The organism is Streptomyces sp. JLSY215 (genome assembly GCF_059682825.1).
In genome coordinates this window covers 2,868,353-2,983,695 of record NZ_CM185022.1, presented here as the reverse complement: position 1 = coordinate 2,983,695, position 115,343 = coordinate 2,868,353, and the positions used below count along the sequence as shown (strand labels likewise).

97 protein-coding genes and 4 tRNA genes (2 of these 101 running past the window's edge) are annotated in these 115,343 nt (G+C 71.2%); 74 read left to right on the top strand and 27 right to left on the bottom strand.

The genetic code is table 11. The annotated features are described in order from the left end of the window. A protein-coding gene (locus AC5677_RS13380) for a hypothetical protein (protein ID WP_497195256.1) crosses the window boundary here: on the bottom strand, positions 1–913 show its 5' portion. Its footprint begins 107 nt before the window's first position; only the first 913 of its 1,020 coding nucleotides appear in the window; the start codon lies at positions 911–913; the stop codon falls past the left edge of the window. A 125-nt stretch (positions 914–1,038) separates the two neighbouring features. Next, on the bottom strand, positions 1,039–3,624 hold the full coding sequence (gene pepN / locus AC5677_RS13375) for an aminopeptidase N (RefSeq protein ID WP_497195255.1): 2,586 nt from the start codon (positions 3,622–3,624) through the stop codon (positions 1,039–1,041). A gap of 123 nt (positions 3,625–3,747) precedes the next feature. Here pepN and AC5677_RS13370 point away from each other — a divergent pair, with 123 nt between their 5' ends. Next, positions 3,748–4,392, top strand: a complete 645-nt coding sequence (locus AC5677_RS13370) for a mycothiol-dependent nitroreductase Rv2466c family protein (RefSeq protein ID WP_497195254.1) — start codon at positions 3,748–3,750, stop codon at positions 4,390–4,392. 206 nt (positions 4,393–4,598) lie between these two features. Here AC5677_RS13370 and AC5677_RS13365 read toward each other — a convergent pair whose 3' ends face one another. From AC5677_RS13365 to AC5677_RS13355, 3 genes are all read right to left on the bottom strand, one after another. After that, a complete protein-coding gene (locus tag AC5677_RS13365) occupies positions 4,599–5,240 on the bottom strand; it encodes a superoxide dismutase (RefSeq protein WP_340484056.1) in 642 nt (213 codons plus the stop codon). Positions 5,241–5,417: 177 nt separating this feature from the next. After that, entirely contained in the window at positions 5,418–6,848 is a 1,431-nt protein-coding gene (locus AC5677_RS13360; protein WP_497195253.1) for an amino acid permease, read from the bottom strand. A 249-nt stretch (positions 6,849–7,097) separates the two neighbouring features. Continuing rightward, the gene (locus AC5677_RS13355; protein WP_497196610.1) at positions 7,098–8,411 is read right to left on the bottom strand and encodes an amino acid permease; all 1,314 of its coding nucleotides are present in this window, start codon (positions 8,409–8,411) and stop codon (positions 7,098–7,100) included. A 440-nt stretch (positions 8,412–8,851) separates the two neighbouring features. On the opposite strand from AC5677_RS13355, the gene AC5677_RS13350 reads away from it, so the two are divergent. After that, positions 8,852–9,445, top strand: coding sequence for a biotin transporter BioY (locus tag AC5677_RS13350; RefSeq protein ID WP_497195252.1), 594 nt, complete (start codon positions 8,852–8,854; stop codon positions 9,443–9,445). Positions 9,446–9,532: 87 nt separating this feature from the next. Here the strand turns inward: AC5677_RS13350 and AC5677_RS13345 are convergent, their stop codons facing one another. Beyond that, positions 9,533–11,026: an amino acid permease gene (locus AC5677_RS13345; RefSeq protein WP_497195251.1), complete on the bottom strand. Its 1,494-nt coding sequence runs from the start codon at positions 11,024–11,026 to the stop codon at positions 9,533–9,535. A gap of 180 nt (positions 11,027–11,206) precedes the next feature. Here AC5677_RS13345 and AC5677_RS13340 point away from each other — a divergent pair, with 180 nt between their 5' ends. After that, positions 11,207–11,692: a ribose-5-phosphate isomerase gene (locus tag AC5677_RS13340; protein ID WP_497195250.1), complete on the top strand. Its 486-nt coding sequence runs from the start codon at positions 11,207–11,209 to the stop codon at positions 11,690–11,692. An 82-nt stretch (positions 11,693–11,774) separates the two neighbouring features. After that, positions 11,775–12,593, top strand: a complete 819-nt coding sequence (locus AC5677_RS13335) for an Fpg/Nei family DNA glycosylase (RefSeq protein WP_497195249.1) — start codon at positions 11,775–11,777, stop codon at positions 12,591–12,593. Between the two features lie 33 nt (positions 12,594–12,626). Here the strand turns inward: AC5677_RS13335 and AC5677_RS13330 are convergent, their stop codons facing one another. Beyond that, a complete protein-coding gene (locus AC5677_RS13330) occupies positions 12,627–13,865 on the bottom strand; it encodes a GNAT family N-acetyltransferase (RefSeq protein WP_497195248.1) in 1,239 nt (412 codons plus the stop codon). A gap of 179 nt (positions 13,866–14,044) precedes the next feature. Between AC5677_RS13330 and AC5677_RS13325 the strand changes: the two genes are divergently transcribed. Then, on the top strand, positions 14,045–15,151 hold the full coding sequence (locus tag AC5677_RS13325; RefSeq protein WP_497195247.1) for a SpoIIE family protein phosphatase: 1,107 nt from the start codon (positions 14,045–14,047) through the stop codon (positions 15,149–15,151). A gap of 316 nt (positions 15,152–15,467) precedes the next feature. On the opposite strand, the gene AC5677_RS13320 is transcribed toward AC5677_RS13325, so the two are convergent. Continuing rightward, positions 15,468–16,607, bottom strand: coding sequence for an acyltransferase family protein (locus AC5677_RS13320; RefSeq protein WP_497195246.1), 1,140 nt, complete (start codon positions 16,605–16,607; stop codon positions 15,468–15,470). 719 nt (positions 16,608–17,326) lie between these two features. Between AC5677_RS13320 and AC5677_RS13315 the strand changes: the two genes are divergently transcribed. Next, positions 17,327–17,521, top strand: a complete 195-nt coding sequence (locus AC5677_RS13315; protein WP_400061447.1) for a hypothetical protein — start codon at positions 17,327–17,329, stop codon at positions 17,519–17,521. Here AC5677_RS13315 and AC5677_RS13310 read toward each other — a convergent pair. Both AC5677_RS13310 and AC5677_RS13305 read right to left on the bottom strand, forming a co-directional pair. After that, the gene (locus AC5677_RS13310; protein WP_497195245.1) at positions 17,518–17,898 is read right to left on the bottom strand and encodes an arsenate reductase family protein; all 381 of its coding nucleotides are present in this window, start codon (positions 17,896–17,898) and stop codon (positions 17,518–17,520) included. The two genes, AC5677_RS13315 and AC5677_RS13310, sit on opposite strands and share 4 nt — an antisense overlap. 78 nt (positions 17,899–17,976) lie before the next feature. Next, a tRNA-Gly gene (locus tag AC5677_RS13305) sits at positions 17,977–18,047 on the bottom strand. Positions 18,048–18,194: 147 nt separating this feature from the next. Between AC5677_RS13305 and AC5677_RS13300 the strand changes: the two genes are divergently transcribed. The 5 genes from AC5677_RS13300 (at position 18,195) to clpX (ending at position 23,041) form a co-directional block, all read left to right on the top strand. After that, a tRNA-Pro gene (locus AC5677_RS13300) sits at positions 18,195–18,271 on the top strand. Positions 18,272–18,531: 260 nt separating this feature from the next. Continuing rightward, positions 18,532–19,932, top strand: coding sequence for a trigger factor (gene tig / locus AC5677_RS13295; protein WP_497195244.1), 1,401 nt, complete (start codon positions 18,532–18,534; stop codon positions 19,930–19,932). A 308-nt stretch (positions 19,933–20,240) separates the two neighbouring features. Next, positions 20,241–20,843, top strand: a complete 603-nt coding sequence (locus AC5677_RS13290) for an ATP-dependent Clp protease proteolytic subunit (protein WP_497196609.1) — start codon at positions 20,241–20,243, stop codon at positions 20,841–20,843. A 67-nt stretch (positions 20,844–20,910) separates the two neighbouring features. Next, entirely contained in the window at positions 20,911–21,588 is a 678-nt protein-coding gene (locus AC5677_RS13285; RefSeq protein WP_384440608.1) for an ATP-dependent Clp protease proteolytic subunit, read from the top strand. Positions 21,589–21,757: 169 nt separating this feature from the next. Further along, entirely contained in the window at positions 21,758–23,041 is a 1,284-nt protein-coding gene (gene clpX / locus AC5677_RS13280) for an ATP-dependent Clp protease ATP-binding subunit ClpX (RefSeq protein ID WP_497195243.1), read from the top strand. An 81-nt stretch (positions 23,042–23,122) separates the two neighbouring features. Here the strand turns inward: clpX and AC5677_RS13275 are convergent, their stop codons facing one another. Then, a complete protein-coding gene (locus AC5677_RS13275) occupies positions 23,123–23,404 on the bottom strand; it encodes a hypothetical protein (RefSeq protein ID WP_497195242.1) in 282 nt (93 codons plus the stop codon). 211 nt (positions 23,405–23,615) lie between these two features. Continuing rightward, positions 23,616–24,551, bottom strand: a complete 936-nt coding sequence (locus AC5677_RS13270; RefSeq protein WP_497195241.1) for a hypothetical protein — start codon at positions 24,549–24,551, stop codon at positions 23,616–23,618. A 164-nt stretch (positions 24,552–24,715) separates the two neighbouring features. Between AC5677_RS13270 and AC5677_RS13265 the strand changes: the two genes are divergently transcribed. Further along, positions 24,716–27,337: a valine--tRNA ligase gene (locus AC5677_RS13265; protein ID WP_497195240.1), complete on the top strand. Its 2,622-nt coding sequence runs from the start codon at positions 24,716–24,718 to the stop codon at positions 27,335–27,337. Here the strand turns inward: AC5677_RS13265 and AC5677_RS13260 are convergent. Next, the gene (locus tag AC5677_RS13260; RefSeq protein ID WP_497196608.1) at positions 27,303–28,487 is read right to left on the bottom strand and encodes a hypothetical protein; all 1,185 of its coding nucleotides are present in this window, start codon (positions 28,485–28,487) and stop codon (positions 27,303–27,305) included. The genes AC5677_RS13265 and AC5677_RS13260 overlap by 35 nt on opposite strands. Positions 28,488–28,791: 304 nt before the next feature. On the opposite strand from AC5677_RS13260, the gene AC5677_RS13255 reads away from it, so the two are divergent. The 16 genes from AC5677_RS13255 to obgE all read left to right on the top strand — a co-directional run bounded on the left by AC5677_RS13255 (position 28,792) and on the right by obgE (position 50,566). Continuing rightward, positions 28,792–30,240: a peptidoglycan D,D-transpeptidase FtsI family protein gene (locus AC5677_RS13255; RefSeq protein WP_497195239.1), complete on the top strand. Its 1,449-nt coding sequence runs from the start codon at positions 28,792–28,794 to the stop codon at positions 30,238–30,240. Between the two features lie 82 nt (positions 30,241–30,322). Then, on the top strand, positions 30,323–31,852 hold the full coding sequence (gene folC, locus AC5677_RS13250; RefSeq protein ID WP_497195238.1) for a bifunctional tetrahydrofolate synthase/dihydrofolate synthase: 1,530 nt from the start codon (positions 30,323–30,325) through the stop codon (positions 31,850–31,852). Positions 31,853–31,854: 2 nt separating this feature from the next. Then, a complete protein-coding gene (locus AC5677_RS13245; protein ID WP_497195237.1) occupies positions 31,855–32,205 on the top strand; it encodes a DUF4233 domain-containing protein in 351 nt (116 codons plus the stop codon). A gap of 202 nt (positions 32,206–32,407) precedes the next feature. Beyond that, entirely contained in the window at positions 32,408–32,821 is a 414-nt protein-coding gene (ndk, locus tag AC5677_RS13240; protein WP_497195236.1) for a nucleoside-diphosphate kinase, read from the top strand. Between the two features lie 294 nt (positions 32,822–33,115). Further along, positions 33,116–34,135, top strand: a complete 1,020-nt coding sequence (locus AC5677_RS13235; RefSeq protein WP_003985182.1) for a rod shape-determining protein — start codon at positions 33,116–33,118, stop codon at positions 34,133–34,135. A gap of 261 nt (positions 34,136–34,396) precedes the next feature. Further along, positions 34,397–35,332 (top strand): rod shape-determining protein MreC, encoded by a 936-nt coding sequence (gene mreC, locus AC5677_RS13230; RefSeq protein ID WP_497195235.1) that lies wholly within the window; start codon positions 34,397–34,399, stop codon positions 35,330–35,332. Positions 35,333–35,335: 3 nt separating this feature from the next. After that, positions 35,336–36,043, top strand: a complete 708-nt coding sequence (gene mreD, locus AC5677_RS13225; protein WP_497195234.1) for a rod shape-determining protein MreD — start codon at positions 35,336–35,338, stop codon at positions 36,041–36,043. 55 nt (positions 36,044–36,098) lie between these two features. Beyond that, entirely contained in the window at positions 36,099–38,240 is a 2,142-nt protein-coding gene (gene mrdA, locus AC5677_RS13220; protein ID WP_497195233.1) for a penicillin-binding protein 2, read from the top strand. After that, a complete protein-coding gene (gene rodA, locus AC5677_RS13215) occupies positions 38,237–39,448 on the top strand; it encodes a rod shape-determining protein RodA (protein ID WP_497195232.1) in 1,212 nt (403 codons plus the stop codon). The genes mrdA and rodA overlap by 4 nt, the downstream gene beginning before the upstream one ends. A 160-nt stretch (positions 39,449–39,608) precedes the next feature. Continuing rightward, entirely contained in the window at positions 39,609–41,171 is a 1,563-nt protein-coding gene (locus tag AC5677_RS13210) for a CYTH and CHAD domain-containing protein (RefSeq protein WP_497195231.1), read from the top strand. Positions 41,172–41,250: 79 nt separating this feature from the next. Continuing rightward, positions 41,251–43,176 carry a TIGR03960 family B12-binding radical SAM protein gene (locus AC5677_RS13205; RefSeq protein ID WP_497195230.1) on the top strand — a complete coding sequence of 642 codons (1,926 nt, stop codon included), beginning with the start codon at positions 41,251–41,253 and terminating at the stop codon, positions 43,174–43,176. Between the two features lie 237 nt (positions 43,177–43,413). Then, positions 43,414–44,214 (top strand): TIGR03936 family radical SAM-associated protein, encoded by an 801-nt coding sequence (locus AC5677_RS13200; RefSeq protein WP_497195229.1) that lies wholly within the window; start codon positions 43,414–43,416, stop codon positions 44,212–44,214. A gap of 218 nt (positions 44,215–44,432) precedes the next feature. After that, positions 44,433–48,167, top strand: a complete 3,735-nt coding sequence (locus AC5677_RS13195) for an Rne/Rng family ribonuclease (RefSeq protein ID WP_497195228.1) — start codon at positions 44,433–44,435, stop codon at positions 48,165–48,167. Positions 48,168–48,395: 228 nt separating this feature from the next. Next, entirely contained in the window at positions 48,396–48,716 is a 321-nt protein-coding gene (gene rplU, locus AC5677_RS13190) for a 50S ribosomal protein L21 (protein WP_360122475.1), read from the top strand. Between the two features lie 14 nt (positions 48,717–48,730). Beyond that, positions 48,731–48,985 carry a 50S ribosomal protein L27 gene (gene rpmA, locus AC5677_RS13185; RefSeq protein WP_362708603.1) on the top strand — a complete coding sequence of 85 codons (255 nt, stop codon included), beginning with the start codon at positions 48,731–48,733 and terminating at the stop codon, positions 48,983–48,985. A 144-nt stretch (positions 48,986–49,129) separates the two neighbouring features. Continuing rightward, positions 49,130–50,566, top strand: coding sequence for a GTPase ObgE (gene obgE, locus AC5677_RS13180; protein WP_497195227.1), 1,437 nt, complete (start codon positions 49,130–49,132; stop codon positions 50,564–50,566). A gap of 132 nt (positions 50,567–50,698) precedes the next feature. Here obgE and AC5677_RS13175 read toward each other — a convergent pair whose 3' ends face one another. Beyond that, positions 50,699–52,804: a CDP-glycerol glycerophosphotransferase family protein gene (locus AC5677_RS13175; RefSeq protein ID WP_497195226.1), complete on the bottom strand. Its 2,106-nt coding sequence runs from the start codon at positions 52,802–52,804 to the stop codon at positions 50,699–50,701. 518 nt (positions 52,805–53,322) lie between these two features. Between AC5677_RS13175 and proB the strand changes: the two genes are divergently transcribed. The 6 genes from proB (at position 53,323) to AC5677_RS13145 (ending at position 58,896) form a co-directional block, all read left to right on the top strand. Further along, positions 53,323–54,420: a glutamate 5-kinase gene (gene proB, locus AC5677_RS13170; RefSeq protein ID WP_497196607.1), complete on the top strand. Its 1,098-nt coding sequence runs from the start codon at positions 53,323–53,325 to the stop codon at positions 54,418–54,420. 272 nt (positions 54,421–54,692) lie between these two features. After that, positions 54,693–55,187, top strand: a complete 495-nt coding sequence (locus tag AC5677_RS13165; RefSeq protein ID WP_497195225.1) for a DUF8830 family protein — start codon at positions 54,693–54,695, stop codon at positions 55,185–55,187. Positions 55,188–55,190: 3 nt separating this feature from the next. After that, a complete protein-coding gene (locus AC5677_RS13160; RefSeq protein WP_497196606.1) occupies positions 55,191–55,598 on the top strand; it encodes a pentapeptide repeat-containing protein in 408 nt (135 codons plus the stop codon). Positions 55,599–55,641: 43 nt separating this feature from the next. Then, positions 55,642–56,910 (top strand): glutamate-5-semialdehyde dehydrogenase, encoded by a 1,269-nt coding sequence (locus AC5677_RS13155; protein ID WP_497195224.1) that lies wholly within the window; start codon positions 55,642–55,644, stop codon positions 56,908–56,910. Between the two features lie 111 nt (positions 56,911–57,021). Beyond that, on the top strand, positions 57,022–57,645 hold the full coding sequence (locus AC5677_RS13150) for an SCO2584 family spore wall biosynthesis protein (protein WP_497195223.1): 624 nt from the start codon (positions 57,022–57,024) through the stop codon (positions 57,643–57,645). Positions 57,646–57,762: 117 nt separating this feature from the next. Further along, on the top strand, positions 57,763–58,896 hold the full coding sequence (locus AC5677_RS13145) for an SCO2583 family membrane protein (protein ID WP_497195222.1): 1,134 nt from the start codon (positions 57,763–57,765) through the stop codon (positions 58,894–58,896). Here the strand turns inward: AC5677_RS13145 and AC5677_RS13140 are convergent. Next, entirely contained in the window at positions 58,859–59,962 is a 1,104-nt protein-coding gene (locus tag AC5677_RS13140) for a M48 family metallopeptidase (protein ID WP_497195221.1), read from the bottom strand. The genes AC5677_RS13145 and AC5677_RS13140 overlap by 38 nt on opposite strands. A gap of 130 nt (positions 59,963–60,092) precedes the next feature. Between AC5677_RS13140 and AC5677_RS13135 the strand changes: the two genes are divergently transcribed. From AC5677_RS13135 to AC5677_RS13095, 9 genes are all read left to right on the top strand, one after another. Next, entirely contained in the window at positions 60,093–60,245 is a 153-nt protein-coding gene (locus AC5677_RS13135; protein WP_497195220.1) for a hypothetical protein, read from the top strand. Positions 60,246–60,361: 116 nt separating this feature from the next. After that, a complete protein-coding gene (locus AC5677_RS13130) occupies positions 60,362–60,523 on the top strand; it encodes a hypothetical protein (RefSeq protein WP_497195219.1) in 162 nt (53 codons plus the stop codon). A 52-nt stretch (positions 60,524–60,575) separates the two neighbouring features. After that, positions 60,576–61,187: a nicotinate-nucleotide adenylyltransferase gene (gene nadD / locus AC5677_RS13125; RefSeq protein WP_497195218.1), complete on the top strand. Its 612-nt coding sequence runs from the start codon at positions 60,576–60,578 to the stop codon at positions 61,185–61,187. A 23-nt stretch (positions 61,188–61,210) separates the two neighbouring features. Then, positions 61,211–63,007 carry an LCP family protein gene (locus AC5677_RS13120; RefSeq protein WP_497195217.1) on the top strand — a complete coding sequence of 599 codons (1,797 nt, stop codon included), beginning with the start codon at positions 61,211–61,213 and terminating at the stop codon, positions 63,005–63,007. A gap of 199 nt (positions 63,008–63,206) precedes the next feature. Next, positions 63,207–63,641, top strand: coding sequence for a ribosome silencing factor (rsfS, locus tag AC5677_RS13115; protein WP_403506585.1), 435 nt, complete (start codon positions 63,207–63,209; stop codon positions 63,639–63,641). Next, a complete protein-coding gene (locus tag AC5677_RS13110) occupies positions 63,638–64,291 on the top strand; it encodes a histidine phosphatase family protein (protein WP_497196605.1) in 654 nt (217 codons plus the stop codon). Before rsfS ends, AC5677_RS13110 begins: the two co-directional genes overlap by 4 nt. Before the next feature lie 123 nt (positions 64,292–64,414). After that, a tRNA-Ala gene (locus AC5677_RS13105) sits at positions 64,415–64,487 on the top strand. A 323-nt stretch (positions 64,488–64,810) separates the two neighbouring features. Beyond that, positions 64,811–65,059 (top strand): hypothetical protein, encoded by a 249-nt coding sequence (locus AC5677_RS13100; protein ID WP_497195216.1) that lies wholly within the window; start codon positions 64,811–64,813, stop codon positions 65,057–65,059. Between the two features lie 3 nt (positions 65,060–65,062). After that, the gene (locus tag AC5677_RS13095) at positions 65,063–65,296 is read left to right on the top strand and encodes a hypothetical protein (RefSeq protein WP_360122434.1); all 234 of its coding nucleotides are present in this window, start codon (positions 65,063–65,065) and stop codon (positions 65,294–65,296) included. A 175-nt stretch (positions 65,297–65,471) separates the two neighbouring features. Here the strand turns inward: AC5677_RS13095 and AC5677_RS13090 are convergent, their stop codons facing one another. Beyond that, positions 65,472–66,857, bottom strand: a complete 1,386-nt coding sequence (locus AC5677_RS13090; protein ID WP_497195215.1) for a glycosyltransferase 87 family protein — start codon at positions 66,855–66,857, stop codon at positions 65,472–65,474. A 153-nt stretch (positions 66,858–67,010) separates the two neighbouring features. Between AC5677_RS13090 and AC5677_RS13085 the strand changes: the two genes are divergently transcribed. The 7 genes from AC5677_RS13085 to AC5677_RS13055 all read left to right on the top strand — a co-directional run bounded on the left by AC5677_RS13085 (position 67,011) and on the right by AC5677_RS13055 (position 78,534). Continuing rightward, a tRNA-Ala gene (locus tag AC5677_RS13085) sits at positions 67,011–67,083 on the top strand. Between the two features lie 357 nt (positions 67,084–67,440). Then, positions 67,441–69,399: a S53 family peptidase gene (locus AC5677_RS13080; protein ID WP_497195214.1), complete on the top strand. Its 1,959-nt coding sequence runs from the start codon at positions 67,441–67,443 to the stop codon at positions 69,397–69,399. Positions 69,400–69,664: 265 nt separating this feature from the next. Next, on the top strand, positions 69,665–72,586 hold the full coding sequence (locus AC5677_RS13075) for a leucine--tRNA ligase (RefSeq protein WP_497195213.1): 2,922 nt from the start codon (positions 69,665–69,667) through the stop codon (positions 72,584–72,586). A gap of 188 nt (positions 72,587–72,774) precedes the next feature. Beyond that, positions 72,775–73,572 (top strand): hypothetical protein, encoded by a 798-nt coding sequence (locus AC5677_RS13070; RefSeq protein WP_497195212.1) that lies wholly within the window; start codon positions 72,775–72,777, stop codon positions 73,570–73,572. Between the two features lie 177 nt (positions 73,573–73,749). After that, positions 73,750–74,595, top strand: coding sequence for a DegV family protein (locus AC5677_RS13065; protein ID WP_497195211.1), 846 nt, complete (start codon positions 73,750–73,752; stop codon positions 74,593–74,595). Positions 74,596–75,232: 637 nt separating this feature from the next. Next, positions 75,233–75,883: a ComEA family DNA-binding protein gene (locus AC5677_RS13060; protein ID WP_497195210.1), complete on the top strand. Its 651-nt coding sequence runs from the start codon at positions 75,233–75,235 to the stop codon at positions 75,881–75,883. Beyond that, complete coding sequence (locus tag AC5677_RS13055) at positions 75,880–78,534, top strand: ComEC/Rec2 family competence protein (protein ID WP_497195209.1); 2,655 nt, start codon at positions 75,880–75,882, stop codon at positions 78,532–78,534. Before AC5677_RS13060 ends, AC5677_RS13055 begins: the two co-directional genes overlap by 4 nt. Here AC5677_RS13055 and AC5677_RS13050 read toward each other — a convergent pair. Continuing rightward, positions 78,464–80,020, bottom strand: coding sequence for a PstS family phosphate ABC transporter substrate-binding protein (locus AC5677_RS13050; RefSeq protein WP_497195208.1), 1,557 nt, complete (start codon positions 80,018–80,020; stop codon positions 78,464–78,466). The two genes, AC5677_RS13055 and AC5677_RS13050, sit on opposite strands and share 71 nt — an antisense overlap. A 173-nt stretch (positions 80,021–80,193) precedes the next feature. On the opposite strand from AC5677_RS13050, the gene AC5677_RS13045 reads away from it, so the two are divergent. Continuing rightward, positions 80,194–80,682 carry an RrF2 family transcriptional regulator gene (locus tag AC5677_RS13045; protein WP_497195207.1) on the top strand — a complete coding sequence of 163 codons (489 nt, stop codon included), beginning with the start codon at positions 80,194–80,196 and terminating at the stop codon, positions 80,680–80,682. A 118-nt stretch (positions 80,683–80,800) separates the two neighbouring features. Here AC5677_RS13045 and AC5677_RS13040 read toward each other — a convergent pair whose 3' ends face one another. Continuing rightward, positions 80,801–81,055 carry a hypothetical protein gene (locus tag AC5677_RS13040; protein WP_497195206.1) on the bottom strand — a complete coding sequence of 85 codons (255 nt, stop codon included), beginning with the start codon at positions 81,053–81,055 and terminating at the stop codon, positions 80,801–80,803. A gap of 71 nt (positions 81,056–81,126) precedes the next feature. On the opposite strand from AC5677_RS13040, the gene holA reads away from it, so the two are divergent. Further along, positions 81,127–82,113 carry a DNA polymerase III subunit delta gene (holA, locus tag AC5677_RS13035; protein ID WP_497195205.1) on the top strand — a complete coding sequence of 329 codons (987 nt, stop codon included), beginning with the start codon at positions 81,127–81,129 and terminating at the stop codon, positions 82,111–82,113. Between the two features lie 215 nt (positions 82,114–82,328). Here the strand turns inward: holA and AC5677_RS13030 are convergent, their stop codons facing one another. Together AC5677_RS13030 and rpsT are read right to left on the bottom strand one after the other, a co-directional pair. Beyond that, positions 82,329–83,153, bottom strand: coding sequence for a hypothetical protein (locus tag AC5677_RS13030; protein WP_497195204.1), 825 nt, complete (start codon positions 83,151–83,153; stop codon positions 82,329–82,331). A 530-nt stretch (positions 83,154–83,683) separates the two neighbouring features. Beyond that, positions 83,684–83,950 (bottom strand): 30S ribosomal protein S20, encoded by a 267-nt coding sequence (gene rpsT, locus AC5677_RS13025; protein WP_403506626.1) that lies wholly within the window; start codon positions 83,948–83,950, stop codon positions 83,684–83,686. A 306-nt stretch (positions 83,951–84,256) separates the two neighbouring features. On the opposite strand from rpsT, the gene lepA reads away from it, so the two are divergent. The 5 genes from lepA to AC5677_RS13000 all read left to right on the top strand — a co-directional run bounded on the left by lepA (position 84,257) and on the right by AC5677_RS13000 (position 92,832). Further along, complete coding sequence (gene lepA / locus AC5677_RS13020) at positions 84,257–86,125, top strand: translation elongation factor 4 (RefSeq protein ID WP_497195203.1); 1,869 nt, start codon at positions 84,257–84,259, stop codon at positions 86,123–86,125. Positions 86,126–86,525: 400 nt separating this feature from the next. Then, positions 86,526–88,412 carry an AMP-dependent synthetase/ligase gene (locus tag AC5677_RS13015; RefSeq protein ID WP_497195202.1) on the top strand — a complete coding sequence of 629 codons (1,887 nt, stop codon included), beginning with the start codon at positions 86,526–86,528 and terminating at the stop codon, positions 88,410–88,412. Between the two features lie 265 nt (positions 88,413–88,677). Further along, positions 88,678–90,786, top strand: a complete 2,109-nt coding sequence (locus tag AC5677_RS13010; RefSeq protein WP_497195201.1) for a SpoIIE family protein phosphatase — start codon at positions 88,678–88,680, stop codon at positions 90,784–90,786. A gap of 41 nt (positions 90,787–90,827) precedes the next feature. After that, positions 90,828–92,060 (top strand): radical SAM family heme chaperone HemW, encoded by a 1,233-nt coding sequence (gene hemW / locus AC5677_RS13005; protein ID WP_497195200.1) that lies wholly within the window; start codon positions 90,828–90,830, stop codon positions 92,058–92,060. Positions 92,061–92,130: 70 nt separating this feature from the next. Then, positions 92,131–92,832, top strand: a complete 702-nt coding sequence (locus AC5677_RS13000; RefSeq protein WP_497195199.1) for a Uma2 family endonuclease — start codon at positions 92,131–92,133, stop codon at positions 92,830–92,832. Here AC5677_RS13000 and AC5677_RS12995 read toward each other — a convergent pair. Together AC5677_RS12995 and AC5677_RS12990 are read right to left on the bottom strand one after the other, a co-directional pair. Continuing rightward, complete coding sequence (locus tag AC5677_RS12995; RefSeq protein ID WP_497195198.1) at positions 92,816–93,643, bottom strand: DUF3097 domain-containing protein; 828 nt, start codon at positions 93,641–93,643, stop codon at positions 92,816–92,818. The genes AC5677_RS13000 and AC5677_RS12995 overlap by 17 nt on opposite strands. A 168-nt stretch (positions 93,644–93,811) precedes the next feature. Beyond that, the gene (locus tag AC5677_RS12990) at positions 93,812–94,549 is read right to left on the bottom strand and encodes an MBL fold metallo-hydrolase (protein ID WP_497195197.1); all 738 of its coding nucleotides are present in this window, start codon (positions 94,547–94,549) and stop codon (positions 93,812–93,814) included. A gap of 228 nt (positions 94,550–94,777) precedes the next feature. Here AC5677_RS12990 and hrcA point away from each other — a divergent pair, with 228 nt between their 5' ends. From hrcA to AC5677_RS12970, 4 genes are all read left to right on the top strand, one after another. Then, positions 94,778–95,794: a heat-inducible transcriptional repressor HrcA gene (gene hrcA, locus AC5677_RS12985; protein ID WP_497195196.1), complete on the top strand. Its 1,017-nt coding sequence runs from the start codon at positions 94,778–94,780 to the stop codon at positions 95,792–95,794. 2 nt (positions 95,795–95,796) lie between these two features. Then, complete coding sequence (dnaJ, locus tag AC5677_RS12980) at positions 95,797–96,933, top strand: molecular chaperone DnaJ (protein ID WP_497195195.1); 1,137 nt, start codon at positions 95,797–95,799, stop codon at positions 96,931–96,933. Positions 96,934–97,184: 251 nt separating this feature from the next. Beyond that, positions 97,185–98,273, top strand: coding sequence for a nitronate monooxygenase (locus tag AC5677_RS12975; RefSeq protein WP_497195194.1), 1,089 nt, complete (start codon positions 97,185–97,187; stop codon positions 98,271–98,273). Beyond that, the gene (locus AC5677_RS12970; RefSeq protein WP_497195193.1) at positions 98,270–99,013 is read left to right on the top strand and encodes a 16S rRNA (uracil(1498)-N(3))-methyltransferase; all 744 of its coding nucleotides are present in this window, start codon (positions 98,270–98,272) and stop codon (positions 99,011–99,013) included. The genes AC5677_RS12975 and AC5677_RS12970 overlap by 4 nt, the downstream gene beginning before the upstream one ends. A 14-nt stretch (positions 99,014–99,027) precedes the next feature. On the opposite strand, the gene AC5677_RS12965 is transcribed toward AC5677_RS12970, so the two are convergent. Together AC5677_RS12965 and AC5677_RS12960 are read right to left on the bottom strand one after the other, a co-directional pair. Continuing rightward, a complete protein-coding gene (locus tag AC5677_RS12965) occupies positions 99,028–99,753 on the bottom strand; it encodes a hypothetical protein (protein WP_497195192.1) in 726 nt (241 codons plus the stop codon). Between the two features lie 475 nt (positions 99,754–100,228). Further along, positions 100,229–100,657, bottom strand: a complete 429-nt coding sequence (locus AC5677_RS12960) for an OsmC family protein (protein WP_497195191.1) — start codon at positions 100,655–100,657, stop codon at positions 100,229–100,231. 169 nt (positions 100,658–100,826) lie between these two features. On the opposite strand from AC5677_RS12960, the gene AC5677_RS12955 reads away from it, so the two are divergent. Both AC5677_RS12955 and AC5677_RS12950 read left to right on the top strand, forming a co-directional pair. Beyond that, positions 100,827–101,186 carry a histidine triad nucleotide-binding protein gene (locus tag AC5677_RS12955; protein WP_497195190.1) on the top strand — a complete coding sequence of 120 codons (360 nt, stop codon included), beginning with the start codon at positions 100,827–100,829 and terminating at the stop codon, positions 101,184–101,186. Positions 101,187–101,192: 6 nt separating this feature from the next. Next, positions 101,193–102,098, top strand: a complete 906-nt coding sequence (locus tag AC5677_RS12950; protein WP_497195189.1) for a ribonuclease Z — start codon at positions 101,193–101,195, stop codon at positions 102,096–102,098. Between the two features lie 37 nt (positions 102,099–102,135). Here AC5677_RS12950 and AC5677_RS12945 read toward each other — a convergent pair whose 3' ends face one another. Beyond that, the gene (locus tag AC5677_RS12945) at positions 102,136–102,951 is read right to left on the bottom strand and encodes an HAD family acid phosphatase (RefSeq protein WP_497195188.1); all 816 of its coding nucleotides are present in this window, start codon (positions 102,949–102,951) and stop codon (positions 102,136–102,138) included. A 217-nt stretch (positions 102,952–103,168) separates the two neighbouring features. Between AC5677_RS12945 and AC5677_RS12940 the strand changes: the two genes are divergently transcribed. The 4 genes from AC5677_RS12940 to AC5677_RS12925 all read left to right on the top strand — a co-directional run bounded on the left by AC5677_RS12940 (position 103,169) and on the right by AC5677_RS12925 (position 107,302). Beyond that, positions 103,169–104,566: an enolase C-terminal domain-like protein gene (locus AC5677_RS12940; protein WP_497195187.1), complete on the top strand. Its 1,398-nt coding sequence runs from the start codon at positions 103,169–103,171 to the stop codon at positions 104,564–104,566. Between the two features lie 210 nt (positions 104,567–104,776). Further along, positions 104,777–105,862 (top strand): S-(hydroxymethyl)mycothiol dehydrogenase, encoded by a 1,086-nt coding sequence (locus AC5677_RS12935; RefSeq protein ID WP_497195186.1) that lies wholly within the window; start codon positions 104,777–104,779, stop codon positions 105,860–105,862. Beyond that, on the top strand, positions 105,862–106,491 hold the full coding sequence (locus AC5677_RS12930; protein WP_497195185.1) for an MBL fold metallo-hydrolase: 630 nt from the start codon (positions 105,862–105,864) through the stop codon (positions 106,489–106,491). The genes AC5677_RS12935 and AC5677_RS12930 overlap by 1 nt, the downstream gene beginning before the upstream one ends. A 58-nt stretch (positions 106,492–106,549) precedes the next feature. Continuing rightward, the gene (locus AC5677_RS12925) at positions 106,550–107,302 is read left to right on the top strand and encodes an MBL fold metallo-hydrolase (RefSeq protein WP_497195184.1); all 753 of its coding nucleotides are present in this window, start codon (positions 106,550–106,552) and stop codon (positions 107,300–107,302) included. Between the two features lie 17 nt (positions 107,303–107,319). Here the strand turns inward: AC5677_RS12925 and AC5677_RS12920 are convergent, their stop codons facing one another. Then, positions 107,320–108,642 carry a 6-phospho-beta-glucosidase gene (locus tag AC5677_RS12920; RefSeq protein ID WP_497195183.1) on the bottom strand — a complete coding sequence of 441 codons (1,323 nt, stop codon included), beginning with the start codon at positions 108,640–108,642 and terminating at the stop codon, positions 107,320–107,322. Between the two features lie 66 nt (positions 108,643–108,708). On the opposite strand from AC5677_RS12920, the gene AC5677_RS12915 reads away from it, so the two are divergent. The 7 genes from AC5677_RS12915 (at position 108,709) to era (ending at position 115,121) form a co-directional block, all read left to right on the top strand. After that, entirely contained in the window at positions 108,709–109,857 is a 1,149-nt protein-coding gene (locus AC5677_RS12915; RefSeq protein ID WP_497195182.1) for a carbohydrate kinase family protein, read from the top strand. Between the two features lie 250 nt (positions 109,858–110,107). Beyond that, the gene (locus AC5677_RS12910) at positions 110,108–111,121 is read left to right on the top strand and encodes a PhoH family protein (RefSeq protein ID WP_497195181.1); all 1,014 of its coding nucleotides are present in this window, start codon (positions 110,108–110,110) and stop codon (positions 111,119–111,121) included. Positions 111,122–111,178: 57 nt separating this feature from the next. Then, positions 111,179–111,676 (top strand): rRNA maturation RNase YbeY, encoded by a 498-nt coding sequence (gene ybeY, locus AC5677_RS12905; RefSeq protein WP_497195180.1) that lies wholly within the window; start codon positions 111,179–111,181, stop codon positions 111,674–111,676. 12 nt (positions 111,677–111,688) lie between these two features. Further along, positions 111,689–113,020 carry a hemolysin family protein gene (locus AC5677_RS12900; protein ID WP_497195179.1) on the top strand — a complete coding sequence of 444 codons (1,332 nt, stop codon included), beginning with the start codon at positions 111,689–111,691 and terminating at the stop codon, positions 113,018–113,020. Between the two features lie 187 nt (positions 113,021–113,207). After that, positions 113,208–113,606 (top strand): hypothetical protein, encoded by a 399-nt coding sequence (locus AC5677_RS12895; protein WP_497195178.1) that lies wholly within the window; start codon positions 113,208–113,210, stop codon positions 113,604–113,606. A gap of 161 nt (positions 113,607–113,767) precedes the next feature. Then, entirely contained in the window at positions 113,768–114,133 is a 366-nt protein-coding gene (locus tag AC5677_RS12890; RefSeq protein WP_497195177.1) for a cytidine deaminase-like protein, read from the top strand. Positions 114,134–114,182: 49 nt separating this feature from the next. Continuing rightward, complete coding sequence (era, locus tag AC5677_RS12885) at positions 114,183–115,121, top strand: GTPase Era (protein ID WP_497195176.1); 939 nt, start codon at positions 114,183–114,185, stop codon at positions 115,119–115,121. A gap of 103 nt (positions 115,122–115,224) precedes the next feature. Here the strand turns inward: era and AC5677_RS12880 are convergent, their stop codons facing one another. Next, positions 115,225–115,343 carry the final stretch of an MFS transporter gene (locus tag AC5677_RS12880; RefSeq protein WP_497195175.1) on the bottom strand. Its footprint extends 1,123 nt past the window's final position, so only the last 119 of its 1,242 coding nucleotides appear in the window; its start codon lies beyond the right edge, outside the window; it ends in the stop codon at positions 115,225–115,227.

Here is a 115,343-nt window from a genome sequence, read left to right as displayed (position 1 = left end):
GCGGCAGGCAGCGCACCACCGTGATGCCCAGCCGCTCCAGGTGCTCGCGCTTGTGGTCGTACGGAGCGTGCAGCGGGTCCTCCTCGGGGTGCGGGGCGCGGGTGTCGATCTCCACGGCCACCGCGTGCTCCGGCCAGTACGCGTCCACGCCGCCCAGGTGGGGGCCGCCCGGCAGCCGCAGATCGACGTTCCAGAGCGGATCGGGCAGGCCGTGGTGGTGCACCATCGCGTACAGCCGCTGCTCGGCCAGCGCCCGGCCCTCGGCCATCAGGGTGTCCACCGCGTCCACCACATGCGGCCGGGTCAGCAGCCGCGTCCGGCTCAGCTCCCGCACCAGCGCGGCCGCCTCGCAGTGCCCGCCGCGTACCGCCTCGGTCAGCAGCCGGCGCACCGTGGACGCGTCGGTCAGCTCGGCGACCGCGTCCGCGACCGCGCGCGGGACCGGCGCGGTGGGCACCCCGGTGACCTCCTGCGGCACCGGCAGCTCCGGCGCCCGGACGATCTGGGCGAAGCCGGTCGAGCGCAGCCGGCGGGTGCGGGCGACCAGCACCTCGATGCGGTCGAGGGCGAGCAGCGGGGGAGCGGTGGTGAAGCCGTACAGGGCGAGCGCCGCCAGTCCGGTGATCATCGCCGCCGGGGCGTCGGGCCGGCCGCCCTGGCGGGGCACGGTCGGGGTCCGGTGGCGGGCGTACAGCAGCACCGCGTGCAGCCGTTCCTCGCTGGTGGGCGGTCCGGGGTGCAGCAGATACACACCGGGCAGGACCGGCTGCCAGGGACCGCCGGGCCGGCACCGTTCGGTGATCTCCGCGGGCAGCACGCCGTGCTCGCGCAGCTGCCGGGTGGTCAGCACCCGGCACTGGACGTCTGCGAGGTGGCGGAGGGGGAGCGGGGAGAGCGGTGTGTCGTGGTTCATGACCCGGCACTTTCCCGTACCCGCTCCGCCCGCTAACCGCTGTTACACGCCCGTAGCTCAAACCGGACAAGCCTGTCCTAAAGTACGGGCGTTCGACTGCCGAGAAGGGCTGGTCGGGACGGGGGTTACGGGGTGGGGGCGGCCGCCTCGTCACAAGCCTGTGCGCGCAGCGCGCGGGCAAGATCGTCCCGTTCCTCCGACACCATCCGGCGCAGCGCCGGCGCCGCATCCGCGTGCCCGGCCAGCCAGGCGTCCGCGGCGTCCAGCGTGGACTGCGCCACCAGCCAGGACGGGAACAGCCCCCGCACCACCGACATCGCGATCTCGATGGACCGCTCCTGCCACACCCGCTCGATCGCGGCGAAGTAGCGCGGCGCGTACGGCGCCAGCAGCTCCCGCTGCCCGAACTGCACGAACCCGCTGATGGTGGCCTCCACCAGGGCGTTCGAGAGCGCGTCGGATTCGACGACATCGGCCCAGGCCCGCGCCTTGACCTCGGCGGACGGCCGGGCGGCCAGGCAGCGGATCTGGTGGCGCCGGCCGGAGGCGGTGTCGTCGCGGGCCAGCTCGGCGGCGATGACGGCCTCGTCCGCGGCGCCGTGCGCGGCCAGCGGCTCCAGGAACGTCCAGCGCAGTTCCTGGTCCACCTCCAGACCGTCGATCTTCGCGCTGCCGTCCAGCAGGCCGCGCAGCAGCTGCAGATCGGCGGGGCTGGAGGCGATCGACGCGAAGTGCCGGGCCCAGGCCAGCTGATGCCCGCTGCCCGGCTCGGCCGGCCGCAGCTCGCGCAGCGCGCCCTCGGCCAGCTCCCGGGTGGCGGCCGCACGGCGCTCGGGAGCGGAGTAGAGCTCCAGCGCCGTACGGGCCTGGGTGTGCAGCGACTGCAGCACCCCGATCTCGGTCTCCCGGCCCGCGAAGCGCAGCACCAGGTCCAGGTAGTCGCGGGCCGGCATCAGCCCGTCCCGGGTCAGGCCCCACAGCGCGGCCCAGCACAGCGCCCGTGCCAGCGGGTCGACGAGCTCACCGAGCCGGGCCCGCAGGGTGGCCAGCGATTCCGCGTCGAACCGGGTCTTGCAGTACGTCAGATCGTCGTCGTTGACCAGGATCAGCTCCGGCCGCTCGGCCCCGGCCAGCTCCGTGACGACCGTGTGCGGCCCCGCGACATCCGCCTCGGCGCGGGCGTAGCGCTCCAGCGCGCCGTCGCCCTGCCGCCGGTAGAGCCCCACCGCGACGCGGTGCGGCCGCAGCTGCGGGTGCGTGGCCGGGGCCTCCTGGAAGATGCTCAGCTCGGTGATCCGGTCCTGGGCGTCGTAAGTGGCCTGCGGGGTGAGGGAGTTGACCCCCGCCGTCTCCAGCCAGGCGCGCGACCAGGCGGCCATGTCCCGCCCCGAGGTCTCCTCCAGCACCGCCAGCAGATCCGTCAGCCGCGTGTTCCCGTACGCATGCCGCTTGAAATACCGCCGCGCGCCTTCGAGAAATGCCTCCTGCCCCGCATACGCCACCAGCTGCTTGAGCACCGAGGCGCCCTTCGCATACGTGATGCCGTCGAAATTCAGCTTGGCGTCCTCCAGGTCGCGGATGTCCGCGGTGACCGGGTGGGTGGACGGCAGCTGATCGGCGCGATAGGCCCACGACTTACGCCGGTTGGCGAACGTGATCCAGCCGTTGCGGAACCGCGTCGCCCCCACCAGCGAGAACGCCCCCATGAAGTCAGCGAACGACTCCTTGAGCCACAGATCGTCCCACCACTGCATGGTCACCAGGTCGCCGAACCACATATGCGCCATCTCGTGCAGGATGACGTTGGCCCGGCCCTCGTACGACGCCTCGGTGACCTTCCCCCGGAAAATGAATTCCTCCCGGAAGGTCACACATCCCGGGTTCTCCATCGCACCGAGGTTGTATTCCGGCACAAAGGCCTGGTCGTACTTCCCGAACGGATACGGGTAGTCGAAATGGTCGTGGAAGAAATCCAGGCCCTGCTTGGTGACGGTGAAGATGTCGTCCGCGTCGAAATGCCGCGCCAGCCCCTTGCGGCACAGCGCCCCCAGCGGGATCTCCAGCTCGCTGCCGTCCTCGAACGTGCGGCGGTAGCTGTCGGCGACGTAGTGGTACGGGCCGGCGACCACGGCCGTGATGTACGTCGAGATCGGCCGGGTCGTCGCGAACCGGTGGCGGCCTTCCTCGGGTTCGCCCTCCTCGGCGCCGTTGCTGAGCACCACCCATCCCTCCGGGGCGGTCACCTCGAAGCTGAACGGGGCCTTCAGATCGGGCTGTTCGAAATTCGCGAAGACCCGGCGGGCGTCGGCCGGCTCGTACTGCGTGTAGAGGTAGACCTCGCCGTCCTCGGGGTCGACGAACCGGTGCAGGCCCTCGCCGGTACGGCTATAGGCGCACTGCGCGTCGACGACCAGGGTGTTCTCGGCGGCCAGCTCGTCCAGCGCGATACGGGTGCCGTCGAAGACCGCGGCCGGGTCCAGCTCGCGGCCGTTGAGGGTGACGGAGGTGACGGCGGGGGCGAGCAGATCCGCGAAGGTCGCCGCGCCCGGCTCGGCGCAGCGGAAGCGGATGGTGGTCCGGGAGCGGAAGGTGGCGGCGGCCGCACCGCTCTGCACCGCTGAGCGGACATCCAGCGCCACGTCGTACCCGTCAACGCTCAGCAGTCGCCCCCGCGTGGCGGCCTCGTCCCGGGACAGATTCTCACCTGGCACGACGTGACTCCCTCGTCCTCGTCTCGAATATCGAACACTGGGAATCATGGCACGGTGCGGGGTTGTTGAACCGTGCGAACCGTCCCCGGAACACCACCGCGCCAGCTCGCAAGAGGAGATCCCGTGTCCCAGACCGTGAAGACACCCGCCGACTTCTGGTTCGACCCGCTCTGCCCGTGGGCGTGGATGACCTCCCGCTGGATGCTGGAGGTGGAGAAGGTGCGCCCCGTCGAGGTGCGCTGGCATGTGATGAGCCTGGCGGTGCTCAACGAGGACAAGCTCGACCAGCTGCCCGAGGAGTACGCCGAGAACATGCGCCCCGGCGGCAAGGCCTGGGGCCCGGTCCGGGTGGTGATCGCCGCCCAGCAGCTGCACGGCGACGAGGTCGTCGGCAAGCTCTACACCGCGCTCGGCACGCGCATCCACAACGAGGGCCTCGGCGTGAACCGCGAGAGCGTCGCCGCCGCCCTCGCGGACGCCGGCCTGCCCGCCGACCTGATCGAGTACGCCGACAAGGACGTCTACGACGAGCAGCTGCGCGCCTCCCACAAGGCGGGCATCGACCTCGTCGGCCAGGAGGTCGGCACCCCGGTCATCGCCGTCCCCGGATCCGACGGCGACCAGATTGCCTTCTTCGGCCCGGTCGTCACCCCTGCCCCCAAGGGCGAGGAGGCGGCCCGGCTGTGGGACGGCACGCTGATGGTGGCGTCCATCCCCGGCTTCTACGAGATCAAGCGGACGCGGACGGCGCCGCCGAACTTCGAGTGATCTCCGCATAGGCGGAGCCGACGAGATGAACCGGACCCGGACTCAGGGGCCGGTCGGATCATCCCCGCTACCGCGGGGCAAACGTCTTGCTTAACGCCGAATGGCCCCCGCGAGTCACGTCCTCGCGGGGGCCATTCCTCTATCCGCCTGCCGGGTGAACGGTGAGAAGACGATCACGAGGCAGGACGACCGGTGCCGCTACGCCGTCACGGCGCCAGCAGCAGGTTGTTCGCGCGCTGCTTCGCGGAGGCGTACCGCTTGGCGACGTCCTGCCAGTTGACGACCTGCCACATCGCCTCGATGAAGTCGACCTTCTGGTTCTTGTACTGGAGGTAGAAGGCGTGCTCCCAGGCGTCGAAGACCAGGATCGGCACCGAGCCCTGGCCGACGTTGCCCTGGTGGTCGTAGATCTGCTCCACGATCAGCCGCCCGGTCACCGGCTCGTACGCGAGCACGCCCCAGCCGGAGCCCTGGGTGGTGGCGGCGGCCTTGGTCAGCTGGGCCTTGAACCCGGCGTACGACCCGAAGCTCTCCGCGATGGCGTCGGCCAGCTCGCCCACGCCGTCCTTTTCGTGCGGCTCGCCGCCGCCGTCGCCGGTCATGTTGTGCCAGTAGATGCTGTGCAGGATGTGGCCGGAGAGGTGGAACGCGAGGTTCTTCTCCAGGCCGTTGATGTTGCCCCAGGCTTCCTTGTCGCGCGCCTCGGCAAGCTGCTCCAGCGTGTCGTTCGCGCCCTTCACATACGCCGCGTGGTGCTTGTCGTGGTGCAGCTCGATGATCTCGGGGCTGATGACCGGGGCCAGTGCCGCGTAGTCGTAGGGGAGTTCCGGAAGTGTGTAGGTCGCCATGCCGATCCCGCCTCCAAGCTGCGTACATGCAGTAGTTGCAAACAATGTGCAAGAACACGCTATCAGCAGGAGTGATCACGGGCCGGGTGCGGGGACCGGCCTGGTCCCAAAGACGGAGGCGGGGCGGGACCTCCGTAGGAGATCCCGCCCCGCCTCACAGGGGTGTCCGGCGGCGCGCTACTCCGCGCTCCGGCCGGCCGTCCGCTGCCGCAGCAGCCCGATCACGGCCAGCACCACACCGAAGCCGCCGGTGAACAGCAGCTGGATGCGCTGGTTCTCGTCCCGCAGCATCAGCAGCAGCACGCCGACGATGCCCACCAGCGCCACCACCGTCAGGAACGGGAAGGCCCACATCTTCACGACGAGCTTCTCCGGCGCCTCGCGCTCCAGCCGCCGCCGCATCCGCAGCTGGGCGACCGCGATGAAGGCCCACACCACCAGGACGGCCGCGCCGACCATGTTCAGCAGCCACTTGAAGAGCGTGTCCGGCCACAGGAAGCTGAAGAGGACCGCGAGGAACCCGAAGGCGGCGCACATCAGCACGGCGCGGCGCGGGACGCCGCCGCTGACCTTGCCGAGGAAGGCCGGGCCCTGGCCGCGGGAGATGAGGGAGTACGCCATCCGGGAGGAGCCGTAGAGGTTGGCGTTCACCGCGGAGAGCAGCGCCACCAGGATGACGACGTTCATGATCTGGCCGGCCGCCGGGATCTGGAGGTAGTCCAGGACGGCGACGTAGGGACCGCTCTTGGCGATCGAGGGCGCGCTCCAGGGGATGACGGTGACGATGATGGCCATCGAGCCGACGTAGAAGAGGGCGATCCGCCACATCGCGGTACGCACCGCGCTCGCGACGCCGCGCACCGGGTCCTTGGACTCGGCCGCCGCGATGGTCACCGTCTCCAGGCCGCCGTACGCGAACACCGAGGCCAGCAGGCCGACCATCAGACCGTCCGTGCCGTGCGGCAGGAACCCGCCGTCACCGGTCAGATGCGAGGTGCCCGGCGCGTGGGTCCCCGGCAGCACACCGAAGATGGCGAGCACGCCCAGGACCAGGAAGATCGCGATCGCGGCGACCTTCAGCGCGGCGAACCAGAACTCGAACTCACCGAAGTTGCTGACCGCCGCCAGGTTCGTGCCGGTGAAGATCACCATGAACAGCAGTACCCACATCCACGGCTCGGTGGCCGGGAACCACTGGGTCATGATGCCCGCGGCGCCCAGCGCCTCGGCGGCCACCGCCACGCACAGCAGCGCGGTGAACATCCAGCCCGCCGTGAAGCCGGCCCACGGGCCTATGGAGCGCCCGGCGTGCACGGAGAAGGAGCCGGAAGCCGGATTGGCCGCGGCCATCTCGCCGAGCATCCGCATGATCAGCATGACCAGCGCGCCGGAGACCGCATAGGCCAGCACGATCGAGGGGCCCGCGGCGGCGATGCCCTCGCGGGAGCCGACGAACAGGCCGGCGCCGATCACACCACCCAGGGCGATCATCGAAAGATGGCGCTGCTTGAGGCCGTTGGACAGCGCGGGGGCGCCGTCCTGGCCGGCGCCCTGGACCGCATCGGTCTGCTCGCGCAGCGGCGTGGCGGACGAGGGTGTCCGATTCATGTCGTACCTGTCCCAGTATGTGAGAGCGAAGCGGGGCGATACTGCGTTCTCCCGGGGCCGCCGACGGCTCAACTCCAGGGGTCCTGCGGTGAAACGCGCTCAGTCTGAGTGCCGGTGTCCGCTCAGGGCAACAGTTGTGCAGCGAATGTTCGCTATTCAGACGAGATCGTGACCGCCTGTGGCCGTTTCATCGTCAGTTACCACCTGGTGTGACCTCCGGCGCAGCTCTCCGGCCCGCCGCGACCCACGTCAGCCCCGCGCCCGCCGCCCCCGCAGCTCCCGCACGCCCGCCACGGCCAGCACCGCCGCCGTCGCCCCGGCCGACCACAGCAACTGCGGCCGCGCCGCGTCATCGGTCAGCATCAGCACCAGCACGCCGCCCATCGCCACCAGCGCCACCCAGGTCAGCCAGGGGAACCCCCACATACGCAGCGTCAGCTTCCCGGGCGCCTCGCGTTCGATACGCGGACGCAGCCGCAGCTGGGAGACGGCGATCAGCCCCCAGACGAACAGCAGCACCGCCCCCACCGCATTGAGCATGTAGAGGAAAACCGAATCCGGCCACTTCAGATTCAGCAGCACGGAGACGAACCCGAAGGCCACCGAGGCCAGCACCGCCCGCCGCGGCACCCCGCCCCCCGACACCTTCAGCAGCGCACGCGGCGCCTCCCCCCGCTCGGCGAGCGAGAACACCATCCGCGACGACCCGTACAGATTGGCGTTCAGGGCGGACAGCAGCGCCACGAAGACGACGATGTTCATGATCTGCCCGGCGCCCGGCACGCCGATGGCGTCCAGCACCGCCACGTACGGGCTGGTGCCCGGCCGCATCGCCGACCACGGCAGCAGCGTCACGATGACCAGCATCGAGCCCACGTAGAAGAAGAGGATCCGCCAGACCGCGCTGCGCACCGCCCGCCCCACCGCACGCGCCGGATCGTCCGACTCGGCGGCCGCGATGGTGACGACCTCCAGCCCGCCGAAGGCGAACACCACGGCCAGCACACCGGAGATGACGCCGGACCAGCCGTGCGGCAGGAAGCCGCCCTGCCCCGTGAGGTTCGCCATGCCGACCGGATCCGTGTCCGGCAGCACCCCGAACACCGCCAGCAGGCTCAAGCCCAGGAACAGCACGATCGCCGTGACCTTCAGCGTCGCGAACCAGAACTCGAACTCGCCGAAGTTCTTCACCGCCGCCAGGTTGGCCGCCGTGAACACGACCATGAAGATCAGCACCCAGGCCCACTGCGGAACGCCGGGCATCCACCCCGCGGCGATCCCCGCCGCGCCGGTCGCCTCCACGGCGAGCACCACGACCAGCAGGAACCAGTACAGCCAGCCGACGCTGAAGCCCGCCCAGCGCCCCAGCGCCCGCTCCGCATGCACCGAGAACGCCCCCGACGCCGGCATCGCCGCCGACATCTCCCCGAGCATCCGCATGACCAGCATCGCCAGCGCGCCCGCGATCAGATACGACAGCACGATCCCGGGCCCGGCCACCGCGATCCCCGCGCCGGAGCCCACGAACAGCCCCGCGCCGATCACCCCGCCCAGGCCCAGCATCGTCAGATGGCGTTGCTTGAGCCCGCCGTTCAGCGGCTCTCGTTCGCCGGCACCGGCACCGGGCGGTGCGGTTCCCGTGGGGGTCGTTGCGTCGCGCATGGGCTCGTACTCTCGCAAGGGCGCGGTGCGTCGAAGGGGTACTGCGACGGCCCCGCTTTGGTGGAACCCCACAGGTCATTGCGGGGCGACCCCCAGTTTCCCCGCCCGCCGCGCGCTACCACAAAACCGGCGCCCCGCCGCTGCCGCGGCCGTGATGAGCATCACGTGACCTGCGCAGATGGCCGCCGCCCCAACGGGTCTGACCCCCCTGGAGGTTGGGCAGAACTCTCCAAGCGGGCCGGTACGGCTTTGTCGCCGCCACACGATGATCGCCACCGGCCCCCTCGGCTAACGTCAACGCGTCCCTACTGTCCCCACCCCCTTCACCCCGCGGAGCCCCGATGAGCACTGCAGTCCTCCCCCGTCCCGACGGGGTCCTCGCCGACCTGCTGCCCGCCGCCACCGCCTCCCGCGCCCGCGTCCGCGACGCCGCGCTGGTCATCGGCGGCGCCGCGCTCACCGGCATCGCCGCCCAGATCGCCGTCCCGGTCCCCGGCTCCCCGGTCCCGGTCACCGGCCAGACCTTCGCCGCCCTCCTGGTCGGCGCCTCGCTGGGCGCGGGCCGCGGCCTGCTCTCCCTCGCGCTGTACGCCCTGGCGGGCATGGCGGGCCTGCCGTGGTTCGCCGGCGGCGCCTCGGGCGCGGGCGGCGCCACCTTCGGCTACATCCTGGGCATGCTGCTCGCCGCCACGGTCGTCGGCGCCCTGGCCCGCCGCGGCGGCGACCGCGGGGTCCTGCGCACCGCCGCCACCATGGCCGCCGGTACGGCGCTGATCTACGCCGTCGGCGTCCCCTACCTCGCGCTGAGCACGGGCATGAGCTTCGGCCAGGCCGTGTCCGTCGGCCTCGTCCCGTTCCTGATCGGCGACGCCCTCAAGGCCGCGCTGGCCATGGGCGTCCTGCCCACCGCCTGGAAGCTGGCCAACCGCCGCTGACCCCGCCGCAGACGCCAACGGGCCCCGCCGCACCGCAAGGTGAGGCGGGGCCCGTAACGCCCTCCGGGGACGGGACCCGTGACGCGGCTACCGGCGCGCGGTCCGCGACCCGGCGACCGCGCCGGCTTCCCGCGGCCGACGCCGGTCCAGCACCAGCCCCACGGCCAGCACCACCACCGCCGCGACCACCGACAGCACCATCTGCTTCCGCCCGTCCGGGTCGTAGAACATATAGCCCACGACGAACACGATCAGCCCGATCGTCGCGTACGTCAGCCACGGGTACAGCCACATCCGCACGGTCAGGCGTTCCGGCGTCTCCCGCTCGATGACCCGCCGCATCCGCAGCTGGGAGAAGCAGATCACCAGCCACACGAACAGCGCCACCGCACCCGACGAATTCAGCAGGAACTGGAAAACGGTGTCCTTCGACGTATAGCTGAAAATCGTCGCAACGAACCCGAAGGCCACCGAGGCGTAGATGGCGACCGCCGGAACACCACCCCGGTTGACCGTCGCGAACGACTTCGGCGCATCTCCCCGCTCACCGAGCGAGAACGCCATCCGCGAGGCGGTGTACAGCCCGGAGTTCAGGCACGACAGCACCGCGGTCAGCACCACCACATCCATGACGGTGCCCGCGTACGGGATGTCCAGCGACGTCAGCACCGCCACATACGGGCTCTTGACCACCGCGGCGTCGTTCCACGGCAGCAGCGTCACGATCACCCCGATCGACCCGATGTAGAAGATCGCGATCCGCCAGATCACGCTGTTGACGGCCTTCCGCACGGCCACCACCGGATTGGGCGACTCGCTGGCCGCCAGCGTGACGATCTCACTTCCCATGAAGGAGAAGACCACCAGCAGCATGCCGGAGAGGATCGCGCCCGGCCCGTGCGGCAGGAACCCGCCGTGCCCGGTCAGATTCGACAGGCCCACCGCATGATCACCCGGCGGCAGCCCGAAGATCGCCAGCGCGCCGACGACGATGAAGACCACGATCGCCACGACCTTGATGCCGGCGAACCAGAACTCGAATTCACCGAACGACCCGACCGACACCAGATTCGTACCGGTCAGCACGATCATCACCAGCAGCGCCCAGGCCCACTGCGGGACGGCCGGGACCCAGCCGGTCAGGATCGCGGCCGCGGCGGTCGCCTCGACGGCCAGCACCACCGACCAGAAGAACCAGTACAGCCAGCCGATGGTGAAACCGGCCCAGCGCCCCAGCGCCCGGTCGGCGTAGGCGGAGAACGACCCGGACGTCGGGGACGCCGCGGCCATCTCGCCGAGCATCCGCATCACCAGCACGACCAGCAGCCCGGTCAGCGCGTAGGACAGCAGAATGCCCGGTCCGGCGGCCGCGATACCGGCACCGGAGCCGACGAACAGCCCCGCACCGATCACGCCGCCGATGGCGATCATCGACAAATGGCGGTTTTTCAGTCCTGCCTGCAGCCCGTCCTGCGACTGCCCCCCGCCGGGTCGGCTGCCGGGTTCGCCGACGCCGGGTACCGCTGTGGTGACGGGGGTGCCCCCTGCTCCTGGAGAGCCGGGGGGAGGGTGCGCGCTCATATGCACCGTCCCTTGAGTGGTTCACGGATTGGAACCAGAGCATTAGAACCGCGTTAACCCATCGATTGGAAGGCCCAAAGTCGGATTGTTGCGTGAAACCCTGGTCGGCTACCCCCGGTACGACCCACCGCGGATGACCCGCCGACGCCTTCCCCGCAACGCCCGTGTCACACTCGTCGCATGCGCGTGTACCTCGGCTCCGACCATGCCGGCTTCGAACTCAAGAACCACCTCGTCGAGTGGCTCAAGGCCCATGGCCACGACCCCGTCGACTGCGGCCCCCACATCTACGACGCCCAGGACGACTACCCGCCGTTCTGCCTCCGCGCCGCGGAGAAGACCGCCGCCGACCCGGACAGCCTCGGCATCGTGATCGGCGGCTCCGGCAACGGCGAGCAGATCGCCGCCAACAAGGTCAAGGGCGTACGGGCCGCGCTGGCCTGGAGCGAGGAAACCGCCAAGCTCGGCCGCGAGCACAACAACGCCAACGTCATCTCCGTCGGCGGCCGCATGCACACCCGGGACGAGGCCACGAGCTTCATCGACGTCTTCCTCAACACCCCGTACTCCGGCGAGGAACGCCACACGCGCCGCATCGAGATGCTCTCGGCCTACGAGACCACCGGCGACCTCCCGGCCATCCCCGCGCACCACCCGCAGGGCTGACCGCCGCCCCCGCCGTCGAAGCAGCCGTCGCCCGCCCTCCCCGGCAGCCGGGGAGGGCGGGCGCGTCCACTGGAGAACACCCATGCCCGAGGGCCACACCATCCACCGCCTCGCCGCCGACTACGGCGAACGCTTCCTGGGGCGCACGATCCGGGCCACCAGCCCGCAGGGCAAGTTCTCCGACGGCGCCGCCCTCGTCGACAACCAGGTGCTGGCCGACACCCAGGCCCACGGAAAGCACCTCTTCCTGGGCTTCGGCCCCGACCGCTGGATCCACATCCACCTCGGCCTCTTCGGCAAACTCGGCTTCGGCGGCGCCCCCGCCCCGCCCCCCACCGACACCGTCCGGCTGCGCATCGCGAGCCCCTCCGCGCACGCGGATCTCCGCGGCCCCACCACCTGCGCGCTGATCACCGACGCCGAGAAGCAGGCGATACACGACCGCCTCGGCCCCGACCCGCTGCGCCCCCAGGACGACGGCGCCCGCGCCTGGCAGCGGATCTCCCGCAGCCGGACGACCATCGCCGCCCTGCTGATGGACCAGAAGATCATCGCCGGCGTCGGCAACGTCTACCGCGCCGAGGTCCTCTTCCGCCACCACATCGACCCCTACCTCCCCGGCCGCGACCTCACCCGCCCCCAATGGGACGCCATCTGGGCCGACCTGGTGTTCCTGATGGCCGAGGGCGTCCGCCACAACCGCATCGACACCGTACGGCCCGAGCACCTGCCCGAGGCCATGGGCCGCCCCCCGCGGGTCGACGACCACGGCGGCGAGGTCTACGTCTACCGCCGCGCCCACCTCGGCTGCCACATCTGCGGCACCGAGATCCGCACCGCCGGTCTCGCCGCCCGCAACCTCTTCTGGTGCCCCGGGTGCCAGCCGACGACCGGCAGCTGACCCCGGGATCACGTCCGGCCGCGAGGAAGGCGCTCAGAACCCGTGCGACAACCACGGCGCCACATCCGCGCCGAACGCCCCCGACGCCGCCGCCAGCGCACCGGGCCGCAGCTCCCGCACCCGGCCCGCCGCCGCCAGTGACGACAGCGTGAAGCCGCCCAGATAGGCGGACCCCAGCTCCCGTACGGACAGCGCCAGTTCGGCCGGGTCCGTGGTCCGCGCGCAGCTCGCGCCCTTCTCGTCACCCGACAGCCGCCACCGCCCCTCGTTCCACGGGCAGAACGGGTCCGCGACCTCCAGCACCACGTCCACCGGCGCCCGGTACGTCCGCGCCGCGAGCGCCGCGCCCACCTCCACCGGCCGGACGAACAGCGACTCCCGCAGACCCATCCCGCAGCGCCGCATATCCGCCACCAGATGCGGCAGCGCATCGTCCACCGGCCGCGACCGCACCGACACCGCCGACGTCAGATCGATCCCGAACAGATACCGCCACAACGCCGCATACACCACCGGATCCAGCGCCTCGACATCGCGCAGCACCACCGTCCCGCACGGCCCGGCGGCATTCGACTCCGGCTTCACGGCATAGCGCGCATACCCCCGCACCTCGCCGTCCACCTCGGCCAGCACACACTGCAGATCCCCGGCGCCGTTCCGCTCGCTCGGCGGATCGACCAGCATGAAGCGATCCCAGTGCGGCCGCCGCGCCAGCATCCCCGGCCGCGTCGGCACCAGCTGCCCGTAGACCCGCTCACACTCCGGCAGCCCGGCCGCCGGATCCACCAGCCGCATCCGTACGCCGTCCACCCCCGGCAGCTCGGGCGCGGCCAGCCGCACCGTGTCGACCTCCATCCGCATCTCCAGCGTCGCCGCGCCGTACCCGAACCGCCCGTAGATCGCCGGCTCCGACGCCGTCAGCACCGCCAGCGCCTCACCCCGCGCCCGGACCTCGTCCAGCTGGTGCCGCATCATCGAACGCAGCACCCCGCGCCGGCGATGCGTGGGCAGCACACCGACCGCGGTGACCCCGGCCGCCGCCACCTCCGCCCCGCCCGGCACGGTCAGCCCGAAGGAGAACGCCCCGGCCGTGCCGACCCAGCCCGCACCGTCCCAGGCGCCGAACATCCGGCCGAACTCCGTGACGTCCCGCCACATGGCGCGCTGCTCCGGCGGATCCGGCACCCCGCCGAACGCCACATCCACCGTGTCGAACCACGCGTCCCATTCGTCCGCCCGCAGCGCACGCAACTCCACCGTCTCTGTTGCCATAAACCCATCACTAGCAGGACAGTCTCCGGCCGCGCGACCGCATTTCGAACGCCGTTTCCCAGCAATTCCCAAGGGGGACGTGCGGCGAATCGACGCACCGCCGAACGGGTGGATAAGGTCCCAGAGCAATGACAAGCGGCCCGGGAACGGAACCCCGAACGGAACCACTGACGGCCCGGATGCACAAAGGCCTGCACCGGGCCCGCATCGGCATGCGCAAGGCCGGGGTCGATTACTTCCGCGGCGACGGCTCCGACCGGCTCGCGTTCGCCGCCCTGCTCCTCGCCATCCCGGCCATCGCCGCGGGTACCCTCTGGCGCCCCGAATGGCTCGCCCCGACCGCCCTGGTCCTCCCCGTCATCGCCGGCGGCCTCCTCCTCCGCCCCGCCAACCTCCTCGTCCTCTACGGCGCCTCCGCCGCCGCCCTGGTCGTCGAGTCCCTGCTCTTCGGCCCGTACGACGAAGGGCCCGACCGGATCACCCCCGGCACCGTCCTGGTGGTGGCCGCCGTCGGATTCTTCGGCCTGCTCATCGCCCAGTTCCGCAGCCGGGTCGGGGTGCCCTGGCGGCGCGGCGGCACCATGCTCTTCGACCTGCGCGAACGGATCCGCGTACAGAGCGCACTGCCCAAACTGCCACCGGGCTGGCACCACGAGATGGCACTGCGCCCGGCCGGAGGCCAGTCCTTCTCCGGCGACTTCGTCGTCGCCTCCCGCACCCACGGCGGCACCATCCTCGAAGTCGTCCTCACCGACGTCTCCGGCAAGGGCATGGACGCCGCCTCCCGCGCCCTCCTCCTCTCCGGCGCCTTCGGCGGCCTCCTCGGCTCGCTCCCGCCGCACGCCTTCCTCCCCGCCGCCAACGGCTACCTCCTCCGTCAGGACTGGGACGAGGGCTTCGCCACCTCCATCCATCTCGTCCTCGACCTGGAATCCGGCGACTACGAACTCCTCTCCGCCGGCCATCTGCCCGCCCTCCAGCTCAGCGCGGGCTCCGGCCGCTGGGAAGAGACGTCGGGCGAGGGACCGCTGCTCGGGGTCTACGACGGCGCCCACTTCGACCCCGTCAAGGGCACGCTCCGCCCCGGCGACGTCCTGATGCTCTTCACCGACGGCCTCGTCGAGTCCGCCGACCGCGATATCTCCGAGGGCATCGACCGCCTCACCGGCGAGGCCGACCGCTATGTCGCCACCGGCTTCGCCGGCGCCGCCTGGCACCTGATCGAGGCCGTCGCCAAGGACGTCAACGACGACCGCGCCCTGCTGCTGATCTGCCGGGACGCCTGAAGCCCTCACCCGGCACCCGCTCCGATGCCCGGATGGACCACGAGGACGCAGCGGCGACGAAGCCACGCGCACGGTGCGTGCCGCACCTGACTGCCTGCTGCCAACCGACTGCCACCTTGCCGCCCGCCGACTGGCCCCCACCCCACGAACCGGCCGTACGCTCCACGAACCGGCCACTGGCCCCACGAACGTGCCGCCCACCCCACGAACCGGCCGCCCGCCCGACGGGAATACCCCTCACCCCCGCCTCGTTGTGGACCCGCAGGGGGCCCTCGCGACCCCTAGGGGACTTGTTCGACCGCCCCCTCAGGGACCTCTAGGCGCCCGCCCGCACCCGCGCCGTATCCGCCGGATCCTTCTTGAAGGCCCAGGACATCCTGGGCTCCATGGCCCACCGGAACGCCCGCTGCACCGGCGGCGTGCACAGCGCCGTGACGATCACCGCCGCGATCACCGTGACCGCGATCTCACCGAGCGGCGTGTGCAGCCACTTGTAGTCGTCGAACCAGCCCCAGAACCGCGAGCCCTTGGCCAGGAAGCCGTGCAGCAGATAGCCGTACAGCGTCCCCGCGCCCAGCACCGTGAACCACATCTTCCGCCGCGGCACCCAGGCGTAGAAGCAGGCCGTCATCACCAGCGAGCAGCCGAAGAGGGCCAGCGTCATGATCACGCCGATCCACCAGGTGGTGCCCAACTCCTGGGCGCTGTCCCGGTGGTAGAACCACGCCGAGGTCATCCGGGGCGCCGCCCAGTAGGCCATCACCACCGCGGCCGCGAAAATCGGCACCGACGCGATCCGCACCCACCGCCGCTGCACCAGCTTGAAGTGCTCGGGCCGAAGATTCAGCCCCAGCACGAAGAACGGCAGGAACTGCAGCACCCGCTGAAGGTCCAGATCGTCACCGATGTCCGGTGACACGGACGCGAGCACGGCGATGGCCAGCGCCAGCGGAATCGGCCAGCGGACGATCTTCCACAGCGGCGTGGTCAGCCGCCAGACGAACAGCGCCACCAGGAACCACGTCAGGAACCAGGGATCCAGCAGGCTGATCGGATGCCCCGGGTCGTCGTCCGCCCAGCGCTTGAAGAAGGCATACGCCGTCTCGAAGAGGATGTACGGGACCACGACCCCGGTGACCAGCCGCTGGAGCCGGTCCTTGCGCATGTCGAAGCTGCGCGAGAAGTAGCCGGAGATGATGATGAACGCCGGCATGTGGAACGTGTAGACGGTCATGTACAGCGCCTCGGCGGCGCGGCTGCCGTCGGTCAGCGGCTCCCAGGCGTGCCCCATCGCCACCAGCACGATGGCCAGGTACTTCGCGTTGTCGAAAAACGCGTCCCGGCCGGTCTTGGGCGCCGGCGCCGGCACCTGCGCCGGTGCTGGTGTGTCCTCCGCAGCGGCCGCCTCCGTGGCCGGAGGGAGCTCGCGTCGCGGTGTGGGGGCAGCGGGAAACATCTGAGGCACGATAGCGGCGCACGGCGAATGCGTAAAACCGCATCCGCGATATTCGGTATTTCCCCAGGTGCGGCCGTACATACATCGCGGATAAAGCCCGCAATCACCCGTGATATTTCTCGCAGAACCCCACGGCGGCCCCTCTCTGCGTCTCGGTAAGCACCCCTCACCCGGCCCGATTTGTCCCGACTCAACACCCCAAACCGGTTGATATACCCCGCAGGCGTCCCGGAAGGAATGTCCACTTCATCGGTGATATGCCCGTAATGCCGGTCGAGTCGTCGTGACGCACGCCATGAATACCGCCGTGACGCACGCCATGAATGAGGAATTCATCGCATTGCCCGGCGGTCGGATGCCGGGATCCGGGGCGGAGATCGAGCACCGGGATCGGCTGCGCGGAAATGATCGCCCGAATTACCGATACCGGGCCCATTACGGCCGTCCTCTGAATTGGTTCACCCCTGCGCCCGCCCCTGCGCCCGCCCCGATGGCGTCCTGGCGCCGCCCGGTCGCACCCGGCCGGCCACCCCGGTGCGGGGCCCCGCCTCCCCTGGCCGGACCGCGCCGCGGCCAGGGGAAGGAATCGGGCAAAGCGTTGGCCGATGATTCGTCACCCGCCTGCGCTGGGAAAGGAGTTGATGGCACGATGGGGTCAGGGGGTGTGCGAGGCGTGCTCCCGGGCCGGTGAGGCGTTCCGACCAAGGGTGTGATCTGTTGTGGCTCTTTCACTGTCAGTGGTGCTGCTGTTGGGGATCATCCTCGTCGTACTGGTCAGACAGAAGGCGATCAAGGCGGGTCCGGCGATCATCGCCATACTGTTCGGCTTCTTCCTCGCCTCCACGGGGATGGCGCCGTCGATCAACCGGTTCCTCAACTCCCTCGCGGACACCATCAACCACATCACCTTCTAGGCGGGCTCCCCGTCCCCATGCCGCGCCAGCGCGTCACGTACGGCCTCCTCGCTGCGCCCCACCAGCGCCGATCCGTCGTCCGCGGTGATGATCGGCCGCTGAATCAGCCGGGGGTGCGCTGCCAGCGCCTCGATCCAGCGCCCGCGCTCCGCGTCCGTGCGCTCCCAGGACCCGATTCCCAGCTCCTTGGCCTCGGCCTCCTGGGTCCGGGTGATGTCCCAGGGCTCCAGGTCCAGCCGCTTCAGTACGGCGCGGAGCTCGTCCGCGGTCGGCGGCTCCTCCAGGTAACGGCGGACGGTGTACTGCGCGCCCTCCTCGTCGAGGATGTTCACGGCGGAACGGCACTTGGAACACGCGGGATTGATCCAGATCTCCATGCGCGTCACCCTAGGTCGCGGCACCCGGGTCGCGGAACGCAAAGAACCCCAGGCCATCGGGCCTGGGGTTCCTTTCCGAGCGGGCGACGGGAATCGAACCCGCGTAGCTAGTTTGGAAGACTAGGGCTCTACCATTGAGCTACGCCCGCGAGCGCCACCGGTCGTCGAACGGCGGCACGCTGTGCATCGTAGCGGGTCAAGGCGGTCCGCCGCACACCGCATGCCGGCCCGATCCGGGATCCCGATAACTGGGCAGCCGTACGGCCTGTAGCCATGTACCCTACGTCTCGCACCGACGGGGTGTGGCGCAGCTTGGTAGCGCGTCCGCTTTGGGAGCGGAAGGTCGTCGGTTCGAATCCGGCCACCCCGACCAGCAATATTCAGCCAGTATCCCGGCCATGTCTCCGGTTGGGATCTTCGGCCCACGGCAGCATGCCCCATCACGCCCGCGCGATGACGGGCCCCCGGCGGGCCTTCCAAGATCGCGTTGTGGGCGTCATCCTCCCTGCGGTTACTATGCAAGCTGCGTGCCCGTGTGTCTCTGTATCCGGGCGCGATCGGCCGGGCCACGAATGAGCGGGCTCGGAAGATCTCAGCAAAACCCCAGAAGTCAGCCCCCAAGGAGACCGAACCGTGAAGAGCGCCGTGGAGACCCTGAACCCGACCCGGGTTCGGCTCACTGTCGAGGTGCCCTTCGAGGAGCTCAAGCCCAGCCTCGACGCGGCGTACAAGAAGATCAACCAGCAGGTCACGGTGAAGGGCTTCCGCAAGGGCAAGATCCCTGCCCGGGTCATCGACCAGCGCTTCGGCCGTGGCGCCGTGCTGGAGGAGGCCGTCAACGACGCGCTCCCGAAGTTCTACACCGAGGCGGTCAACGAGGGTGAGCTGAACGTCCTCGGCCAGCCCGAGGTCGACATCACCGAGCTGAAGGACGGCGAGCTGCTGGCCTTCACCGCCGAGGTCGACATCCGTCCCGCCCTCGAGATCCCGGACTACTCCGGCATCGAGGTCGAGGTCGACGCCGTCGAGGTGTCGGACGAGGACGTCGACAAGTCCGTCGAGCAGCTGCGCGAGCGCTTCGCCTCGACCTCCCCGGTCGAGCGCGCCGCCGAGGACGGCGACGTCCTGACGGTGAACCTCGAGGCCAAGGTGGACGGCGAGGTCCTGGAGGACGGCGTCGCCCAGGGCGTCACCTACACCGTCGGCTCCGGTGAGCTCCTCGACGGCATCGACGACGCCGTCAAGGGCCTGCAGGCCGGCGGCGAGGCCACCTTCACCTCCGAGCTCAAGGGCGGCTCCGCCGAGGGCAAGGAGGCCGAGGTCAAGGTCGAGGTCACCGAGGTCAAGTCCCGCGAACTGCCCGAGCTGGACGACGAGTTCGCGCAGCTGGCCAGCGAGTTCGACACCCTCGAGGAGCTCCGCGCGGACAGCCGCAAGCGCCTCGCGCAGATGAAGACGTACGACCAGGCCACCCAGGCGCAGGAGAAGGTCCTGGACGAGCTGCTCAAGCTCGTCGAGGTGCCGATGCCGGAGAAGCTGCTCGCGGACGAGATCCAGACCCGCAAGCACAACCTGGTCAACCACCAGCTCGCCCAGATGGGTCTCGACCTCGCCAAGTACCTGGAGATCCAGGGCAAGACCGAGGAAGAGTTCGACGCCGAGACCAAGGAGCAGGCGGAGAAGGGCATCAAGACCCAGTTCATCCTCGATGAGCTGGTCAACAAGGAGAAGCTGAACGTCAGCCAGGAGGAGCTCACCGAGCACCTCATGCGCCGCGCGCAGTCCTCCGGCATGTCCCCCGACCAGTTCGCCCAGGCCGTCGTCGAGGGTGGCCAGGTGCCGATGCTCGTCGGCGAGGTCGCCCGCGGTAAGGCGCTCGCGGTGGTCGTCGAGGCCGCCACGGTCAAGGACACCAACGGCGAGGTCATCGACCTGGACGACGAGGACGAGACCGCCGAGACGGTTGCCGAGGAGGTCGTCGCGGCCGCCGAGGGCACCGACGAGGCCGCCGCCGACGAGAAGCCCGAGGCCTGAGCTTCCGCCGTCCCACGGCATTCCTGACCACGGGCCCGAACACGCACGTCCGCGTGTTCGGGCCCGCAGTCGTCCCGAAGCAGTACGGAAGTCATACCGGACCGGTGAGCCTGCGCTCACAGCGAACAGTTCTCAATGCGGGATGGCGTTGTCCGACCTGCGCGTTAGGGTCCGTAGATACGAGGGCAGGGGAGTCCCTGAAACCGCGCCGAGCGCACGACACGGCGCAGATCCCCGCGCCCCGGCAGACGACGCTGAGACGGTCGCGAACCGTCCGACAACGAGCAGGTGGACACGTGACGATCCCGATGCCTTCCGCCGCCGCTGAGCCGACCTTTGGTGGCCTCGGCGACCAGGTCTACAACCGGCTGCTCGGCGAGCGGATCATCTTCCTCGGCCAGCCGGTCGACGACGACATCGCCAACAAGATCACCGCGCAGCTGCTTCTCCTGGCCGCGGACCCGGACAAGGACATCTACCTCTACATCAACTCCCCGGGCGGCTCGATCTCGGCCGGCCTCGCGATCTACGACACCATGCAGTACATCAAGAACGACGTGGTGACGATCGCCATGGGCCTCGCCGCCTCCATGGGGCAGTTCCTGCTGAGCGCCGGTACCCCGGGCAAGCGCTTCGCGCTGCCGAACGCCGAGATCCTCATCCACCAGCCCTCCGCGGGCCTCGCCGGCTCCGCCTCGGACATCAAGATCCACGCCGAGCGGCTGCTGCACACCAAGAAGCGGATGGCCGAGCTGACCGCTTTCCACACCGGTCAGACCGTCGAGCGCATCACCCACGATTCGGACCGCGACCGCTGGTTCTCCGCCGACGAGGCCAAGGAGTACGGCCTGATCGACGACGTGATGACCTCCGCTTCCGGCGTTCCGGGCGGGGGCGGCACCGGGGCCTGAGCCCCGTACCACTCGCCCCACAGCCACCCCAGCCCACTTGATCGCCACCAGGACGGTGAACACCACGATGAACAACTTCCCCGGCAGCGGCCTCTACCAGCGCCCGGAGGCCGAGTTTTCCGGCCCGCGCGCCGAGTCCCGCTACATCGTCCCGCGCTTCGTCGAGCGCACCTCGCAGGGCGTGCGCGAGTACGACCCGTACGCGAAGCTCTTCGAGGAGCGCGTGATCTTCCTCGGCGTGCAGATCGACGACGCCTCGGCCAATGACGTCATGGCGCAGCTGCTGTGCCTGGAGTCGATGGACCCGGACCGGGACATCTCCATCTACATCAACTCGCCCGGTGGCTCCTTCACGGCGCTCACGGCCATCTACGACACCATGCAGTTCGTGAAGCCGGACATCCAGACGGTTTGCATGGGCCAGGCCGCCTCGGCCGCCGCGGTGCTGCTCGCGGCCGGCACGCCCGGCAAGCGCATGGCGCTGCCGAACGCCCGCGTCCTGATCCACCAGCCCTACAGCGAGACCGGCCGCGGTCAGGTCTCCGACCTGGAGATCGCCGCCAACGAGATCCTGCGGATGCGTTCGCAGCTGGAGGACCTGCTGGCCAAGCACTCCTCCACGCCCATCGAGAAGATCCGCGACGATATCGAGCGCGACAAGATTCTGACCGCCGAGGAGTCGCTGGCGTACGGTCTGGTCGACCAGATCGTTTCGACGCGGAAGTCGTCCGTCTCGATCGGCTAGCGATCTTCGCTAAGTGAGCCGGAGCGTTGCCCCCTTGGACCGGGTCGGGACCGAGTGAACCGAGTCGGTCCAAGGGGGGCCCGTACAGGGGGCCCGGCAAGGTACCGTCGATAGGCAAGCACCCGGGTCCGTGGAGCAATGCGGATCCCAGGCGAAGGGGAAGCACCTCGTGGCACGCATCGGTGACGGCGGCGACCTGCTCAAGTGCTCATTCTGCGGAAAGAGCCAGAAGCAGGTGAAGAAGCTCATTGCGGGACCTGGTGTGTACATCTGCGACGAGTGCATCGACCTCTGCAACGAAATCATCGAGGAGGAGCTCGCCGAGACCTCCGAGGTGCGCTGGGAAGAGCTTCCCAAGCCCCGGGAGATCTACGAGTTCCTCAACGGCTATGTGGTCGGCCAGGACCCCGCCAAGAAGGCGCTCTCGGTCGCCGTCTACAACCACTACAAGCGGGTCCAGGCGGGCGAGAACGGCGGCGGCCGCGGGGACGAGGGCATCGAGCTCGCCAAGTCCAACATCCTGCTGCTCGGCCCCACCGGCTCCGGCAAGACGCTGCTGGCGCAGACGCTCGCCCGGATGCTCAACGTCCCCTTCGCGTTCGCCGACGCCACGGCGCTGACGGAGGCCGGCTATGTCGGCGAGGACGTCGAGAACATCCTCCTCAAGCTCATCCAGGCCGCGGACTTCGACATCAAGAAGGCCGAGACCGGCATCATCTACATCGACGAGATCGACAAGGTCGCCCGCAAGAGCGAAAACCCTTCGATCACGCGCGATGTCTCCGGTGAGGGCGTCCAGCAGGCCCTCCTGAAGATCCTGGAAGGCACCACCGCCTCGGTCCCGCCGCAGGGCGGCCGTAAGCACCCCCACCAGGAATTCATCCAGATCGACACGACGAACGTCCTGTTCATCGTGGGCGGCGCCTTCGCCGGCCTGGAGAAGATCATCGAGGCCCGGTCCGGCGCCAAGGGCATCGGCTTCGGCGCCACGATCCGCTCCAAGCGGGAGATCGAGTCCAAGGACCAGCTCCAGGAGGTCATGCCGGAGGACCTGGTCAAATTCGGGATGATCCCCGAGTTCATCGGCCGCCTTCCGGTCCTCACCTCGGTCCACAACCTCGACCGCGAGGCCCTGCTGCAGATCCTGGTCGAGCCGCGCAACGCCCTCGTCAAGCAGTACAAGCGCCTCTTCGAACTCGACGGCGTGGAGCTGGACTTCGACCGCCCGGCGCTGGAGGCCATCGCAGACCAGGCGATCCTGCGCGGCACGGGCGCCCGTGGCCTGCGCGCCATCATGGAGGAGGTCCTGTCCTCCGCCATGTACGAGGTGCCGTCGCGCAAGGACGTCGCCCGGGTCGTCATCACGGCGGATGTCGTTCACTCGAACGTGAACCCGACGCTCGTCCCGCGGAGCCGGGGGGAGTCGGGGGAGCCGCACGAGAAGAGTGCGTAGGCGCGTAGCGCGCGTGGAGCTGATACACCACCGCCCGGCAGCGGGAACGCTGCCGGGCGGTGGTGCGTTGTTTGAGGTTTGTCAGTCGGCGATCGCGCGGGTGCAGGCTTCCTCGGCGTGAGACATCTTGACCCCGATTCTGTTCAAGCTCTTCACACAAGGAAGCGGGGGCGTAGACGGCCAGTCCGCGGCATTCCGGCAGGCGGTAAGCACCTTCTGCCCGATGCGGTAGCCCTTGCTTTGCAAGTAGCTCGTGCAGTCCCCGGGATTGGCCTGGGCCGGCGCGGCGACAACAAGCGGAAGCGCGGCTCCCGCCACCAGCACCCCCGTCGCTGCCGCTATGCGGCGTACTGCCTTGCGCATGGAAATTCCCCCTTGGCCGGAAAGCGATGTGTTCGGTCGATCGCCGATCAAGCGTAGAGGGAATGGCCGGCCTGTATCCGCAGAACCGTCAGGCTTTGGCCAATATTCTGCCGGGTGTATCGGTTCGTGGTCGAGGCGCGCGAAAGGCCCCCGACGGGAAGCCCCGTCGAGAGCCCTTCGTGCTGATGTGCCGGCCGCCGCTGCGAAAGGATTACTTCGGAGTGCGGACTTCCTCGCGGATCTTGGCGGTCTTTTCGGCCGCAGCGTCGCCCTCGGGTGCGCGCTCTCCGAACTGCCCGGTCTTCTCGTCCAGGTCATCGAGGAAAGTGACCGCGCCGATCGCGCTCTTGTCGGCCCAGACGCAGCTGACGGCGTTGGCGGAAAGGCTCGCGCCGGCCGCTGAGGGGAACGAAATCTTCATCTTCTTGCACTGCAGCGTCGCGCCGTCGAAATCGCCCGGCGAGTAGTCCGAAGGCCCGTCGACGGTCTCGAACGTGACTTTCGAGCCGGTACCCTTCTTCATGTTCTCTTCCTGCTGGGCGAACATCTGGTCGACAGCGCCCTCAGGGTCGGCGATCTTTCCGTAAATGCCGACAAGCGTCAGCGTCGCACCGCTGTCCTTCTTGTAGGAGACTTGGAGCCTCTTGCCCTCGGTGACCCCCAATGCTTTGGCCTTCTCGTCCTTGAAGTCCGAAGCACTGCCGGACATAGGAGCCTTGGAGTACTCCCCGAGCAGCTTGTCCTTTGCAGTGATGGTGTAAGGCTTCACATCGCCGCCCCCACCCGACCCGAACGCGAAGTAAGCCCCCACGCCGATCGCCGCCACCACAGCCACCGCGCCGATGATCAGGCCGATCTTCTTGCCGCCGCCACCGCTCTCCGGCGGGCCCTGGGGGATCGCGCCGTACGGGGTCTGCTGCTGGCCGTACGGGCCGGGCTGCTGGGCCTGCTGGGGGTAGCCGTAACCGGGCTGGGGCTGGCCCTGCTGCGGGTAGCCGTAGCCCCCCTGCTGCGGGGGCACCTGGCCGCCCTGCTGCGGGTAGCCGTAGCCGGGCTGGGGGGCCTGGGGCTGCGGCGGCTGGCCGTACGGGCCGGGCTGCTGGGGCTGCTGGCCGTACGGTCCGGGCGGCGGCTGGTTGAAGCTCATGGAGCGGTTCCCCTCGTAACTACTGTTGGCAGCCAACCTGAGCCGTGCTGCCCGCATCTGATTTTTATGCGCTGCGAACATCCTGTACGACGCCGCCGACAGTCGGTGCCCCGGGGGCGAAACCGATTCGAAGCTGCTACATAGCCGCCCGTACACTGTCCGTCGTGACCGAGAACACTCAGCAGAGCAACCACAGCGCCCCCGAACTGCCGACTCAGTACACGCCGGCCGATGTAGAGGGGCCGCTGTACGAGCGCTGGGTAGAGCGGGGCTACTTCGAGGCGGACGAGAAGAGCGAGAAGCCGCCGTACACCATCGTCATCCCGCCGCCGAACGTCACGGGCTCCCTGCACCTGGGGCACGCCTTCGAGCACACCCTCATCGATGCGCTCACGCGCCGTAAGCGGATGCAGGGCTACGAGACCCTCTGGCAGCCGGGCATGGACCACGCCGGTATCGCCACCCAGAACGTCGTCGAGCGCGAGCTGGCCAAGGAAGGCGCCTCGCGGCACGACCTCGGCCGCGAGGCGTTCGTCGAGCGCGTCTGGCAGTGGAAGAACGAGTCCGGCGGGCAGATCTCGGGCCAGATGCGCCGCCTCGGCGACGGCGTCGCCTGGTCGCGTGAGCGGTTCACGATGGACGAGGGGCTTTCGAAGGCCGTCCAGACCATCTTCAAGCGCCTCTACGACGACGAGCTGATCTACCGCGCCGAGCGCATCATCAACTGGTGCCCGCGCTGTCTGACCGCCATCTCCGACATCGAGGTGGAGTATCAGGACGACGACGGCGAGCTGGTCTCCATCCGGTACGGCGAGGGTGACGCGTCCATCGTCGTCGCCACGACCCGCGCTGAGACGATGCTCGGTGACACCGCCGTCGCCGTCCACCCCGAGGACGAGCGCTACGCCCACCTCGTCGGCACCGAGATCGAGCTGCCGCTGACCGGCCGCCGCATCCCGGTCGTCGCGGACGAGCACGTCGACCCGGAGTTCGGCACGGGTGCGGTGAAGGTGACGCCGGCGCACGACCCGAACGACTTCGAGATCGGGCGGCGGCACGGCCTCGCCAACCTCGCCGTTCTCGACGAGCGCGGCGTCATCACGGCGCACGGCCCGTTCCAGGGGCTGGACCGCTTCGAGGCCCGCTCCGCGATCGTCGGTGCGCTGCGCGCCGAGGGCCGGATCGTCTCCGAGAAGCGTCCGTACACGCACTCCGTCGGGCACTGCTCGCGCTGCAAGACGACCATCGAGCCGCGGCTGTCGATGCAGTGGTGGGTCAAGGTCGGCCCGCTGGCGAAGGCCGCGGGGGATGCCGTGCGGGACGGCAAGGTCGCGATCCATCCCAAGGAGATGGAGTCGCGGTACTTCGGCTGGGTGGACAACCTTCACGACTGGTGCATCTCGCGGCAGTTGTGGTGGGGCCACCGCATTCCGGTCTGGTACGGGCCCAATGGTGAAGTCGTCTGTGTCGGGCCGGACGAGCAGCCGCCGAGCGGCGAGGGCTGGACGCAGGACACCGACGTCCTCGACACCTGGTTCTCGTCGGGGCTGTGGCCCTTCTCCACGCTGGGCTGGCCCGAGCAGACGCCGAGCGTCGAGAAGTTCTATCCGAATGCGGTGCTGGTCACCGGCTACGACATCCTCTTCTTCTGGGTCGCCCGGATGATGATGTTCGGGCTGTACGCGATGGACGGCACCCCGCCGTTCCACACCATCGCCCTGCACGGCATGGTCCGCGACCAGTTCGGCAAGAAGATGTCCAAGTCGTTCGGCAATGCCGTCAATCCGCTGGACTGGATGGACACCTACGGCTCGGACGCCGTCCGGTTCACCCTCGCCCGTGGCGCCAACCCCGGTGTCGACGTCCCGATCGGCGAGGACTGGGTCCAGGGGTCCCGCAACTTCGCCAACAAGATCTGGAACGCCACGCGGTTCGCGCTGATGAACGGCGCGACGGTGGAGGGCGAACTCCCGCCCGCGGAGCAGCTGTCGGCGACCGACCGGTGGATCCTCTCCCGGCTCAACGAGGTCATCGCCGAGGTCGACGCCTACTACGAGGACTACCAGTTCGCGAAGCTGTCCGACGCCCTCTTCCACTTCGCGTGGGACGAGGTCTTCGACTGGTACGTCGAGCTGTCGAAGACGACGTTCATGGCGGGCGGTCCGGCCGCCGACGCCTCGCGCCGGGTCCTGGGCGAGGTCCTGGACGTCACGCTGCGGCTGCTGCACCCGATCGTGCCGTTCGTCACCGAGACGCTGTGGACGACGCTGACCGGCGGCGAGTCCGTCGTCATCGCCGACTGGCCGAAGGACTCGGGCTTCCGGGACACGGCCGCCGAGCGGGAGATCGAGACCGTTCAGCAGGTCGTCACGGAGGTCCGGCGGTTCCGGTCCGACCAGGGGCTGCAGCCGGGGCAGAAGGTTCCGGCGCGGCTGGACCTGTCCGGTACGGCGCTGGCCGCGCACGAGGCCGCGATGCGGTCGCTGCTGCGGCTGCAGCCGGCCGGTGACGGCTTCAGCGCCACGGCCTCGCTGCCGGTCGCGGGCGCCACGGTCGCGCTGGACCTGTCCGGTGCGATCGACGTGGAGGCCGAGCGCAAGCGGCTGACGAAGGACCTGGGCGCGGCCGAGAAGGAGAAGGCGCAGGCCACCGGCAAGCTCGGCAACGAGGCGTTCCTCGCCAAGGCGCCGGAGAAGGTCGTGGACAAGATCCGCGGCCGGCTGGCGGCCGCGGAGGCGGACATCGTCCGGATCACCGCGCAGCTGGCGGCTCTGCCCAAGGCGTAGCACCGGCCTCAAGGCCCTGCGCAGGCCCCTCGTCCGTACGGGCGGGGGGCCTGCGGCGTCCGCGGCCACCGCGCCGCCCCCGTTCCCGTACGGGCCAGAGCAGGACGTACGCCGTCGACGCGACCACGAAGACGAGGCGGATCAGGCCGCGGGCCGAGTCGTCCGGGACGGCGAACACGCTGCCGTAAAGGATCAGCAGGGCCAGCCAGCTCCACCAGGGGACCAGACGGCGCTGGCCGATGACGTCCCAGAGCAGCGTGCCGAGCAGCACCGAGGCGGTGTAGTACGTGTAGACGCTGGGGTCGAGGACGATGCGGGCGTTGGCGCCCAGCAGGACCACCGCCGCCCAGCGGCCGCGCCAGACGGCGATGGTGCCCAGGGCGAGGCCGAGGGCGGCCTGGGCCGGGCGGTCCCAGCCGGGGGTTTCCGGGTCGCCGACGCCCAGCCAGCGCAGCGCGGACGCCGGATGGTTGGGGATGGCGAACTTGGCCGCCGCGAAGGACTGGGCGTCGCCGAGGAAGAACGGCAGCCAGGCGACGGCGACCAGGCCCGCGCACCACAGGCCGGCCCGCAGCCACTTCTCCCGGGGCAGCGCGAGCAGGAGGGGGACGAAGGCCAGGGCGGTCGGCTTGGAGTCCATCGCGAGGGCGAGGAAGGCGCCGGTCAGGGCGGCGTTGCCGCGGGTGACGGACCGAACGGCGAGGGCGGTGAAGAACAGCGCGAGGACGTCGTCGAGATGCCCGAAGCGGACCGCGACCTCGATCCACATGGGGATGAAGGCCAGCCCGGCGATCAGTACGCGCTGCCGCAGCCGCTGGTGGTTCGTGCCGGTGCCCAGGAAGTGGTGTGCGGCGCTGCGGCCCGCCAGTACGACGATGACCAGGCCGAGCAGCGACATCAGCGCCGCGGCGAGGAACTGGCCGGTGGCCTCGGGGAAGGGGTTGAACAGGCCGGCGGTGAGGAAGCTGAGCGGGCCCATCTGGAGCTCGGGGTGGTGGGCGTAGAGGTTGAGGCCGCCGGTGCCGTCGCCCGCGGTGCCCTGGTAGATCAGCTCGCCGCCGGTGCGCAGATAGTGCCAGGAGAAGCCGCCGTGCGGCTCGACCACGACGAACCAGAGGACGGTCCAGGCGGAGAGCAGCACCAAATGCATCCGCTGACTGATTGCCGGCACCTGTCTTCCGCTCCCGCCTTCCCGATCGCTGACTGCCGTGGCCACCGGGGACGGACGGCCCGCCGGGGGACGGACGGCCCGCCGGGGAAGAGGGGAAAACGCGGCGGGAAGTTGCCCCGGGCGGGCCGATTCGCCCGCCGCGGGGCGCTACGGGCCACTGTGCGCGGCCGCTGGTGGACGTCTCATGGCGCTCTCATGGCGCTCTCATGAAGGCCGGGCACCGTGGACCGGAATGCCGGGATTCCGCCGGCACCGCACGTCCAGCACCGAGGAGCCGCGCCCCATGAACAAGCCACTGCGACGGGTCTCGGTCTTCTGCCTCGCCCTGATCCTCGCGCTGATGGGCTGGGCCACCTGGATCCAGGGCGCACAGGCCGGTGACTACATGGGCGACCCGCACAATCCCCGGGTGGCGATCGGCAAGTATGCGGCGCCGCTGGGCAACATCCTCGTCGACGGGGAGCCGGTGACCGGATCGGCGGCCACGTCGTCCGCGCTGAAGTACAAGCGGACCTACAAGGACGGCCCGCTGTACGCCCCGGTGACGGGTTTCACCTCGCAGATCTTCGGCAGCAACCAGCTGGAGAGCCTCTACGGCGACCTTCTCGACGGCTCCGACAGCCGGCTGCAGAGCCCCGCCGACGCGGTGCTGCACGAGCGGGCCAAGGGCGGCGATGTGGCCACCACCATCGACTCCAAGGTGCAGAAGGCGGGGTACGCGGCGCTGGGCGGCAAGAAGGGCGCCGCGGTCGCCCTGGACCCGGCGACCGGGCGGATTCTGGGCATGGTCAGCACGCCCTCGTACGACCCGGGGAAGTTCGCCGGCTCCGGCAGCGCCGACCAGAAGGCGTGGCAGGCGATGTCCGAGGACGGCGACGAGCCCAATGTGAACCGCGCGCTGCGCCAGGCCCTGCCGCCCGGCTCGACCTTCAAGCTGGTGGTGGCCGCGGCCGCCCTGGAGAACGGCCTGTACTCCTCGGTGGACGAGCCCACCGACAGCCCCGACCCGTACACCCTCCCGCACACCCGCACCACGCTCACCAACGAGAACGCCGCCGCGCCCTGCAAGAACGCCACCCTGCGCACCGCGCTCCAGTACTCCTGCAACACCGTCTTCGCGAAGATCGCCGCCGATCTGGGCCAGGACAAGGTCGCGGCGCAGGCCGAGAAGTTCGGGTTCAACGACGGCAAGGTGGACGTCCCGGTCCGGGCGGCCGAGAGCCGCTACCCCACGGACATGGACGCGGCCCAGACCGCGCTGTCGGGGATCGGCCAGTTCAACGACCAGGCCACCCCGCTCCAGATGGCGATGGTCGCCTCGGCCATCGCCAACGGCGGCGAACTGAAGACGCCGCAGCTGGTGGACAAGCTGACCGACGGCGGCGGCAACACCGTCCAGCGCAACGATCCCAAGACGTACGGAAAGGCGATGTCCGCGCACACCGCCGAGCAGCTGCGGTCGGCGATGGAGACGGTCGTGGACAAGGGGACCGGTTCGAACGCGAAGATCGGCGGACTGACCGTCGGCGGCAAGACCGGGACCGCCCAGCACGGTGTCGACAACAGCGGTACGCCGTACGCCTGGTTCGTCTCGTACGCCCGCAACGGCGCGGGACAGCAGGTGGCGGTCGCCGTGATGGTCGAGGACGGGCATGCGGCGCGTAACGAGGTGTCCGGCAACGGGCTCGCCGCGCCGGTGGCCCGCGCCATGATGAAGGCCGCGCTCTCCTAGCGGAAGGGGGGCTGTCCTGGGCGAATGCGGCGGGGGCGGCGCGCCGCGTCCGCTGTCGGTGGTGCCTCGTAGACTTGTCGTCGTGAGCGAGCGCCCCCGAAACGACGACCCCGACCCGACCACCCCCGACCCGGCAGACGCCTTCGAAGAGCTGGTCGAGGCCGAGACGAACCGCGATCCGGATCTGGCGGTGATCGAGGCCGGCAGCCGGACGCTGCGCGCACAGGCCGGGCCGCCGCAGGGGGACGCGGTGCCCGCCCGGCCCGCCGACCCCGAGGTCGACCGCGCGCTGCGCGCCGTCGAGGAGGAGCTGGCCGGCCGCTGGGGCGAGACGAAGCTCGACCCGTCGGTCGAGCGGATCGTGGCGCTGCTGGACATCCTGGGCTCGCCGCAGCGTGCCTACCCCTCCATCCACATCACCGGCACGAACGGCAAGACCAGCACGGCCCGCATGATCGAGGCCCTGCTGGGCGCGTTCGAGCTGCGTACCGGCCGCTACACCAGCCCGCACGTCCAGTCGGTCACCGAGCGGATCAGCCTGGACGGGGCCCCGATCGCGGCCGAGCGGTTCATCGAGACCTACCGCGACATCGCGCCGTATGTGGAGATGACCGACGCCCAGCAGGAGTACCGCCTCTCGTTCTTCGAGGTGCTGACGGCGATGGCGTTCGCCGCCTTCGCGGACGCCCCGGTGGATGTCGCGGTCGTCGAGGTCGGCATGGGCGGCACCTGGGACGCGACGAACGTCATCGACGGCGATGTCGCCGTGATCACCCCGATCTCGCTGGATCACACCGACCGGCTGGGCGAGACGCCCGAGGAGATCGCCGGCGAGAAGTCCGGGATCATCAAGAAGGACGCCACGGTCGTCCTGGCCCAGCAGCCGGTGGACGCGGCGTCGGTGATGCTCAAGCGCGCGGTCGAGGTCGATGCCACGGTCGCCCGTGAGGGCATGGAGTTCGGGGTGCTCTCCCGCGAGGTGGCGGTCGGCGGTCAGATGCTGACGCTGCGCGGGCTGGGCGGCGAGTATCCGGAGATCTTCCTGCCGCTGTACGGCGCCCACCAGGCGCACAACGCCGCGGTGGCGCTCGCCGCGGTGGAGGCGTTCTTCGGCATCGGCTCGGGACACTCCCGCACGCTCGACATCGACACCGTCCGCTCCGCCTTCGCCGCGGTCTCCTCGCCGGGCCGGATGGAGGTCGTACGGCGCAGCCCGACCGTCGTCCTGGACGCGGCGCACAACCCCGCGGGCGCGCGGGCGGCGGCCGAGGGGGTCACCGAGGCGTTCGGTTTCAGCCGTCTGGTGGGCGTCGTCGGTGCCAGCGCGGACAAGGACGTACGGGGCTTCCTGGAGGCGTTCGAGCCGATCTTCGCCGAGGTCGTGGTGACCCGTAATTCCAGCCATCGCGCGATGGACCCCGATGACCTGGCGGCGATCGCCGTCGAGGTCTTCGGCGCCGAGCGGGTAGTCGTCGAGCCGCGCCTCGACGACGCGCTGGAGGCGGCGATCACGCTCGCCGAGGAAGAGGGCGAGTTCTCCGGTGCGGGTGTGCTGGTGACGGGTTCCGTGATCACGGTCGGCGAGGCCCGGCTGCTGCTGGGGAGGAGCTGACCATGCGGACCCTGTGTGCCAGCACGCTGATCGGCGAGTTCTTCGTGATCGGCTTCGCCGGGCTGGTGGCGATGCAGCTCGGCGAGGCGCCGACGGCCACGATCTGGACGGTCAGCGGGATCGCGATGCTGCTGAGCGTCCTGCTGTGCGGAATGCTGACCCGCCCCGGCGGCGTCCAGCTCGGCTGGGCCCTGCAGATCGCCCTGATCGCCAGCGGGTTCGTCATCCCGGCGATGTTCTTCCTGGGCGCGGTGTTCGCGGCGCTGTGGTGGGCGTCGGTGCACTTCGGCCGCAAGATCGACGAGGCGAAGGCGCGCTGGGCCGCCGAGAGCGAAGCGCCCGCGGCGGGTTGATCTTTCCTTCACCCACCCTCGGGAGGCGCCGGGCCGTGGCGGCGAAGCCGTACCGGACCGGCGCCGCGGCCGACCGGCCCCGCGCGGCGGAAACGCCCGTCACCGGCGCTGTGCCGCCGCACCCGGCAGGGTGGGGCCCGCGTCCCGCCATGTAGCCTCGGTGCACCCGCTGACCGTTTGTACGTATACAGGGAGCCCCTCCGTGAGCCAGCGCACGCTCGTTCTTCTCAAGCCCGACGCCGTCCGACGTGGTCTGGTCGGCGAGATCATCGGCCGTATCGAGAAGAAGGCCGGCTGGACGATCGCCGCGCTGGAGCTGCGCACCCTGGACCGTGGGCTGCTCGAGCAGCACTACGCCGAGCACGTGGGCAAGCCGTTCTACGAGCCGCTGGTCGCGTTCATGTCCTCCGGACCGGTCGTCTCGCTCGTCGTCGAGGGGGAGCGGGTCATCGAGGGCGTGCGCGCGCTGGCCGGGCCGACTGACCCGATTGCCGCACCGAGTGGGTCCATTCGTGGGGACTTTGGCACGATCACCCGAGAGAATCTGATCCACGCCTCGGATTCCGAAGAGTCCGCAGAGCGCGAGATCAAGATTTTCTTCCCCGGTATTTCCTGACACATCGTCAGGCGTATAACCCTTGTGACCAGGGGCGACCGATGGAATCATCGGTCGCCCCTTGGCATATGCGACTCGATCGGGGGAACGCATCCCCGCGACACGACGTCACCATTCAGGGGGGCGGGTGCGTGTACGGCTGACAATGGCGCGCAAGGCTCCACCGTGTTCGAGTGGGTGGCACGGCGAGACTACGATGGAGCTTCCGCGTTATTCAGCGCATCACCTCCTGCCGACCTCAAGTAAGCATTCGCTCCAGTTGGGAAGGCCAGACGTATCCTCATGGGGAACAACATGTCGTTCATCGGCCGTGACATGGCTGTCGACCTCGGGACCGCCAACACGCTGGTGTACGTCAGGGGCCGCGGCATCGTCCTCAACGAGCCGTCGGTCGTGGCCATCAACACCAACACCGGCGGCATTCTCGCGGTGGGGGCCGAGGCGAAGAAGATGATCGGGCGCACGCCCGGCAACATCGTCGCCGTACGCCCCCTGAAGGACGGCGTCATCGCCGACTTCGAGATCACCGAGCGGATGCTCCGCTACTTCATCCTCAAGATCCATAAGCGGCGCTATCTGGCCCGCCCTCGGGTGGTCGTCTGCGTTCCCTCCGGAATCACCGGAGTTGAGCGCCGCGCGGTCATCGAGGCCTCGACCCAGGCCGGCGCGCGCCAGGTCCACATCATCGAGGAGCCGATGGCCGCGGCGATCGGCTCCGGTCTGCCGGTCCATGAGGCCACCGGCAACATGGTCGTGGATATCGGCGGCGGCACGACCGAGGTCGCGGTCATCTCGCTCGGCGGGATCGTCACGGCCCAGTCCATCCGGGTGGCCGGCGACGAACTCGACAACGCGATCATCCAGCACATCAAGAAGGAGTACAGCCTTCTGCTGGGCGAGCGCACCGCCGAGAGCATCAAGATCACCATCGGTTCGGCGTACGACCTCGAGCAGGACGAGCACACCGAGATCCGCGGCCGCGACCTGGTCTCCGGCCTGCCCAAGACCGTGGTCATCTCGGCCGCCGAGGTCCGCAAGGCCATCGAGGAGCCGGTCAACTCCATCGTCGACGCGGTCAAGACGACCCTCGACAAGTGCCCGCCGGAGCTGTCCGGAGACGTCATGGACCGCGGCATCGTGCTCACCGGAGGCGGCGCCCTGCTCCGCGGCCTCGACGAGCGGCTGCGCCGCGAGACCGGCATGCCCATCCACATCGCCGAGGACCCGCTCGACTCCGTCGCGCTCGGTTCCGGCAAGTGCGTCGAGGAGTTCGAGGCCCTCCAGCAGGTCCTCGACTCCCAGCCGCGCAGGTAGGACGCCACTGGGGCCGGCCCCGCCCGCGGCGCGCCGTACGGGCGCCGCGGGGCCGGCACCACACCGCAGTACCCGATTCATCCGCTGAATCGTTGATATACAGGCACAACCCTTCGTCATCCGTACAACCTCCGGACAGACACGGTGCCCTGATACGTCACCATCCGGCACCACTCATAAGGCACAACGCTCAACTCCCGAACGAGACCGGCGCGGGCCCGCAGCCGGCCGGTCCTACGAGGAAGGACACGGCCGCCGCACGTGAGGGACACACGAGAGAGCCGGCTGCTGCTGGTGCTGCTGGTCGCGATCGCGTTCGCGCTGATCACGGTCGATATCCGCGGCGGTGAACAGTCCCCGCTCGACGGTGCCCGGCAAGCCGCCGCCTCCGTCTTCGGACCGGTCGAGAACGGCGTCGCGCACGTCGTCAGCCCGGTCGGCAACGCCGTCGGCGCCGTACGGGACTCCGGGGAACGGCACAGCCGCATCGCCCGCCTGGAGCAGGAGAACGCCGCCCTCAAGGCCAAGCTCGGCTCCACCGACCGCAACCGCAGCCGCGCCGGCCAGCTGGACAAGATGCTCAAGACCGCCGGCGCCGGCCAGTACGGCATCAAGGGCGCCCAGGTCATCGCCATCGGCGCCGCCCAGGGCTTCTCCTGGACCGTCACCATCGACGCCGGCAGCCGCGACGGCATCGCCCGCGACATGACCGTCCTCAACGGCGACGGTCTGGTCGGCCGGGTCACCACGGTCGGCGCCGACACCGCCACCGTCCTGCTGGCGAACGACCCCGACTTCACCGTCGGCACGCGGATGGAGAAGACCAACGAGATCGGCTTCGCCAACGGCCAGGGCGGCCGCTCGCTGCGCGTCCAGCTGCTCAACGGCAAGGCCACGGTCAAGAAGGGCGACCGCCTGGTCACCTTCGGCTCCAGCGCCGACAAGCCGTTCGTGCCCGGCGTCCCGGTCGGCCGGGTCGTCAAGGTCGAGCCGTCCAACGGCGATCTGACCCGCACCCTCCAGGTCCGCCCCTACGTCGCCTTCTCCCAGCTCGACGTCGTCGGCGTGGTCGTCCAGCCGCCCCGCGAGGACCCGCGCGACACCGTCCTGCCGCCCAAACCCGCCAAGCCGAAGCCGGCGCCGACGGTCACCGTCACGGCCACCCCCACCGCGAGCGACGAGCCTCCCAGGAGCTGACCGATGCGCATCAACCGGATCCTGCTCGCGGCCCCCTTGGTCGTCGTCTCCCTGGTCATCCAGGTCGGCGTCCTGGCCCGGCTCCAACTGCCCGGCGCGGTACCGGACCTCCTGCTGCTGGTCGTCCTCGCCCTCGCCCTGGTCTACGGCCACGTCGGTGGCTGCCTGGTCGGCTTCGGCGCCGGCCTGCTCGCCGATCTCGCCCCGCCCTCCGACCACGCCATCGGCCGGTACGCGCTGGTGCTCTGCGTCATCGGCTACGCCGCCGGCCTGACCAAGCCCGACTCCGGCCAGCACCGCTCGGCGACCGTCCCCCTGATGGTCGTCATCGGCGCCGCCATCGGCTCCACGCTCATGTACGCGGGCGTCGGCGCGCTGGTCGGCGACACCGCGGCCCGGCACGTCGGCCTCGTGGGGCTGCTGCTCAGCGCCACCCTCTACGACCTGCTGCTCGCCCCGTTCATCGTCCCGCTGGTGATGGCCGTCGCCCGCAGAACGGAGAACGATCCGCTGGCCGCCGACGGTTCCGGCGGCAAGAGCGGTTCGGCCGGCAGCCGCGACGCCGCATACGGCTGGCTGAGCACCGGCACCGGCTTCAAGGCCAGCCGCGGCGGCACGAAGGCCGGATGGATCGGCGGCCAGCGCGGCGGACTGCTCGGCAGGCCGTCCCGCAGCAAGGCGGACCGCATCAAGGGGGTCAAGCGGCTGTGACCGGCGCACCTTCCGCAGACGCGCGGCCGACCATCGAACAGACAGTGGGGGCGCTGTGAGCAACATCCCTGAGACGGGCCGGACCTCCCGGGTCACGGTCCGTCTCATCGCGATTCAGATCCTGGTCTTCTCGCTGCTGCTCACCCTCGGCGGCCGGCTCTGGTACCTGCAGATCCGCAACGGCCAGGAGTACGCCAACGAGGCCAAGTCCAACCACGTCCAGCAGGTCGTCGAGCCCGCCACCCGCGGCTCCATCCTCGACGCGCGCGGCGTGCCGCTGGCCGACAACCAGACCCGTCTGGTCGTCTCCGCCAGCCGCACCGAACTGCTGAAGATGAAGGACGACGGCAAGGCCGTGCTGGGCCGGCTCTCCAAGGTGCTGGGCATGTCCGAGCAGGAGATCCGCAACAAGGTCCGGCTCTGCGACGCCAAGACCCCGCAGCCCTGCTGGAACGGCTCCCCGTACCAGCCGATCCCGATCACGGACGAGGCCACCACCCAGCAGGCCCTCCAGATCCGCGAGCGCTCCGAGGACTTCCCCGGCATCAGCGCCGAGCCCACCGCGGTACGCCGCTACGCCGCCCCCGGCGACGCCAACACCGCCCAGGTCCTCGGCTATCTCTCACCGGTCACCGACGCCGAGATCAACAAGGCCAAGAACAGCCGCTCGCCGCTGCTGCGCTCGGACCAGATCGGCCGGTCGGGGCTGGAGCGGACGTACGACAGCGATCTGCGCGGCAAGGCCGGCGTCACCCGCTACGAGGTCGACAACCTCGGCCGGGTCATCGGCAAGGCCAAGAGCGACCCCCAGGTGCCCGGCGCCAACGTCATCACCAGCATCGACGCCCGCGTCCAGGCCGTCACCGAAAAAGAGCTCGACCAGGCCATGAAGGACGCCCGCAAAGAGGTCGACAAGAACACCGGCACCAACTACAAGGCCGACTCGGGCGCCGCGGTCGTCATGGAGGCCAAGACCGGCCGGGTCGTGGCGATGGCCTCCAGCCCCGCCTACGACCCCAACGCCTGGGTCGGCGGCATCTCCGGCAAGGACTACGCCCACCTCACCGGCAAGAAGTCCAACTACCCGCTGCTCAACCGCGCCATCCAGGGCCAGGCCGCCCCGGGCTCCATCTTCAAGGTCATCTCGACCACGGCCGCGGTGAACGCCGGCTACCCCTTCGACGGCCACTATCCCTGCACCAGCTCCATGAACATCGGCGGCCAGACCTTCAAGAACTTCGAGTCGGAGAACTTCGGCCCGATCAGCCTGGGACGCGCGCTGGAGGTCTCCTGTGACACCGTCTTCTACGGCCTGGCCTACCAGCAGTGGCAGAGGGACGGCGGCAACAACCCCAAGGACCCCGCCGACTGGTTCTACAAGACGGCCCACCAGTTCGGCCTCGGCAAGGAGACCGGCATCGACCTGCCCAACGAGGTCAGCGGCCGGGTCCCGGACCGTCAGTGGAAGAAGGACTACTGGAAGGCCAACAAGGACGGCTGGTGCGCCCAGGGCAAGCACGCCGACGACTACGTCTCCAAGATCGCCAAGGAGAACTGCGAGTCCGGCATGAAGATGCGCGCCGGTGACTCCGTCAACTACTCCATCGGCCAGGGAGACACCCTCGTCACCCCCATCCAGATGGCCACCATCTACGGCGCCCTCTCCAACGGCGGCACCCTCTACAACCCGACCGTCGGCAAGGCCGTCGTCAGCCCCGACGGCAAGCACGTCCGCATGATCAAGCCCCAGTCGCACGGCGAGCTGCCCGACAGCCCCAAGACGCTCCGGCAGATCGACAGCGCACTCGCCGGTGTGGCCACCCGGGGCACCGCCGCCTGGCGGTTCGGCGGCTGGCCGCAGGACAAGATCCCGATGCACGCCAAGACCGGTACCGCCGAGGTCTACGGCAAGCAGACGACGTCCTGGTTCGCCACGTACACCAAGGACTACACGATCGTGATGACGATCTCCCAGGGTGGTACGGGCTCCGGCGCCTCCGGTCCGGCCGTGCGCAAGATCTACAACGCCATCTACGGCGTCAGCGACAGCGGCGACATCAACAAGAAGGCCGCGCTGCTCCCGGCACCGGAAGCCCGGCTGCCCAAGATCGAGGACGACGGCACGATCCAGGCCCAGGCCATCAAGCCGTACGTCCCGCCGAAGCCGTCGTCATCCGCATCGGGGAGCCCTCAGTGACGACCAGCCATACGTCCCGGACGTTCTCCATCCGCCGCTACAGCCCCGAACTCGGCACCTGGGGCAAGCTCACCGCGCGCGACTCGCTGGTCCGCAAGCTCGACTGGATACTGCTGCTGGCCTGCGTGGCGCTGTCCATGATGGGCGCGGTGCTGGTCTTCTCGGCCACCCGCAACCGCACCGAGCTCAACCACGGCGACGAGTACTTCTTCCTCCTGCACCACCTGCTCAACACCGGCATCGGACTGGCGCTGGCCACGGCCACCATCTGGCTCGGCCACCGCACCCTGCGCGGCGCCATCCCGGTCCTCTACGTCCTGTCGGTGATCCTCGCCCTGCTGGTGCTGACCCCGCTGGGCGCCACCATCAACGGCTCGCGCTCGTGGCTGGCGATCCCCGGCGGCTTCTCCCTCCAGCCCGCCGAGTTCGCGAAGATCACCATCACGCTCGGCATGGCGCTCATCCTCGCCTCCCGGGTCGACGCCGGCGACCGCCCGCACCCCGACCACCGCACCGTCGTCCAGGCACTGGGCCTGGCGGCGATCCCCGTCGGGATCATCCTGCTCATGCCGGACCTGGGCTCGGTCATGGTCCTGGGCGCCATCATCCTCGGCGTCCTGCTCTCCTCCGGGGCCTCCAACCGCTGGATCCTGGGCCTGCTGGGCACCGGAGTCGTCGGCTGTCTGGCCATCTGGCAGCTCGGCCTGCTCGACGAGTACCAGATCGCCCGCTTCGCCGCCTTCGCCAACCCGAGCCTCGACCCGGCCGGCGTCGGCTACAACACCAACCAGGCACGCATCGCCATCGGCGGCGGCGGACTGACCGGCTCCGGCCTCTTCCACGGCAGCCAGACCACCGGCCAGTTCGTCCCCGAACAGCAGACGGACTTCATCTTCACCGTCGCCGGTGAGGAACTCGGCTTCCTCGGCGCGGGCATGATCATCTTCCTGCTGGGCGTCGTCCTGTGGCGCGCCTGCCGGATCGCCCGCGAGACCTCCGAGCTCTACGGCACCATCGTCGCCGCCGGGATCATCGCCTGGTTCTCCTTCCAGGCCTTCGAGAACATCGGCATGACCCTCGGCATCATGCCCGTCACCGGCCTCCCGCTGCCCTTTGTCTCCTACGGCGGTACCTCGATGTTCGCCGTGTGGATCGCCATAGGGCTGCTGCAGTCGATCCGGGTGCAGCGCCCGGTGTCGGCGGGCTGAGGCGCACTGCCACGCCCAGGGGCCCGGGACATCTGTCCCGGGCCCCTCGGCGTACGGCTCGCACCACAGAGGCCCGGTTGCGCGCACCCGTGCTCCCGGTGCCCCCGGCGGCGCCGCCGGATGGGTGGTCGCCCGTGGGCGGGGTGGCTAGATTCGATGCATGGCGGACACCGTGCGCGAGATCGAGCGGAAGTACGAGGCCACCGACGAGACACAGCTGCCCGACCTGACCGCCGTGGACCGCGTCGCGGCCGTGGTGGAGCGGGGCGTGGTGGAGCTGGACGCCACGTATTACGACACCGCCGGCCTGCGACTGGCCGCGGCCGGCCTCACGCTGCGCCGGCGTACCGGCGGCGAGGACGCGGGCTGGCATCTGAAGCTGCCGGTCGCGCTCGGGGTCCGGGACGAGGTGCGTACGCCGCTCTCCGACGCGCCGCCGCCGGAGCTGACGGCGCTCGTACGGTCGCGGACGCTCGGCCGGGACCTGGCGCCCGTCGTCCGCCTGCGGACCCGGCGCACGGTGCGGCTGCTCCGGGCCGCCGACGGCACGGCCCTGGCCGAGCTCGCGGTCGACGCGGTGCGGGCCACCCGCGCCGACCAACCCGGCACCGAGGCCCGCTGGCACGAGATCGAGGTGGAGCTGACGGGGGAGGGCGGCGGCGATGCCGCGCTCCTCGACGAGGTCGGCGAGGTGCTGGCCGCGGCGGGGATACGGCCCGCCTCGGCGGCGTCGAAGCTGGCGCGGGCGCTGGCCGAGACCGCCGCGGAGGGCGCGCCTCGCGGGCCCGGGGAGCCCGGCAAGCGGTCCGGCAAGCCCGCCAAGGGCTCCCGCAAGCGGTCCGGCAAGAAGGCGCGTACGGCCGGTGACATCGTCCTGCGGTACGTTCGCGAGCAGGTGCGGGTGATCATCGAGCTGGACCCGGCCGTACGCCGCGACCTGCCCGACTCCGTGCACCAGATGCGGGTCGCCACCCGCCGCCTGCGCAGCGCGTTCCGCTCGTACACCAAGGTCCTCGACCGCGCCGTCACCCGCCCCATCGGGCTCGAACTCCAGTGGCTGGCCGCGGAGTTGGGGGTCGACCGGGACCGCGAGGTGCTCACCGCGCGGCTCGGCGCGGCCCTGGCGCAGGTGCCCCGGACGCTGCGGCTCGGCCCGGTGTCCGCCCGGCTGCGCATCTGGTCGCAGCGGCGTCGTCAGGGCTCGCGCCGGGAGGTGCTCGCCGTACTGGACGGCGAGCGCTATCTGGAGCTGCTGCGGAGCCTGGAGGCGCTGCTGGCCGATCCTCCGCTGCGCGGGGCCGCCGCCCGGCCGGCACCGGAGGTGCTGGTGAAGGCCGTGCTGAAGGACTACGCCCGGCTGGCCGGCCGCGTCGAGGCCGCGCTTCAGGCGCCGCCGGGGCCCCGCCGGGACGAGGCGCTGCACGGCGCCCGCAAGGCGGCCAAGCGGGTGCGGTACGCCGCGGAGGCGGCCCGCCCGGTGCTCGGCAAGCCCGCACAGAAGTTCACCAAGCGAACCAAGCGGGTGCAGCAGGTGCTCGGCGACCACCAGGACAGCGTGGTCGCCCGCGGCGCCCTGCGCGAGCTGGCGACCGGGGCCCAGCGGGCCGGTGAGGGCGGTTTCACCTTCGGCCTGCTCTACGGGCGCGAGGAGGCTCTGGCGGCGGAGCGGGAGCGGGAACTGCCCAGGGTGTGGGCGAAGGCGGCCCCGCCGTCCCGCTGGTAGTTCTCCGCCCGTACGGGGGGTGCCGTCGGCCGGGTTACGCTTGAGAGTCGCCCTTGCCAGCTCACGAAAGTTCGTCGAGATGTCTGCCGAATCGGTCTTCCCACAGCTCGAGGCCCTGCTCCCGCATGTGCAGAAGCCCATCCAGTACGTCGGCGGTGAGCTGAACTCCACCGTCAAGCCCTGGTCGGAGTGCGACGTGCGCTGGGCGCTCATGTACCCCGACGCGTACGAGGTCGGTCTGCCCAACCAGGGCGTCATGATCCTCTACGAGGTCCTCAACGAGCAGGAGGGCGTCCTCGCCGAGCGCACGTACAGCGTGTGGCCGGACCTCGAGGCGCTGATGCGCGAGCACAACGTCCCGCAGTTCACCGTCGACGCCCACCGCCCGGTGAGCGCCTTCGACGTCCTGGGCGTCTCCTTCTCCACCGAGCTGGGCTACACCAACCTGCTCACCGCCCTGGACCTCTCCGGCATCCCGCTGGAGGCCAAGGACCGCACGGACGACCACCCGCTGATCCTCGCGGGCGGCCACGCCGCCTTCAACCCCGAGCCGATCGCGGACTTCCTGGACTGCGCGGTCGTCGGCGACGGCGAGCAGGCGGTGCTGGAGATCACCGAGATCATCCGCACCTGGAAGAACGAAGGCCGCCCCGGCGGCCGCGACGAGCTCCTCTTCCGCCTCGCGAAGACCGGCAGCGTCTACGTCCCCAAGTTCTACGACGTCGAGTATCTGGCCGACGGCCGTATCTCCCGCGTCGTCCCCAACCGCTCCGGCGTCCCGTGGCGGGTGTCCAAGCACACCGTCATGGACCTCGACGAGTGGCCCTACCCCAAGCAGCCGCTCGTTCCTCTGGCCGAGACCGTCCATGAACGGATGTCGGTCGAGATCTTCCGTGGCTGCACCCGCGGCTGCCGCTTCTGCCAGGCCGGCATGATCACGCGTCCCGTGCGGGAGCGAAGCATCACCGGCATCGGCGAGATGGTGGACAAGGGCCTGAAGGCCACGGGATTCGAGGAGGTCGGCCTGCTGTCGCTGTCCTCCGCGGACCACACCGAGATCGGCGACATCGCCAAGGGCCTCGCCGACCGGTACGAGGAAGACAAGATCGGCCTGTCGCTGCCGTCGACCCGCGTCGACGCCTTCAACATCGATCTTGCCAACGAGCTGACGCGCAACGGACGCCGCTCGGGCCTGACCTTCGCGCCCGAGGGCGGCTCGGAGCGCATCCGCAAGGTCATCAACAAGATGGTCTCCGAAGAGGACCTGATCCGGACCGTCTCCACGGCCTACGGCAACGGCTGGCGGCAGGTGAAGCTCTACTTCATGTGCGGTCTGCCGACCGAGACCGACGAGGACGTCCTCCAGATCGGCGACATGGCGGTCAAGGTCATCGCCGAGGGGCGCAAGGTCTCCGGACAGAACGACATCCGCTGCACGGTCTCCATCGGCGGTTTCGTCCCCAAGCCGCACACGCCGTTCCAGTGGGCCCCGCAGCTCTCCGCCGAGGAGACCGACGCCCGCCTCGAGAAGCTCCGCGACAAGATCCGCGGGGACAAGAAGTACGGCCGCTCCATCGGCTTCCGCTACCACGACGGCAAGCCCGGCATCGTCGAGGGCCTGCTCTCCCGCGGCGACCGCCGCATCGGCGCGGTCATCCGGGCCGTCTACGAGGGCGGCGGCCGCTTCGACGGCTGGCGCGAGCACTTCAGCTACGACCGCTGGATGAAGGCCGCCGAGGAGACGCTGCCCGCCTTCGGCGTGGACGTCGCCTGGTACACCACCCGCGAGCGCACGTACGAGGAGGTCCTGCCCTGGGACCACCTCGACTCCGGCCTCGACAAGGACTGGCTCTGGGAGGACTGGCAGGACGCCCTCGACGAGACCGAGGTCGAGGACTGCCGCTGGACCCCGTGCTTCGACTGCGGTGTCTGCCCGCAGCTCGACCTCGACATCCAGATCGGCCCCACGGGCAAGAAGCTGCTGCCGCTGACGGTCGTCAAATAGACGGCATCCGTACGCGACACCGGCCCGGCCCCGCACTCCGCGGCGGCCGGGCCGCGGCACACCCGCCGCCACCGCCCCTCCTCGGCCCGGAAAACCGGCCCGAGAAGAGACCGCACCGCCCCGGCGGGAACCAGCTACTCCCACGCCACGTACTCTAGGTAGCAGTACGACCGCACTCACGAAGGACTGAGCGAACTGGGCAAGCGACAGCCCGAAGGCCCGCCGCCCGCACCGGCGGTGCAGCGCATCCGACTGCGCTACACCAAGCGCGGCCGCCTCCGGTTCACCAGCCACCGCGACTTCCAGCGCGCTTTCGAGCGGGCGCTGCGCCGCGCCGAGGTCCCCATGGCCTATTCGGCGGGCTTCACCCCGCACCCCAAGGTGTCGTACGCGAACGCCGCCCCGACGGGTACGGGCAGTGAGGCCGAGTATCTGGAGATCCAGCTCACCGAGCGCCGCGATCCGGTCCGGCTCCGCGAGCTGCTGGACGAATCGCTGCCGGACGGGCTCGATGTGATCGACGCCGTCGAGGCACACACCAGCGGTCTCGCCGACCGGCTCGAGGCCTCCGTGTGGGAGATCCGGCTCGACGAGGTCGAGGCCGACGCGGCCGCGACCGCCGTCGAGGCGTTCCTCGCCGCGGAAGAGGTGCAGGTCGAGCGCCGCACCAAGAACGGCATGCGCAGCTTCGACGCCCGGGCGGCGGTGCTGAGTCTGGAGGCCGCCGAATGCTCGGGCGATAGGCCCGACGGCAAAGCCTGTGCGATACTGCGGCTGGTTGTTCGGCATCTGACACCTGCCGTACGACCCGACGACGTCCTGTCCGGTCTCCGAGCTGCGGCCGACCTGGCGCCGCCGGTCCCCGCTGCGGTGACCAGGCTGGCGCAGGGGCCGCTCGATGCGGAGTCCGGCACGGTGACCGACCCGCTTGCGCCCGACCGCGACGCTGCCACGGCCGCCCCATCAACGGCCGCCGGAACACGTGCCGCGAAGGCGGCGAGCGGGGCCTCCCCGGCAGCCGGGGATGGCACTGCGTAGGACCGTCGTCGCCGCGTCGCCGATCAGCCAGGGAACGTCCCCGGCCGGCAGACGCACTGACCAGGAGACTTTCGCCGGTCCCCGACCTACGGGCCCGGCGAGCGAGACGACAGCTCCCGTGCGGCGCCCACGCCCCGGACGGCGGGACCGCGCTCATCACGCGGACCGCAGCCGGAATCAGGCGCGGCGCCCGGGAGCGTGACGGGAGAACCGCCCGCATGCTCGAACCAATTGAGCCCAACGAATCCGCGCAGTCCAAGGACCGTGGCGTGGATGACAATCATTCACCGAGCGACACCCTGCCGCCGCGCCGCAGGCGCCGTGCGGCATCCCGCCCGGCCGGTCCGCCGGCCGGCACCGCCGAGACCACGGTGGTGAGCACCGAGAGCCCGGCCGCGGCGCAGCCCGCCGCCGAGGAGTCCACCGCGTCCGCGGTCATCACCGGGGACGAGGCCAAGCCCGCCCGTACCCGCCGCCGTGCGACCCGTAAGGCCACCGCGCCCGCCGGTGCCCCGCAGGTGAGCGAGGCCGAGGAGGCCGAGGCCGAGGCCGTCGTCGAGACCCCGGCGGCCGAGGAAGCGGCCCCGCCGGCCCGTACGCGCCGCCGCGCCACCCGTAAGGCCACCGCGCCCGCCGGTGCGCCGCAGGCCGTCGCCGCCGAGCCGGCTCCGGTTGCGGTCGAGACGCCGGAGCCCGCCGCCGAGGCCGCCCCGGCCGCCGTGCAGGAGTCCGTCCAGGAGGACGCCAAGCCCGTCCGTACCCGCCGCCGTGCGACCCGTAAGGCCACTGCGCCCGCCGGTGCCCCGCAGGTGAGCGAGGCCGAGGAGCCCGCCGCGCCGGTCGCGCCCGCCGCCGCACCCGTGGCGGAGGAGGAGCCCGCCGAGGAGCCCGCCGCCGAGGCGAAGCCCGCCCGTACCCGCCGCCGCGCGACCCGTAAGGCCACCGCACCCGAGGGCGCACCGCAGGCCGTCGAGGAGGCTGCCCCCGCTGCCGCCGCGGCCCCCGCCGCCCGGGAGGCCGAGCCCGTCGAGTCCGCCGAGCCCAAGCGCCGCCCGCGGCGCCGCGGTGAGCGGGCCGCGGAGCCGGTCGCCGAGGCGCCCCGCGCCGAGGAAGAGGCCGCGCCGGAGGCCCCGGCACGCGGCCGCCGCCGCGCGCAGCGTCCGCCGACCGCCGTCTTCCAGGCGCCGGTCTTCACCGAGCCGATGTTCCAGACCCCGGAGAGCGCGGCCGCCGCGCACGCCGCGGCCCGCCAGGAAGAGGCCGCCGTCGAGCCGGCCGCCGAGGAGCAGCCCGCCCCCGGTGCGCGCCGTCGCCGCCGTCGTGGTGCCCCGGTCGAGCCGCAGGCCGCCGCGCCGGTCGAGGAGCCGCGTGCCGAGGAAGCCGCCGAGGCCGCCGAGCCCGAGGAGGCCGAGGAGGCCGAGGCGCACGGCGACGAGGAGTCGGGCGAGCGTCCCTCGCGCCGCCGTCGTCGCGGTGGCCGTCGCCGCCGTCGCGGTGAGCTCGCCGAGGGCGTCGAGGAGCAGCCCGAGCAGGGCCGTACGGCCGAGGAGCCGCAGGCCGAGGAGGCCGCCGAGCCCGAGGAGGCGGAGGAGGCCGAGGAGGAGGCCGCCGAGGAGCAGCCGGGCGGCGGCTCCAGCAGCAGCCGTCGTCGCCGTCGCCGTCGCCGCCGCAGCGGTGAGCCCGGCGAGGCCGAGGCCGGTCAGACCGACGACCCCGAGCGCACCGTCGTCAAGGTCCGCGAGCCCCGTAAGAAGGACGAGTCGACCGGCGCCGACGAGGTGCAGTCGATCAAGGGGTCGACGCGTCTGGAGGCCAAGAAGCAGCGTCGCCGCGAGGGCCGCGAGCAGGGCCGCCGCCGGGTGCCGATCATCACCGAGGCGGAGTTCCTGGCGCGCCGCGAGGCCGTCGAGCGGGTGATGGTCGTCCGCCAGAGCGGCGAGCGCACCCAGATCGGCGTGATGGAGGACAACGTCCTCGTCGAGCACTTCGTCAACAAGGAGCAGGCGACCAGCTACGTCGGCAACGTCTACCTGGGCAAGGTGCAGAACGTTCTGCCGTCCATGGAGGCCGCCTTCGTCGACATCGGCAAGGGCCGCAACGCCGTCCTGTACGCCGGCGAGGTCAACTTCGAGGCGCTGGGCATGGCCAACGGCCCGCGCCGCATCGAGACCGCGCTGAAGTCCGGCCAGTCCGTGCTGGTGCAGGTCACCAAGGACCCCATCGGCCACAAGGGCGCCCGCCTGACCAGCCAGGTCTCGCTGCCCGGCCGCTACCTGGTCTACGTGCCCGAGGGCTCGATGACCGGCATCAGCCGCAAGCTCCCGGACACCGAGCGGGCGCGGCTGAAGCAGATCCTCAAGAAGATCGTCCCCGAGGACGCGGGCGTCATCGTGCGCACCGCCGCGGAGGGCGCGAGCGAGGAGGAGCTGGCGCGCGACGTGCAGCGCCTCCAGGCGCAGTGGGAGGAGATCCAGAAGAAGGCGAAGGCCTCTTCCACCAGCTCTCCGTCGCTGCTCTACGGCGAGCCGGACATGACCGTCCGGGTCGTCCGCGACATCTTCAACGAGGACTTCTCCAAGGTCATCGTCAGCGGTGACGACGCCTGGGAGACCATCCACGGCTATGTCGCGCACGTCGCCCCGGACCTCACCGACCGGCTGCAGAAGTGGACCTCGGACGTCGACGTCTTCGCGACGTACCGGATCGACGAGCAGCTGATGAAGGCGCTGGACCGCAAGGTCTGGCTGCCCAGCGGCGGTTCGCTGGTGATCGACAAGACCGAAGCCATGGTCGTGATCGACGTCAACACCGGGAAGTTCACCGGTCAGGGCGGCAATCTCGAGGAGACCGTCACCAGGAACAACCTGGAGGCGGCCGAGGAGATCGTGCGCCAGCTGCGGCTGCGCGACCTCGGCGGCATCATCGTGATCGACTTCATCGACATGGTGCTGGAGTCCAACCGGGATCTGGTGCTGCGCCGGCTGCTGGAGTGCCTGGGCCGCGACCGTACGAAGCACCAGGTGGCCGAGGTCACCTCGCTGGGCCTGGTCCAGATGACCCGTAAGCGGGTCGGCCAGGGCCTGCTGGAGGCCTTCTCCGAGCCGTGCGTGCACTGCAACGGCCGCGGCGTCATCGTCCACATGGACCAGCCGACGTCCGTCGGCGGTGGCGGCAAGCGCAAGAAGAAGGGCAAGGGCGCGCCGGCCGAGCCGCACGTCCACGAGGTCGAGGCGGCCGAGCCGACGCCGGACGGCGGCGCGCCGGAGCTGGAGCCCGCCCCGGTGACCGAGGCCGAGCTGCAGCCCGCGGTGGCCGACACCGACGAATGGTTCAGCAGCCCGGCGGAGGCCGAGGCGGCCGCCGGACGAGGCCGTGGCCGTCGCCGGGTGAGCCGGAAGGTGTCCGCTCCGGCGGGCGCCCCCAAGGCCGCCGCGGAGGCCGCCGCGATCGTGGTGCCGGCCGAGCCGGTGGCGGAGCCCGTCGCCGAGCCCGAGCCGGTCGCGGAGGCTCCGGTGGCCGAGCCCGCGCCGCCGCGTCCGCGCCGCCGGGCGACCCGCAGGGTGAGCGCTCCGGCGGGATCGCCCGAGGCGTCCGGTGAGGCCGCGGGGGCCGTCGTCATCACGGCGCCGGTGGCGGAGCCCGTCGTCGAGGCGGTTGTCGAGCCCGTGGCGGAGCCGGTGACGGAGCCGGCCGAGGCCGAGCCCGAAGCCGCGCCCGCCGCCAAGAAGACGGCGAAGAAGGCGACGGCCAAGAAGGCCGCGGTCAAGAAGACGACGGCGAAGAAGACCACGGCCAAGAAGACGGCGGCGAAGAAGACCACCACCGCCAAGAAGGCCACGGCAGCCAAGAAGACCACCACGAAGAAGGCGACGACGAAGAAGGCGGCGGCCAAGAAGACCGCAGCCGCCGAGCAGGCCCCGGCCGCGTCGGTGTCGGCATCCGCGGAGGACTGAGCACGACAACGGCCCCGGACCGCTGCGGTGGTCCGGGGCCGGTTTGACCCTCTGGTCAAGGCCCCGTAACCTTGACCGTCGGTGTCTGTGTGGCACCAAACCCCTGAGCAAACACCTCTCGGTCCGCCGAGAGAGGCCGCTCGTCCACTCGGATTCCACGGGCCGTATCCCGAGCCCGTGTGAGCGGCTGGCATCAGAGGATCCGTTTCTAGTGAAAGAGAGTTCCGCGTGTACGCGATCGTGCGCACCGGCGGGCGCCAGCAGAAGGTTGCTGTCGGCGACGTCATCGAGGTAGACCGCATTTCCACCAGCAAGGTCGGCGACAGCGTCGAGCTCTCCACGCTGCTGGTCGTCGACGGCGACGCGGTCACCAGCGACCCGTGGGTCCTGGCCGGCGTCAAGGTCCAGGCCGAGGTCGTCGACCACCACAAGGGCGACAAGATCCGGATCCAGAAGTACAAGAACAAGACCGGCTACAAGAAGCGGATCGGCCACCGCCAGCTCCACACGGCGCTGAAGATCACCGGCATCGACGCTCCGGCGAAGTAAGGGACTGAGGAGACATGGCACACAAGAAGGGCGCATCGTCCACTCGGAACGGTCGCGACTCCAACGCTCAGCGGCTCGGCGTGAAGCGCTTCGGCGGTCAGGCCGTCCTCGCCGGTGAGATCCTGGTCCGCCAGCGTGGCACCCACTTCCACCCGGGCACGGGCGTCGGCCGCGGCGGCGACGACACCCTGTTCGCCCTTGAGGCCGGTGCGGTGCAGTTCGGCACCCACCGTGGCCGCAAGGTCGTGAACATCGTCCCGGTCGCCTGATCACGGCACGGACGTAGCACAGCACCACCAGGGGCGGACCGCCTTTTCCCGCGTGAGCGGGAAGGCCGGTCCGCCCTTGGCGTGTTACGACAGAGACATTCCGCAGTACGCAGACAATCCCGTTTATCTGGAGGCACCCCAACCATGACCACCTTCGTGGACCGCGTCGAGCTGCATGTCGCCGCGGGTAACGGAGGCCACGGCGTGGCCTCCGTGATGCGGGAGAAGTTCAAACCGCTGGGCGGCCCCGACGGCGGCAACGGCGGCCGCGGCGGCGATGTGATCCTGGTCGTCGACCAGGCCGTCACCACGCTCCTCGAATACCACCACCACCCGCACCGCAAGGCCACCAACGGTGCGCCGGGCGCGGGCGACAACCGCTCCGGCAAGAACGGCCAGGACCTGGTGCTGCCGGTGCCCGACGGCACGGTCGTGCTCGACAAGAACGGCGAGGTCCTCGCCGACCTCGTCGGCCAGGGCACCACCTTCATCGCCGGTCAGGGCGGCCGCGGCGGCCTCGGCAACGCCGCGCTGGCCTCGGCCCGCCGCAAGGCCCCCGGCTTCGCGCTGCTCGGCGAGCCCGGCGAGGCCCGCGACATCGTCCTCGAGCTGAAGACCGTCGCGGACGTGGCCCTGGTCGGCTACCCCAGCGCCGGAAAGTCCTCCCTCATCTCGGTCCTCTCGGCCGCCAAGCCGAAGATCGCGGACTACCCCTTCACCACCCTGGTGCCCAACCTCGGCGTGGTGACCGCCGGTTCGACCGTCTACACCATCGCGGACGTCCCCGGTCTGATCCCCGGCGCCAGCCAGGGCAAGGGCCTGGGCCTGGAGTTCCTGCGGCACGTCGAGCGCTGCGAGGTCCTCGTCCACGTCCTGGACACCGCGACCCTGGAGTCCGACCGCGACCCGGTCTCCGACCTCGACACCATCGAGGAGGAGCTCACCCAGTACGGCGGTCTCGACAACCGTCCCCGGGTGGTCGTCCTCAACAAGATCGATGTGCCGGACGGCAAGGACCTCGCCGACCTGATCCGGCCCGACCTGGAGGAGCGCGGCTACCGCGTCTTCGAGGTCTCGGCGGTCGCCCACATGGGCCTCAAGGAGCTGTCGTACGCGCTGGCCGACATCGTCGCCAAGGCCCGTGCGGCCAAGCCCGTACAGGAAGCCACCCGTATCGTCATCCGGCCCAAGGCCGTGGACGACGCGGGCTTCACGGTCACGGCCGAGGGTGAGAACTTCTTCCGCGTGCGGGGCGAGAAGCCCGAGCGCTGGATCCGCCAGACCGACTTCAACAACGACGAGGCCGTCGGCTACCTCGCCGACCGCCTGAACCGCCTGGGCGTGGAGGACGCGCTGCGCAAGGCGGGCGCCCACGCCGGCGACGGCATCGCCATCGGCGCCGAGGACAACGCCGTCGTGTTCGACTGGGAGCCGATGATGGCGGCCGGGGCCGAGATGCTGGGCCGCCGCGGCGAGGACCACCGTATGGAGGCGCCCCGGCCGGCTGTGCAGCGCCGCAGGGACCGCGACGCGGCGCGGGACGAGGCCGACGAGGAGTACGACGGCTTCCGCCCGTTCTGACGGCGCAGCCGACGGCCCTTCGGGGACGGGCGCGCCACGCACCGGCACGGGGAAGGCCCCGGGAGGATCTCCTCCCGGGGCCTTCCCCGTGTCGCAAAGCCGCTGTGCGGGCCGTGAACGCCCCGCTGCGGGCTAGACGGCCGCCGGTGCGTCCGGGGCGTCACTGGACTCGTGATCGGCGCTCTCGGCGGCGTCTGCGTCCTCCGCGGCGCTCTGTCCGCGCTGGCCGGGGATACCCGCCAGCCGGGTCTCCATCCGCACCCGCCGCTCGTCGGCCTTCGCGCACAGCGCCATCGCGGCCTGGTTGAAGCGCACCGGGGACGGCGGGTCGGACGGTCCGAGCAGGTGCTCCTTGAGCTCGGCACGCTCGGCGGCGAGGGTGTCGCGCTCCGGGTTGCGCACGGCCTCCAGGAGCGCGGTCACGCCGTCCGCCTCGGGGGTGAGGATCGTCGCCGCCCGGACGGTCGGGAAGTTGGCCCGGAAGTCGGCCTCGTCCATCCCGGAGGTGTTGGCGACCGCGTACGGCTTCTCGCTGGTCAGGTAGTCGGAGACGACGCTGGAGACATCGCTGATCAGCACGTCGGCCTGGTTGAAGCAGCCGAAGATGCCGGGCTTGGCGGTCGTGATGATCAGGTGCTGCCACTCGGGGAAGGAGTTCCAGTACGCCTCTTCCCAGGCGTCCACGGCGGCCGACACGGCGGCCGCGCGGCCCTCCTCCGGGGTGCCCTGGAGCCGCATCCGCTCCAGCTCGTCCGCGCTCTTGCGGAAGCCGGAGGTGGTGAGCCCCTGGAGCTCCTCGGCGCGGCGCGCCAGCTCGGCGGCCGCCTCCGGGCCGGGCTGCGCACCGCTGCGCCGGCCGTTGGCCTCCGTGATCATCGCCTGGATACGGGCGTTGGCGGCGCCCGCCTTCGGGTCGACCGAGCCGGTCATCGGGTGCGGCTTGTACAGCAGCCGCACGTTCTTGTCGGCGAGCAGCTCCCGGACGATGTTCTCGCCCGCCAGGATCACCGAGGTGTTGCCCGGGTTGCCGTCCCAGCCCTCCCAGGTCGGGGCGTACAGCACGGTGGTGAGACGGCCGGCCGGGGCGTCGTCGTGTCGCTGGATCGGCCGGATCGGGGAAAGCTGCGGGCGGCCGACCTCGACGACGTCCTTGTCCTCGACGCCGATGTCGGCGAGCTGGTAGCGGTCACGGGCCGCCGGGCCCGCCACCCACACCTCGTCGTACGCCTTCGCGTACGGGTTGCAGGAGGACAGCTTGTCGCTCTCGCCGTGGTTGATGAAGGCGTGCTTGATGGAGGGGATGCGCAGGATCTGCGAGGTCTTGCCGGAGTTCGCCGGGTGCAGCAGGACCTTGAGCGCGGAGTGCTCCAGGCGCATCAGGTTGGCGACCTTGGGGATGCAGACGATCGGGATGTCCGTGGCCTCGATCTTCTGCACCATGAAGCGCTCGCGCAGCACGATGATCGGGTTGCCGTCCAGGTCGGCGAGGGTGCTCAGCCACATGTTCGCCTGGTAGGCGGAGGAGGAGCCGCCGGAGAAGTACATGCCGACGGTGGGCCGGTACTCGGCGAGCCAGTTGTCCAGCCACTCCAGGGCGCGCTGTTCGGACAGGACCCGCTTCTTGGGCAGCAGCCAGGTGCCCAGGTAGGCGGTGCCGGCGGCGGACAGGACCAGCGAGACGGCGATGCCGATGCCGCCCCAGTACGCGTCGGTGGTGATCGCGGTCAGCATCATGCCCGTCGTGGTGGGCACCGAGAAGCGCAGCAGCCGCCGGCCGGTCTGGCGGGAGAGGATGCGCGGCGGGGCATCGGACAGCCGCAGCGCGCCGGCGTCGATGTTCCGCGTCACGAACGGCAGACTGCGGGTCCGCCGGACCAGCACCGCGACCGCCTGGCACACGAAGTGGGTGCCGTAGAAGAGCAGCAGCGTGATGGTGAGCGGCGCCTGCTCCTCGAGCGGGTTGATGCCGTCGATGTGCAGCAGGCCGACCAGTATCAGCATGTCGCGCAGCAGCTGGCGCACCGTGACATCGAACCGGATCCGGCCGAGCACGGACAGCAGGCCGGGCTGCTTGTGCTGGAGGAACAGGTCGAGTCCCAGGTTGACCACGGATGCGGCGATGAACAGCGGGATGACGGGCAGCAGCGCACCGATGAGCTGGGCGGTGAACGCGAGCATCATCGCGAAGAGGGCCGCGAGCTGTACGGCTCGGCGGGGGACGATTCCGGCGGAAGGCACGGGGGAGGGCTCCTGGCAGCAATAAAGGTCAGGGGGGAGGCCGAGGGGGGCGGCCGGGTCCCGCGCTGCGACGCCGCCGGAGCGGCGAAACGGGACCGATGGACACCCGACCGTATGACCTTGTTGGCCTTGGTGACAATCTGCTGTGGCTCTCATCACCGCGAAAGCGGATCAATCGAACGCAACCTGTTGGCCGCGGCCGCCGTCTTAGAAATTCCAGGGCAACGCCGGGACGCCACGATCCCACGGCCGCCCCATGGGCAAGGGGATTCCTCCGGCCGTCCCCATGTCGCCGGGTATGGGTAAAAGGGGACCGGACGACGGCGACGCCGCGGCGAACGAGGGTGTCCGCGCGGGCGTCCGTCAGGCGATATCCGGACGCACCGATGGGCCGTACTGCCGTAGATTGCGCCCGTAGGGGCCGTACGACGGATCGGGCACGGATCGTCCGTACGGCAGAGGGACCGGCGAGCACAGGGGTTACCGAGGTGGCAGGCGCAGCAGGCGCAAGGCAGGACGTGGCGAACGCCCGGCGGATCGTGGTGAAGGTCGGCTCGTCCTCGCTGACCACGGCTGCCGGGGGGCTGGACGCGGACCGCGTGGATGCGCTGGTGGACGTGCTGGCCAAACACCAGGACAAGGAGATCGTGCTGGTCTCCTCCGGCGCCATCGCGGCCGGCCTGGCGCCGCTGGGGCTGGAGCGGCGCCCCCGCGACCTGGCCCGGCAGCAGGCCGCCGCCAGCGTCGGGCAGGGCCTGCTGGTGGCCCGCTACACCGCGTCCTTCGCGCGCTACGGCCGCCGGGTCGGCCAGGTCCTGCTGACCTCGGACGACACCAGCCGCCGCGCCCACTACCGCAACGCCTACCGGACCCTCGACCAGCTGCTGGCCATGGGCGCCGTACCGGTCGTCAACGAGAACGACACGGTGGCCACCGACGAGATCCGCTTCGGCGACAACGACCGGCTGGCGGCGCTCGTCGCCCACCTGGTGCGCGCCGACCTGCTGGTCCTCCTCTCCGATGTGGACGGCCTCTACGACGGGGACCCGTCCACGCCCGGTACGTCGCGGATAGCCGAGGTCACCGGCCCCCAGGACCTGGAAGGCATCTCCATCGGGAGCGCGGGCAAGGCCGGGGTCGGCACCGGCGGCATGGTCACCAAGGTCGAGGCGGCCCGGATCGCGGCCGCGGCCGGCATCCCCGTCGTCCTGACCTCGGCCGTGCACGCCGCGGACGCGCTGGCCGGCGGCCCGACCGGCACGCACTTCCTGCCCACCGGCCGGCGCTCCGCCGACCGGCTGCTGTGGCTGGCGCACGCCTCCACGCCCCAGGGCGCGCTCATCCTGGACGACGGCGCCGTGGCGGCCGTCGTCGACCGGCACTCCTCGCTGCTGCCCGCCGGCATCTCCTCCGTCGAAGGGGAGTTCTCCGCCGGGGACCCGGTCGAGCTGCGGGACGCCGACGGCCGCGCGGTGGCCCGCGGTCTCGTCAATTTCGATGCGCGGGAAATCCCCCGACTGATGGGACGTTCGACCCGGGATCTCGCCCGCGAGCTGGGCCCCGCCTATGAGCGGGAGGTCGTCCACCGCGACGATCTCGTGCTGCTGCACCACTGAGAACCCGCCGCGCCTCTGACGGCCGTCACGGCGGGCAAACACCGCGGAACCACCGGCAATCAGGCTCCCCGGCGCGGCGTGAAGTCCAGCCTTTCCACGGAGACCTTCTCGAAAACGGCCCCGCGAGGGCCCGCGGGCTGGTCAACTTTGTTGCGGGGGCGCCGTAGGGGAGCGGCGCCCGCAGCGCGCGAGCGCACACGCCGAAGTACGACCGCACCAATCGGCTCCGCACCTCCGGAGGTCGGAGCGATTCGCATCACAGGAGGCCGCCGGTGAGACGAGGGCGCCCGGGGGCTCTGCCCCGAGGGACGGCGGAGCGCACACTGACCAGCGTCCGGGCCGGCGAGGATGCCGGACGCCCGGACGACGAGCGTACGGAGCGGAACGGGACGGCACCGGCGACGCCGGACGGCGAGCGCCGGGAGGCGTCCCGGCTGTGGCACATCACCTTGAGCGTCTCGGGGGCCGAGGCGCCCCTGAAGGATGTCCGGCGCTCGCTCGAACAGCTCGCCCACGACCATCCCTTCCTACTGACCAGCCGATACGCCAACGACCACGCGGAGATCCGCTACTGGGAGGAGGCCCGGGACCTGCACGACGCCGCGGCGGTCGCGCTGCGGCTGTGGGGCGAGCACCGCTCCACGGCCAAGCTGCCGCCGTGGGAGATCGTCGGCCTGGAAGTCATCGACCGCGAGACCTACCACCAGCGCATCGCGGAGGGCTACGGACCGCCGCCCGCGTCACCGGTCGGGGTCCATCCGTACTAGAGCCTGACCTGGCGGACGGGCACGGGACGACCTGGAGCGGGGCTACCCGCAGGGGCTACCTGCGTAGGGGCCACCTTGCGCAGGGCCACCTTGCGCAGGGCTCATCTGCGCAGGGCCACCTTGCGCAGGGCTCATCTGCGCAGGGACCGCCCGTACAGGGGCCGCTCGTACAAGGGCCACCTGCCCAAGGGCCACCTGCCCAAGTGGCACCTGCCCCAAGGGTCGGTCCGCCCGTGCCCGCGCCTCGGTCTGCCGATCGTGCCGGGCACGGGAATACCGCCCGGGGCCACCACGTTGTGGGCCCGCAGGGGGCGCCGGCATCCCCTACGGGATGTGTTCGCCCACCCCCTAAGGGCCCGCCCCGCGGTCTTCCGCCGCCCGCCCCGCGGTCCGCAACGTCCCGCACTGTGAAATCCGGCATGGCCACGGCCCGCCGGAGAGCTAGGCTGCGGCCATGACCAGCAGCGCATCCCAGACCTCACCCGTGCTCGAGACCGCCCGCCGCGCGAAGGAGGCGGCCGCCCAGCTGGCGCCGCTGCCGCGGACGGCCCGCGACGGGGCGCTGCTCGCCATCGCCGACGCCCTGGTGGCGCGCACCGACGCCATCGTCGCCGCCAACGCCGAGGACGTCGCCAAGGCCCGCGCCGCCGGTACCTCGGAGTCGATCGTCGACCGGCTCACCCTGACCCCCGAGCGGATCGCGGCGATCGCCGCGGACGTCCGCGACGTGGTGGCGCTGCCCGACCCGGTGGGTGAGGTGGTGCGCGGCTCGACCCTGCCCAACGGTCTGGACCTGCGCCAGGTCCGCGTCCCCCTCGGTGTCATCGGCATCATCTACGAGGCCCGGCCCAATGTGACGGTGGACGCCGCGGCCCTGTGCCTGAAGTCCGGCAACGCCGTGCTGCTGCGCGGCTCGTCCTCCGCCTACGCCTCCAACACCGCCCTGGTCCAGGTGCTGCGGGACGCCGTCGAGAGCGCCGGGCTGCCCGCCGACGCGGTGCAGCTGGTGCCCGGCGAGAGCCGGGATTCGGTGCGTGAGCTGATGCGCGCCCGCGGCCTGGTGGACGTGCTGATCCCGCGCGGCGGCGCCTCGCTGATCCGTACGGTCGTCGAGGAGTCCACCGTCCCGGTGATCGAGACCGGCACGGGCAACTGCCATGTCTACGTCGACGAGGCCGCCGACATCGACATGGCGATCGACATCCTGATCAACTCCAAGGCGCAGCGGCCCAGCGTCTGCAACGCCGCCGAGACGGTGCTCGTGCACGCCGGGATCGCGGAGAAGTTCCTGCCGCGCGCCCTGGAGGCGCTGACCGAGGCCGGCGTGATCGTGCACGGTGACGCCGCCTGGCAGCAGGCCGGCCCCGGGCTGGTCGCGCCCGCCACCGACGAGGACTGGGCGACGGAGTACCTCTCGTACGACATCGCGGCCGCCGTGGTGCCCGACCTGGACGCGGCGGTGGCGCACATCCGCCGCTGGACCTCCGGCCACACCGAGGCCATCGTCACCACCTCGCAGGCCGCCGCCCGCAGGTTCACCCAGTTGGTGGATTCCACCACCGTCGCGGTCAACGCCTCCACCCGCTTCACCGACGGCGGCCAGTTCGGCTTCGGCGCCGAGATCGGCATCTCCACCCAGAAGCTGCACGCCCGCGGCCCCATGGGCCTGCCGGAGCTGACCTCCACCAAGTACATCCTCACCGGCGACGGGCACACCCGCTAGCACCGTGCGTCGCGGTGGACCGCGGCAGGAGCCGTTGCGGGGTGCGGTCGGTGCGGGTTCTCTCCGGCCGGATCCCTGCCCAAAACGAGCGGCCGGGGCTAACCTGGACGGGTGCCGGACGACGTGGGGGGCAAGCCGTTCCCGGACGGCGAAGAGCCCGACGAGCACCACCACGGGAGCCACGGAAGAGCGGATGAGGAATTCGCTGCCGTGGTCTTCGACGAGGAATTCGTCCGGTCCGCGCGGATCCACGAGCCCTCGGCGGTCGAGCGGATGCTGGCCGCCGCCGAGGCGCGCGCCGAGGCCGAGGCGGCCCGCTCGGGGCCCGGCTTCGGGCCCGAGGGCGCGGACGGCCCCCAGGGCCGGGACGTGGCCGGGCATCGCGCCGGTGACCACGACCTGTACGGCGACTACGGGGAAGACAGCGAGCACGGCCCGTACGGCCCGTACGGCCTCTACGGCGGGTCGCTGCGCCCCTACCGCGGCGCGCCCCGCTGGCACCGGCCGATGGCCTGGGTGCTGGCCGTCGTGATGGGCATAGGGCTGGTCGCGCTGGCGTTCAGCGCGGTCTATCGCGGGGCCTCCGGCAAGAACCAGAGCCCGGCGCCGCGGCCCGCCTCCAGCGAGCCGTCGGGCGATCCCAAGGGCGTCCGTACGATGCGGCCCGGCCTGCTGCCCTCCGCGTCCGCCGAAGCCGCGCCGCCGTCGGCCTCCGGGGCGCCGCGGACGCGCTGACCGTACGGGCGGGCCTGCCCGGCGGACCGGCCGCCCGGTGGGCGATACGGATCGGTTCGCCGAAGTTGGCTCCGGTCCCGGCGTTTACCTTCGGCTTGGCGGACCTACCCTAGTTGTATGACCGGGCCTGGTGACCCTCCCGAAGGGACGCCCAACGGCGCCCCGGGAGGCGGTGAGGACGAATACCGATCCGTTGTCTTCGACGAATCGTTTGTGCGTGCAGCGCGGCTGCAGGAATTCTCCGCCGACGAGCGGCTCGGTGACCAGCACTCGCCCGCCGTCAAACCGCGCCATCGCTGGCTGCTGCGTGCCGTCGGCGGCTCCCGGCAGGCGATCTTGCTGGTGCTGCTGATCCTGCTCGCCTTCGGCACCGCCGTCTACATGGGCGTCCGCCACCCCTACAAGACCCCCGACGCGCTCCAGGTGCAGCCGCTGCGCTCCTCGGTCGTACCGCTCGCGCCGGCCGGTGCCGTGCCGGGTGCGACACCCGAGGATCTCTTCGCGCACAGCCCGGCGAAGGACTTCAAGGTCGGAGCCGCGGGCATCGCGCTGTCCCCCGTCGCGCGGACCGAGCACTTCTCCGACGGCCAGATCTACTCCGCCATGACCCTCGCGAAGGAGTACCTCCAGCGCTCCTCGCTGGATCCGGCGACGCTCACCGGCGGATCCGTACGGCCGGTGCGGCTGCTGCTGGACAGCGGCCAACTCGACCAGTTCGACCGGAGCATGACGCATCCCGACGACAACGGCCGCCTTGCCGCGACCGGCTGGCTGGTCCGCTTCGACCCCCGGCAGACCCAGCTCGCCGACCGGAACGTACGGGTCAACGGCTCACTCTCGGCAACGGAGTCGAGCGCGGACGCGCTCGATGTCACCGCCGACTACACCTTCGTCTACGCCGTACGGCCCACCGCCCAGGCGCTGAAGAGCGGCACCGCCGACCATGGCGTGGGCAAGGTCACGCCGGGCGCCGCCTCACTGCTCACCGTCCGGCGCGAGGTGCACTTCCGCATCGGCCGGGACGACCTGGCCGACCACCGCCTGGAAGTCGTGCAGAGCAACCTCCAGGCGGGGCCGCTGGCCTGCTCCTCGCAGCCGGCCGACACCCTGCGCCCGCTGTTTGCCGGGCAGCGCGCCGGGGACGACCGGCCGTCGAGCACCGACCCGTACGCCAGGGACCGGGTCAATCCCTCGCTCTGCGGCGAACTGGCCCCTAGCGCCCAGCCGAACCCGAGCCGTCCGATCCGTTAGCACCGTCCGAGCCATTGGCGCCGCCGTCGGGCCGGGAGCCGCCCCGGAACACCGTGTCGCGGAGCTTGCCGCCCAGATCGCCCGCGCCGCCCGCGATGTCGCGGACCAGGCCCATCAGCGGGTCCTTGCTGTTGCGCACCGAGTCGGCGTAGTGGGCCGCGGAGTCCCGGAAGGAGTCGGACACCGAGGTGTCCTTGTCCTCGTCCTTGCGCGGGTAGTGGCCGTCCATGATCCGCTGGTGGTCGCGGCTGGCCGCCCACTTCTTCAGCTCGGCCGCCCGCACGGTGGTGAACGGGTGGCTGCGCGGCAGCAGGTTGAGGATCTTCAGCACGGAGTCGCGCAGATCGCCGCCCGCCTCGTACTCCTCCGCCTGCTTGAGGAAGGCGTCGACATTCATCTCGTGCAGATGATTGCCGCCGGCCAGCTTCATCAGACCGCGCATCGAGGCCTGCAGATCCTGCCCGACCAGCAGACCGGCCCGGTCCGCCGACAGCTCCGACTTGCGGAACCATTCGCGCAGCGCCGTCACGATCGCCATGATCGCGACATTGCCCAGCGGGATCCAGGAGACCTTCACGGCCACATTCGTCAGGAACATCATGATCGTGCGGTAGACGGCATGCCCGGACAGCGCATGGCCCACCTCATGGCCGATGACCGCCCGCATCTCCTCCTCGTCGAGGAGCTCGACGAGGCCGGTCGTCACCACGATGATCGGCTCGTCCAGGCCGATACACATGGCGTTCGGGCTCGGGTCCTGGTTGACGTACATCGGCGGGACCTTCTCCAGGTCCAGGATGTAGCAGGCGTCGCGCAACATGTCGTTGAGGTGCGTGAACTGCTGGTCGCTGACCCGGACCGAGTCCGACAGGAACATCAGCCGCAGGCTGCGCTCCGGCAGCAGGCCGCTGAGCGTCTTGAAGATCGTGTCGAACCCGCTCAGCTTGCGCAGCGCCACCAGCGCCGAGCGGTCCGCCGGGTGTTCGTACGCCCTGGACGAGATGCCGGGGAACCGCCTGCGGTCCCGGCTGGGTACGTTCTCGCTGCCGCCTGGGCTCTCCGTCATTGGGGCCTCCCCCTGTTCGACTGCGTGTGTTTCAGACTAGAGGACGCCACCGACGGCCGATTGGATGCTCGGGCGTACGCTGGCGATCGCACCAATGCCCGTACACGTTCGTACAAAAGGGAGCACCTTCATGCTGCACTCGAGCATGCTGCTCGCCGCCGTCCAGCAGACCTCCAGGGCCGACGGCCCGGGGTGGATCCTGCGTTCCGTGATAGTCGTCGGCGTCCTGGGCGCGGTCTTTCTCGCGTGGTTCCTGCTGCGCGGTTACGGCAATCAGGACTGATCCCGCGGGCGCCCCGGGCGGCCGTGGGTGGAGTCGCCGTGAGCCCGCGGTGAGGTGACGCTTACGATGTGGCGGAAGTTACTGTCCGACCCCACCCCGGATTGGTTCTGTCGACGATGAGCCTGCACACCACCGCACATTCCCTGGTCTCCCTCGCCGCCGAGCCCGGACACGAGGGCGGCCACGCCAGCCTCAGCCCGTACCTGACCGGCGGCGGCGCCCTGTTTATCCTTCTTCTCCTGCTGTGGATCACGACCCGCTTCAACCGCGACCGCTGAGCCCCGGCACCGGCCCCCCGCCGTCGCGCGGCGCCCAGTAGGGTCTGCACGCATGGGAGAGCACACAGGGCCCGTGAAGCGGCGGCTGGGAGTGATGGGCGGGACGTTCGACCCGATCCATCACGGACACCTTGTCGCCGCCAGCGAGGTGGCCAGCCAGTTCCACCTCGACGAGGTCATCTTCGTACCCACGGGTCAGCCGTGGCAGAAGAGCCACAAGACGGTGTCCCCGGCCGAGGACCGGTATCTGATGACGGTCATCGCGACCGCATCGAATCCGCAGTTCTCCGTCAGCCGTATCGACATCGACCGTGGCGGCAAGACGTACACGATAGACACGCTGCGTGATCTGCGGTCCGAGCACCGGGACGCGGATCTGTTCTTCATCACCGGCGCCGACGCGCTCAGCCAGATCCTGACCTGGCACGATGCCGCGGAGCTGGTGTCGCTCGCGCACTTCATCGGGGTGACCAGGCCCGGCCATGTCCTGGCGGACCCGGGGCTGCCCGAGGGAGCGGTGTCGCTGGTCGAGGTGCCCGCGCTGGCCATCTCCTCGACCGACTGCCGAGCGCGCGTCGCCCAGGGGGACCCGGTCTGGTACCTGGTCCCCGACGGAGTGGTGCGCTACATCGACAAGAAACAGCTGTACCGCAGCGACCGCTGACGCACCTGACGGAAGGGGCACCGGTGAGCGACCGACACGATCCGTACGGGCCGCAGGACCCGTATGCCCAGGACCCGTACGCCCAGGAGCGGCAGGGTCAGCCGGGCTACACCTACGACGCCTACGGGCAGCCGGTGTACCGCGACGCCTCCCAGGGGTCGTACGAGCAGTCGTACGACCAGTACGGGCAGCCCGCGGCGCCCGCAGCCGGGTCGTACGACGGCTATGACGGCGGCTATGACCCCTACGGCGGGCAGCAGGGCCACCAGGGCGGACAGCAGTACCCGGCGCAGCAGGAGTACGACTACGACGCCTACGGCCGCCGGCCGGTGCAGCAGCAGGGCTATGCGCCGCAGTACGACCCGTACGCGCAGCCCCAGCAGCAACCGGGCCGGCAGCAGCCCCAGCAGCCCCAGCAGGACTGGATCCCGCAGCAGACGCCGCGGCCGCCGTACGAGCAGCCCGCGTACGACGAGGAGCCGCCGCCCGCGCCCCGCGCGGAACCGGCTCCGTCGGGCCCCTCGGGCAGGCCGGGCGCGCCCGGGTCGGCGGCCGGCGCGGACGCCGACTACCGCACCGAGCAGTTCTCCTTCATCGAGGAGCCGGACGAGGACTCCGAAGACGTCATCGACTGGCTGAAGTTCACCGAGAGCCGCACCGAGCGGCGCGAGGAGGCCAAACGGCGCGGCCGCAGCCGGATCGTCGCGCTGTCCGTCGTCCTCGCGCTCCTGGTGGCCGGCGGCGTCGGCTATCTGTGGTGGGCGGGCAAGCTGCCGGGGCTGGCCGGGCCGGGCACGGACCGGACCGCCGCCGCCGGCGGGCAGAAGCGGGACGTCCTGGTCGTCCATCTGCGGGACACCAAGAGCGGCAACAGCTCGACGGCGCTCCTGGTGGACAACACGACCACGCACAAGGGCACCACCGTCCTCCTGCCCAACAGCCTCGTCCTCCCCAAGGACGACGGGACGCCCACCACGCTGGCCAAGTCCGTCAAGGAGGACGGCGCCGACGCCACCAAGGACTCCCTGAACACCCTCCTGGGCACGGACCTCAAGGCCAGCTGGCGGCTGGACACCCCGTACCTGGAGAACCTCGTCGAGATGGTCGGCGGGATCACTCTCGACACCAACGCCACCGTGCCGGGCGCCAAGAAGGGCGACTCCCCGGTGGTCAAGCAGGGCAGCGCCCAGGATCTCAGCGGTCCGGCGGCCGTGGCGTACGCCACCTACCAGGGGCCCGGCGAGACCCAGACCAGGCAGCTGGAGCGCTTCGGGCAGGTCATGCAGGCCACCTTGAAGAAGGTCTCCAGCGACGCGGACGGCGCCACCGCCACCGTCAAGACGCTGCTGCAGGTCCTCGACCCGCCGCTGACCGAGGCCGAGCTGGGCAGCTCGCTGGCGCAGCGGGCGGAGCTGGCGAAGACCGGCGCCTACCGCACCACCCTGCTGCCGGTGCAGGCGAACGGCACGCTCAGCCAGGCCGCCTCGACCGCCGTGGTCAAGGACGTGCTCGGTGGCACGGTCAAGAAGACCGCCCCCGACGCCGTCGCCCGGGTCGCGGTGCGCAACGCCAGCGGCGTGCGGACCGCCACCGGAAAGGCGCAGGTCGCGCTGCTCAACGGCGGCTACACCTTCGTCGACGACGGCAGCACGGCGGTGGCCAGGGCCACGTCCCAGGTGACGTACGCGGACGCCGGCCAGAAGGCGAAGGCCGTGGAGGTCGCCAAGACGCTGGGGCTGCAGGCCGGAGCCGTCAGGCAGGGCAAGGGCGCCTCGAACGCCGACATCACCGTCGTCCTGGGCCAGGACTTCAAGGGCTGACCAGCGGGCCCAAAGTGATCGCACACCGACCGGACCTCCGGCCGGTCCTTCGACGGAAGGATCGGCCGGAGGTTCCGTCGAACGGGGGGTTCGAAAAGCCCGGCGGGAGTGTCGGCGGTCCGTGAGACCCTTGAGGGGTACTCCACCGCCTCGCCGGCCGCCCCGGCCGCGAGGCTGCCACCGACCCGGAAAGCCGCTTGTGACCGCCACGGACCGCTCCATCGAGCTCATCAACGCCGCCGCTCAGGCAGCGGCCGACAAGCTCGCGCACGACATCATCGCGTACGACGTCAGCGACGTCCTCTCGATCACCGACGCCTTCCTGCTGGCGTCGGCGCCCAGCGACCGCCAGGTCAAGTCGATCGTCGACGAGATCGAGGAGCGGCTGAACAAGGACCTCGGCGCCAAGCCGGTGCGCCGCGAGGGCGACCGCGAGGCCCGCTGGGTGCTGCTCGACTACGTCGACATCGTGGTGCACGTCCAGCACAGCGAGGAGCGTGTCTTCTACGCCCTCGAGCGCCTGTGGAAGGACTGCCCCGAGATCGACCTCCCCGAGGAGGCCAAGGCCACCCGCGGCAAGGCCGCGGCCCACGCCGAGGCCACGGCGGGCGTACAGGACGGAGAGCTGCACTGAACGGCACGAAAACCGACCGTGGCCGCCGCGTCGTCCTGTGGCGCCACGGCCAGACGGCTTGGAATCTCGAGCGCCGCTTCCAGGGCTCGACGGACATCGAGCTGACCGAGGCCGGCGTCGGGCAGGCGCGCCGCGCCGCCCGGCTCCTCGCCGCCCTCAAGCCGGACGCGATCATCGCCTCCGACCTGAGGCGCGCCGCCGCCACGGCGAACGAGCTGGCCGCCCTCACCCGGCTGGACGTGACGCACGACGCCGCCCTGCGGGAGACGTACGCGGGCGCCTGGCAGGGGCTCACACACGACGAGATCCTCGCGCAGTACGGCGAGCAGTACACCGCCTGGAAGCGTGGTGAGCCGGTGCGCCGCGGCGGCGGCGAACTGGAGACCGAGGTCGCCGACCGTGCCGCTCCGGTGGTGCTCAACCACGCCGACAAGCTGCCCGAGAACGGCACGCTGGTCGTCGTCAGCCACGGCGGCACCATCCGCACCACCATCGGCCGCCTCCTCGGGCTGGACGCCCACCACTGGGAGAGCCTGGGCGGCCTGTCGAACTGCTGCTGGTCCGTCCTGGGCGAGGGCGCCCGTGGCTGGCGCCTCCTGGAGCACAACGCCGGCACGCTCCCCGAGCCGGTCCTCGGCGACGATGACTGACCCCCGACCGGCCGTCGCCGGCGGCGCCCGGGGACCGGATTTCACATCTGGGCAGGTCGCAGGCTAAAGTTCTTCTTGTTCGCGGCGCTGCCGGGGGAAACCCGGAGGAGCGGAACAAGACCCGGGGCTATAGCTCAGTTGGTAGAGCGCCTGCATGGCATGCAGGAGGTCAGGAGTTCAATTCTCCTTAGCTCCACAACCCGGAAGATCCCGTCCCCTCCCACGAGGGGGCGGGATCTCTGCGTTATGCGTCAACTCCTTCGACCGTGGAAGGCGCCGGCACCGGCAGCCGGGTGGCGGGCGGTGCCCGGCACCTCTCCGGCCTGTGGACCGGCCGCGGGCACCGGCCAGTTGATCGCCTTCCGGCCGGACGCGGAGCCGCGGGCACTGTGGGGGCCCCGCTCTCCTCGGCGGGCGCGGCGGCCGCGGGCGGGCTCGCCGGGTCGGTGAAACGGCGGACCTGACCCCGTCGGAAGTCCGTGGCAGAATCGGACGGCGCCCAGGGGAGGAGTGATCGCGATGCCGCCGAGCATCCTTGAGGAGGTCAATGACCTGCTCGAATTGGCTGAGGCGCAGGGATATGACTGGCTGCCGGAATACGCGCTTCGCTTCACCTGCCCCGTCGGCGGCCCCGGGGGCGCCTGCCGCGGCGGCGTTGCTTCCGCTTTGCAGTGTCCCTCGTGTGGTTCCTCGCATGTCGCCCAGGTACTGGGTGACAATGGCGGCATTTCCTTCGTCTGCACGGCCTGCGGCCACAGTTGGAGCTGACTGATGGGCGCTCACAGCAGGAAATGCGACTGGTGCGGCAGCGGCACGCCCATCGTCCGTGACATGGAGCCGGTCAATTCCGACTACCAGTACTGGTGCGAGGAGTGCGCCCGCGCCCTGGTCATAAAGGGCGATCCGATCGAGACCTACCGCGAGCTCGACGGGGAGCCGATCTACGGGCGGCTGCTGGACGAGCACTGCACGCTGAAACGCTTCTACTCCTTCGCCACTGCCTGACCGCGCCGACCGGCTCGCCCCGGCCGGGCGGAATTCCCCGGGCCGGGCAACCGCGGCGCGGCGGGCGCGGCGGGAAACCGCGGCCGAACTGCCGCCGCTCACCCGGGCGTTACGCATTCCGCCGGTTCTGCGTCACGCGAGGCCCGGGGTGATGCGCCCCGTCGCCGATATGCCGCTACGCCGCCGGAGGCACCGGCGTGCCCACGCCGTCCGCCGGGTGGCGGTCACGGTCGCTTCCACGGCGCTCGCCGAGCCGCCTCAGCCGGGCCGCGGTCAGCGCCAGCAGCACCAGGCCGGCGATCGGATAGACGTCGGAGAGCAGCATCTGGACGCCGTTCTGGTGCAGTTCCTGGTGGTGATGCCAGCGGTGCGGCACCCACCACAGCGCGAACGAGCTGAACAGGACGCCCAGCGCCGAGGTGGCCGCCCACCGGCGCCGGGCGGCCCGGCCGCTGCGGTCCAGCGCTTCGGAGCCGAGCAGGATCAGCAGCGGCACGGCCCACACCCAGTGGTGCGACCAGGAGATCGGGCTCACCAGCAGGGCGGTGGTGGCGCAGGCGACGGCGGCCCAGGCCCGCCCCTGGCTTTCGGCCGAGGCTGTCCGCGCGCCGTGCAGCAGCGACCCGGCCGCCAGCGCCAGCCCGAGCGCGGCCGTCAGCCCGGCCACCACGAGCCAGGCCGCACCCGGGTCGTGGGTGTGCAGCAGCCGGGCGAGGGCGCCGCGCAGCGACTGGTTGGCGGTGATCTCCACCTCGCCGACCCGGTCGGCGGCGAAGACGATCTCGGTCCAGAAGCGGTGGGTGTCCCGGGGCAGTGCGAGCGCCGCGAGGAGGGCGGTGACGAGGAAGGTGAGGGTGGCCACGGCGGCCTGTCGCAGCCAGGGGTTCCAGGCGGCCCGCGCGCCCGCGCCGGAGCGCAGCAGCCGTCCGGCGCGGACGGCTCCGGCCAGCGCGAGGAAGACGGCGAACAGCGCCGGGGTGAGCTTGATGCCGGCCGCGATGCCGATACCGATGCCCGCCCAGCGGTTGGTGTCCTTGCGGGTGAGGTCCCACAGCACCAGCGCGGCGAGAAGGAGGTTTATCTGCCCGTACCGCAGGGTCGTCCAGACCGGCTCCACCCACACCAGCAGCGCGGAGACCGCCAGCGTCGCGGCGGGCCGGGGGAGCCGTCGCGGTCGGCCGACCAGTTGCAGGGAGAGGTGCACGACGCACACGAACAGGGCGAGGTTGCCGGCGGTGGCGAGGGTGCGCATCGCCGGGACGCCGACGAGCGTGAGCGGGGTGAAGAGGAGCGCGGCGAAGGGGGGATAGGTATTGGGCAGGTGGGCGGAGGTCGCCACCATGTCGTAGAGGTCCTCGCCGTTGCGGGCGGTCCAGCCTTCGGCACGGTAGACCATGAGGTCGATCATGGTCACATGGGCGAGCCGCTGCGCGATCCAGAAGGCGGTGAAGGAGACGGCGCAGGCCAGGGCCGCCATCAGGGTCGGGTGCCGTCGGAGGAGGCCCCGCAGGGGGGCGGAGCCGCGGGGGTCGGTGGGCTGCTCCAGCTCCAGCGCGGTCACGACGTACGGCTCCCCAGGACGAATCGGGCACGGACGATCGACAGTACCGCGACGTCCCGCCGGAGGGCCCGGCCGGAACGATTTGGCGAAAGCCCGGGAGAGCCGTGTAATGTAGGCGATGCCGCAGCGGGGAACCGGGCGGAAACACAGCAAGGGGCTATAGCTCAGTTGGTAGAGCGCCTGCATGGCATGCAGGAGGTCAGGAGTTCAATTCTCCTTAGCTCCACAGAAGACAAAGTGGGTCGTCCGAGCCGGACGGCCCGCTTTGCTGTGCGTTGCCGCGTGGCGCCGCCCGAACCGTGGGGAGTTTTTCCCGAGTTGCCCTGATGTTCGGTCAGCGGGCCGCCCGATGTGGTGAGTTGGCTTCCCGTTCCGGCCGGCTCGGGCCCATTCCTGTCCGATCCTTGCCATTCCTTGGTCTCTTCTTGGTGATCGCATGCCCCTGACATGAACAGTTCACCGAGAGAGTGGCGGATCGCGTGAGCGTCACGAACGCCTCCACCGCTCGTGCGGTGACGCGCACCGGCGCACCGGCGCAGCACGTCACCACGCAGCGCACCTCATCGCCACAGCAGGGGGTTACATGAGATCAAGCCGCACCAGAGCACTGCGCGCCCGTACCGGTCTGGCCTGGGCGGCGGCGCTGCCGCTGGTCGCCGGTGCGCTCGCGCTCGGCGCCCCCGCGGCCGACGCCGCGGGCCACGACGGCACCCGGCACGCGCTGCAGGGCACCAAGCCGCTGTGGGCCACCAGCAAGACCGACCAGGGCGCCACCTCCGGCTCGACCGGCATCACCGCCCGCGTCTACCTGGCCGGCCGCGACGCCAAGGGCCTGGCGAGCTACGCCAAAGCAGTGTCCGACCCGCACTCCGCCGCGTACGGGAAGTATCTGAGCGCCGCCCAGGTGCGTGCCCGCTACGGTGCCACGCACGACCAGATAGCCAAGGTGACCGACTGGCTGAAGCAGTCCGGCCTGAAGGTCACCGCAACCACCAACCGCTATGTCGCGGTCCGGGGCGACGCGGCCGCCGCCGAGCGCGCCTTCGCCACCGACCTGCACAACTACCTCAAGAGCGGCCACACGTACCACGCGCCGTCGGCCACCGCCTCCGCGCCGGCCTCTCTCGCCGACGCGGTCCTGACGGTCACCGGCCTGGACAATGCGCCGCGGTTCGCCAAGCACCACTCCGCCGAACTGCCGCCGCCGTCGGCGGTCTTCCGTAACTCCGGCCCGTTCTCCTCGTACTACGGGTCCAGGACCGACAAGAGCCTGCCGTCGGCCTACGGTCACAAGGCGCCGTACGCGATCAAGGGCTACACCGGCAAGCAGCTGCGCGCCGCCTACGGGGCGAAGAAGTGGACCGGCAAGGGCGTCACCGTGGCGATCACCGACGCCTATGCCTCGCCGACCATCGCCCAGGACGCGAGCAAGTACGCCGCCCGCAACGGCGACCGGCCCTACCGTCGCGGCCAGCTCTCCCAGGTGCTGCCCAAGGACTACTCGCACATCGAGGACTGCGACGCGGCCGGCTGGTACGGCGAGGAGACCCTCGACGTCGAGGCCGTCCACGCGGTCGCCCCCGATTCCGACATCGTCTACGTCGGCGGCGCCTCCTGCCAGGACGACGATCTGCTGGACTCGCTCGGCAAGATCGTCGACGGGCATCTCGCCGACATCGTCTCCAATTCCTGGGGCGACATCGAGGCCAACGAGACCCCGGACGTGGCCGCGGCCTACGACCAGCTCTTCCAGCAGGGCGCCGTCCAGGGCATCGGCTTCTACTTCTCCTCCGGCGACAACGGCGACGAGGTCGCCCGCACCGGCATCAAGCAGGTGGACACCCCGGCGAACTCCGCCTGGGTGACCGCGGTCGGCGGCACCTCGCTGGCGGTCGGCAAGCGGGACAGCTACCAGTGGGAAACGGGCTGGGGCACCCTCAAGGCGACGCTCGCCAAGGACGGCGGCAACTGGACCGACTTCCCCGGCGCCTTCAACAGCGGCGCGGGCGGCGGCGTCAGCCACTCCGTCCAGCAGCCCTACTACCAGCGCGGAATCGTCCCGGACGGGCTCTCCACCGTCCCCCTCAAGGGGAAGATGCGCACCGTTCCGGACATTGCGGCGGTCGCCGACCCCAACACCGGATTCCTGGTCGGCCAGACCCAGACCCTGCCCGGCGGCAAGCTCGGGTACGACGAGTACCGCATCGGCGGCACCTCGCTGGCCGCTCCGGTGATCGCCGGCGTCCAGGCACTGGCCCAGCAGGCCCGGCACGGCGTCGCCATCGGCTTCGCCAACCCCGGCATCTACCAGCGCTACGGCACCGCCGCGTACCACGACGTCACCGACCACCCGCTGGGTGCCGGCCGTGATCTGGCGGTCGTCCGCGTCGACTACGTCAACGGCACCGACGACAGCAAGGGCACCACGACCTCGCTGCGCAGCCTGGGCAAGGACAGCTCGCTCAAGGCGACCGTCGGCTACGACGACGTCACCGGCGTGGGCACCCCGGGCGCCGGATATGTGAGCTCCTACCGGCCCTGAGGCGCCACGGGCGTCCCTGAGCCGGGGCCCGCGCGGGGAATCCTCCGCGCGGGCCCCGTACGCCCTGCGGTACCCTGGCGCCATGCGTGCCGTACGCCTTCTGCTTAGCGGGCCGCGCTGATCAGTCCCGACCGGGCCAACCGCTGTGGCCGCCCGGATCGGCATCGGCGTGGCGTCCCCTCCTGTGTGAGGGGCATTTTTGTTTCCGCAGAAACCGTGTCCGCAGCAGCCGCAGGCAGAGACGATTGATGGAGCTTTGAGGACGATGAGCGAGACGACCACCTCCCCCGCTGGTAATGGCGCGGGCGGTGCCCCCATCGAGGTGGCAGCGCCGCACCGCTACACGGCCGCGCTGGCCGCCGACATCGAGGCACGCTGGCAGGACTTCTGGGAGACGGAGGGGACCTACGAGGCCCCCAACCCGCGAGGTGACCTGGCCGGCGACGCCGACCTGGCGGCCCGTCCCAAGAAGTTCATCATGGACATGTTCCCGTACCCCTCGGGTGCGGGCCTGCACGTCGGCCACCCGCTGGGCTTCATCGCCACCGACGTCTACGCCCGCCACCAGCGCATGACGGGCCACAACGTCCTGCACACCCTGGGCTTCGACGCCTTCGGCCTGCCCGCCGAGCAGTACGCCGTGCAGACCGGCACCCACCCGCGGGTCTCCACCGAGGCCAACATCGTCAACATGCGGCGCCAGCTGCGCCGCCTGGGCCTGGGCCACGACCAGCGCCGCTCGATCGAGACGATCGACCCGGCGTACTACAAGTGGACGCAGTGGATCTTCCTGCAGATCTTCAACTCCTGGTACGACCCGGAGGCGGACGCGGCGCGCCCGATCGACACCCTGGTCGCCCAGTTCGAGTCCGGCGCCCGCCCCACCCCCGACGGCCGCGCGTGGAGCGAGCTGAGCGCCATCGAGCGGGCCAACGTCCTGGGCGAGTACCGCCTGGCGTACGCCTCCGACGCGCCGGTCAACTGGTGCCCCGGCCTGGGCACGGTGCTGGCCAACGAGGAGGTCACCGCCGAGGGCCGCTCCGAGCGCGGGAACTACCCGGTCTTCAAGGCCAAGCTGCGCCAGTGGAACATGCGCATCACCGCCTACGCCGACCGTCTGCTGAACGACCTGGACGCGCTGGACTGGCCGGAGGCCATCAAGCTGCAGCAGCGCAACTGGATCGGGCGATCCGAGGGCGCCCGGGTCGACTTCCCGGTGGGTGACAACAAGATCACCGTCTTCACCACCCGCCAGGACACGCTGTTCGGCGCGACCTACATGGTGCTGGCGCCCGAGCACGACCTGATCTCGGGCTCCAACGGCACGCCCTCCATCGTCCCGGACGCCTGGCCCGAGGGCACCCACGAGGTGTGGACCGGCGGCCATGCCACCCCCGCCGACGCCGTCGCCGCCTACCGCAAGCAGGCTGCCGCCAAGTCGGACGTCGAGCGGCAGGCCGAGGCCAAGGACAAGACCGGCGTCTTCACCGGCGCCTACGCGACCAACCCGGTCAGCGGCGAGAGCGTCCCGGTCTTCATCGCCGACTACGTCCTGATGGGCTACGGCACCGGCGCGATCATGGCCGTCCCGGCGCACGACAGCCGCGACTTCGCCTTCGCCCGCGCCTTCGAGCTGCCGCTGCGCTGCGTGGTCGAACCGTCGGACGACCGCGGCACGGACCCCGCCACCTGGGACGACGCGTTCTCCTCGTACGACGCGAAGATCGTCAACTCGTCGAACTCGACGATCTCGCTGGACGGCCTGGGCGTCACCGGCGCCAAGGAGAAGATCACCGCATGGCTGGCGGACCGGGGCATCGGCGAGGGCACCGTCAACTTCCGGCTGCGTGACTGGCTGTTCAGCCGTCAGCGCTACTGGGGCGAGCCGTTCCCGATCGTCTACGACGAGGACGGCGTGGCGCACTCGCTGCCCGAGTCGATGCTGCCGCTGGAGCTGCCCGAGGTCGAGGACTACTCCCCGCGCACCTTCGACCCGGACGACGCCGACACCCAGCCCGAGACCCCGCTGTCCCGCAACGAGGACTGGGTCAACGTCGAGCTGGACCTGGGCGACGGCAAGGGTGTCCGGCGCTTCCGCCGCGAGACCAACACCATGCCCAACTGGGCGGGTTCGTGCTGGTACGAGATGCGCTACCTGGACCCGGGCAACTCCGACAAGCTGGTTGACCCGGACGTCGAGCAGTACTGGATGGGCCCGCGCGAGGGCCAGCCGCACGGCGGCGTCGACCTGTACGTGGGCGGCGCCGAGCACGCCGTACTGCACCTGCTGTACGCCCGCTTCTGGTCCAAGGTCCTGCACGACCTGGGGCACGTCTCGTCCGCCGAGCCGTTCCACAAGCTGTACAACCAGGGCATGATCCAGGCCTACGTCTACCGGGACGCCCGCGGCATCGCCGTCCCCGCGGCGGAGGTCGAGGAGCACGACGGCGGTGTGTACTACTACGAGGGCGGCAAGGTCTCCCGGCTGCTGGGCAAGATGGGCAAGTCGCTGAAGAACGCCGTCACGCCGGACGAGATCTGCGCCGAGTACGGCGCGGACACGCTGCGGCTGTACGAGATGGCGATGGGCCCGCTGGATGTGTCCCGCCCCTGGGACACCCGCGCCGTCATCGGCCAGTACCGCCTGCTGCAGCGGCTGTGGCGCAATGTCGTCGACGAGGCGACCGGCGAGGTCACCGTCGTCGACGCCGAGCCGGACGAGGCCACCCTGCGCGCCCTGCACAAGGCCATCGACGGCGTCACCCAGGACATGGCGAACCTGCGCTTCAACACCGCCATCGCCAAGGTGACCGAGCTGAACAACCACCTGACCAAGACGGGCGCCCCGGTCTCGCGCACGGTCGCCGAGCGGCTGGTGCTGCTGATCGCGCCGCTGGCCCCGCACATCGCCGAGGAGCTGTGGCGCAAGCTGGGCCACAGCGACTCCGTGGTGCACGCGGACTTCCCCGTCGCCGACCCCGCGTATGTCGTGGACGAGACCGTGACCTGCGTCGTTCAGGTCAAGGGCAAGGTCAAGGCGCGGCTGGAGGTCGCCCCGACGATCTCCGACGCGGACCTGGAGACGGCCGCACTGGCCGATCCGGGTGTGGTCGCGGCCCTGGGCGGCGCGGGCATCCGGAAGGTGATCGTCCGGGCGCCGAAGCTGGTGAACATCGTCCCCGCGTAGCCGTCCGACGCGCCCGGTGACCGGGCGCCGGTGACCGCCGCGCGCGCCATGGATCCGGCGCATAGGGGTTTTCCCCTACGGGCAGGTTGGGGGTTCCTCTGGAACCCCTGGCCTGCCCGCGCCGTTTACGGTTGAGGGAGAGGGCGCGGGGCACGAACCGACGCCTCCGAGACCGTTGGGGAGAGCCCATGGAAGTAGCCGTCGCGATCTTCGCGCTGCTCTTCGTGCTGTTCGTCGCTGCCGGGGTGATCGTTACGGCCAAGGCCGTCAAGGCGGCCAAGCGTGGCGTGGACCGTACGGTCGCCCAGGCCCGGCGCACCGTCGAGGACACCGGCCTGCAAGCCCGCCGGCTCACACAGCCGGGCGTGGTCGGTGAGCTGGCACAGCTGCGGCTCTCGCTGCGCACCTCCATGCGCGCCACGCAGGAAGTGCTGCGTACCGGCTCACCGGACGACGCCTCCCTCGGCGAGTCGGTACGGCTCTTCGAGCGCCTCAGCGCGCACGGCCGTGAGCTGGACGACGAGCTCAAGCGCCTGGAGCGCGAGCCCGACCGCGCCACCATCGCGGCCCGCCTGCCGGAGCTGCGCGAGCGTATGGAGCGCATCACCCACTCCGCGGAGTCCCTGCGCTGGGCGGCCCGCGACCGGGCCCGGAAGTTCGCGGACGACGATCTGGCGGCGCTCAGCGACCAGATCGATGTCGAGGCGGGCGCGCTGCGGCACTGGACGCAGGAGCCGGCGGCGGACGCGGTGCAGGAGCCCGTGGGGGAGCCGGCGGCGTCGGGCGGGGCCGATAGCTCGCGCTCCCGGGGCGCGGCGGGCGAGGAGGCTCCGGCGATCACGGCCCGGGACCCGCATGCCCGGCCGACCTATGCGTGGGAGAAGCCGCCACGGGCGGAGGAGGGGGCTCGGGCGGAGCGGCCGTCCCGCACGGAGCGGTCGTCCCGGGCGGAGCGGTCGTCCCGGGCGGAGGGGTCGCCCACGTGAGCTGATCACGCGGTGCGCGAGGGGGAGGGGTGGGGCGGGCGGGGGCGGGGGAGAGAAAAGCCGTAGCGTTGATGCCGCCGGCCGCGCGCCTCTTGGCGGAGCCTTGGCCAAACTTGGAAGATCTTGGGGAGGGGCCCGCACTGTCGGGTACCGGGTTCCCCGGCTAACCTCCCAGTCATGTCCCGCCATGTCGCCATCGTCACCGATTCCACGGCCTACTTGCCGCGGACGGCAATCGAGCGTCACCACATCACGGCCGTACCACTGACCGTCGTCCTGGGGGACCAGGCCCTGGAAGAGGGCACCGAGATCTCCGCGAGATCCGTCGCGCAGGCGCTGCAGAAGCGCCGCTCGGTGACGACCTCGCGGCCCAGCCCCGCGACCTTCGCGGACACCTACCGTGCGGTCGCGGAGAGCGGCGCGAGCGGCATCGTCTCGCTGCACCTTTCCTCGGAGTTCTCCGGTACCTATGACGCGGCGGTGCTCGCGGCCAAGGAGGCGCCGGTGCCGGTACGTGTCGTGGACACCGGCATGGTCGCGATGGCCCTCGGGTTCTGCGCCCTGGCCGCGGCCGAGGTGGCGGAGACCGGCGGGGACGTCGACGAGGCGGTGGCGGCCGCGGAGAAACGGGCCGCCGGCACCTCCGCCCATTTCTACGTCGACACCCTCGATTACCTGCGACGCGGCGGCCGGATCGGCGCGGCGCAGGCACTGCTCGGCTCGGCGCTGGCCGTCAAGCCGATCCTCCAACTGGCCGACGGGCGGATCGAACTGCTGGAGAAGGTCCGTACGGCGTCCAAGGCCATCGCACGGCTGGAGGAGATCGCCGCGGAGCGGGCGGGGGAGGGCGAGGTCGATATCGCGGTCCACCATCTTGCGGCCGCGGAGCGTGCGGATGCGCTGGCCCAGCGGCTTCGCGAGCGGGTGCCGGGACTGAACGAGCTGCATGTGAGCGAGGTAGGCGCGGTGATCGGTGCGCACACCGGGCCGGGGCTGTTGGCGACCGTGGTGTCGCCGAGGTGAGAGGCGCGTCAGGGTGCACCTGTGGGTGACGTAGTTATCCACAACTGGCCCTTTATCCACGGAATGTGAGGCGAATCGGCGAGATCGGCGCGAGGTGCCTAGCGTCGGAGGCATGAACTCTCGATCTGCTTCGTCTTCTCTGTCCGGTTCGGTCGATTCGCCGGGGGTGGCGGGGGCACCGGACCTGATGGGCTCGCCGGACTGGCTGGTCCCGTCCGAGGCTTCGGGGCCGTCGGTTGCGGTCCCTTCGGCGTCCGGGCCGCCGGCCTCCGGTCTCCGGGCTTCCGAGCCGCCTCCTGCTCAGCCGCCTCCTCCTGCGCCGCCTCGTCTGCCGCCTTCCGGGCGTTCGGTTCCGTCGGTTCGGGAACGGGCCGCCGCGCTGTTCGCCGAGCCGGGAGCCGCGTCCGTCGGTCCGGGGCCGAGCGCGCCGCCCGATCCCCCCGATCCGCCGCCGCGCCGCGAGCACGACCCCCCGAGCGGCCGTCACGACCACGGGCCGCCTCGTCCTCCCGATCCGCCGGGCAACCGCCGAGGGGAACGGCTGCGGCTCGCGGTGCGCGAACGGCTCCCCCTGTGGGTGCAGTTACGGTGCGGAACCGACCCGAGAGCGCTCGCCGCACTGGCTCTGGTGCTCGTGGTGGCGGTGGGGTTTGCCGTACACCACTTCTGGGGCGCGCGTCCGGAGCCGGTACGTGCCCCGGCGGCCGCGCGGACGGAAGCGGCTCCGGACGCCGGCTCCGGACAGCCGTCCTTGTCGCCGACTCTCTCCCCGTCCCCTGCGCCGACCGGCTCGGCGGGGAGCGGGCCGCCCGGCCGAGTGGCGGGCGAGCTGGTCGTGGATGTCGCGGGCAAGGTGCGGCATCCCGGGATCCACCGGCTGCCGCCCGGCTCCCGGGTGACCGATGCCCTACGCGCCGCGGGTGGTGCCCTGCGCGGGGTGAGCATGCGGGGGCTGAACCGGGCGCGGCTGCTGACGGACGGCGAACAGATCGTGGTGGGCGAGGCGAACGCCGGCGGTACGGCGGATGTCGCGAGCGGTGGTGCAGGGGACGGCGGCGCCGGGAGCGGGACGACGGGCGGTGGGGGCGGCAGCGGCGGGCCGGTCAGCCTGAGCACGGCGACCGAGCAGCAACTCGACACCCTCCCCGGAGTGGGCCCCGTGCTGGCCCGGCACATCATCGAATTCCGCACCCAGCACGGCGGATTCACCGCGGTCGACCAGCTCCGTCAAGTGACCGGGATCGGCGATCGCCGGTTCGCCGACCTCCGCCCCCTGGTGCAGCCATGACCACCACCCGCGCTCCGGTGCACTCCTCGGCGGAGTCGCCGTACGGCCGCTCGGAGCCGTATCAGGACGGCCCGGCCGACCTCCGGCTCGTCGGGCCGGCGCTGGCCGCCTGGGGCGCCGCGGCGGCGGGTCTCGGCGCACCGGGCGGCGTGGTGGCGGCGATCTGTGCCGGGGCCGTCGTCCTCGCGGTGATCGCATTGCGGGTGGCGGTGGTGCGGCGCAGCGCCCGGTCCGCCCGGCGCTGGTCGCCCGGCGCGTTCGTCGCGCTGGCGGCGGTGCTGCTGTGCGCCGTGGCCGGGGCCGCTTCGGCGGCGCTGCATGCGGCGGATCTGCGACGGGGACCCCTGCCCGGCTGGGCGCAGCGGTATGCGCGGGTCACGGTCGACCTGACGGTCACCGGCGATCCCCGACCGACCCGGCCCAAGGTGCGCGGATCCCAACGGACGCCGCCGGCGCTGGTGTTCACCGCCGATGCCGTCCGGCTGACCGCACCGGACGGCACCGCCACCGCCCTCCGCACGCCGACGCTGGTCGTCGTCCAGGGGCACGGCCGGAGGCCGGCGGGCGGCGAGGAGGGTCGCGGGCCGCCTCCTGGGTGGCGCGGGTTGCTGCCGTCGACCCGTATCCGTGTGGTGGCGCGTGCCGCCCCGCCGCTGTCGCCGTCCGATCAGGTCGCCGCCGTGCTGCGGGTCGACGCCGATACCCCGCCGGTCAGGACCGGGGCGCCGTCCGCCCTTCAGCGGCTGGCCGGAAGCCTGCGCGCCGGGCTCCGCGAGGCCACCGACGGGCTGCGCCCCGATGCCCGAGCGCTGCTGCCGGGCCTCGTCGTGGGCGACACCTCGCGGGTGCCGCCGGATCTGGACGATGCGTTCCGGGCCACCGACCTGACGCATCTGCTCGCCGTCTCCGGCAGCAACCTGACCATCGTGCTGGCCCTCCTGATCGGCCCGCCCCATCTCGCGCTGCGCGCCGAACGCCGCGGTCTGGCGCCTCGCCTGGGCCTGTCGCTGCGGGGCACCGCGCTCATCGGCGGCGCCCTCGCGCTTGCCTTCGTCGTCGTGTGCCGGCCGGACCCGAGCGTGCTGCGGGCCGCCGCCTGCGGGCTGATCACCCTGCTCGCGATCGGCAGCGGCCGCCGGCGCTCCCTGCTCCCGGCGCTGGCCGCCGCGGTCCTGCTGTTGGTGCTCTACGACCCCTGGCTCGCCCGCAGTTACGGCTTCTTGCTGTCCGTCCTGGCGACCGGCGCGCTGCTTCTGCTCGCGCCGCGCTGGAGCGCCGCCCTCCAGCGGCGCCGGATCCCGCCCCGCCTGGCCGAGGTGCTGGCCGCCGCGGCCGCCGCACAGGCGGTCTGCGCTCCCGTCGTCGCCGTGCTCGCCGCCCGGGTTGGCCTGGTCGCCGTGCCCTGCAACCTGCTCGCCGAACTCGCCGTGGCCCCGGCCACCGTGCTCGGCTTCGCGGCTCTCGCCCTCGCCCCGGTCGCTCCACCCGTCGCCCAGGTGCTGGCGTGGTGCGCGGCCTGGCCCGCGGAAGCCATCGCCGGGATCGCCCGCACGGGCGCATCGCTGCCCGGAGCGGAGCTGGCGTGGCCGGGTGGCTGGCCGGGCGGCCTGTTGCTGGCGGCCGTCACCGCCGCCCTGGTCGCGGTGGGCCGCAGAGCGCTGCGCCACCGCTGGCTCTGTGTGCTCTGTGCCCTGGCCCTGATCCTGGCGATCTGCCGCCCCGCCCCCGTCACCCGCATCCTCACCGGCTGGCCGCCACCGGGATGGCGGGCTGTGGTCTGCGACGTCGGGCAGGGCGACGGCCTGGTCCTGGCCGCCGGCGACGGTACGGCACTCGTCGTCGACACCGGCCCCGAGCCCCGCGCCATCGACCGCTGCCTCTCCGACCTGGGCATTCGCCGCATCCCGCTCCTCCTGTTGACGCACTTCCACGCCGACCACGTGGACGGCCTCCCCGGCGCGCTGCGCGGCCGCGAGGTCGGCGTCATCGAGACCACCACGCTCCAAGAGCCCCCGGGGCAAGCCGAGTTCGTACGTCGCAGGGCCGCGGCCGCCGGGGTGCCGATCATCCGCGCCGTACCCGGGGAACGCCGTCGCCTGGGCCCGTTGACCTGGGAAGTTCTCTGGCCGCCCGCTCCCGGGGTGCCGGGCGCGGCCTCCGTCCCGCCCGGCCCCAACGACGCCAGCGTCACCCTGCTCGTCCGTACCGGCGGGCTGACCCTCCTGCTGCCCGGCGACCTCGAACCTCCCGCCCAGCAGGCCCTGTTGACCGCCCATCCGGAGCTGTCCTCCGTGGACGTCCTCAAGGTGGCGCATCATGGCTCCGGCTACCAGGACCCGCAGCTCCTACGGCGCCTGGCGCCGCGTCTGGCGTTGATATCCGTCGGCGCCGGCAACCCCTACGGCCATCCGGCGCCCCGCACCGTCTCGGCTCTGCGGGCCCAGGGCGCCCGAGTGCTGCGCACCGACACCGACGGATCCCTCGCGGTGCTGGGCACCCGGGACCGGCTGGCCGCGACGGCCCGTGGCCGCCGCTCCGGCGGCCGCCGCTCGTGCGGCCGTCGGGGTAAGGGGCGCGGGCTCAGGGGCGGCAGACGTCGTCCGGCAGGCTCTGCCGGTCGGCGCACGGCACGTGCTTGTACATCCGCATGATGTTCTTCGCCGTGTCCGAGTCCATGAACGCCAGGAACTTCGCGGTCAGCGAGCCGTCTTCGGGCCGCCCGTACGTGTAGAGGTACTCCACCGTCCAGAAGGGGTAGTCGCGTTGCCGTCCCCATTCGATGTCCGGCTCGTGTCCCTCCAGCCGCACGCTGACCAGGTGCGGTCGCTTCGCCGCCGCATAGACCTCGGCGTAGCCGATCGCACCCGGCACCCGGTCCACCGCGTCCAGCAGGCCCTTGGTGCTGTTCACCTCGCAGCGCGTCAGGCGCGCTCGCTCGTCGCGGTCCTTGTCGCCGCAGTCGTACGACGACACCACACCGGGCTCCGAGCGGTGCAGTACGGACGTCTCGAACGCCCGGCGGGTGCCCGAGCCGGCGTCCCGGCTGACGAGGTGGATCGGCAGGTCGTTTCCGTGCAGCTGCTTCCAGTTGGTGTACGTCCCGTCGTAGATCTTGCGGACCTGGTCGAGGGTGAGGTCGTCGATGCCGGTCTTCTCGTTCGCCACCAGGCTGAGCAGGATGACGCCCACCCGCTCGCCCTCCAGCCGCCGGTAGAGGGACGGCGCCGGCACATCCGATACGGCGATGAAGCCGGGGCCCTCGGTCGTTGCGGGCTTCGCCTCCCGGTTGAGGTTGCCCAGGCCGGAGAGGCTTCCGCTCTCCAGGACGGTGATGTCGGCGCCCGCGCACCGGGCCCGGTACTGCCGGGCGATCTCCCGCATCGGCGGCGCGAATGCCGTGGATCCGTCGATGGTCAGCCGCCCGGCGGCGCATTCGCTGGGCACCGGTGCCGTACGGCCGTTGAGCAGCAGCCCGCCGAGCAGGCCCAGCAGGACGATGAAGGTGCCGCCCAGGGCGAGGCTGAGCTTGCGCGGCCCCCAGCGCTGGGCGTTGCGCCGGATCCGTCCGCCGCTGATGAACCCACCGACGGTCACCGCACGGGCGCCACCGTCGGCTCCGGAGCCGGTCCGCGTCCCGTTCCCGTCCCCGTCCCCGTCCCCGGTCCCGTCGCCGGGACCCGAGAGCAGCACCAGCAGCTTGAAGTGATTGCGCTTGTTCAACGGCACCTTGGGGACGAACAGCCGGCCACCGTCGTGCCGCAGCCCGCCGCCGTTGCGGGTCAGCATGCCCACCAGATCCGTCGGGTTGGCGTCCGGTACCTCCACCCCGATCACGGTGCGGCCGGCGAACTCCACGGTCAGCGGCTCCTGGTAGTCCTGCCGGACGATGTCTTTACCGCCGTCGTTCTCGAACCGCAGCAGCGCCAGCGTCGCGTCGTTGATCTCCTGGTCCTGCCGCAGCAGCCGCAACTGCACCAGGCTGTGGGCATCTTGGGGGTTCATGCCTATCGCGGTGTCCATCTGGACGCGGTAGCCGATCCGCTTCCGACCTGGCAGAAAACGTTCGACGGCCCAGACGACGGCCGTCGCCACGAGTCCGGCCGCGGTCAGGATCGTCTCGGTGTCCGGCAGAGCCACGGCAACCTCGCACAGATGATCGGACGGTGGGATGTCTGCACTGTAGGGAGGCACCACAGTCGCCGATGGGGCTTCGGGAGCCGGTCATCAAAGGTTCATCCATCGTCCAGCGACTCCCCCGCTGGGGCCTTGAACCAGGATGCGCAACCTCCAGATTCGATAGACTTCCGGCCATGAGGATGAGCGAGGGCGTCGAGTGGGGCCTGCACTGCTGTGTGACGCTGGCCTGGCTGGAGGGCGAGGGCCCCGTGTCGACCGCCCGGCTCGCGGCCTCCTTCGAGCTTCCGCAGGCCTATCTGAACAAGCGGTTGCAGGCGCTGGTGCGTGCCGGAATCCTCAGCTCCACCCCTGGCGCCCGCGGCGGCTTCCGCCTCGCCCGGCCGCCGGAGCGGATCAGTCTGATGGATGTGGTCGCGGCGATCGAGGGGACCGAGGACGCGTTCCGGTGCACCGAGATCCGCCGCCAGGGCTCCGGTGCCGAGGCGCCGGACAGGGAGTACGGGCGGCCCTGCGGGATCTCGACGGCGATGCGCAAGGCCGAGCTGGCGTGGCGCCGCGAGCTCGCCGCACAGACCATCGCCGATGTGGCCGCGGGCACCCCTGCCGCGGTGGCCGAACGCACCCGCCGCTGGTTCGCCTCGGAGCGGACGCCCAGCGGCTGACCATCGGGGCCGAACCACCATCGGGGCCGAACCACACCGGATACGGCCCGCAACGGCTCCCCCCCGTCACATCGGCGCCGACCGCCCGGCCGTCCCGCTCCCGCAGACCGTCCGGCCCCTACTCCGCCTCCCGCCACCCCTCGTACTCCGCCGCGAGCCCGTCCAGCCGCGCCGGGTCGTAGGCGGCGTCCGGGTCCTCGACCACCACCAGCCACTGCGCGTCCTCCGCGTCGTCCTCACCGGCCAGGGCGTCCCGCACGAGCTGGGGCTCCTCGGAGAGGCCGAAGCGTTCGGTCAGTTGCTCCGCCAGCTCCTCCGCCGCATCGCGGTCGGGCAGCACCAGGACATGTCGAAGGTGTTGTGCATCGCTCACCGCACCATTGTCCGGCAGCGGAGTGCGGGCGCGGACGGCGGTGTCAGTGGCGCGTGGGATGCTGGACCGCGATGGCCAGGAAGACAGCTAACGACGACCTGCTCGCCCCCGTCACGATCGCCGTGGGCCAGGAGGACCTGCTCCTTGACCGCGCCGTGCAGCAGGTGGTGGCGGCCGCCCGCGCCGCCGACGCGGACACCGACGTACGCGACCTCACCTCCGACCAGCTGCAGCCCGGCACGCTCGCCGAGCTCACCAGCCCCTCGCTCTTCGCCGAGCGCAAGGTCGTGGTGGTGCGCAACGCCCAGGACCTGTCGGCGGACACGATCAAGGACGTCAAGGGGTATCTCGGCGCGCCCGCCGAGGAGATCACGCTCGTGCTCCTGCACGCCGGCGGCGCCAAGGGCAAGGGCCTGCTGGACGCCGCCCGCAAGGCGGGCGCACGCGAGGTGGCGTGCCCCAAGATGACCAAGCCCGCGGACCGGCTGGCGTTCGTACGCGGCGAGTTCCGGGCGGTCGGGCGCTCGGCGACACCGGAGGCGTGCCAGGCGCTGGTCGATGCGATCGGCAGCGATCTGCGCGAGCTGGCCTCGGCCTGTTCGCAGCTGACCGCCGATATCGAGGGCACGATCGACGAGGCCGTCGTCGCGCGTTACTACACGGGCCGAGCGGAGGCATCCAGCTTCACGGTCGCGGACCGCGCCGTGGAGGGCCGCGCCGCCGAGGCACTGGAGGCATTGCGCTGGGCGATGGCGACGGGCGTGGCGCCCGTCATGATCACCAGCGCGCTCGCCCAGGGCGTCCGCGCCATCGGCAAGCTGGCCTCCGCTCCGCGCGGCGCCCGCCCCGGCGATCTCGCCCGCGATCTGGGGATGCCGCCGTGGAAGATCGACCGGGTGCGGCAGCAGATGCGCGGCTGGTCGGCGGACGGCGTCGCCACGGCCCTCCGTGCGGTCGCCGCTGCCGATGCGGGCGTCAAGGGCGGCGGTGACGACCCCGAATACGCCCTGGAGAAGGCCGTCGTCGCCATCGCACGCGCGGCCCGTTCGCATCGTTGACGGCTGACGGCTGACGGCTGACGGCTGACGGCTGACGGCTGCCAGCCCATGGCTCCGACGGCTGAGGCCGGCCGCTGACGTCAGGACCGCGCGCCGACGCCAGGCGACGCCGGCCCCACCGCGGGGCCGGCCGACCGCACCGCGATCCGCCAGGCCTCACCGCGATCCGCCCCCTCACCCCACTTGGCAGAGCCTCACCGCGATCGGCCAGGCCCTCACCGCGACCCGGAGTCCCGCAAGCGCTGCAGCGTCTCCCGTGCGCTGGTCTTCAGCATCGTCGCCACCTGATCGCCGGTCGGCTGCGTGCCGGAGGCGCTGCTCGACGCGTAATTCGACCAGGTCGACTGATACGTCAGCCAGCCGTCCCGCACCCCGAGCATCATGTACGAGCCGTCCGTGCCGCCGTCCTTCTTCTTCTGGGTCACTAGATAGGCCTCGTCGCCGATGCCCGTCACCTTCTCGACCCGGTAGTCGACCGAGGTCGCCTGCTTCTCGTACGCCCGGTAGCCCGCCGCGAACTCCGGGCCGGGGTCGGTCTTCTTGTGCAGGGTGGCGGTGTTGTAGAGCCAGGTCGAGGAGTACCCGGAGCTGCCGGCGCTCTTCGCCTTCAGCGAGGTGTTGCACCACATGGTGTCCACCGCGTCCTGCCGGGACCCGCTGTGCTGGGGATTGGCGGTGTCGGTGTCCGAAGCCGCGGACGCCCGGTTCGCCTCGATCGTGAAGTCGGCGTCCTTGAACGGCGTCATCGAGGTGGCCGCGCACAGGTCGTCGGTGTATGCGTAGCCCGCCAGATCAGGGCTGGGCCCGGAGGAGAAGGCGCCGGTGGCGAACATCATGGAGGCCCAGATCGCGGAGGCGGCGACCGCCCCGCCGATCGCCCAGACCCAGCCGGACACGCCCCGGTCCGCGCCGCCCGCACCGCCCGTCGGCGCCGCCGGCGGGTAGCCGTATCCGCCGGGTACCTGGCCGCAGTATCCGCCGGGCGCCCCTCCGTACGGATTGGCCTGCGGTGTGCCCGGCGTGCCAGGCGCGCCGGGCACACCAGGCGGTCCAGGTACCCCGGGCGCCCCAGGTATCCCAGGCGTGCCATAGGCGGAGTACGGGCTGTTTTGATCCCCCGAGTGCGACATGGCCGCAGATTAGCGGATGGCTGAAAGGTTCCGCCCCGGCGGGCGGACGGCTCACTGGCCATGCGCCAACGGACCGGCGCACGCCCCCGAGCCGACGAGGCGGACGAGGCGGACGGGGCGAACGCCAAGCGGACGGGGCGAACGCCAAGCGGACGTGGCAGACGCCAAGCGGACGTGACAGGACGACCCCGCCCTCCTCCCCCTCGGCCCGCCCGGACAAGCAAAAGGCCCCGCCGCCGCCCCGGGGAAGGGGCGAAGGCGGGGCCTTCGAGCAAGCGCGGCTTCGTCGGCGGAATCCGCCGGCCGGGCCGGGTGCGCCGCACCCGCGTGGCGAACGCAGGCCGTGTGCGGCGCGGTGCTGCACCGATCAAGGAGCGGAGAGAGGGGCCGCTGAGTCCCTGTCGGCAGGGGTGTTGCAGGTCATGCGGTCAAGCGAAGGTTCAGCCCTGGAGGCCGGCGACCTTCTTGGCCAGCGCCGACTTCTTGTTGGCGGCGGCGTTCTTGTGGATGACACCCTTGCTGACGGCCTTGTCGAGCTTCTTGGCAGCCTCGGCCTGGGCGGTGGTGGCCTTCTGCAGGTCACCGGCCTCCACGGCCTCGCGGGTGCGACGGATCGCGGTACGCAGCGAGGACTTGACAGCCTTGTTGCGCTGACGAGCCTTCTCGTTGGTCTTGATCCGCTTCATCTGGGACTTGATGTTCGCCACGAAAGAGCCTTTTCAGGTTCGTTGGAGTTTCTGGTTGCGCCGCGAGCGAGAGAGGGCACGAAGCGCAGTGGACCAGGCTACCAGCTGGGTCTACGGCGTCCCAATCCGGTCCGGGACCGCCGCCCGCGGGCCGTCCCGAGGGGTCGTCACGCGGGCCGCCCCGGGGGCCGTCGCGCCGGCCGTTCCCCGAACCGGCCCACCCGCCCCACCCCGCCCAAACCCACCCGCGCCCGTCGCTCATGGGACCATGGGGGAGACGTCACATATCCGAGTCCCGCCTACCCGCGTTCACTGAATGGACCCTGCGTGCCCGCGACCCCTACGAACGTGCCGGAGCCGAGCCGTACCGACCCGGCTCTCCTCCGTAACTTCTGCATCATCGCGCACATCGACCACGGCAAGTCGACGCTCGCCGACCGGATGCTCCAGCTCACCGGTGTCGTCGACCAGCGGCAGATGCGCGCGCAGTATCTCGACCGCATGGACATCGAGCGCGAGCGCGGCATCACGATCAAGTCCCAGGCGGTCCGGCTGCCCTGGGCGCCCTCCGAGGGCGAGGAGAAGAGTGGTTCCACTCACATCCTCAACATGATCGACACCCCGGGCCACGTCGACTTCACCTACGAGGTCTCCCGCTCCCTCGCCGCGTGCGAGGGCTGCATCCTCCTCGTCGACGCCGCCCAGGGCATCGAGGCGCAGACCCTCGCCAACCTCTACCTGGCGATGGAGAACGACCTCACGATCATCCCCGTACTGAACAAGATCGACCTGCCGGCCGCGCAGCCCGAGAAGTTCGCCGCCGAGCTGGCGAACCTGGTGGGCTGCGAGCCCGAGGACGTCCTGCGGGTGTCCGCCAAGACCGGCGTCGGCGTGCCCGAGCTGCTGGACAAGGTGGTCCGCGATGTCCCGGCCCCGGTCGGCGTCAAGGACGCGCCCGCCCGCGCGATGATCTTCGACTCCGTCTATGACGCCTACCGCGGCGTCGTGACGTACGTGAAGGTCGTCGACGGCACGCTCGGCAAGCGCGAGCGCATCAAGATGATGTCCACCGGCGCCGCGCACGAGCTGCTGGAGATCGGCACGAACTCTCCCGAGATGACGGCCGCGGACGGTCTGTCCGTCGGCGAGGTGGGCTACCTCATCACCGGTGTGAAGGACGTCCGGCAGTCGAAGGTCGGCGACACGATCACCCAGCTCAGCAAGGGTGCCGAGGAGCCGCTGGGCGGCTACAAGGACCCCAAGCCGATGGTGTTCTCGGGGCTGTACCCGCTCGACGGCTCGGACTACCCGGAGCTGCGCGAGGCGCTGGACAAGCTCCAGCTCAACGACGCCGCGCTGGTCTACGAGCCGGAGACCTCCGCGGCCCTCGGCTTCGGTTTCCGCGTCGGCTTCCTGGGCCTGCTGCACCTCGAGGTCATCCGCGAGCGCCTGGAGCGCGAGTTCGGGCTCGACCTGATCGCCACGGCGCCCAACGTGGTCTACCGCGTGGACATGGAGGACGGTACCGAGCACACCGTCACCAACCCCAGCGAGTTCCCGATCGGCAAGATCGACCAGGTGCACGAGCCGGTCGTACGCGCCACGATCCTCGCCCCGAGCGAGTTCATCGGCGCGATCATGGAGCTGTGCCAGACCCGCCGCGGCACCCTGCTCGGCATGGACTACCTCTCCGAGGACCGCGTCGAGATCCGCTACACCCTGCCGCTCGCCGAGGTCGTCTTCGACTTCTTCGACCAGCTCAAGTCCAAGACCCGCGGCTATGCCTCGCTGGACTACGAGCCCACCGGTGAGCAGACCTCCGACCTGGTGAAGGTCGACATCCTGCTGCACGGCGACAAGGTCGACGCGTTCTCCGCGATCACCCACAAGGACAAGGCGTACGCGTACGGCGTGCGGCTGGTCGCCAAGCTGCGCGAGCTGATTCCGCGGCAGGGCTTCGAGGTGCCGATCCAGGCCGCCATCGGCAGCCGGGTCATCGCCCGTGAGACGGTCCGCGCCATCCGCAAGGACGTCCTCGCCAAGTGCTACGGCGGTGACATCTCCCGTAAGCGGAAGCTGCTGGAGAAGCAGAAGGAAGGCAAGAAGCGGATGAAGATGGTCGGCAGCGTGGAGGTCCCGCAGGAGGCCTTCATCGCCGTACTGTCCTCGGACACCGACGGCGACAAGAAGAAGTAGCCGTCCGCACGCACGGCGTCGCCCGCGGAAGCGGAGCCGTTGACGCGCCACAGGGCGCCGGTCCCCAGGGCCGGCGCCCTGTCGCGTATTCCGCGGGCGAACGCGTCCGTCCGGGTGGGTATCCGTGCGTATGCGGGGCGCATGTCCGGGGCGCGCGGTGCGTTGCGGCTCCGGTGGGTGCGCACTGTGATACGGGGTGTGACCTGGAGTTTTGCCGGGTTTCGCGGTCGGCGTGGCGTCGCGGTGGGCGGTGTGGGTGCTATGTGCACCTATCGCACTGGTCACATCGTGAACCAGTCGGCCGCAGCCCCTTACGCGGCGGCGCAACGCGCTCTACCCTGATCACTGCTCAAAGGTTACTCGCGAGTCACCAGCAACGAAGCGGGCCCCGGAGGATGCCGTGACGGACACCCACACGCTGATCGAAAACCGGCCGCCCTCGGTGGCGACCCTCTTCCTGGAGCGGGTGGCGGCCACTCCCGATACCGAGGCCTACCGCTATCCGGTCCCGTCCCCGGGCGGCGGGCCCGACGACTGGAAGGTCCTCACCTGGGCGGAGGCCGCCCAGCGCGTCCACGCCACCGCCGCCGGACTGCTCGCGCTCGGCGTACGGCCGGAGGAGCGGGTGGCGCTGGCCGCCAACACCCGCGTCGAATGGATCCTCGCCGACCTCGGTGTGCTGTGCTCCGGCGCCGCCACGACCACGATCTACCCCAGCACCAACACCGAGGAGACGGCCTTCATCCTGGCCGACTCCGGCAGCCGGGTGCTGATCGCGGAGGACGCCGGGCAGCTCGCCAAGGCCCGCGAGAGCCGCGCCGAGCTGCCCGAACTCGCACATGTCGTGGTGATCGACGAGGCGGACGCGCAGCCCGCCGAGGGCGACCCCGACGGCTGGGTGCTCTCGCTCGCCGACCTGGAGAAGCGCGGCGCCGCCTACCTGGAGGAGCACCCGGACTGCGTCACCGAGCGGGTCGCCGCGCTGCGCGCCGACCAGCTGGCGACGCTGATCTACACCTCCGGGACCACCGGCCGCCCCAAGGGCGTACGGCTCCCGCACGACTGCTGGTCGTACATGGCCCGCGCGATCCAGGCGACCGGGCTGGTCACCCAGGAGGACGTGCAGTACCTCTGGCTGCCGCTGGCGCATGTCTTCGGCAAGGTGCTCACCGCCGGGCAGATCGCGACCGGCCAGGTGATCGCCGTCGACGGCCGGGTCGACAAGATCATCGAGAATCTGCCGGTCGTCCGGCCGACGTACATGGCGGCCGTACCGCGCATCTTCGAGAAGGTCTACAACGGCGTCGCGGCCAAGGCCCGTGCGGGCGGCGGCGCGAAATACAAGATCTTCCAGTGGGCGGCCGGGGTGTCCCGCGAATACGCCAAGATCTCGCAGGACAACTTCCAGCGCACCGGCAACGCCTCGGTGCCGTTCGCGCTCGGCGCCAAGCACAAGATCGCCGACGCCCTCGTCTACTCCAAGCTGCGGGAGGCCTTCGGCGGCCGGCTGCGCGCCGCGGTGTCCGGCTCGGCCGCGCTCTCCCCGGAGATCGGCTACTTCTTCTCCGGCGCCGGTATCCACATCCTGGAGGGCTACGGCCTGACGGAGTCCAGCGCCGCCAGCTTCGTGAACCCCGGTGAGGCCTACCGCACCGGCACGGTCGGCAAGCCGCTGCCCGGCACCGAGGTACGGATCGCCGAGGACGGCGAGATCCTGCTGCGCGGCCCCGGCATCATGCAGGGCTACCACGGCCTGCCGGACAAGACCGCCGAGGTCCTGGAGGAGGACGGCTGGTTCCACACCGGCGACATCGGCGAGCTGTCCGCCGACGGCTATCTGCGGATCACCGACCGCAAGAAGGACCTGATCAAGACCTCCGGCGGGAAGTACATCGCGCCGGCCGAGGTGGAGGGTCAGTTCAAGGCGGTCTGCCCGTTCGTCTCCAATGTGCTGGTGCACGGCGCCAACCGGAATTTCTGCACCGCGCTGATCGCCCTCGACGAGCCGACGATCATGGGCTGGGCCAAGGAACACGGCCTGGACGGCAAGAAGTACGCCGAGGTCGTCGCCACCGACCAGGTGCGCTCGCTGATCGACGGCTATGTCGAGCGGGTCAACGAGGGCCTGCAGCGCTGGCAGCAGATCCGCAAGTTCCGGTTGCTGCCGCGCGACCTGGACATCGAGCACGGCGAGGTCACCCCCAGCCTCAAGGTCAAGCGGCCGGTGGTGGAGCGGACCTTCAAGGACCTGCTCGACGAGATGTATGCCGGGGCGCGGGAGGCGTAGCGGCACGGCAGCGGGCGGGGTGGTCCGGGGTGGCGCAGATGCCGTCCGGGCCGCCCCGGCCCTCGTACGGACGTCCTCCCTCCGGTTGTCCATACAGGCGCACGCCCGGACATCCCGCGCATGTCGGCCAACTCCCCGGGCGAGTCAGCCGAATCACCCCACTTGAGCACCAACTTCGGTGACTCCGCGCTTATGGCCGCGCTCGGTCTGTCACTCTGTCGGTGGCGCATCCGGCGCTGACGCGGAGCTGCTCGGGAGTTGGTCTATGAGGACGACAACTTCATCACCACCGGACTCACCACCGGACTCGCCGCGCGACGGCGTGGCGGCCGTGCCCGCGGAGCCCGGCAGCCGTCCCTGTGGCGGGTACTCCCGCGCCGCCTGCCTGCCCGGCGACCCGCGCGCCGCGGCCGCCGCCCGGCAGTTCGTCCGGACGGTGTTCGCCGACTGGACGGCCCAGGCGCTGGCCGGCGCCCCGGACCTCACCGAGCGCCTCGAGGACGAAGCGGTCCTGCTCGTCAGCGAGTTGGTCACCAACGCCGTGGTGCACGCCGGCACCGCCGTCGAACTCCGCTGCCGCCTGGAACCGGCCGCCGGTCCCGATCCCTACGAGCACCCGGAACGGGACCCCGACCACCCCGGCGGCCCGGACGGCACCGCCCGCACCGCCGTGGTCATCGAGGTCTCCGACCACCACCCGGCCCGCCCGGTGCGCGCCCGCGAGGAGGCCCCGGCGTCCGAAGGCGGCGGCCATGGCCTGCAGCTGATCAGCGGGGTCGCCGAGTCCTGGGGCATCACCTACCGCCGCGCCATGAAGACCGTGTGGTTCCGGCTGCCCGCGGCTCCGGACGGCATCGCCCGGCCGGAGCCGGAGGGCGCCGTCGACAACCAGCTGCTGCAGCGCGGACTGCGCGCCGCCGAGCTCCTCGCGCCCACCCCACGCCGGGCCGTCCGCCAGGCGTCCGAGGGCGACTGGGGCCACCAGGGCGCCCTCTCCTTCCTCGCCGAGGCCTCCGACCTGCTCTCCGGTCAGCTCGACGCCGACCAGGTCGCCTCGCTCGCCGCCCAGCTGACGGTGCCGCGGCTCGCCGACTGGTGCGCGGTGTGGCTGTACGACGGCGACGGCGGCGCGCCCGGGCGCGGCATCGAGGCGGACGGCGAGGCGCAGCGGCTGGCCCGCGTCTGGCATTCCAGCGAGAGCCGGATCGATTCGCTGCGCACCGTCCTGGAGAAGGACCCGCCGCCGATGGCGGGCGGCGACACGGGCCTGAGCAGCACCCCCGCCGCGGTCCCCTGGCCCTGGCCGCCGGAGCCGGGCGGCTACGGCCCCGGCGGCGCGGCCCTGGCCTGCGCCCTGGTGGCGGGCGGCCGCCGGCTCGGCACGCTCCTGCTCGGCCGCTCCGGCCTGCTCCGCTTCCCCGACGAGGTGATCGGCCTGGTGGAGGACCTGTGCCGCCGGGTCGCCCGCGCCATGGCCACCGCCCGTGCCTACAGCCGCCAGGAGCGCATCAGCCAGGTCCTGCAGCGCCGGCTGCTGCCCCGGGGCCGCGCACAGGTGCCCGGTGTGGAGTCCGCGGTGGTCTACGAGCCCCGCGAGGGCGCCTGGGCGGGCGGCGACTTCTGGGACCTCTTCGACGCCGGTGACGGTCGCTGGTGCTTCGCCCTCGGCGACGTCTGCGGCAGCGGTCCCGAAGCGGCCGCGGTGACGGGCCTGGCCCGCCCGGTGCTGCGGCTGCTGGCCCGCGACGGCTTCGGCGTCGCCGAGGTCCTCGACCGCCTCAACAAGACGATGGCCCGGGAGGCCGCGGACTCCGTCGCGGCGGTCGCGGCCGCGGTCGCGGCGGCCGGCGCGGGCGCCGAGGCCCCCGTCGAGATCCGCGACGAGGGCGAACAGGCCCGCTTCCTGTCCCTCCTCTACGGCGAGATCGTCCCGTACCACGGCGGCTCCGGCGGCGCCCGCTGCACGCTGGCCAGCGCCGGCCACCCGCTCCCGCTGGTGCTGGGCGCCGACGGCGCGGTCCGGGTCGTCGCGGCGCCCCAGATGCTGCTGGGGGTGGTCGAGGACGCGGCGTACGTCAGCGAGTCCTTCGACCTCTGCGCGGGCGAGACGCTGCTGTGCGTGACCGACGGCGTGACCGAGCGCCGCTCGGACGGCCGCCTCTTCGACGACGAGGACGGTCTGACCACGGCCCTCGCCGCCTGCACGGGCCTGCGTGCCACCGCCATCGCCGAACACATCCGCAGCACGGTCCACGCCTTCGCGCCGACGCCGCCGGACGACGACCTGGCGCTGCTGGTGCTCCAGGCCGCGGGACCGGGGACGGCGGCGGAAGGCGCGGGCGAGTCGGGCCCGCCCGGACCGCCCCTGCCATGACGGACACCGGACCACCCCCGGCATGACGGACAATGGACCTCATGCCTTCCGCACTGCCTGATGGTGAGCCGATGCCCGAGGACGGGGCGCTGCCCCGCCATGCGCTGACAGGGGCGGCCGAGCGGCCCCTCGGCTTCTATCTGCACGTGCCGTACTGCGCCACCCGCTGCGGCTACTGCGACTTCAACACCTACACCGCGAGCGAGCTGCGCGGCTCCGGCGGCGCCCTGGCCTCCCGGGACAACTACGCCGACCACGTCGTCGAGGAGATCCGGCTGGCCCGCAAGGCCCTGGGTGACGACCCCCGCCCCGTCGAGACGGTCTTCGTCGGCGGCGGCACGCCGACCCTGCTGCCCGCCGCCGACCTCGGCCGCATGCTGGCGGCCATCCGCGACGAATTCGGCCTCGCCCCGGGCGCCGAGATCACCACCGAGGCCAACCCGGAATCCGTCGACCCCCGCTACCTCACCGAACTCCGCGAGGGCGGCTACAACCGCGTCTCCTTCGGCATGCAGAGCGCGCGGCAGCACGTCCTGAAGATCCTCGACCGCACCCACACCCCCGGCCGCCCCGAGGCCTGCGTCGCCGAGGCCCGCGCGGCCGGCTTCGACCACGTCAACCTCGATCTGATCTACGGCACCCCGGGCGAGACCGACGACGACTGGCGGGCCTCCCTCGACGCCGCCGTCGGCGCCGGCCCCGACCACGTCTCCGCGTACGCCCTGATCGTCGAGGAGGGCACCCAGCTCGCCCGCCGGATCCGCCGCGGCGAGGTCCCGATGACCGACGACGACGTCCACGCCGACCGCTATCTGATCGCCGAGGAGCGGCTGTCGGCCGCGGGCTTCTCCTGGTACGAGGTCTCCAACTGGGCCACCACCGAGGCCGCCCGCTGCCGCCACAACGAGCTGTACTGGACCGGCGCCGACTGGTGGGGCGCGGGCCCCGGAGCGCACAGCCACGTCGGCGGCGTCCGCTGGTGGAACGTCAAGCACCCCGGCGCCTACGCCCAGGCCCTGGCCGAGGGCCGCTCCCCGGGCGCGGGCCGCGAGATCCTGCCGGACGAGGACCGGCGGGTGGAGCGCATCCTGCTGGAGCTGCGGCTGGCGGACGGCTGCCCGCTGTCCCTCCTCGCCCCGGCGGGGGCGAAGGCCGCGGAGCGGGCACTGGCCGACGGGCTGCTGGAAGAGGGCCCGTACACGGACGGCCGGGCCGTGCTGACGCTCCGGGGGCGGTTGTTGGCCGACGCGGTGGTGCGGGATCTGGTGGACTGATCGCTCGCAGGGGTGAACCGGAGCGAACGGCCGCCGCGCCCGACGGGGGCCGCTCGTAGGCTGCCGCCGAGTGGCGCGGTGTGCGTGGGCGGACGCGGAGGGCACCCGGATGACGGCGGTGGACGAGCGCCTGAGGGCGGAGATCTTCCATGGCCTGGCGGTTCCGGAGGGCATCAAGGCGGAGCTCCTCCGCGGGGAGATCGTCCTGTCGGGCGTGGGTGAGCGCCGTATGGCCGCGTACTTCCGGAGCCTGGAGGTTCCGCGCGGTGTCCGGGCCGAGCTCCTCTGGGGGGAGATCACCCTGGCGGCCGACCGGTATCCGGTCCGTGACCTGGTGATCGGCGCCGTGCGGGACCAGATCCCGAGCCCGCGTCAGCGGTGTCGTCGCGCCCGGTACGTCGAGATCCCGCACCAAGCAGCCAGTGCCGCACCGGACTTGGTGGTCCTGGAGCGCGGTACCGACGCGGCATCACGGCTCCCGCCCACGGCGGCCGCACTCCTCGTCGAGGTCGCCCCCAAGGCCCGCGCCGACCGGACCTACCGGGTCAAGCGTGAGGTCTATGCGGCCGGGAAGGTGCCCGCGTACCTGATCATCGATCCCTTCGAGGCCCACTGCGTCCTCCTCACCGAGCCCGTCGGCAGCGATGAGGAGGCCGACTACGCGGTGTGCCGGACCAGCAGGTTCGGCCACCCCGTGCCGCTGGACGGCCTCGGCCTCGCGTTGGACACGGCCGGTTTTCCCCCGCCGTCGCCGGTCACGGGCAGGCGGTGACGAAGTCGATCAGCTCCTCCACCCGCCCCAGCAACGCCGGCTCCAGGTCCTTGTACGACCGCACGCAGCCCAGGATCCGCTGCCACGCCGCCCCCGTGTTCTCCGGCCAGCCCAGCCCCCGGCACACCCCCGTCTTCCAGTCCTGGCCATGAGGGACGGCGGGCCACCCCGCGATCCCCACCGACGCCGGCTTCACCGCCTCCCACACATCGATGTACGGATGGCCGACGACCAGCACGTTCGCGTCCGTCACGGAGGCCGCGATCCGCGACTCCTTCGAGCCCGGCACCAGGTGATCCACCAGCACCCCCAGCCGCGCATCCGGCCCCGGCGCGAAGCCCCGCACGATCGCCGGCAGGTCGTCGATCCCCTCCAGGTACTCCACGACCACGCCCTCGATGCGCAGATCGTCCCCCCACACCCGCTCGACCAGCTCCGCGTCGTGCCGCCCCTCCACATAAATGCGCCCGGCGCGCGCCACCCGGGCGGGGGCGCCGGGCACGGCGAGTGAGCCGGACGCGGTACGGGCCGGACCGGCCGGCGCCGGGCGGCCCTGGGGCCGTACGAGGGTGACGACGCGGCCCTCCAGAAGGAAGCCGCGCGGCGTCATCGGGAAGACCCGGTGCTTTCCGAAGCGGTCCTCAAGGGTGACGACCGGGCCCTCGGCGGTCTTCTCGCAGCGGATCACGGCACCGCAGAAGCCGGTGGTGACCTCCTCGACGACGAGGTCGGGCTCGGCCGGTACCTCGGGAGCGGGCCGCTGCTTCTTCCAGGGCGGGGTGAGGTCGGGGCTGTAGCGCCTGCTGTGCATCGGGGTGGGCCTGTTCTCTGCGGGGTGGTGTGGTGTGGGGGTCGGCCGGGGGTCCGGGGGTTGTCCCCGGGGGATGCGGTCAGGGCGGGGTGAGGTCCGGGCCGTACCGCTTGCCGCGCATGGCGGCGTAAGGGTCCCGTTCTCGTGAGGGGCGGGCAAGAAGTGCTGTCAGGAGAGCGGGTCGACGCCGAAGCGGATGGCCAGGGCGTCCCGCTGGGCGTGCACGAAGCGGGCGTCCACGACCGCCCCGTGCCCCGGTACGTACACCGCGTCCTCGCCGCCCAGGGCCAGCAGCCGGTCCAGGGCCGCCGGCCACTGCTGGGGCAGCGAGTCGAGGCCGGCGCTCGGTTCGCCCGACTCCTCGACCAGATCGCCGCAGAAGACGATCTCGGGGGTGCCGCCCCGGCCCGGTACGAGGACGGCCAGGTCGTGGGCGGTGTGGCCGGGGCCGACATTGGCGAGCAGCACCTGCCGGTCGCCGAGGTCGACGGTCAGTTCGCCGTGGACGTGGTGATGCGGGCTGACCAGCAGATCCGCGGCCTCCGCGGCCGCCTCCGGGTCGACGCCGTGCCGTACCGCGTCCCGCCGCAGCTCGTCCCGGTCGCGCCGGAGCAGATCGGCCATCCCGGCCGCGCCGAACACCTCGACGCCCGCGAAGGCGGCGGTGCCCATGACGTGATCGAAATGCGGGTGGGTGAGCGCGATATGCGTCACTTCCCGGCCCAGCACACCGCGGATCGCCCGGCGCAGATCGGCGCCGTCGCGGAGGGACGCGCCGGTATCGACGATCATCACCCCGGCCGATCCGGCGATCACGCCGATCGTTTCGTCCCAACCCGGCATCCGGCGGCGGGCAACGCCTTCACCGAGCCGTTCCCACCCGGCCTCTTCCCAAGCAGTGCGCATACCGAGACGCTAGCTCCATCGCGATAGCGTTGCCCGACGGAACGCCTCACGGACCGGCCACAACGGCCGATCACGGTCATCGGGCGGCGCTTTGGCAGCTGATCATTGCGGTCGCTCTTGCCGCAGCTGTGCTACCCGGCCGTACACTGGCTTCCGGGTCTGGCACTCGGCCCGTGCGAGTGCCAGGAGTGACGAGACGGCCACACGGCTGGACTGGAGGTGCGCAGGATGCTCAGTGAACGCAGGCTCGAAGTGCTGCGCGCCATCGTCCAGGACTATGTCGGGACGGAGGAGCCGGTCGGCTCCAAGGCGCTCACCGAACGCCATCAGCTGGGCGTCTCCCCGGCCACCGTCCGCAACGACATGGCGGCGCTGGAGGACGAGGGCTTCATCGCCCAGCCGCACACCAGCGCCGGCCGGATCCCCACCGACAAGGGCTACCGTCTCTTCGTCGACAAGCTGGCGGGCGTCAAGCCGCTGTCCTCCCCGGAGCGGCGGGCCATCCAGAATTTCCTCGACGGCGCCGTCGACCTCGACGACGTCGTCGGCCGTACGGTCCGGCTGCTGGCGCAGCTGACCCGCCAGGTGGCGGTCGTGCAGTACCCGTCCCTGACCCGGTCCACGGTCCGCCATGTCGAGCTGCTGGCGCTGGCCCCGGCCCGCCTCATGCTCGTACTGATCACGGACACCGGACGGGTCGAGCAGCGGCTGATCGACTGCCAGGCGCCGTTCGGCGAGGCGTCGCTCGCGGATCTGCGGGCGCGGCTCAACAGCCGGGTGGTGGGGCGCCGGTTCGCGGATGTGCCGCAGTTGGTGCAGGATCTCCCGGAGTCCTTCGAGCAGGACGACCGCGGCACGGTCTCGACAGTGCTGTCGGTGTTGCTGGAAACTCTGGTGGAGGAGACCGAAGAGCGGCTGATGATCGGCGGAACCGCCAATCTCACGCGCTTCGGGCACGACTTTCCCCTGACCATCCGCCCGGTCCTGGAGGCCCTTGAGGAGCATGTGGTGCTGCTCAAGCTGCTCGGGGAGGCCAAGGACTCGGGCATGACCGTACGTATCGGGCATGAGAATGCCCACGAAGGCCTGACGTCCACATCGGTCGTCGCGGTCGGTTACGGTTCGGGCGACGAGGCAGTCGCCAAACTCGGCGTGGTCGGACCGACCCGCATGGACTACCCCGGAACGATGGGAGCGGTACGCGCAGTGGCACGTTACGTCGGACAAATCCTCGCGGAGTCGTAAAAGTGGCCACGGATTACTACTCGGTTCTCGGCGTCAGTCGCGATGCCTCGCAGGACCAGATCAAGAAGGCCTTCCGTCGGCTGGCGCGCGAGCTGCACCCGGACGTGAACCCGGACCCGAAGACCCAGGAGCGGTTCAAGGAGATCAACGCCGCTTACGAGGTCTTGTCGGACCCGCAGAAGAAGCAGGTCTACGACCTCGGCGGCGACCCGCTCTCGCAGTCGGGCGGCGGCGGTGGCGCGGGCGGCTTCGGCGCCGGCTTCGGCAACTTCTCCGACATCATGGACGCCTTCTTCGGCACGGCCTCGCAGCGCGGCCCGCGCTCGCGCACCCGCCGCGGCCAGGACGCCATGATCCGGCTCGACATCGAGCTGAACGAAGCGGCCTTCGGTACGACCAAGGACATCCAGGTCGACACCGCCATCGTCTGTACGACGTGCACCGGCGAGGGCGCGGCGCCCGGCACCTCCGCGCAGACCTGTGACATGTGCCGCGGCCGCGGTGAGGTCTCGCAGGTCACCCGGTCCTTCCTCGGCCAGGTCATGACCTCGCGGCCGTGCCCGCAGTGCCAGGGCTTCGGTACGGTCGTGCCGACGCCGTGCCCCGAGTGCGCGGGCGACGGCCGGATCCGGTCGCGGCGGACGCTGACGGTCAAGATCCCCGCCGGTGTCGACAACGGCACGCGGATCCAGCTCGCGGGCGAGGGCGAGGTCGGCCCCGGTGGCGGCCCGGCCGGCGACCTCTACGTCGAGATCCATGAGCTGGCGCACCCGGTCTTCCAGCGGCGCGGCGACGATCTCCACTGCACGGTCACCATCCCCATGACAGCGGCGGCACTGGGCACGAAATGCCCGCTGGAGACGCTCGACGGGGTGGAGGAGATCGATGTCCGGCCCGGTACCCAGTCCGGCCAGTCGATCCCGCTGCACCAGCGCGGTGTGACCCATCTGCGCGGCGGCGGCCGCGGCGACCTGATCGTCCATGTCGAGGTGCAGACGCCCACCAAGCTCGACCCCGAGCAGGAGGAGCTGGTGCGCCGGCTGGCCAAGCTCCGCGGCGAGGAGCGCCCGACGGGCCAGTTCCAGCCGGGGCAGCAGGGGCTCTTCTCGCGCCTGAAGGATGCGTTCAACGGGCGGTAGGCGAGTCGGCCGGGGGTTCGGGGGTTGTCCCCCGGTGGGCGCGGTCAGCCGGGGCAGCAGGGGCTCTTCTCGCGGCTGAAGGATGCGTTCAACGGGCGGTAAGGCGGAATACCCCCTGGGCCCCACCGCGTTGTGGCCCACAGGGGGCGCCCGCGTCCCCTACGGGATGCGTTTGACCACCCCTTAGGTGCACCCACCCGCGCCGAGCCCCTGATTGGAGGCTCGGCGCGGCGCCGTGACACGATGTGCTCATGCCCACCGCACTGACCGATCTCTGCCGTTACCCGATCGTGCAGGCTCCGATGGCGGGAGGCGGTTCCGGACCCGAGCTGGCCGCCGCCGTCTGCGGCGCCGGAGGTCTCGGCTTTCTCGCTGCCGGATACAAAACCGCCGACGGCATGTACCAGGAGATCAAACAGCTGCGGTCGCTGACCGACCGGCCCTTCGGCGTCAATCTCTTCATGCCGCAGCCCTCTCTGGCCGACCCCGCCGCCGTCGACGTCTACCGCGAGCAGCTCGCCGGCGAGGCCGCCTGGTACGAGACCGAACTCGGCGACACCGACGGACCCAGCGACGACGGCTATGAGGCCAAGCTCGCGATCCTGCGGGAGGACCCGGTGCCGTTGGTGTCGTTCACCTTCGGCTGCCCCTCGCGGGCCGTCCTCGACTCCTTCGCCAAGGTCGGTACGTACACCGTCGTCACGGCCACCACGGCCGCCGAGGCGCAGGCCGCGCAGTGGTCGGGCGCGGACGCGGTGTGTGTCCAGGGCATCGAGGCGGGCGGGCACCAGGGCACCCACCGCGACGATCCCTACCTGGACGGCACCGGCGCGGGGCTGGGGCTGCTGGCTCTGCTCGGCCAGGTCCGTGAGGCCGTGCAGATCCCGGTGATCGCCGCCGGCGGGCTGATGCGCGGGGCGCAGATCGCGGCGGTGCTGGCCGCCGGGGCGACCATGGCCCAGCTGGGTACCGCATTCCTCGCCACACCCGAGTCGGGCGCCAACCCGCTGCACAAGCAGGCGCTGACCAACCCCCTGTTCACGCATACGGAGTTGACCCGGGCGTTCTCCGGGCGGCCGGCCCGCGGGCTGGTGAACCGCTTCCTTCGCGAGCACGGCCCCTACGCTCCGGCCGCCTACCCCGCGGTCCACTACCTCACGTCCACCGTGCGCAAGGCCGCCGCCAAGGCGGGCGATGCACAGGGGCTCAACCTCTGGGCGGGGCAGGGGCACCGGCTGGCCCGGGAGCTGCCCGCGGCGCGGCTCGTCGAGACCCTTGCGGCGGAACTGCTCGCGGCCCGCGCCGCGTTGGCCCTTCCGGCCGGGGACGGCACCGCATGACGGCCCCGGTGTTTCTCGTCGATTCGCTCGCGGACGTACGGGCCGGCGGGACGCTGACCCTGGAGGGACCGGAGGGCCGGCACGCGGTGTCGGTGCGGCGGCTGCGGGTGGGCGAGGAGATCGTGCTGACGGACGGTCACGGAACCGGCGCCTACGGCGCGGTCGCCGCCGTCGAGGGCAAGGACCGCCTCACCGTCGAGGTCGGCGACATCCACACCGAGGCCCGGCCGACGCCCACCCTCACCGTCGTCCAGGCGCTGCCCAAGGGCGACCGCGGCGAACTGGCCGTCGAGACGATGACCGAGACCGGCGTCGACGTCATCGTCCCCTGGCCGGCGGCGCGTTGCGTCACCCAGTGGAAGGGCGAGCGGGCCGCCAAATCCCTGGCCAAATGGCGCGCCACGGCCCGCGAGGCGGGCAAGCAGTCGCGTCGCCTGACCTTCCCGGAGGTCGCCGACCCGCTGTCGACCAAGGAGGTCGCCGCCCTCCTCGCCGACGCCGACTTCGCGGCCGTCCTCCATGAGGAGGGCAGCGTCCCGCTGGCCACCGCCGAACTCCCCGCCGAGGGCTCGATCGTGCTCGTCGTCGGCCCCGAAGGCGGTGTCTCCCCCGAGGAGCTGGCCGTCTTCGCGCAGGCCGGCGCCCGGCCCTACCGCCTCGGCCGGACCGTCCTGCGCACCTCCACCGCCGGTACGGCCGCAACGGCGCTGCTGCTGGGCCGTACCGGACGCTGGAGCTGACCGCCCGACGACGCTCACCCCCGGGCCATCGCCCCCGCGGCCGATATCAGCTCGGCGAGGGTGCCGGTGAAGGTCGGCAGGAGCCGGAGGCAGATCGCCCGGGCATCGACGTCGCTGCCGAGGTGTTCGGCGGTGAGCTCGGCGGCTTGGGCGTGCAGCGCCCGCCGGTCTCCTTGCACGGATCCCTTGGTGCGGTCCCGTACGAGGTACTTCAGGGCCGTCCGGGCGGGGGCGGAGTGGGCCGGCAGGTCTTCCGGCGCAAGGGTGCCGCGTTGTCCCAGGGCGGTGTCGACCCAGGTCAGGCCGTATCTGTGAGGCTCCGGTGTCGCGCCGAGCAGCTCCAGCAGCAACTCCCGGGGGCAGTCCGGGTGGCCGGCCAGGGCCTCGCCGAGCGGGACGGGGAGGGCGCCGGCGCGCTGCGCGTCGAGGAAGGCGGACCAGGGGAGCGGGATGCCTTCGGTCATGGTGTAGGGCTTGTCGCTCTTGTCCGTGCGGTTGCCGAGGACCGTCATCAGCTCGGCGGGATCCTCGGCGGCGGCGAGACGGCCGCGCAGCTGCTCCAGTCCATTGGGAGCGTCCAGGAGCTTCTTCGTCCGGCGGCGCAGGACGGCCGGGAGACGGTCCAGCGTGAGGATCCCGCGCACCGGGTCCGGCCCGCTGCGCTCCCATACGGCGATCAGCAGCCGCAGCCGGGCCGACGGCACCTGGAGCCGGAGCCGGCCGACGACCGTGCGGGCCACCCCGAGATCGCCCGATTCCAGGCCGGCGATCAGCCAGTGGCGGTAATGGCCGAGGTTGGCGCTCTTCCGCGGCGGCCCGCAGCAGCAATTCCCCGATGTCGCCGTTCATCGCGCGGCGCAGGCCCGTCCCGCCCGGCCCGGTGAGCCGTGCCACCATCTCTTCCGGCAGCCCGGACCGGTCGGCCAACGCGGCCGGCACCTCGGGGCGCAGCCGCTCGGCGAGCGCCTCGGCGGTGGCCGGGTCGGCGAGCCGCAGAGCGATGCGGAGCGGGGGGCTGTTGCTCACGTACGGGGCCCTTCCTGGACGTGCGGTCTGTACGGACGGCGCGGCAGACGGCCGTGCGCGACGGTCGCTCGCTCGTACAGACGATCGTGGCAGACCCCACTGACAACGCAGCGGTGCGCCGGCCGCCCGTCAGGGCCCTGCCGGCGCACCGCCGTTCGCTCCGTCCGGCCGTCCGCCGGACCGGCCGTCTCAGACCAGCTGGGCATCCAGCGTGATGTTCTTGACCCCCGCCAGCGCCTGGCTGACCGGGCAGTTGGCCTTGGCGTCCTGGGCCGCCGCCTGGAAGTCCTCCTCGGACAGCCCCGGGACGCTGGCCTTGACGGTCAGCACGATGCCGGTGATGCCCTCGCCCGGCTGGAAGGTGACATCGGCCTTGGTGTCGAGTGCGGCGACGGTGTAGCCCTTGCCGGCCAGGCCGTGCGAGAAGGCCATGGAGTAGCAGGACGAATGGGCCGCCGCGATCAGCTCCTCGGGGCTGGTGACGCCGTTGGGCTGCTCGGCGCGGGCGGGCCAGTTCACGTCGTACGTACCGACGTTGGAGGACGCCAGGGAGACCTGTCCCTTGCCCTCCAGGAGGTTGCCTTCCCAGTGGGTGACGGCGGTGCGCGTGGTTGCCATGGTGGATAACTCCCGGTTGTGGGTGATTGGGTCTGCCGGGCAAGCTTAGTGATCGCCGGGCCCCGCGACAGGGTGATCGGGCCGCCGCCCGGTAGCATCCGAGGCGGTACGCACCGTGCGTACGGCGTGTGCGCAGGGCGCGCGCCGCGCAACCGTAAGGAGCCCACCGGTGGCGGGAGAACCGCAGGCCGACTGCCTGTTCTGCAAGATCGTGGCGGGGGAGGTGCCGGCGACCATCGTCCGCGAGACCGGGACGACCGTCGCGTTCCGCGACATCAACCCCCAGGCCCCGACGCACGTCCTGGTGATCCCCAAGGTGCACTACCCGGACGCCGCGTCGCTGTCCGCCGCCGAACCCCAGGTCATCGCCGACATACTGCGCGAGTCCCGTGAGGTCGCCGCCGAGGACAACGTCGAGGAGACGGGCTACCGGGTCGTCTTCAACACCGGCGCCGGCGCGGGCCAGACCGTCTTCCACGCCCATCTGCACGTGCTCGGCGGCCGCGGCCTCCAGTGGCCCCCCGGATAACCGCCCGTGTCCGTACGCGAACTCGTCGTCCTCGGCACCGCCAGTCAGGTCCCCACCCGGCACCGCAACCACAACGGCTATCTGCTGCGCTGGGACGGCCAGGGGCTGCTCTTCGACCCCGGTGAGGGCACCCAGCGCCAGATGCTGCGCGCCGGGGTCGCCGCGCACGACATCAACCGGATCTGCGTCACGCATTTCCACGGCGATCACTCGCTGGGCCTGGCCGGGGTGATCCAGCGGATCAACCTGGACCGCGTGCCGCACCCCGTCACCGCCCACTACCCGGCCAGTGGCCAGCACTTCTTCGACCGGCTGCGGTACGCCACCGCCTACCGCGAGACGGTCCGGCTCAAGCAGCGCCCGGTGGCCGCCGACGGCGAACTGGACCGTTCGAAGTCCTACGCCCTGGAGGCGCGCAAGCTCTCCCACCCGGTCGAGTCGTACGGCTACCGCCTGGTGGAGCCGGACGCGCGGCGGATGCTCCCGGACCGGCTGGCCGCGCACGGCATCGCCGGCCCCGACGTCGGCCGGCTGCAGCGGACCGGCGAATGGAACGGCGTCAGCCTGGACGAGGTCAGCGAGCTGCGCCCCGGCCAGAAGTTCGCCTTCGTGATGGACACCCGGCTGTGCGAGGGCGTGTACGCGCTCGCGGCGGGCGTGGACATGCTCGTCATCGAGTCGACGTTCCTGGACGAGGATCTGCAACTGGCCGTCGATCACGGTCACTTGACGGTCGGGCAGGCGGCCGGCGTGGCCGTGGACGCGGGCGTACGGCATCTCGTCCTGACCCACTTCTCGCAGCGCTACTCCGACCCCGAAGAGTTCGAGCGGCAGGCACGCGCAGCCGGATTCGCCGGCGAACTCACCGTCGCCCAGGACCTGATGCGCGTGCCGCTGCCCAAGAGGCGCTGACCGTCTCTCCCCCGGGGGCACTCCTCCCGGAGGGCGCCTACGGCAGGTAGTACATCGGGTTCGGCAGCTTGAAGGTCCGGTCCCCGGAGCCGCCCTGCAGATCGCTGTACTGGTCCCCGAAGTTGGCGACGATGTCGTAGCCGAGCGACTCGATGTGCTGACGGGTGCCCGACTTGTACTGGACGGTCGAGCAGTCGGCGCCGCAGGGCAGGTAGGGGGGCGGGTTCTCCTTGTTCTTCAGGTAGACGTGCGTACGGTCCAGCGGCACCCCGTACCCGACGTTCTTGAGGTTGCGCACGCTCCACTCGCGCTGCGCTTCCTTGCGGCCGGTGATGAAGAAGACCTCGGCGCCCTTGCGGTGCGCCCAGTTGACGAGGTCGTTCATGCCGAAGACCGGGTCCATGTCGGTGGACTCGAGGTACTTGTCCTGGCTCTCCGGGGTGAAGTGGAAGCCGACCTGCAGCTCGTAGTTGTAGGTCAGCAGGGTGGTGTCATCCATGTCCAGGACGATCGCGGGCTTCTTCGCGGCACCGGCCTGCTTGCCGGACCCGTCGGCAGGCTTCGCGAGGGCCTTGGCCAGATAGCCGCGGGCCTTGGCCTCTATGCCGCTGATCTGGCGGGCGTAGTTGCTGTGGGGTGAGGCGTAGTGCTGGCCGTCGGCCGTCACCGTGTCGCCGTAGTACGCCTTGATCTGGTCCTGCACCTGGGTGAGGTTGGGGATCTCCTTGTCGGTGCGGGGGACCGCGTGCTCGGCGGTCGCCTGGCCGATGCCGAAGACGGCGGTGCCGGTGACGAGGGCGGCGACCGTCGCGGCGCCGAGGCGGGCGCGACGGGAGAGGGCGGGGCGGGGCATACGGCTCCTTCGGATGACATGAGCAGGCTGAGCGTGCACTAGGTAGATCTAACAAGAGCCGCCAATTGCCTATCTACGCGCGAAGATTCAACGGTTGGTAAAGCCTCACGGGGCGGGGGGTGTTGACGGCCCTGGCGCCGCTCCTTACCCTCCGACTGCATATGAGGACGTCGCCCATATATGCAAACGGCCCTCAACGGTGCAGGAGTCGCCCCGCATGGAGTCACCCCGCATGGACCGCCTCGCCATCACCGAGGTCCGGCTCACCCCGGTCCTGGTTGCCGACCCGCCGCTGCTCAACACCCAGGGCGTACACCAGCCGTACACTCCCCGGCTGATCATCGAGGTGGTGACGGCGGGCGGTGCCACCGGACTCGGCGAGACCTACGGCGATGCCGAGTACCTCGATCTGGCCCGCCCGTTGGCGACCGCACTGATCGGCCGCAAGGTCACGGACCTGAACGGACTCCCCGCGCTGGCCGCGCAGGTGTGCGGCGCCTCGCCCGCCGCCACCGGTGCCGACGCCGTCGACGCCGTCGACGCCGGCGGGCTGCGCGGCGTGCGGACCGCCGGCAAACTGCGGCTCTCGGTGCTCTCCGGTTTCGAGGTGGCCTGCCTGGACGCCTGGGGACACGCCGCCGGACTGCCCGTCCACGCGCTGCTCGGCGGCAAGGTCCGTGACCGCGTCGAATACGGCGGATACCTCTTCTACCGGTGGGACGCCCACCCGGGCGGCCGCGGGGAACGCGACGACTGGGGCGCGGCACTCGATCCGGCCGGCGTCGTCGCCCAGGCCCGCCGCTTCGCGGACCGGTACGGCTTCAGGTCCTTCAAGCTCAAGGGCGGCGTCTTCGCGCCCGCACAGGAGATCGCGGCGGTCAGGGCGCTCGCCGCCGCGTTCCCGGGCAGCCCGCTCCGCCTCGACCCCAACGGCGCCTGGAGCGTGCGCACCTCGCTGGAGGTGGCGCACGAGCTGGGCGACGTCCTGGAATACCTGGAGGATCCGGCGAGCGGCACCGCACGGATGGCGGAGGTGGCGGCCGCCTTGCGCGGTGCGGGGCGAAGCCCCGCCGACCGGGGCGGGGGCGGGCTGGAGGCACCTCCCAGCGGTACCTGGAGAAGGGAGAACCTGCCGCTGGCCACCAACATGTGCGTGACGACCTTCGACGAGATCGCCGAGGCGTTCACCCGCGACGCCGTGCAGATCCTGCTCTGCGACCACCACTACTGGGGCGGCCTGCGCAGCACCCGCGAACTGGCCGCCGTCTGCGACACCTTCGGCGTCGGCCTGTCCATGCACTCCAACACCCACCTGGGCATCAGCCTCGCCGCCATGACCCAGGTCGCGGCGACCCTCCCGCATCTCGACCACGCCTGCGACACCCACTACCCCTGGCAGACCGAGGACGTCCTTACCGAACGCCTCACCTTCCGCGACGGCCATCTGGACGTCGGCGACGCCCCCGGCCTGGGCGTCGCCCTCGACCCCGACCGGCTCGCGGCCCTGCACCGCCGCTGGCTGGAGGACGACGGAGGCTACCGCTCCCGCGATGACGCGGCGGCGATGCGGGTGGCCGATCCCCGGTGGGTCACGCCCGCGGTTCCGCGCTGGTGAGACCGGACCGCGCGGCACGGACACGCCGCACGCCGCGCACCGCACGGCGACACCCCGCGCGGCGAACCACCCGCCGCCGCGCGGCCGTTCCCGGATGACGACGATGCGGCCAATCCTCCCCAACCACCCCCCTTCCGCGTACGGTGTGGCACGGCTCAGTGGCGGTACGCCACAGTGGTCCCGTAGGTGATCTTCGAAAGGGGCTGTTCCATGGCACAGGAAGTGCGCGGCGTCATTGCGCCGGGGAAGAACGAACCCGTCCGGCTGGAGACGATCCTGGTGCCGGATCCCGGCCCCGGTGAGGCCGTGGTGAAGATCCAGGCCTGTGGGGTCTGCCACACCGATCTGCATTACAAGCAGGGCGGGATCAACGACGAGTTCCCGTTCCTGCTGGGGCACGAGGCGGCGGGTGTCGTCGAGTCCGTCGGGGCGGATGTCACGGACGTGGCGCCGGGGGACTTCGTCGTCCTCAACTGGCGGGCCGTGTGCGGGGCGTGCCGGGCGTGTCTGCGCGGGCGCCCGCAGTACTGCTTCGACACGCACAACGCCCGGCAGAAGATGACCCTGAAGGACGGGACGGAGCTGAGCCCGGCGCTGGGCATCGGGGCGTTCGCCGACAAGACGCTGGTCGCCGCCGGGCAGTGCACCAAGGTCGACCCCGAGGTCTCACCGGCCGTGGCCGGGCTGCTGGGCTGCGGGGTGATGGCGGGCCTCGGCGCCGCCATCAACACCGGCGGGGTGGGGCGCGGCGACTCGGTGGCGGTCATCGGCTGCGGCGGGGTGGGGGACGCCGCCGTCGTGGGGGCGAGGCTGGCGGGCGCGGCGAAGATCATCGCCGTCGACATCGACGACCGGAAGCTCGAAAAGGCCCGGTCCATGGGCGCCACCCACACCGTCAACTCCCGTTCCACCGACCCCGTTGCGGCGATCCAGGAGCTGACCGGCGGTTTCGGCGCGGATGTGGTCATCGATGCGGTGGGCCGCCCGGAGACCTACAAACAGGCGTTCTACGCCCGGGACCTCGCCGGCACCGTCGTCCTGGTGGGCGTCCCCACCCCGGAGATGATCCTGGAACTCCCCCTGCTGGACGTCTTCGGCCGCGGCGGCGCCCTCAAGTCCTCCTGGTACGGCGACTGCCTGCCCTCCCGCGACTTCCCGATGCTGATCGACCTGCATCAGCAGGGCCGGATCGACCTCGCCGCATTCGTCACCGAGACCATCGGTATCGAGGACGTCGAGCAGGCCTTCGAGCGGATGCACGCGGGCGACGTCCTGCGTTCGGTGGTGGTGCTCTGATGACGGCCCGCATCGATCACCTGGTCACCTCCGGGACGTTCTCCCTGGACGGCGGCACCTGGGACGTCGACAACAACGTATGGATCGTCGGCGACGACGTCGAGGCGGTCGTCATCGACGCCGCGCACGACGCCGACGCCATCCTCGAAGCCCTCGGCGGCCGGACGCTGCGCGCCATCATCTGCACCCACGGCCACAACGACCACATCGACGCCGCACCGGCGCTCGCCGCCCGCACCGGCGCACAGATCCATCTGCACCCCGACGACCTGCCGCTCTGGAAGCAGACCCATCCCGGCCACGCCCCGGACGCGCACCTGGCCGACGGGCAGGTACTCACCATCGCCGGTACGGACCTGACGGTGCTGCACACCCCCGGGCACGCACCGGGCGCGGTCTGCCTCTACGCGCCCGACCTGGGCACGGTCTTCACCGGCGACACCCTCTTCCACGGCGGCCCCGGCGCCACCGGGCGGTCCTTCTCGGACTTCCCGACGATCATCGAATCGATCCGGGACCGGCTGCTGACCCTGCCGCTCCGGACCGAGGTCCGCACCGGACACGGCGACGCGACGACCATCGGGGACGAGGCCCCGCATCTGGAGGAGTGGATCACGAGGGGGCACTAGCGGCCGAGGGCCCGGCGACCGGCGGAATAGACGGCCCGTCCCCGGGCTTGGCATCGGCATGACGATCATTCGCTATCTGGGCGGCCCCACCGCGCTGATCGAGTTCGGCGGGCTGCGGCTGCTCACCGACCCGACGTTCGACGCGCCCGGTGACTACCCCATCGGACAGCGCACGTTGGTGAAGACCGCCGGACCGGCCCTCGCCGCCGCGGAGGTCGGCCCGGTCGATGCCGTGCTGCTCTCCCACGACCAGCACCCGGACAACCTCGACCACGCCGGCCGCGCCTACGTCGACCGGGCGCCCCTGGTCCTGTCCACGGCATCCGCCCGGGAGCGGCTCGGCGGGCCGGTCCGGGCGCTGGCCAACTGGGCGTCGTACGAGCCGAAGGACGGGCTGCGCATCACCGGCGTCCCCGCCCTGCACGGGCCCGAGGGCAGCGAGCCGGTGGTCGGTGAGGTGACGGGCTTCGTACTGGAGGGCGCGGGCCTGCCGACCGTCTACGTCAGCGGCGACAACGCCTCGCTCGACGTCGTGCGCCGGATCGCCGACCGCTGCGGCCCGGTCGACATCGCCGTCCTCTTCGCGGGCGGGGCGCAGACGCCGCTGCTGGGGGACGCCTTCCTCACCCTCCCCAGCGCCGGCGCGGCGGAGGCGGCCGGGATCCTCGGCGCCCGGCACGTCGTCCCGCTGCACATGGAGCACTGGGCGCACTTCACCCAGGGACCGGACACCCTCCGTCCGGCCTTCGAGAAGGCGGGACTGGCGGACCGTCTCCACGTGTTGAAGCCGGGCGAGCAAGTGGAGCTGTGACGCCCCGCCGCCCTCCGTCACATCTCCCCGGCCGCCCGCTCCAGGATGCGGGCGGCCACCGCGGCGGAGTCCACCAGCGGATGCAGCGCCAGCGCCCGCAGCGCCGCGCCCCGGTCCTTGAACGTCGCGGCCTCCACCGTCGCCCGCTCCACCGCCTTGACCTGCAACATCAGCCCCAACTGATCCTCGCGCAACGGCGCGCACGGCAGCGGCCGGGCGCCCTTGGACGTCACCTCGCAGACCGTCTCCACGATCGCGTCCGGCGCCAGCTGCGGCACCGTCGAACCGTTGCGGACATTGAGGATCAGCCGGCTGCCGCGGTTGCCCGCGATGGCGTGCATCAGGGCCAGCGCGACCCGGTCGTAGCCGCCGCCTTCCAGGTCGTGACTGTCGCGCTGCCAGCCGCCGCTCGCCTCCCGGCTGTGCGCCATGTACGTCTCCTCGCGCTCCAGCCGGGTCCGCTCCCACAGGTCGTACGCGGCCTGCGGGCCGCCCGCCGCCGCGGCCCGCGCGAAGAAGCCACCCTGCTGCTGGTCGAGGAACTCGCCGCGGGTCTCGGGGGTGTCCCGTACGGAGGCGAGGGTCTCGCGGCGGAAGTAGTAGTAGTGCAGATACTCGTTGGGGAGCGCGCCCAGGGTGTGCAGCCAGTCCGCGCCGAAGAGGCGCCCCTCCTCGAACGAGCCCAGCGCGGCCGCGTCGTCGAGGAGTTTGGGCAGCAGCTCGGCGCCGTCGAGCGTCAACGACCGCAGCCACCCGAGGTGGTTGAGGCCCACGTAGTCGTACGCCACGCGGTCCGGATCCGCCCCGGCCGCGCGGGCCGCCCGGCGTACCAGCCCCACCGGTGAGTCGCAGATCCCGATGACACGGTCGCCCAGCACCTGCGACATCGCCTCGGTGACCATGCCCGCCGGGTTCGTGAAGTTGATGACCCACGCCGTCGGGGCGAGCGCCGCCACGCGTTCGGCGATGCCCAGCGCCACCGGGATGGTCCGCAGGCCGTACAGGACACCGCCCGCGCCGACCGTCTCCTGCCCCAGCACCCCCTCGGCCAGCGGAATGCGCTCATCGCGGATCCGGCCGGCCGTACCGCCCACCCGTATCGCGGAGAAGATGAAATCGGCCCCGGTCACGGCCTCGTCCAGATCGCGGGCGAGGCGTACGGTCACCGGATGGGGACGGCCCTGCGCCAGCCGCGCCAGCACATCGGCGATCACCGCCACCCGTTGCGCGTCGGTGTCGTACAGGGTCACCTCGGAGACGGAGCGTGCCGGGTCCTCCAGCAGCGCGCGGTAGACCAGCGGCACCCGGAAACCGCCTCCGCCGAGAATCGTGAGCCTCATGAGGCGGAACGTACCGCAGCATCAGGCAGACTGGCGGCACGTGCCGAGATGAGAGGGGCGAGCGCGGTGAGCAGTGGCCGACGCGATGTCCAACCGCCTGCGGGCCCGGCTCCCGTGCCGACGGCCCTCGACCCGCTCGCCGAGGTGCGGCGCACGGGCGATCCGTACACCGACGTCTATCTGACCGGCACGGTCTTCCTGGACATCATCTTCACCGGCCTGGATTCCGCCCCGGTCCGCGGCACCGAGTCCTGGGCCCGCGGCATGGGCTCCAGCCCCGGCGGCGTCGCCAACATGGCCACGGCGCTGGCCCGGCTCGGGCTGCGCACCTCCCTGGCCGCCGCCTTCGGCGACGACATGTACGGCGAGTACTGCTGGGAGGCGCTCTCCCAGGGCGAGGGCATCGACCTGACGATGTCCCGTACGGTCCCCGGCTGGCACTCCCCGGTGACGGTCTCCATGGCCTACGAGGGCGAGCGCACGATGGTCTCGCACGGCCATGAGGCGCCGCCGCCCGAGTCCGCCTTCGACGGCGCGCACGCACCGGGCTGCCCGCCGCCGTCCCGCGCCTGCGTCGCCTCGCTGGTGCCCGGCCGCCGCGAGGGCTGGCTGGGCTGCGCGGCCGGCCGCGGCAGCCGGATCTTCGCGGACGTGGGCTGGGACGACAGCGGCCGCTGGGACCCGGCCGACCTCGCCGACCTCGCACACTGCGAGGCCTTCCTGCCCAACGCGGAGGAGGCGATGCGCTACACCCGCACCGACTGCCCCCGCGCCGCCGCCCGCAAGCTGGCCGAACGCGTTCCGCTCGCGGTGGTCACCATGGGCGCGGAGGGCGCCTGCGCCGCGGACGGCCGGACCGGGGAGTGCGCCGAGGTGCCCGCCATCGCCGTCGAGGCGCTGGACCCCACCGGCGCCGGGGACGTATTCGTCGCCGGGTTCGTCACCGGCACCCTCGCCGACTGGCCGCTCGCCGACCGGCTGGCCTTCGCGGGCCTGAGCGCCGCCCTGTCGGTGCAGGAATTCGGCGGCTCGCTCTCCGCACCCGGCTGGGCCGAGATCGCGGCCTGGTGGCAGGGGGTACGGACGTGTGACGCCGCGGGGCCGGCCGCGCTGCGCCGCCAGTACGGATTCCTGGACGATGTGCTGCCCGCCGCCTACCGGCCCGCCCCGCTGGCCCGTGCGGTCCCCACGATCGGCTTCCGGCGCCCGGCCTGAGTGCGCGGGCCTGAGTGCGCGGGCCCGAGTGCACCCGGCCCGGGGCCGCCCGGCCGAGGGGCGGGCGGGCGTCCCGTTCCCCGCCCGTTCCCGGCCCGTCCCCTGCCCGCCCCGAAAAGCCTTCGGCCTTGTCAGTGCCCCGTCGTACTCTTGTATCCCAAGAGAGGTCAGGCCACCGGCGCCCCTTTCACGAGCGCAGGCGCCTTTGAAGAGCAAAGGATGGGGGTTGAGCAGGCTACCGAGCCGGCCCATGACGCAGACACCCATGCAACCGCAGGCCAGCGCCCAGTTCACCGTCCCGGCCAAGCACCCGATGGTGACGGTCCTGGGGTCCGGAGACTCGCTGCTGCGGGTGATCGAAAAGGCCTTCCCGGCGACCGACATCCATGTCCGGGGCAACGAAGTCAGCGCTGTCGGAGATGCCCGGGAAGTGGGCCTCATTCAGCGTCTGTTCGACGAGATGATGCTGGTGCTCCGCACCGGACAACCGATGACGGAGGACGCAGTGGAACGCTCCATCGCCATGCTGCGCGCGGCGGAGGACGGCGAGGGCGCGGTGGGCGAGACGCCCGCCGAGGTGCTGACCCAGAACATCCTGTCCAACCGCGGCCGCACGATCCGGCCCAAGACCCTCAACCAGAAGCGCTATGTCGACGCCATCGACGCGCACACCATCGTGTTCGGCATCGGCCCGGCCGGCACCGGCAAGACGTATCTCGCCATGGCCAAGGCCGTCCAGGCGCTCCAGGCCAAGCAGGTCAACCGCATCATCCTGACCCGCCCCGCGGTCGAGGCCGGCGAGCGGCTGGGCTTCCTGCCCGGCACCCTCTACGAGAAGATCGACCCGTATCTGCGCCCGCTCTACGACGCGCTGCACGACATGCTCGACCCGGACTCGATCCCGCGCCTGATGGCCGCGGGGACGATCGAGGTCGCGCCGCTGGCGTACATGCGCGGCCGGACCCTGAATGACGCCTTCATCATTCTCGACGAGGCGCAGAACACCAACCCCGAGCAGATGAAGATGTTCCTCACCCGCCTCGGCTTCGACTCGAAGATCGTCATCACCGGTGACGTCACCCAGGTCGACCTGCCGGGCGGTACGAAGAGCGGTCTGCGCCAGGTCCGGGAGATCCTCGACGGCGTCGACGACGTCAATTTCTCCCTCCTCACCAGCAAGGACGTGGTCCGGCACAAGCTCGTCGGCCGTATCGTCGACGCCTACGAGAAGTACGACAGCCGCAACGGCCGCAACGGCCAGTAGGCCGCGGCCGGTAAGCACCGAACCGCTCAGCGCGAGAAGCGAGACGAAACACCACCCATGTCGATCGACGTCAACAACGAGTCCGGAACGGACATCGACGAGCAGGCCGTCCTGGACGTCGCCCGCTATGCCATTGCCCGGATGCGCATCCACCCGCTCTCCGAGCTGTCCGTCATCGTCGTGGACGCCGAGGCCATGGAGCAGCTCCACATCCAGTGGATGGACCTGCCGGGTCCGACCGATGTCATGTCCTTCCCGATGGATGAGCTGCGTCCGCCGGCCAAGGACGACGAGGAGCCCCCGCAGGGGCTCCTCGGTGACATCGTGCTGTGCCCCGAGGTCGCCAAGAAGCAGGGCGAGGAGGCCCCGACCGGCCACAGCATGGATGAGGAGCTTCAGCTGCTCACCGTCCACGGCGTGCTGCATCTGCTCGGGTACGACCATGAGGAGCCGGACGAGAAGGCCGAGATGTTCGGTCTCCAGGCGGCGATCATCGACGGCTGGCGGGCCGAGCGGGGGATGACCGGTCCCTCGCCGGCCCCCACCATGTCGTAACCGGACACCACGATGACCACCCAGTTGATCGCCGTCGCGGTCCTCCTCGTCGTGATCGCCTGGCTCGCCGCCTGCGCCGAGGCGGGCCTGGCCCGTACGACGAGCTTTCGCGCCGAGGAAGCCGTCCGCTCCGGCCGCCGCGGCAGCGCCAGGCTCGCCCAGGTCGCCGCCGACCCCACCCGCTATCTGAACGTCGCGCTGCTGGTGCGGGTCGGCTGCGAGATGGCCGCCGGCGTCCTGGTCACCTACGCCTGCCTGCGCTCCTTCGACAAGACATGGCAGGCGCTGGCCGTCGCCATCGCGGTGATGGTGCTGGTCTCCTACGTCGCCGTCGGCGTCTCCCCGCGCACCATCGGCCGGCAGCACCCGCTCAACACCGCGACCGCCGCCGCCTATGTCCTGCTGCCACTGGCCCGCATCATGGGCCCCATCCCGCAGCTGCTGATCCTCATCGGCAACGCCCTCACCCCCGGAAAGGGCTTCCGCAAGGGCCCGTTCGCCTCGGAGGCCGAGCTGCGCTCGCTGGTGGACCTGGCCGAGAAGGAGTCGCTGATCGAGGACGAGGAGCGCCGCATGGTGCACTCCGTCTTCCAGCTCGGCGACACCCTCGTGCGGGAGGTGATGGTGCCGCGTACGGACCTGGTGTCCGTCGAGCGCTTCAAGACCATCCGGCAGGCGCTGACCCTGGCGCTGCGCTCCGGCTTCTCCCGGATCCCGGTGACCGGCGAGAACGAGGACGATGTCGTCGGCATGGTCTATCTCAAGGACCTGGCCCGCAAGGTGCACATCAGCCGGGACGCGGAGACCGAGCTGGTCTCCACGGCCATGCGCCCCGCCGTCTTCGTCCCCGACACCAAGAACGCCGGTGATCTGCTGCGCGAGATGCAGCAGGACCGCAATCACGTCGCGGTGGTGATCGACGAGTACGGCGGCACGGCCGGCATCGTCACCATCGAGGACATCCTGGAGGAGATCGTCGGCGAGATCACCGACGAGTACGACCGTGAGCTGCCGCCCGTCGAGGAGCTCGGCGACGGCCGCTACCGCGTCACGGCCCGGCTGGACATCGGCGCCCTCGGCGAGCTCTACGGCCTGGCCGAGCTGGACGACGAGGACGTCGAGACGGTCGGCGGGCTGCTCGCCAAGCTGCTGGGCCGGGTGCCGATCGCGGGCGCCACGGCCGAGATCGATCTCTCCGACGACGCCCACGACCCCGGGCTCAAGGCGCTGCGGCTGACCGCCGAGTCCCCGGCCGGCCGCCGCAACAAGATCATCACGGTGCTCTGCGAGCCGGTCCGCCAGGAGGGCGGCAGCGGCGCCGACGCACAGCGCTCCGAGAACTGACCCCGCGCCCGCCGCCGGGCACCGCCCGCTGTTTTCCGTTCTCGCGTACTGATCCCAAGTGCACTGCAAGTTTTCTGCATTCCATGTTTCGGGAAGCTGGATTCCGTCCCGATGACCATGGAAAGATCGCTCTGGCCGGTTGCCGACAGCGCGCCAACCGCGATGCCCGAGAGGAAAATTGCAAGGAATGCGTGCATTCAATGCGGCGGTTGGTGCGGTCGCCGCGGTGGCGCTGTTGGTCGGCTGTTCCGGCAGTCCGGAAAGCAAGGAAGGCTCCGCACGGAGCGATGACGGGGAAGTTTCCGTCCGGTTCACCGTGGAGTCGAACCTTCCGCTGAATATCTCCATGACCGGTACCCGGGGTTCCGGTGGGCATACCGAGGAATTCAGGAAGGTCAAGGCTCCGTGGTCCAGGACCGTAAAAGTGGAAAAGGACCGCTATCCGGGCGTATCGGTGGCGCCGGTGAACGCCGCCGAAAAGGGGGAGGTGAGGTGCGAAATGCTGGTTTCCGGAAAGCTCGTCGACGAGGATTCCGGCAAGGGCACCGGCCCCACCCTCGTTGTGGACTGCAGCGGCGCCACCTGATGGCTGCTGCCTGCTGAAGAGCGGTTGCCCCGGCGCAGGGGAGCGGGGCAACCGCCGTCTTCAGCTCGGTGCGGCGGGACCGAACCTCCCGCACCGGCCGAAACCGCCAACGGCTCCGGCCCCGGCCCACCCCGGCGAACGGGACTGCATATGCTCCCCGTATGACCGACTCCGCACCGCTGGACCCCGAAGACCGCAAGATCATCACGCTCGCACGCTCGGCGCGGGCCCGTAACGGTGTGCCCGAGGGGGCCGCCGTACGGGACGAGACCGGCCGCACCTACGTCGCCGGGACCGTCGCCCTGGACTCGCTGAAGCTGAGCGCGCTGCAGACGGCCGTGGCGATGGCCGTGGCCAGCGGAGCCACGTCCCTGGAGGCCGCGGCCGTGGTCACCGAGGCCGAGCAGGCCGCGGACGCGGACCGTGCGGCGGTGCGGGACCTCGGCGGGCCCCGGACCCCGGTCCTGGTCGCGGGCCCGGACGGCGCCCTGCGCAGCAGCGTCCCCGCGGGCGGGTCCGGCGTCTGACCCCTGGCGATGGTCGGCGCGGCCCCGGCGATCAGGGAGAATGGGCGCCATGAGCGTCCGTACTGACTCCTCCGCCCCGCACCGCGCCGGCTTCGCCTGCTTCGTCGGCCGTCCGAACGCGGGCAAGTCCACCCTTACGAACGCTCTCGTCGGCACAAAGGTGGCCATCACCTCCAACCGGCCGCAGACCACCCGCCACACCGTGCGCGGCATCGTGCACCGCCCTGAGGCCCAGCTGGTCCTGGTGGACACCCCCGGTCTGCACAAGCCGCGCACCCTGCTCGGCGAGCGCCTCAACGACGTCGTGCGCACCACCTGGGCCGAGGTCGACGTCATCGGCTTCTGCCTGCCCGCCGACCAGAAGATCGGCCCCGGCGACCGCTATATCGCCACGGAGCTGGCCGGTATCAAGAAGACGCCGAAGGTCGCCATCGTCACCAAGACCGACCTGGTCGACTCCAAGACGCTGGCGGGCCAGTTGATCGCCATCGACCAGCTCGGCAAGGAGCTCGGCATCGAGTGGGCGGAGATCATCCCGGTCTCGGCCGTCGGCGACACGCAGGTTTCCCTGCTCGCCGACCTGCTCGTCCCGCTCCTTCCGGAGAGCCCGGCGCTGTACCCCGAGGGCGACCTCACCGACGAGCCCGAGCAGGTCATGGTCGCCGAGCTGATCCGCGAGGCCGCGCTGGAGGGCGTACGGGACGAGCTGCCGCACTCCATCGCGGTGGTCGTCGAGGAGATGCTCCCGCGCGAGGACCGCCCGGCCGACAAGCCCCTCCTCGACATCCACGCGAATGTCTACATCGAGCGCCCCAGCCAGAAGGGCATCATCATCGGCCCCAAGGGCAAGCGCCTGAAGGAGGTCGGCATGAAGTCCCGCAAGCACATCGAGGCGCTGCTCGGTACGCCCGTGTTCCTGGACCTGCACGTGAAGGTCGCCAAGGACTGGCAGCGCGACCCCAAGCAGCTGCGGAAGCTGGGTTTCTAGCGCTTCCAGGGCTTATGGGGCCCCTGTCCTGGACGCACCCGACGGGCGGCGACGACCATCGCGCGGGACCGGCCGCCCGGACAGGGCGGGCCCGTCCCAACGGTCACGCCACCCCCCGGATCCGCCGCACCAGCACCGCCCCCACCAGCCCGATCGCCGCCGCCACCGCGTACAGCACCCGGTAGCCGCCGAGATGGTTCACGATCGGCGCGGCCAGTGCCG

What these genes read in the sequence shown, in the direction of transcription:
- AC5677_RS13365 (WP_340484056.1), bottom strand. Translation starts at nt 5,240, where the DNA reads ATGGCGACCTACACACTTCCGGAACTCCCCTACGACTACGCGGCACTG.
- AC5677_RS13360 (WP_497195253.1), bottom strand. Translation starts at nt 6,848, where the DNA reads ATGAATCGGACACCCTCGTCCGCCACGCCGCTGCGCGAGCAGACCGAT.
- AC5677_RS13355 (WP_497196610.1), bottom strand. Translation starts at nt 8,411, where the DNA reads ATGCTGGGCCTGGGCGGGGTGATCGGCGCGGGGCTGTTCGTGGGCTCC.
- AC5677_RS13350 (WP_497195252.1), top strand. Translation starts at nt 8,852, where the DNA reads ATGAGCACTGCAGTCCTCCCCCGTCCCGACGGGGTCCTCGCCGACCTG.
- AC5677_RS13345 (WP_497195251.1), bottom strand. Translation starts at nt 11,026, where the DNA reads ATGAGCGCGCACCCTCCCCCCGGCTCTCCAGGAGCAGGGGGCACCCCC.
- AC5677_RS13340 (WP_497195250.1), top strand. Translation starts at nt 11,207, where the DNA reads ATGCGCGTGTACCTCGGCTCCGACCATGCCGGCTTCGAACTCAAGAAC.
- AC5677_RS13335 (WP_497195249.1), top strand. Translation starts at nt 11,775, where the DNA reads ATGCCCGAGGGCCACACCATCCACCGCCTCGCCGCCGACTACGGCGAA.
- AC5677_RS13330 (WP_497195248.1), bottom strand. Translation starts at nt 13,865, where the DNA reads ATGGCAACAGAGACGGTGGAGTTGCGTGCGCTGCGGGCGGACGAATGG.
- AC5677_RS13325 (WP_497195247.1), top strand. Translation starts at nt 14,045, where the DNA reads ATGCACAAAGGCCTGCACCGGGCCCGCATCGGCATGCGCAAGGCCGGG.
- AC5677_RS13320 (WP_497195246.1), bottom strand. Translation starts at nt 16,607, where the DNA reads ATGTTTCCCGCTGCCCCCACACCGCGACGCGAGCTCCCTCCGGCCACG.
- AC5677_RS13310 (WP_497195245.1), bottom strand. Translation starts at nt 17,898, where the DNA reads ATGGAGATCTGGATCAATCCCGCGTGTTCCAAGTGCCGTTCCGCCGTG.
- AC5677_RS13290 (WP_497196609.1), top strand. Translation starts at nt 20,241, where the DNA reads ATGCCTTCCGCCGCCGCTGAGCCGACCTTTGGTGGCCTCGGCGACCAG.
- AC5677_RS13285 (WP_384440608.1), top strand. Translation starts at nt 20,911, where the DNA reads ATGAACAACTTCCCCGGCAGCGGCCTCTACCAGCGCCCGGAGGCCGAG.
- AC5677_RS13275 (WP_497195242.1), bottom strand. Translation starts at nt 23,404, where the DNA reads ATGCGCAAGGCAGTACGCCGCATAGCGGCAGCGACGGGGGTGCTGGTG.
- AC5677_RS13270 (WP_497195241.1), bottom strand. Translation starts at nt 24,551, where the DNA reads ATGAGCTTCAACCAGCCGCCGCCCGGACCGTACGGCCAGCAGCCCCAG.
- AC5677_RS13260 (WP_497196608.1), bottom strand. Translation starts at nt 28,487, where the DNA reads ATGCATTTGGTGCTGCTCTCCGCCTGGACCGTCCTCTGGTTCGTCGTG.
- AC5677_RS13255 (WP_497195239.1), top strand. Translation starts at nt 28,792, where the DNA reads ATGAACAAGCCACTGCGACGGGTCTCGGTCTTCTGCCTCGCCCTGATC.
- AC5677_RS13245 (WP_497195237.1), top strand. Translation starts at nt 31,855, where the DNA reads ATGCGGACCCTGTGTGCCAGCACGCTGATCGGCGAGTTCTTCGTGATC.
- AC5677_RS13235 (WP_003985182.1), top strand. Translation starts at nt 33,116, where the DNA reads ATGTCGTTCATCGGCCGTGACATGGCTGTCGACCTCGGGACCGCCAAC.
- mreD (WP_497195234.1), top strand. Translation starts at nt 35,336, where the DNA reads ATGCGCATCAACCGGATCCTGCTCGCGGCCCCCTTGGTCGTCGTCTCC.
- AC5677_RS13210 (WP_497195231.1), top strand. Translation starts at nt 39,609, where the DNA reads ATGGCGGACACCGTGCGCGAGATCGAGCGGAAGTACGAGGCCACCGAC.
- AC5677_RS13205 (WP_497195230.1), top strand. Translation starts at nt 41,251, where the DNA reads ATGTCTGCCGAATCGGTCTTCCCACAGCTCGAGGCCCTGCTCCCGCAT.
- AC5677_RS13195 (WP_497195228.1), top strand. Translation starts at nt 44,433, where the DNA reads ATGCTCGAACCAATTGAGCCCAACGAATCCGCGCAGTCCAAGGACCGT.
- rpmA (WP_362708603.1), top strand. Translation starts at nt 48,731, where the DNA reads ATGGCACACAAGAAGGGCGCATCGTCCACTCGGAACGGTCGCGACTCC.
- obgE (WP_497195227.1), top strand. Translation starts at nt 49,130, where the DNA reads ATGACCACCTTCGTGGACCGCGTCGAGCTGCATGTCGCCGCGGGTAAC.
- AC5677_RS13155 (WP_497195224.1), top strand. Translation starts at nt 55,642, where the DNA reads ATGACCAGCAGCGCATCCCAGACCTCACCCGTGCTCGAGACCGCCCGC.
- AC5677_RS13145 (WP_497195222.1), top strand. Translation starts at nt 57,763, where the DNA reads ATGACCGGGCCTGGTGACCCTCCCGAAGGGACGCCCAACGGCGCCCCG.
- AC5677_RS13140 (WP_497195221.1), bottom strand. Translation starts at nt 59,962, where the DNA reads ATGACGGAGAGCCCAGGCGGCAGCGAGAACGTACCCAGCCGGGACCGC.
- AC5677_RS13135 (WP_497195220.1), top strand. Translation starts at nt 60,093, where the DNA reads ATGCTGCACTCGAGCATGCTGCTCGCCGCCGTCCAGCAGACCTCCAGG.
- AC5677_RS13130 (WP_497195219.1), top strand. Translation starts at nt 60,362, where the DNA reads ATGAGCCTGCACACCACCGCACATTCCCTGGTCTCCCTCGCCGCCGAG.
- nadD (WP_497195218.1), top strand. Translation starts at nt 60,576, where the DNA reads ATGGGAGAGCACACAGGGCCCGTGAAGCGGCGGCTGGGAGTGATGGGC.
- AC5677_RS13100 (WP_497195216.1), top strand. Translation starts at nt 64,811, where the DNA reads ATGCCGCCGAGCATCCTTGAGGAGGTCAATGACCTGCTCGAATTGGCT.
- AC5677_RS13095 (WP_360122434.1), top strand. Translation starts at nt 65,063, where the DNA reads ATGGGCGCTCACAGCAGGAAATGCGACTGGTGCGGCAGCGGCACGCCC.
- AC5677_RS13080 (WP_497195214.1), top strand. Translation starts at nt 67,441, where the DNA reads ATGAGATCAAGCCGCACCAGAGCACTGCGCGCCCGTACCGGTCTGGCC.
- AC5677_RS13075 (WP_497195213.1), top strand. Translation starts at nt 69,665, where the DNA reads ATGAGCGAGACGACCACCTCCCCCGCTGGTAATGGCGCGGGCGGTGCC.
- AC5677_RS13070 (WP_497195212.1), top strand. Translation starts at nt 72,775, where the DNA reads ATGGAAGTAGCCGTCGCGATCTTCGCGCTGCTCTTCGTGCTGTTCGTC.
- AC5677_RS13065 (WP_497195211.1), top strand. Translation starts at nt 73,750, where the DNA reads ATGTCCCGCCATGTCGCCATCGTCACCGATTCCACGGCCTACTTGCCG.
- AC5677_RS13055 (WP_497195209.1), top strand. Translation starts at nt 75,880, where the DNA reads ATGACCACCACCCGCGCTCCGGTGCACTCCTCGGCGGAGTCGCCGTAC.
- AC5677_RS13045 (WP_497195207.1), top strand. Translation starts at nt 80,194, where the DNA reads ATGAGGATGAGCGAGGGCGTCGAGTGGGGCCTGCACTGCTGTGTGACG.
- holA (WP_497195205.1), top strand. Translation starts at nt 81,127, where the DNA reads ATGGCCAGGAAGACAGCTAACGACGACCTGCTCGCCCCCGTCACGATC.
- AC5677_RS13010 (WP_497195201.1), top strand. Translation starts at nt 88,678, where the DNA reads ATGAGGACGACAACTTCATCACCACCGGACTCACCACCGGACTCGCCG.
- hemW (WP_497195200.1), top strand. Translation starts at nt 90,828, where the DNA reads ATGCCTTCCGCACTGCCTGATGGTGAGCCGATGCCCGAGGACGGGGCG.
- AC5677_RS12995 (WP_497195198.1), bottom strand. Translation starts at nt 93,643, where the DNA reads ATGCACAGCAGGCGCTACAGCCCCGACCTCACCCCGCCCTGGAAGAAG.
- AC5677_RS12990 (WP_497195197.1), bottom strand. Translation starts at nt 94,549, where the DNA reads ATGCGCACTGCTTGGGAAGAGGCCGGGTGGGAACGGCTCGGTGAAGGC.
- hrcA (WP_497195196.1), top strand. Translation starts at nt 94,778, where the DNA reads ATGCTCAGTGAACGCAGGCTCGAAGTGCTGCGCGCCATCGTCCAGGAC.
- AC5677_RS12975 (WP_497195194.1), top strand. Translation starts at nt 97,185, where the DNA reads ATGCCCACCGCACTGACCGATCTCTGCCGTTACCCGATCGTGCAGGCT.
- AC5677_RS12970 (WP_497195193.1), top strand. Translation starts at nt 98,270, where the DNA reads ATGACGGCCCCGGTGTTTCTCGTCGATTCGCTCGCGGACGTACGGGCC.
- AC5677_RS12960 (WP_497195191.1), bottom strand. Translation starts at nt 100,657, where the DNA reads ATGGCAACCACGCGCACCGCCGTCACCCACTGGGAAGGCAACCTCCTG.
- AC5677_RS12945 (WP_497195188.1), bottom strand. Translation starts at nt 102,951, where the DNA reads ATGCCCCGCCCCGCCCTCTCCCGTCGCGCCCGCCTCGGCGCCGCGACG.
- AC5677_RS12940 (WP_497195187.1), top strand. Translation starts at nt 103,169, where the DNA reads ATGGAGTCACCCCGCATGGACCGCCTCGCCATCACCGAGGTCCGGCTC.
- AC5677_RS12935 (WP_497195186.1), top strand. Translation starts at nt 104,777, where the DNA reads ATGGCACAGGAAGTGCGCGGCGTCATTGCGCCGGGGAAGAACGAACCC.
- AC5677_RS12930 (WP_497195185.1), top strand. Translation starts at nt 105,862, where the DNA reads ATGACGGCCCGCATCGATCACCTGGTCACCTCCGGGACGTTCTCCCTG.
- AC5677_RS12925 (WP_497195184.1), top strand. Translation starts at nt 106,550, where the DNA reads ATGACGATCATTCGCTATCTGGGCGGCCCCACCGCGCTGATCGAGTTC.
- AC5677_RS12920 (WP_497195183.1), bottom strand. Translation starts at nt 108,642, where the DNA reads ATGAGGCTCACGATTCTCGGCGGAGGCGGTTTCCGGGTGCCGCTGGTC.
- AC5677_RS12910 (WP_497195181.1), top strand. Translation starts at nt 110,108, where the DNA reads ATGACGCAGACACCCATGCAACCGCAGGCCAGCGCCCAGTTCACCGTC.
- ybeY (WP_497195180.1), top strand. Translation starts at nt 111,179, where the DNA reads ATGTCGATCGACGTCAACAACGAGTCCGGAACGGACATCGACGAGCAG.
- AC5677_RS12900 (WP_497195179.1), top strand. Translation starts at nt 111,689, where the DNA reads ATGACCACCCAGTTGATCGCCGTCGCGGTCCTCCTCGTCGTGATCGCC.
- AC5677_RS12895 (WP_497195178.1), top strand. Translation starts at nt 113,208, where the DNA reads ATGCGTGCATTCAATGCGGCGGTTGGTGCGGTCGCCGCGGTGGCGCTG.
- AC5677_RS12890 (WP_497195177.1), top strand. Translation starts at nt 113,768, where the DNA reads ATGACCGACTCCGCACCGCTGGACCCCGAAGACCGCAAGATCATCACG.
- era (WP_497195176.1), top strand. Translation starts at nt 114,183, where the DNA reads ATGAGCGTCCGTACTGACTCCTCCGCCCCGCACCGCGCCGGCTTCGCC.